The sequence below is a fragment of the Kaistia sp. MMO-174 genome, from assembly GCF_037147815.1.
Classification (GTDB): Bacteria; Pseudomonadota; Alphaproteobacteria; order Rhizobiales; family Kaistiaceae; genus Kaistia; species Kaistia nematophila.
In genome coordinates this window covers 1,070,907-1,181,460 of record NZ_JBBCUO010000002.1, presented here as the reverse complement: position 1 = coordinate 1,181,460, position 110,554 = coordinate 1,070,907, and the positions used below count along the sequence as shown (strand labels likewise).

The 110,554-nt window shown below is 66.3% G+C and carries 112 protein-coding genes, 2 tRNA genes and 1 riboswitch (2 of these 115 only partly in view); of the genes, 71 read left to right on the top strand and 43 right to left on the bottom strand.

Going from position 1 to position 110,554, the window contains the following annotated elements; all coding sequences use genetic code 11:
• The 6 genes from secY to rplQ form a co-directional block, all read left to right on the top strand.
• Positions 1–557, top strand: partial view of a preprotein translocase subunit SecY gene (secY, locus tag WFK98_RS11540; RefSeq protein ID WP_266338150.1) — the 3' portion only. Its footprint begins 778 nt before the window's first position; the window shows 557 of its 1,335 coding nt (coding positions 779–1,335); its start codon lies beyond the left edge, outside the window; the stop codon is at positions 555–557.
• Positions 554–1,159 (top strand): adenylate kinase, encoded by a 606-nt coding sequence (locus WFK98_RS11535; protein ID WP_266338149.1) that lies wholly within the window; start codon positions 554–556, stop codon positions 1,157–1,159. The genes secY and WFK98_RS11535 overlap by 4 nt, the downstream gene beginning before the upstream one ends.
• Before the next feature lie 160 nt (positions 1,160–1,319).
• Complete coding sequence (rpsM, locus tag WFK98_RS11530) at positions 1,320–1,688, top strand: 30S ribosomal protein S13 (protein ID WP_266338148.1); 369 nt, start codon at positions 1,320–1,322, stop codon at positions 1,686–1,688.
• Positions 1,689–1,770: 82 nt separating this feature from the next.
• Positions 1,771–2,160, top strand: coding sequence for a 30S ribosomal protein S11 (gene rpsK / locus WFK98_RS11525; RefSeq protein ID WP_266335047.1), 390 nt, complete (start codon positions 1,771–1,773; stop codon positions 2,158–2,160).
• Positions 2,161–2,283: 123 nt separating this feature from the next.
• Positions 2,284–3,303, top strand: coding sequence for a DNA-directed RNA polymerase subunit alpha (locus WFK98_RS11520; RefSeq protein WP_266338202.1), 1,020 nt, complete (start codon positions 2,284–2,286; stop codon positions 3,301–3,303).
• A 49-nt stretch (positions 3,304–3,352) separates the two neighbouring features.
• Entirely contained in the window at positions 3,353–3,781 is a 429-nt protein-coding gene (rplQ, locus tag WFK98_RS11515) for a 50S ribosomal protein L17 (RefSeq protein WP_266338147.1), read from the top strand.
• A 363-nt stretch (positions 3,782–4,144) separates the two neighbouring features.
• On the opposite strand, the gene WFK98_RS11510 is transcribed toward rplQ, so the two are convergent.
• Positions 4,145–5,134: a hypothetical protein gene (locus WFK98_RS11510; protein WP_266338146.1), complete on the bottom strand. Its 990-nt coding sequence runs from the start codon at positions 5,132–5,134 to the stop codon at positions 4,145–4,147.
• Positions 5,135–5,449: 315 nt separating this feature from the next.
• On the opposite strand from WFK98_RS11510, the gene WFK98_RS11505 reads away from it, so the two are divergent.
• The 4 genes from WFK98_RS11505 (at position 5,450) to WFK98_RS11490 (ending at position 9,797) form a co-directional block, all read left to right on the top strand.
• On the top strand, positions 5,450–6,796 hold the full coding sequence (locus WFK98_RS11505) for a DegQ family serine endoprotease (RefSeq protein WP_336800293.1): 1,347 nt from the start codon (positions 5,450–5,452) through the stop codon (positions 6,794–6,796).
• A gap of 18 nt (positions 6,797–6,814) precedes the next feature.
• Complete coding sequence (locus WFK98_RS11500; protein ID WP_336800292.1) at positions 6,815–8,125, top strand: replication-associated recombination protein A; 1,311 nt, start codon at positions 6,815–6,817, stop codon at positions 8,123–8,125.
• An 80-nt stretch (positions 8,126–8,205) separates the two neighbouring features.
• A complete protein-coding gene (locus WFK98_RS11495) occupies positions 8,206–9,105 on the top strand; it encodes an alpha/beta hydrolase (protein WP_336800291.1) in 900 nt (299 codons plus the stop codon).
• A 62-nt stretch (positions 9,106–9,167) separates the two neighbouring features.
• Positions 9,168–9,797, top strand: a complete 630-nt coding sequence (locus tag WFK98_RS11490) for a glutathione S-transferase family protein (protein ID WP_266338142.1) — start codon at positions 9,168–9,170, stop codon at positions 9,795–9,797.
• 20 nt (positions 9,798–9,817) lie between these two features.
• On the opposite strand, the gene WFK98_RS11485 is transcribed toward WFK98_RS11490, so the two are convergent.
• Together WFK98_RS11485 and WFK98_RS11480 are read right to left on the bottom strand one after the other, a co-directional pair.
• Positions 9,818–10,387 (bottom strand): nucleoside 2-deoxyribosyltransferase, encoded by a 570-nt coding sequence (locus WFK98_RS11485; protein WP_336800290.1) that lies wholly within the window; start codon positions 10,385–10,387, stop codon positions 9,818–9,820.
• Positions 10,388–10,482: 95 nt separating this feature from the next.
• Positions 10,483–12,006 carry a DHA2 family efflux MFS transporter permease subunit gene (locus tag WFK98_RS11480; RefSeq protein ID WP_336800289.1) on the bottom strand — a complete coding sequence of 508 codons (1,524 nt, stop codon included), beginning with the start codon at positions 12,004–12,006 and terminating at the stop codon, positions 10,483–10,485.
• 174 nt (positions 12,007–12,180) lie between these two features.
• On the opposite strand from WFK98_RS11480, the gene WFK98_RS11475 reads away from it, so the two are divergent.
• The 7 genes from WFK98_RS11475 to WFK98_RS11445 all read left to right on the top strand — a co-directional run bounded on the left by WFK98_RS11475 (position 12,181) and on the right by WFK98_RS11445 (position 19,487).
• Positions 12,181–13,293, top strand: a complete 1,113-nt coding sequence (locus WFK98_RS11475; RefSeq protein WP_266338139.1) for an S-(hydroxymethyl)glutathione dehydrogenase/class III alcohol dehydrogenase — start codon at positions 12,181–12,183, stop codon at positions 13,291–13,293.
• A gap of 75 nt (positions 13,294–13,368) precedes the next feature.
• Positions 13,369–14,481: an AAA family ATPase gene (locus WFK98_RS11470; RefSeq protein ID WP_336800336.1), complete on the top strand. Its 1,113-nt coding sequence runs from the start codon at positions 13,369–13,371 to the stop codon at positions 14,479–14,481.
• A 3-nt stretch (positions 14,482–14,484) separates the two neighbouring features.
• Complete coding sequence (locus tag WFK98_RS11465) at positions 14,485–15,498, top strand: 2-hydroxyacid dehydrogenase (RefSeq protein ID WP_266338138.1); 1,014 nt, start codon at positions 14,485–14,487, stop codon at positions 15,496–15,498.
• Positions 15,499–15,543: 45 nt separating this feature from the next.
• A riboswitch (Fluoride riboswitch) is annotated at positions 15,544–15,619 on the top strand.
• Between the two features lie 94 nt (positions 15,620–15,713).
• The gene (crcB, locus tag WFK98_RS11460) at positions 15,714–16,100 is read left to right on the top strand and encodes a fluoride efflux transporter CrcB (RefSeq protein WP_336800288.1); all 387 of its coding nucleotides are present in this window, start codon (positions 15,714–15,716) and stop codon (positions 16,098–16,100) included.
• A gap of 32 nt (positions 16,101–16,132) precedes the next feature.
• Positions 16,133–17,134: an RluA family pseudouridine synthase gene (locus WFK98_RS11455; protein WP_266338136.1), complete on the top strand. Its 1,002-nt coding sequence runs from the start codon at positions 16,133–16,135 to the stop codon at positions 17,132–17,134.
• On the top strand, positions 17,127–17,945 hold the full coding sequence (locus WFK98_RS11450) for an ATP12 family chaperone protein (protein WP_336800287.1): 819 nt from the start codon (positions 17,127–17,129) through the stop codon (positions 17,943–17,945). Before WFK98_RS11455 ends, WFK98_RS11450 begins: the two co-directional genes overlap by 8 nt.
• A gap of 9 nt (positions 17,946–17,954) precedes the next feature.
• The gene (locus tag WFK98_RS11445; protein ID WP_336800286.1) at positions 17,955–19,487 is read left to right on the top strand and encodes an acyl-CoA carboxylase subunit beta; all 1,533 of its coding nucleotides are present in this window, start codon (positions 17,955–17,957) and stop codon (positions 19,485–19,487) included.
• A gap of 20 nt (positions 19,488–19,507) precedes the next feature.
• Here WFK98_RS11445 and WFK98_RS11440 read toward each other — a convergent pair whose 3' ends face one another.
• The 5 genes from WFK98_RS11440 to folP form a co-directional block, all read right to left on the bottom strand.
• Complete coding sequence (locus WFK98_RS11440; RefSeq protein ID WP_336800285.1) at positions 19,508–19,906, bottom strand: type II toxin-antitoxin system VapC family toxin; 399 nt, start codon at positions 19,904–19,906, stop codon at positions 19,508–19,510.
• Positions 19,893–20,135 carry a FitA-like ribbon-helix-helix domain-containing protein gene (locus WFK98_RS11435; RefSeq protein WP_266338132.1) on the bottom strand — a complete coding sequence of 81 codons (243 nt, stop codon included), beginning with the start codon at positions 20,133–20,135 and terminating at the stop codon, positions 19,893–19,895. Before WFK98_RS11435 ends, WFK98_RS11440 begins: the two co-directional genes overlap by 14 nt.
• A gap of 81 nt (positions 20,136–20,216) precedes the next feature.
• Positions 20,217–20,699: a 2-amino-4-hydroxy-6-hydroxymethyldihydropteridine diphosphokinase gene (gene folK, locus WFK98_RS11430; protein ID WP_336800284.1), complete on the bottom strand. Its 483-nt coding sequence runs from the start codon at positions 20,697–20,699 to the stop codon at positions 20,217–20,219.
• Positions 20,692–21,063 carry a dihydroneopterin aldolase gene (gene folB, locus WFK98_RS11425; RefSeq protein WP_336800283.1) on the bottom strand — a complete coding sequence of 124 codons (372 nt, stop codon included), beginning with the start codon at positions 21,061–21,063 and terminating at the stop codon, positions 20,692–20,694. Before folB ends, folK begins: the two co-directional genes overlap by 8 nt.
• Positions 21,060–21,899 carry a dihydropteroate synthase gene (gene folP / locus WFK98_RS11420; RefSeq protein ID WP_336800282.1) on the bottom strand — a complete coding sequence of 280 codons (840 nt, stop codon included), beginning with the start codon at positions 21,897–21,899 and terminating at the stop codon, positions 21,060–21,062. The genes folB and folP overlap by 4 nt, the downstream gene beginning before the upstream one ends.
• A 247-nt stretch (positions 21,900–22,146) precedes the next feature.
• Here folP and WFK98_RS11415 point away from each other — a divergent pair, with 247 nt between their 5' ends.
• Positions 22,147–24,162: an acetyl/propionyl/methylcrotonyl-CoA carboxylase subunit alpha gene (locus WFK98_RS11415; RefSeq protein ID WP_336800281.1), complete on the top strand. Its 2,016-nt coding sequence runs from the start codon at positions 22,147–22,149 to the stop codon at positions 24,160–24,162.
• Positions 24,163–24,197: 35 nt separating this feature from the next.
• Here WFK98_RS11415 and WFK98_RS11410 read toward each other — a convergent pair whose 3' ends face one another.
• Entirely contained in the window at positions 24,198–25,340 is a 1,143-nt protein-coding gene (locus WFK98_RS11410; protein ID WP_336800280.1) for a ceramide glucosyltransferase, read from the bottom strand.
• A 251-nt stretch (positions 25,341–25,591) separates the two neighbouring features.
• Here WFK98_RS11410 and WFK98_RS11405 point away from each other — a divergent pair, with 251 nt between their 5' ends.
• Both WFK98_RS11405 and WFK98_RS11400 read left to right on the top strand, forming a co-directional pair.
• On the top strand, positions 25,592–26,254 hold the full coding sequence (locus WFK98_RS11405; RefSeq protein WP_266338126.1) for an HAD hydrolase-like protein: 663 nt from the start codon (positions 25,592–25,594) through the stop codon (positions 26,252–26,254).
• Between the two features lie 12 nt (positions 26,255–26,266).
• Complete coding sequence (locus WFK98_RS11400) at positions 26,267–26,548, top strand: acylphosphatase (RefSeq protein WP_336800279.1); 282 nt, start codon at positions 26,267–26,269, stop codon at positions 26,546–26,548.
• A 285-nt stretch (positions 26,549–26,833) separates the two neighbouring features.
• Here the strand turns inward: WFK98_RS11400 and lipB are convergent, their stop codons facing one another.
• On the bottom strand, positions 26,834–27,532 hold the full coding sequence (lipB, locus tag WFK98_RS11395; protein ID WP_336800278.1) for a lipoyl(octanoyl) transferase LipB: 699 nt from the start codon (positions 27,530–27,532) through the stop codon (positions 26,834–26,836).
• A gap of 225 nt (positions 27,533–27,757) precedes the next feature.
• Here lipB and WFK98_RS11390 point away from each other — a divergent pair.
• Positions 27,758–27,842 (top strand) — tRNA-Leu (locus WFK98_RS11390).
• Between the two features lie 210 nt (positions 27,843–28,052).
• Positions 28,053–29,468, top strand: coding sequence for a magnesium transporter (mgtE, locus tag WFK98_RS11385; RefSeq protein ID WP_336800277.1), 1,416 nt, complete (start codon positions 28,053–28,055; stop codon positions 29,466–29,468).
• Here mgtE and WFK98_RS11380 read toward each other — a convergent pair.
• Positions 29,427–30,398 carry an alpha/beta hydrolase gene (locus WFK98_RS11380; protein WP_336800276.1) on the bottom strand — a complete coding sequence of 324 codons (972 nt, stop codon included), beginning with the start codon at positions 30,396–30,398 and terminating at the stop codon, positions 29,427–29,429. The two genes, mgtE and WFK98_RS11380, sit on opposite strands and share 42 nt — an antisense overlap.
• A gap of 257 nt (positions 30,399–30,655) precedes the next feature.
• Here WFK98_RS11380 and WFK98_RS11375 point away from each other — a divergent pair, with 257 nt between their 5' ends.
• From WFK98_RS11375 to WFK98_RS11355, 5 genes are all read left to right on the top strand, one after another.
• Positions 30,656–31,618, top strand: a complete 963-nt coding sequence (locus WFK98_RS11375; protein WP_266338121.1) for a Gfo/Idh/MocA family protein — start codon at positions 30,656–30,658, stop codon at positions 31,616–31,618.
• Positions 31,618–32,772 (top strand): DegT/DnrJ/EryC1/StrS family aminotransferase, encoded by a 1,155-nt coding sequence (locus tag WFK98_RS11370; protein WP_336800275.1) that lies wholly within the window; start codon positions 31,618–31,620, stop codon positions 32,770–32,772. Before WFK98_RS11375 ends, WFK98_RS11370 begins: the two co-directional genes overlap by 1 nt.
• 107 nt (positions 32,773–32,879) lie before the next feature.
• Positions 32,880–34,031 (top strand): GGDEF domain-containing protein, encoded by a 1,152-nt coding sequence (locus WFK98_RS11365; RefSeq protein WP_266338119.1) that lies wholly within the window; start codon positions 32,880–32,882, stop codon positions 34,029–34,031.
• Between the two features lie 61 nt (positions 34,032–34,092).
• On the top strand, positions 34,093–34,911 hold the full coding sequence (locus WFK98_RS11360) for an aldo/keto reductase (RefSeq protein WP_266338118.1): 819 nt from the start codon (positions 34,093–34,095) through the stop codon (positions 34,909–34,911).
• Positions 34,912–34,928: 17 nt separating this feature from the next.
• Positions 34,929–35,720: a YdcF family protein gene (locus WFK98_RS11355; protein WP_336800274.1), complete on the top strand. Its 792-nt coding sequence runs from the start codon at positions 34,929–34,931 to the stop codon at positions 35,718–35,720.
• Here WFK98_RS11355 and WFK98_RS11350 read toward each other — a convergent pair.
• The 3 genes from WFK98_RS11350 to WFK98_RS11340 all read right to left on the bottom strand — a co-directional run bounded on the left by WFK98_RS11350 (position 35,717) and on the right by WFK98_RS11340 (position 36,976).
• The gene (locus WFK98_RS11350; protein WP_266338116.1) at positions 35,717–36,010 is read right to left on the bottom strand and encodes a DUF3253 domain-containing protein; all 294 of its coding nucleotides are present in this window, start codon (positions 36,008–36,010) and stop codon (positions 35,717–35,719) included. The two genes, WFK98_RS11355 and WFK98_RS11350, sit on opposite strands and share 4 nt — an antisense overlap.
• Positions 36,007–36,711, bottom strand: a complete 705-nt coding sequence (locus WFK98_RS11345; protein ID WP_266338115.1) for a DUF599 family protein — start codon at positions 36,709–36,711, stop codon at positions 36,007–36,009. The genes WFK98_RS11350 and WFK98_RS11345 overlap by 4 nt, the downstream gene beginning before the upstream one ends.
• A 73-nt stretch (positions 36,712–36,784) precedes the next feature.
• Positions 36,785–36,976: a hypothetical protein gene (locus WFK98_RS11340; protein ID WP_266338114.1), complete on the bottom strand. Its 192-nt coding sequence runs from the start codon at positions 36,974–36,976 to the stop codon at positions 36,785–36,787.
• 232 nt (positions 36,977–37,208) lie between these two features.
• On the opposite strand from WFK98_RS11340, the gene WFK98_RS11335 reads away from it, so the two are divergent.
• Positions 37,209–37,646 carry a DUF1489 family protein gene (locus WFK98_RS11335; protein ID WP_336800273.1) on the top strand — a complete coding sequence of 146 codons (438 nt, stop codon included), beginning with the start codon at positions 37,209–37,211 and terminating at the stop codon, positions 37,644–37,646.
• A gap of 5 nt (positions 37,647–37,651) precedes the next feature.
• Here the strand turns inward: WFK98_RS11335 and panC are convergent, their stop codons facing one another.
• Positions 37,652–38,500, bottom strand: coding sequence for a pantoate--beta-alanine ligase (panC, locus tag WFK98_RS11330; protein ID WP_336800272.1), 849 nt, complete (start codon positions 38,498–38,500; stop codon positions 37,652–37,654).
• A 192-nt stretch (positions 38,501–38,692) separates the two neighbouring features.
• Here panC and WFK98_RS11325 point away from each other — a divergent pair, with 192 nt between their 5' ends.
• Positions 38,693–39,325, top strand: a complete 633-nt coding sequence (locus WFK98_RS11325; RefSeq protein ID WP_266338111.1) for a DnaJ domain-containing protein — start codon at positions 38,693–38,695, stop codon at positions 39,323–39,325.
• A 54-nt stretch (positions 39,326–39,379) separates the two neighbouring features.
• Here WFK98_RS11325 and WFK98_RS11320 read toward each other — a convergent pair whose 3' ends face one another.
• Entirely contained in the window at positions 39,380–40,876 is a 1,497-nt protein-coding gene (locus WFK98_RS11320) for a D-alanyl-D-alanine carboxypeptidase (RefSeq protein ID WP_266338110.1), read from the bottom strand.
• A gap of 506 nt (positions 40,877–41,382) precedes the next feature.
• Here WFK98_RS11320 and WFK98_RS11315 point away from each other — a divergent pair.
• The 3 genes from WFK98_RS11315 to clpA all read left to right on the top strand — a co-directional run bounded on the left by WFK98_RS11315 (position 41,383) and on the right by clpA (position 44,873).
• Complete coding sequence (locus tag WFK98_RS11315; protein WP_277614177.1) at positions 41,383–41,694, top strand: phasin family protein; 312 nt, start codon at positions 41,383–41,385, stop codon at positions 41,692–41,694.
• A 404-nt stretch (positions 41,695–42,098) separates the two neighbouring features.
• The gene (gene clpS, locus WFK98_RS11310) at positions 42,099–42,428 is read left to right on the top strand and encodes an ATP-dependent Clp protease adapter ClpS (protein WP_266338109.1); all 330 of its coding nucleotides are present in this window, start codon (positions 42,099–42,101) and stop codon (positions 42,426–42,428) included.
• 9 nt (positions 42,429–42,437) lie between these two features.
• Complete coding sequence (gene clpA / locus WFK98_RS11305) at positions 42,438–44,873, top strand: ATP-dependent Clp protease ATP-binding subunit ClpA (RefSeq protein ID WP_336800271.1); 2,436 nt, start codon at positions 42,438–42,440, stop codon at positions 44,871–44,873.
• Positions 44,874–44,945: 72 nt separating this feature from the next.
• Here clpA and sigJ read toward each other — a convergent pair whose 3' ends face one another.
• The 7 genes from sigJ to WFK98_RS11270 form a co-directional block, all read right to left on the bottom strand.
• Positions 44,946–45,848 (bottom strand): RNA polymerase sigma factor SigJ, encoded by a 903-nt coding sequence (gene sigJ / locus WFK98_RS11300; protein WP_336800270.1) that lies wholly within the window; start codon positions 45,846–45,848, stop codon positions 44,946–44,948.
• A 66-nt stretch (positions 45,849–45,914) separates the two neighbouring features.
• The gene (locus WFK98_RS11295) at positions 45,915–46,385 is read right to left on the bottom strand and encodes a carboxymuconolactone decarboxylase family protein (protein ID WP_266338106.1); all 471 of its coding nucleotides are present in this window, start codon (positions 46,383–46,385) and stop codon (positions 45,915–45,917) included.
• Between the two features lie 76 nt (positions 46,386–46,461).
• Entirely contained in the window at positions 46,462–46,890 is a 429-nt protein-coding gene (locus WFK98_RS11290) for an HIT family protein (protein WP_336800269.1), read from the bottom strand.
• Positions 46,891–46,911: 21 nt separating this feature from the next.
• The gene (locus WFK98_RS11285; protein ID WP_336800268.1) at positions 46,912–48,594 is read right to left on the bottom strand and encodes a sulfatase-like hydrolase/transferase; all 1,683 of its coding nucleotides are present in this window, start codon (positions 48,592–48,594) and stop codon (positions 46,912–46,914) included.
• A 5-nt stretch (positions 48,595–48,599) separates the two neighbouring features.
• Complete coding sequence (locus WFK98_RS11280; RefSeq protein WP_336800267.1) at positions 48,600–49,874, bottom strand: GNAT family N-acetyltransferase; 1,275 nt, start codon at positions 49,872–49,874, stop codon at positions 48,600–48,602.
• Positions 49,875–50,016: 142 nt separating this feature from the next.
• Complete coding sequence (locus WFK98_RS11275) at positions 50,017–50,787, bottom strand: glycerophosphodiester phosphodiesterase family protein (protein ID WP_336800266.1); 771 nt, start codon at positions 50,785–50,787, stop codon at positions 50,017–50,019.
• A gap of 6 nt (positions 50,788–50,793) precedes the next feature.
• Positions 50,794–51,258, bottom strand: a complete 465-nt coding sequence (locus WFK98_RS11270) for a RidA family protein (RefSeq protein ID WP_266338101.1) — start codon at positions 51,256–51,258, stop codon at positions 50,794–50,796.
• A gap of 182 nt (positions 51,259–51,440) precedes the next feature.
• Here WFK98_RS11270 and WFK98_RS11265 point away from each other — a divergent pair, with 182 nt between their 5' ends.
• Positions 51,441–52,316 carry a cell envelope integrity EipB family protein gene (locus WFK98_RS11265; RefSeq protein WP_266338100.1) on the top strand — a complete coding sequence of 292 codons (876 nt, stop codon included), beginning with the start codon at positions 51,441–51,443 and terminating at the stop codon, positions 52,314–52,316.
• A 76-nt stretch (positions 52,317–52,392) separates the two neighbouring features.
• Here WFK98_RS11265 and gph read toward each other — a convergent pair whose 3' ends face one another.
• Positions 52,393–53,064 (bottom strand): phosphoglycolate phosphatase, encoded by a 672-nt coding sequence (gph, locus tag WFK98_RS11260; protein ID WP_336800265.1) that lies wholly within the window; start codon positions 53,062–53,064, stop codon positions 52,393–52,395.
• A 154-nt stretch (positions 53,065–53,218) separates the two neighbouring features.
• Here gph and rpiA point away from each other — a divergent pair, with 154 nt between their 5' ends.
• The 4 genes from rpiA (at position 53,219) to WFK98_RS11240 (ending at position 56,882) form a co-directional block, all read left to right on the top strand.
• A complete protein-coding gene (rpiA, locus tag WFK98_RS11255) occupies positions 53,219–53,917 on the top strand; it encodes a ribose-5-phosphate isomerase RpiA (protein WP_336800264.1) in 699 nt (232 codons plus the stop codon).
• Between the two features lie 28 nt (positions 53,918–53,945).
• On the top strand, positions 53,946–54,452 hold the full coding sequence (locus WFK98_RS11250) for a DUF2059 domain-containing protein (protein WP_266338097.1): 507 nt from the start codon (positions 53,946–53,948) through the stop codon (positions 54,450–54,452).
• 29 nt (positions 54,453–54,481) lie between these two features.
• Positions 54,482–55,861, top strand: coding sequence for a glutathione-disulfide reductase (gor, locus tag WFK98_RS11245; RefSeq protein WP_336800263.1), 1,380 nt, complete (start codon positions 54,482–54,484; stop codon positions 55,859–55,861).
• Between the two features lie 130 nt (positions 55,862–55,991).
• The gene (locus WFK98_RS11240; RefSeq protein WP_336800262.1) at positions 55,992–56,882 is read left to right on the top strand and encodes a DNA-3-methyladenine glycosylase 2; all 891 of its coding nucleotides are present in this window, start codon (positions 55,992–55,994) and stop codon (positions 56,880–56,882) included.
• Here WFK98_RS11240 and WFK98_RS11235 read toward each other — a convergent pair.
• Both WFK98_RS11235 and WFK98_RS11230 read right to left on the bottom strand, forming a co-directional pair.
• Complete coding sequence (locus WFK98_RS11235) at positions 56,879–57,241, bottom strand: nuclear transport factor 2 family protein (protein WP_336800261.1); 363 nt, start codon at positions 57,239–57,241, stop codon at positions 56,879–56,881. The genes WFK98_RS11240 and WFK98_RS11235 overlap by 4 nt on opposite strands.
• 55 nt (positions 57,242–57,296) lie before the next feature.
• Positions 57,297–57,698, bottom strand: coding sequence for a hypothetical protein (locus WFK98_RS11230; RefSeq protein ID WP_336800260.1), 402 nt, complete (start codon positions 57,696–57,698; stop codon positions 57,297–57,299).
• A gap of 117 nt (positions 57,699–57,815) precedes the next feature.
• On the opposite strand from WFK98_RS11230, the gene WFK98_RS11225 reads away from it, so the two are divergent.
• The 4 genes from WFK98_RS11225 (at position 57,816) to WFK98_RS11210 (ending at position 61,412) form a co-directional block, all read left to right on the top strand.
• The gene (locus WFK98_RS11225) at positions 57,816–58,616 is read left to right on the top strand and encodes a helix-turn-helix domain-containing protein (protein WP_336800259.1); all 801 of its coding nucleotides are present in this window, start codon (positions 57,816–57,818) and stop codon (positions 58,614–58,616) included.
• 26 nt (positions 58,617–58,642) lie between these two features.
• Positions 58,643–59,461: an LssY C-terminal domain-containing protein gene (locus WFK98_RS11220; RefSeq protein WP_336800258.1), complete on the top strand. Its 819-nt coding sequence runs from the start codon at positions 58,643–58,645 to the stop codon at positions 59,459–59,461.
• Positions 59,462–59,599: 138 nt separating this feature from the next.
• Entirely contained in the window at positions 59,600–60,985 is a 1,386-nt protein-coding gene (locus WFK98_RS11215) for a class II 3-deoxy-7-phosphoheptulonate synthase (RefSeq protein WP_266338090.1), read from the top strand.
• A 10-nt stretch (positions 60,986–60,995) separates the two neighbouring features.
• Positions 60,996–61,412, top strand: a complete 417-nt coding sequence (locus WFK98_RS11210; RefSeq protein ID WP_442907399.1) for a GFA family protein — start codon at positions 60,996–60,998, stop codon at positions 61,410–61,412.
• A 53-nt stretch (positions 61,413–61,465) separates the two neighbouring features.
• Here WFK98_RS11210 and WFK98_RS11205 read toward each other — a convergent pair whose 3' ends face one another.
• Both WFK98_RS11205 and WFK98_RS11200 read right to left on the bottom strand, forming a co-directional pair.
• Positions 61,466–61,954: a DUF992 domain-containing protein gene (locus WFK98_RS11205; RefSeq protein WP_266338088.1), complete on the bottom strand. Its 489-nt coding sequence runs from the start codon at positions 61,952–61,954 to the stop codon at positions 61,466–61,468.
• A gap of 124 nt (positions 61,955–62,078) precedes the next feature.
• Positions 62,079–63,353 (bottom strand): MFS transporter, encoded by a 1,275-nt coding sequence (locus WFK98_RS11200; RefSeq protein ID WP_266338087.1) that lies wholly within the window; start codon positions 63,351–63,353, stop codon positions 62,079–62,081.
• Positions 63,354–63,433: 80 nt separating this feature from the next.
• Between WFK98_RS11200 and WFK98_RS11195 the strand changes: the two genes are divergently transcribed.
• The 3 genes from WFK98_RS11195 to WFK98_RS11185 all read left to right on the top strand — a co-directional run bounded on the left by WFK98_RS11195 (position 63,434) and on the right by WFK98_RS11185 (position 66,714).
• A complete protein-coding gene (locus tag WFK98_RS11195) occupies positions 63,434–64,054 on the top strand; it encodes a TetR/AcrR family transcriptional regulator (RefSeq protein ID WP_336800257.1) in 621 nt (206 codons plus the stop codon).
• Between the two features lie 109 nt (positions 64,055–64,163).
• Positions 64,164–64,958 carry a DODA-type extradiol aromatic ring-opening family dioxygenase gene (locus WFK98_RS11190; RefSeq protein ID WP_266338086.1) on the top strand — a complete coding sequence of 265 codons (795 nt, stop codon included), beginning with the start codon at positions 64,164–64,166 and terminating at the stop codon, positions 64,956–64,958.
• Positions 64,959–65,046: 88 nt separating this feature from the next.
• A complete protein-coding gene (locus WFK98_RS11185; protein ID WP_336800256.1) occupies positions 65,047–66,714 on the top strand; it encodes an NAD+ synthase in 1,668 nt (555 codons plus the stop codon).
• Positions 66,715–66,826: 112 nt separating this feature from the next.
• Here WFK98_RS11185 and WFK98_RS11180 read toward each other — a convergent pair whose 3' ends face one another.
• Positions 66,827–67,642: a L,D-transpeptidase gene (locus WFK98_RS11180; RefSeq protein ID WP_266338084.1), complete on the bottom strand. Its 816-nt coding sequence runs from the start codon at positions 67,640–67,642 to the stop codon at positions 66,827–66,829.
• 411 nt (positions 67,643–68,053) lie between these two features.
• On the opposite strand from WFK98_RS11180, the gene WFK98_RS11175 reads away from it, so the two are divergent.
• Both WFK98_RS11175 and gltX read left to right on the top strand, forming a co-directional pair.
• Positions 68,054–69,151: an ATP-dependent DNA helicase gene (locus WFK98_RS11175; protein ID WP_266338083.1), complete on the top strand. Its 1,098-nt coding sequence runs from the start codon at positions 68,054–68,056 to the stop codon at positions 69,149–69,151.
• Positions 69,152–69,194: 43 nt separating this feature from the next.
• Positions 69,195–70,577: a glutamate--tRNA ligase gene (gltX, locus tag WFK98_RS11170; protein ID WP_336800255.1), complete on the top strand. Its 1,383-nt coding sequence runs from the start codon at positions 69,195–69,197 to the stop codon at positions 70,575–70,577.
• Positions 70,578–70,638: 61 nt separating this feature from the next.
• Here the strand turns inward: gltX and WFK98_RS11165 are convergent, their stop codons facing one another.
• Positions 70,639–71,877 carry an AGE family epimerase/isomerase gene (locus WFK98_RS11165; protein ID WP_266338081.1) on the bottom strand — a complete coding sequence of 413 codons (1,239 nt, stop codon included), beginning with the start codon at positions 71,875–71,877 and terminating at the stop codon, positions 70,639–70,641.
• A gap of 204 nt (positions 71,878–72,081) precedes the next feature.
• Positions 72,082–73,161 (bottom strand): DUF2865 domain-containing protein, encoded by a 1,080-nt coding sequence (locus WFK98_RS11160; RefSeq protein ID WP_266338080.1) that lies wholly within the window; start codon positions 73,159–73,161, stop codon positions 72,082–72,084.
• A gap of 290 nt (positions 73,162–73,451) precedes the next feature.
• Here WFK98_RS11160 and WFK98_RS11155 point away from each other — a divergent pair, with 290 nt between their 5' ends.
• The 8 genes from WFK98_RS11155 to WFK98_RS11120 all read left to right on the top strand — a co-directional run bounded on the left by WFK98_RS11155 (position 73,452) and on the right by WFK98_RS11120 (position 81,951).
• Positions 73,452–74,888, top strand: a complete 1,437-nt coding sequence (locus WFK98_RS11155; protein ID WP_420909612.1) for an MATE family efflux transporter — start codon at positions 73,452–73,454, stop codon at positions 74,886–74,888.
• Between the two features lie 82 nt (positions 74,889–74,970).
• Entirely contained in the window at positions 74,971–75,489 is a 519-nt protein-coding gene (locus WFK98_RS11150) for a CreA family protein (RefSeq protein ID WP_266338078.1), read from the top strand.
• 118 nt (positions 75,490–75,607) lie between these two features.
• Positions 75,608–77,089, top strand: coding sequence for an Asp-tRNA(Asn)/Glu-tRNA(Gln) amidotransferase subunit GatB (gatB, locus tag WFK98_RS11145; RefSeq protein WP_266338077.1), 1,482 nt, complete (start codon positions 75,608–75,610; stop codon positions 77,087–77,089).
• A gap of 77 nt (positions 77,090–77,166) precedes the next feature.
• Positions 77,167–77,373, top strand: coding sequence for a hypothetical protein (locus WFK98_RS11140; RefSeq protein WP_336800254.1), 207 nt, complete (start codon positions 77,167–77,169; stop codon positions 77,371–77,373).
• A gap of 171 nt (positions 77,374–77,544) precedes the next feature.
• Complete coding sequence (locus WFK98_RS11135) at positions 77,545–78,255, top strand: glutathione S-transferase N-terminal domain-containing protein (RefSeq protein WP_266338075.1); 711 nt, start codon at positions 77,545–77,547, stop codon at positions 78,253–78,255.
• A gap of 281 nt (positions 78,256–78,536) precedes the next feature.
• Entirely contained in the window at positions 78,537–79,316 is a 780-nt protein-coding gene (locus WFK98_RS11130) for a FadR/GntR family transcriptional regulator (protein ID WP_266338074.1), read from the top strand.
• Positions 79,317–79,391: 75 nt separating this feature from the next.
• Positions 79,392–80,396 carry an AraD1 family protein gene (araD1, locus tag WFK98_RS11125; RefSeq protein ID WP_336800253.1) on the top strand — a complete coding sequence of 335 codons (1,005 nt, stop codon included), beginning with the start codon at positions 79,392–79,394 and terminating at the stop codon, positions 80,394–80,396.
• A gap of 118 nt (positions 80,397–80,514) precedes the next feature.
• Positions 80,515–81,951, top strand: a complete 1,437-nt coding sequence (locus WFK98_RS11120) for an aldehyde dehydrogenase family protein (RefSeq protein ID WP_336800252.1) — start codon at positions 80,515–80,517, stop codon at positions 81,949–81,951.
• 149 nt (positions 81,952–82,100) lie between these two features.
• Here the strand turns inward: WFK98_RS11120 and WFK98_RS11115 are convergent, their stop codons facing one another.
• The 4 genes from WFK98_RS11115 to WFK98_RS11100 all read right to left on the bottom strand — a co-directional run bounded on the left by WFK98_RS11115 (position 82,101) and on the right by WFK98_RS11100 (position 86,131).
• Positions 82,101–83,171: an ABC transporter ATP-binding protein gene (locus tag WFK98_RS11115; RefSeq protein ID WP_336800251.1), complete on the bottom strand. Its 1,071-nt coding sequence runs from the start codon at positions 83,169–83,171 to the stop codon at positions 82,101–82,103.
• A 22-nt stretch (positions 83,172–83,193) separates the two neighbouring features.
• On the bottom strand, positions 83,194–83,979 hold the full coding sequence (locus tag WFK98_RS11110) for an ABC transporter permease (protein ID WP_266338070.1): 786 nt from the start codon (positions 83,977–83,979) through the stop codon (positions 83,194–83,196).
• On the bottom strand, positions 83,976–84,860 hold the full coding sequence (locus tag WFK98_RS11105) for an ABC transporter permease (protein WP_266338069.1): 885 nt from the start codon (positions 84,858–84,860) through the stop codon (positions 83,976–83,978). The genes WFK98_RS11110 and WFK98_RS11105 overlap by 4 nt, the downstream gene beginning before the upstream one ends.
• Positions 84,861–85,048: 188 nt before the next feature.
• Positions 85,049–86,131 (bottom strand): ABC transporter substrate-binding protein, encoded by a 1,083-nt coding sequence (locus WFK98_RS11100; protein ID WP_420909611.1) that lies wholly within the window; start codon positions 86,129–86,131, stop codon positions 85,049–85,051.
• 754 nt (positions 86,132–86,885) lie between these two features.
• On the opposite strand from WFK98_RS11100, the gene WFK98_RS11095 reads away from it, so the two are divergent.
• Positions 86,886–86,959, top strand: a tRNA-Gln gene (locus tag WFK98_RS11095).
• A gap of 78 nt (positions 86,960–87,037) precedes the next feature.
• Here the strand turns inward: WFK98_RS11095 and WFK98_RS11090 are convergent.
• Entirely contained in the window at positions 87,038–87,202 is a 165-nt protein-coding gene (locus WFK98_RS11090) for a hypothetical protein (protein ID WP_336800250.1), read from the bottom strand.
• 278 nt (positions 87,203–87,480) lie between these two features.
• On the opposite strand from WFK98_RS11090, the gene WFK98_RS11085 reads away from it, so the two are divergent.
• Positions 87,481–87,984 (top strand): invasion associated locus B family protein, encoded by a 504-nt coding sequence (locus WFK98_RS11085; RefSeq protein ID WP_336800249.1) that lies wholly within the window; start codon positions 87,481–87,483, stop codon positions 87,982–87,984.
• Between the two features lie 312 nt (positions 87,985–88,296).
• On the opposite strand, the gene WFK98_RS11080 is transcribed toward WFK98_RS11085, so the two are convergent.
• The 3 genes from WFK98_RS11080 to WFK98_RS11070 form a co-directional block, all read right to left on the bottom strand.
• The gene (locus WFK98_RS11080; RefSeq protein WP_266338066.1) at positions 88,297–88,596 is read right to left on the bottom strand and encodes an HdeA/HdeB family chaperone; all 300 of its coding nucleotides are present in this window, start codon (positions 88,594–88,596) and stop codon (positions 88,297–88,299) included.
• Positions 88,597–88,920: 324 nt separating this feature from the next.
• Positions 88,921–89,361, bottom strand: a complete 441-nt coding sequence (locus WFK98_RS11075; RefSeq protein ID WP_336800248.1) for a hypothetical protein — start codon at positions 89,359–89,361, stop codon at positions 88,921–88,923.
• A 146-nt stretch (positions 89,362–89,507) separates the two neighbouring features.
• Entirely contained in the window at positions 89,508–89,783 is a 276-nt protein-coding gene (locus WFK98_RS11070) for a BrnA antitoxin family protein (RefSeq protein ID WP_336800247.1), read from the bottom strand.
• Between the two features lie 375 nt (positions 89,784–90,158).
• Between WFK98_RS11070 and WFK98_RS11065 the strand changes: the two genes are divergently transcribed.
• A complete protein-coding gene (locus tag WFK98_RS11065; protein WP_266338063.1) occupies positions 90,159–90,863 on the top strand; it encodes a hypothetical protein in 705 nt (234 codons plus the stop codon).
• A gap of 424 nt (positions 90,864–91,287) precedes the next feature.
• Here the strand turns inward: WFK98_RS11065 and WFK98_RS11060 are convergent, their stop codons facing one another.
• Both WFK98_RS11060 and WFK98_RS11055 read right to left on the bottom strand, forming a co-directional pair.
• Complete coding sequence (locus tag WFK98_RS11060) at positions 91,288–91,548, bottom strand: BrnA antitoxin family protein (RefSeq protein WP_266338062.1); 261 nt, start codon at positions 91,546–91,548, stop codon at positions 91,288–91,290.
• Between the two features lie 249 nt (positions 91,549–91,797).
• Positions 91,798–92,526 carry a GntR family transcriptional regulator gene (locus WFK98_RS11055; RefSeq protein ID WP_266338061.1) on the bottom strand — a complete coding sequence of 243 codons (729 nt, stop codon included), beginning with the start codon at positions 92,524–92,526 and terminating at the stop codon, positions 91,798–91,800.
• 263 nt (positions 92,527–92,789) lie between these two features.
• Here WFK98_RS11055 and WFK98_RS11050 point away from each other — a divergent pair, with 263 nt between their 5' ends.
• The 8 genes from WFK98_RS11050 to WFK98_RS11015 all read left to right on the top strand — a co-directional run bounded on the left by WFK98_RS11050 (position 92,790) and on the right by WFK98_RS11015 (position 101,093).
• Positions 92,790–93,599 (top strand): carbon-nitrogen hydrolase family protein, encoded by an 810-nt coding sequence (locus WFK98_RS11050; RefSeq protein ID WP_336800246.1) that lies wholly within the window; start codon positions 92,790–92,792, stop codon positions 93,597–93,599.
• 31 nt (positions 93,600–93,630) lie between these two features.
• Positions 93,631–94,602 carry a cyclase family protein gene (locus tag WFK98_RS11045; RefSeq protein WP_266338059.1) on the top strand — a complete coding sequence of 324 codons (972 nt, stop codon included), beginning with the start codon at positions 93,631–93,633 and terminating at the stop codon, positions 94,600–94,602.
• A 152-nt stretch (positions 94,603–94,754) separates the two neighbouring features.
• Positions 94,755–95,831 carry an ABC transporter ATP-binding protein gene (locus tag WFK98_RS11040; RefSeq protein ID WP_266338058.1) on the top strand — a complete coding sequence of 359 codons (1,077 nt, stop codon included), beginning with the start codon at positions 94,755–94,757 and terminating at the stop codon, positions 95,829–95,831.
• 29 nt (positions 95,832–95,860) lie between these two features.
• Positions 95,861–96,769 (top strand): ABC transporter permease, encoded by a 909-nt coding sequence (locus tag WFK98_RS11035; protein ID WP_442907397.1) that lies wholly within the window; start codon positions 95,861–95,863, stop codon positions 96,767–96,769.
• A 6-nt stretch (positions 96,770–96,775) separates the two neighbouring features.
• Positions 96,776–97,624, top strand: a complete 849-nt coding sequence (locus tag WFK98_RS11030) for an ABC transporter permease (protein ID WP_266338056.1) — start codon at positions 96,776–96,778, stop codon at positions 97,622–97,624.
• 127 nt (positions 97,625–97,751) lie between these two features.
• A complete protein-coding gene (locus WFK98_RS11025) occupies positions 97,752–98,981 on the top strand; it encodes an ABC transporter substrate-binding protein (RefSeq protein WP_336800245.1) in 1,230 nt (409 codons plus the stop codon).
• An 89-nt stretch (positions 98,982–99,070) separates the two neighbouring features.
• A complete protein-coding gene (locus tag WFK98_RS11020) occupies positions 99,071–100,159 on the top strand; it encodes an ABC transporter ATP-binding protein (protein ID WP_336800244.1) in 1,089 nt (362 codons plus the stop codon).
• Between the two features lie 25 nt (positions 100,160–100,184).
• The gene (locus WFK98_RS11015) at positions 100,185–101,093 is read left to right on the top strand and encodes an NAD-dependent epimerase/dehydratase family protein (protein WP_336800243.1); all 909 of its coding nucleotides are present in this window, start codon (positions 100,185–100,187) and stop codon (positions 101,091–101,093) included.
• A 172-nt stretch (positions 101,094–101,265) separates the two neighbouring features.
• Here the strand turns inward: WFK98_RS11015 and WFK98_RS11010 are convergent, their stop codons facing one another.
• Positions 101,266–102,444: a glycoside hydrolase family 88 protein gene (locus WFK98_RS11010; protein WP_336800242.1), complete on the bottom strand. Its 1,179-nt coding sequence runs from the start codon at positions 102,442–102,444 to the stop codon at positions 101,266–101,268.
• Between the two features lie 150 nt (positions 102,445–102,594).
• On the opposite strand from WFK98_RS11010, the gene WFK98_RS11005 reads away from it, so the two are divergent.
• Positions 102,595–103,377 (top strand): enoyl-CoA hydratase-related protein, encoded by a 783-nt coding sequence (locus WFK98_RS11005; protein WP_336800241.1) that lies wholly within the window; start codon positions 102,595–102,597, stop codon positions 103,375–103,377.
• 6 nt (positions 103,378–103,383) lie between these two features.
• On the opposite strand, the gene WFK98_RS11000 is transcribed toward WFK98_RS11005, so the two are convergent.
• A complete protein-coding gene (locus tag WFK98_RS11000) occupies positions 103,384–104,472 on the bottom strand; it encodes a LacI family DNA-binding transcriptional regulator (RefSeq protein WP_266338050.1) in 1,089 nt (362 codons plus the stop codon).
• Positions 104,473–104,965: 493 nt separating this feature from the next.
• Here WFK98_RS11000 and WFK98_RS10995 point away from each other — a divergent pair, with 493 nt between their 5' ends.
• The 5 genes from WFK98_RS10995 to WFK98_RS10975 all read left to right on the top strand — a co-directional run.
• Positions 104,966–106,258 (top strand): ABC transporter substrate-binding protein, encoded by a 1,293-nt coding sequence (locus WFK98_RS10995; protein ID WP_266338049.1) that lies wholly within the window; start codon positions 104,966–104,968, stop codon positions 106,256–106,258.
• A 55-nt stretch (positions 106,259–106,313) separates the two neighbouring features.
• Positions 106,314–107,168 carry a carbohydrate ABC transporter permease gene (locus WFK98_RS10990; RefSeq protein WP_336800240.1) on the top strand — a complete coding sequence of 285 codons (855 nt, stop codon included), beginning with the start codon at positions 106,314–106,316 and terminating at the stop codon, positions 107,166–107,168.
• The gene (locus tag WFK98_RS10985; protein WP_336800239.1) at positions 107,165–108,025 is read left to right on the top strand and encodes a carbohydrate ABC transporter permease; all 861 of its coding nucleotides are present in this window, start codon (positions 107,165–107,167) and stop codon (positions 108,023–108,025) included. The genes WFK98_RS10990 and WFK98_RS10985 overlap by 4 nt, the downstream gene beginning before the upstream one ends.
• Positions 108,026–108,050: 25 nt before the next feature.
• On the top strand, positions 108,051–109,148 hold the full coding sequence (locus WFK98_RS10980) for an ABC transporter ATP-binding protein (RefSeq protein ID WP_336800238.1): 1,098 nt from the start codon (positions 108,051–108,053) through the stop codon (positions 109,146–109,148).
• Positions 109,149–109,396: 248 nt separating this feature from the next.
• Positions 109,397–110,554 carry the 5' portion of an FAD-dependent monooxygenase gene (locus tag WFK98_RS10975; RefSeq protein WP_336800237.1) on the top strand. The gene runs 438 nt beyond the window's last position, so the window shows 1,158 of its 1,596 coding nt (coding positions 1–1,158); it begins with the start codon at positions 109,397–109,399; its stop codon lies beyond the right edge, outside the window.

The window sequence follows — 110,554 nt, the reverse complement described above, 5'->3', positions numbered from 1 at the left end:
AGGGTGAGTCGTCGCACCTGCCGCTGAAGCTCAACACGTCGGGCGTCATTCCGCCGATCTTCGCGTCGTCGCTGCTGCTGCTGCCGGCAACCATCGCCAACTTCACGGCCCAGGGCGGCGCGCCCGGCTGGCTGACCTCGACGGTGGCGCTGCTTGGCCATGGCACCGTGCTCTACATGCTGCTGTACGCGGCGATGATCATCTTCTTTGCCTTCTTCTACACGGCGATCGTGTTCAATCCGACCGACACGGCCGACAATCTGAAGAAGCATGGCGGGTTCATTCCGGGTATTCGTCCGGGCCAGAGGACGGCCGAGTACATCGACTACGTGCTGACGCGCATCACGCTTCTCGGCGCGATCTACCTGGTGATCGTCTGTCTGCTGCCTGAAGCGCTGATCTCGGCCACCCACGTTCCGTTCTACTTTGGCGGTACATCGCTGCTCATCGTCGTCAACGTGACGATGGATACGGTGTCGCAGGTCCAGGGCCATCTGTTGGCGCATCAGTATGAGGGCTTGGTCAAGAAGTCCAAGCTCCGGGGGAAAAGGCGATGAGACTGATCCTGCTCGGACCACCAGGAGCGGGTAAGGGTACGCAGTCGGCTCGTCTTGTGAAGCGTTACGGAATTCCGCAGCTGTCCACCGGCGACATGCTGCGGGCCGCCGTCGCGGCCGGAACGCCGATCGGCCTGCAGGCCAAGGCGATCATGGACGCCGGCAACCTGGTTCCCGACGAGGTCGTCGTCGGGATCGTTGCGGAGCGAATCGAGGAAGCGGATGCCCGCAAGGGCTTCATCCTCGACGGCTTTCCCCGCACGATCGCCCAGGCGGACGCGCTCGAGAAGATGCTGGCGAGCAAGGGCGTCAAGCTCGACGCCGTCGTCGAGCTCAAGGTCGATCAGTCCAAGCTGACGGATCGAATCACCAAGCGCGCCGACGAGACCCGCGCCCGCGGCGAACCGGTCCGGAAGGACGACGATCCGGAGGTCTTCAAGACCCGGCTCGCCGCCTATAACCGGGATACGGCGGTGATCTCGCCTTACTACAAGGCGGGCGGTCGCCTGATCGAGATCGATGGCATGCGTTCGATCGACGAGGTTTCGTCGGAAATCGAGAGCACGCTGGATAGACTTGACGAACAGGTCGAGAGTCGATAAGGCTCGCGACCTGCTGCAAACGGGTTATGGCGTTCCCTGATATTTCAGGGGACGGCATTGCTTGTTTGCGCAAGAGCATGCCCGCACGAGCCGGCCTCCACCGGACGCGGGATTTCGAGGCGCCGACGAAAAGTTTCGTCGGCTGGAGATGGAGACGGCAGTGGCCCGTATTGCAGGCGTAAACATCCCGACGAACAAGCGCGTCATCATCGCGCTCCAGTACATCCACGGGATCGGCGCGAAGAACGCGCTCGACATCATCACCAAGACGAACATCGCTCCCGAGCGTCGCGTCAACGAGCTCACGGATGCCGAAGTTCTGGCGATCCGCGAGGCGATCGACCGCGACTACGTCGTGGAAGGCGATCTCCGTCGCGAAGTCGCGATGAACATCAAGCGGCTTATGGACCTCGGCTGCTACCGCGGCCTGCGTCATCGCCGTGGTCTTCCGGTTCGCGGCCAGCGCACGCACACCAATGCGCGCACCCGCAAGGGTCCGGCCAAGCCGATCGCCGGCAAGAAGAAGTAATAATCATAGAGTTCGGGGCGCTAGGCCCCCGGTGGAGCCGCCGGTTTTACGGCGGTGTCGAGATCGAACGTAAGGATAGAGAATGGCCAAGGACACAACGCGCGTACGTCGCCGCGAGCGGAAGAACATCTCCTCGGGCGTTGCGCATGTGAGCTCGACGTTCAACAACACCATGATCACCATCACCGACGCGCAGGGCAATGCGATTTCCTGGTCGTCGGCTGGCATGATGGGCTTCAAGGGTTCGCGCAAGTCGACCCCGTACGCCGCGCAGATGGCTGCGGAAGACGCGAGCCGCAAGGCTGCCGAACACGGCATGAAGACGCTTGAAGTTGAAGTCACGGGCCCGGGTTCGGGTCGTGAGTCGGCTCTGCGCGCTCTGCAGGCTGCTGGCTTCACCATCACCTCGATCCGTGATGTGACGCCGATCGCGCACAATGGCTGCCGGCCGCGGAAGCGTCGCCGCGTCTAAGGCCTTGGACGGCGTCCTCGCCGGGCGCCGTCTTCACCGCGTATCGGCATTCGGCGCTCCGCCCTTAGCCGGAGCGCCACGCCACCTGAACCGTCAGGTGGCGTTCGAGATCGAAAGGATACGATCGTGATCCATAAGAATTGGCAAGAGCTGATCAAGCCGAACAAGCTCGAGGTGACGCCGGGATCCGATCCCAAGCGTCTCGCCACCGTCGTGGCGGAACCTCTTGAGCGCGGCTTCGGTCTGACGCTCGGCAACGCGCTGCGGCGCGTGCTGCTGTCCTCGCTCCAGGGCGCCGCGGTCACCGCCGTCCAGATCGACGGCGTGCTGCACGAGTTCTCGTCCATTGCCGGCGTCCGGGAAGATGTCACCGACATCATCCTGAACATCAAGGAAATCTCCATCCGCATGCAGGGCGAAGGCCCGAAGCGCATGGTGGTCCGCAAGACCGGTCCGGGCGTCGTCACCGCTGGCGACATCCAGACCGTCGGCGACATCGAAGTCCTGAACCCCGAGCTGGTTCTCTGCACGCTTGACGAAGGCGCCGAGATCCGCATGGAGTTCACCGTCAATACCGGCAAGGGCTACGTCGCCGCCGACCGCAACCGCGCGGAAGACGCTCCGATCGGGCTCATCCCCGTCGACAGCATCTATTCGCCGGTCAAGAAGGTCTCGTACCGTGTCGAGAACACCCGCGAGGGTCAGGTTCTCGACTATGACAAGCTCACGCTGACGGTCGAGACCGATGGCTCGCTTCGTCCCGACGACGCTGTGGCTTACGCCGCCCGCATCGTGCAGGACCAGCTGTCGATCTTCGTCAACTTTGAAGAGCCGCAGAAGGAAGCCGTGTCGGAAGCGATTCCGGAGCTGGCCTTCAACCCGTCGCTTCTGAAGAAGGTGGACGAGCTGGAACTTTCGGTCCGCTCGGCCAATTGCCTGAAGAACGACAATATCGTCTATATTGGCGACCTGATTCAGAAGACCGAGGCAGAGATGCTCCGGACCCCGAATTTCGGCCGCAAGTCGCTCAACGAGATCAAGGAAGTTCTCGCCCAGATGGGTCTCCATCTCGGCATGGAGGTCACCAACTGGCCGCCGGAGAACATCGAAGAACTCGCCAAGCGTTACGAAGATCATTACTAAGACAGCACCCACGGCGTGAGCCGCCGGTCGTTAAACTGAGGAGAGAGCCATGCGCCACGGTAATTCCGGTCGCAAGTTCAGCCGCACCGCGAGCCACCGCAAGGCGATGTTCGCAAACATGGCTGCCGCGCTGATCACGCACGAGCAGATCGTCACCACGCTGCCGAAGGCGAAGGACCTGCGTCCGATCGTCGAGAAGCTGGTCACGCTCGGCAAGCGCGGCGATCTGCACGCCCGCCGCCAGGCCATCGCGCAGCTGCGCGACGTCGCCGCCGCCAAGAAGCTGTTCGACACGCTCGGCCCGCGCTACCAGGAGCGCCAGGGTGGCTACCTTCGCGTTCTGAAGGCCGGCTTCCGTCATGGCGACAACGCACCGATCGCCGTGATCGAGTTCGTCGAGCGCGACGTCGACGCAAAGGGTGCCGCTGACCGCGCCCGTACGGCCGCCGCCGAGGCAGCCGAAGGCGCCGCCGCGTAAGCGGATCGCACCCGGCAAAGTTACGAAAAGGGCGACCCTCGGGTCGCCCTTTTTGTTTTTGGAACTTGGTCTGGCGGGGTAGGTCGGCCCGAGCCGCGATCTCGATCTCCAGCCCGATTGGATGCCCGTGACCCGTATCCGTCGCGCTTGCCGGCCGGCCCTGGAGAAAGGGCGCAGGGGGGCTCGTCCCTGGTCCGGGCTTCGCTCGTTCGCAAGGCAAGGAGAGATCGCTCAGCCAACCCGCGCCCGCCTGTGGGCGAGGGCTCGGCCTGCGTATCGGTGGATGGGTGGGGTTGCTCGCCGGACTCCCTCTCCCGCCTGCGGGAGAGGGCTCGGGTCAGGGGCTTTGGGCTGCCTCGGCCCCTAGAGCTTCTCGACGGCGGTGAAGCGGAACAGGAAGCTCGGCTCCATCATCGACTGCATCAGCGAGAGACGGCTGGAGCGATAGCAGTCGGGTTCGTCGGCGAAGAAGGTTCCGGCGAAGCGGACGGTGTCGCCGGCCTTCATCTTGCCGAGGCTCTGCGCGACGGGCGAGCCGGCCGGGACCAGAGTCTGGTCCTCCATGTCCGACATCGCGTTGTTCCAGGTCTTCACCAGCGTGCCGTCGGGCAGCGCCATCGTCACGGTCAGCCGCTTGCCGGAATCGGTATCGAGCGACTGGATCTGGCCGATCCAGTTCTTCACTTCCGGCTTCGGCAGCGCCTTGCAGATGGCTGCCGCGCGCTGCGGCTGGATCGCATCGCGTTCGTCGTCGGGCGCCTTGTCAAAGGCGTCGCGGGCCGTACGCACGGCCTGGGTGAAAGCGGCCTGGTCCTTCGGCTGCTGCGGCGCCAGCACGCCGAGCAGGGCTGCCGCTTCCTCGGCGGGGCTGGTGCCGGCGGCAGCGGGCGGGGCCTCGGCGGGCGGTGCGGCGCCGGCGAGCGGATCCTGCTCGCCGCTCGGGTCCACCGTGGTGGTGGTGACAGGCACCGGATCGGGCAGGGCGGACGGCTCGAGTTGCGACTCGTCCTTGTTGGAGGCGGCAGGTGATTCGGCCGGTTCGATCACGCGGACCTGGGGAGCCGGCTCGGTCGGTTCGGGAGCGGCCGGGGCTTCCGCTTCGGCCGGCTGCGGCGTCTCGGCCGGAGGCTCGCTAGGCAGTGCTTCGGGTTCGGAAGGCTCCAGCAGGGCGATGTGCGGCATCGTGACCGGGAGCGCCGGCTTCATGATCACGCCAGCGGCGCCCGCGACGAGCAGCACGGTGCCCATCGCGATCGCGGCAAAGTTCGTGCGGCTGATTCCATTGAGAAGCAGGGGGACCAGCCCGGCCAGCAGACCCAGCAGACCTACGATGAACAGTGCGATCCAGAGCATTCCGATCCCTTCGTCCCGGCTGGATTATCCAGATGTCGGGCTCGCCGCCAAGAGCCGTCCGGCTGGCTGGAGCGAATATCCGCCGGTTTGGTGACACGAACTCTGGGCGAGGCTGTGGCAGTTGAACAGGGGGTTCGGGAACCGCCTGTGGATTCGCTCGCCAACCGGAGCGGGCATCGGCCGGCGAAGGCCACTGCCGCGCCGCATTTCGTGTAGCATTCTTGGCGAAGGAATCCCGTCAGAAAGGCTCTCTCCATGCGGTTTGGAATTGCGGTTGCAGTTGGATTGGCCGGCGCGTTGCTGTGCGGCCAGGCAATGGCCGCGGAACGCACGGTCCCCCCCTCGGAGGCCGCCCTCCGCTATTCCTTCTCGCCGATCGTCAAGCGCGTCTCGCCGGCGGTCGTGAACGTCTATGCCTCGCGCGTCATCCAGCAGCGCGCTTCGCCCTTCATGGACGACCCGTTCTTCCGCCGCTTCTTTGGCGGCGAGATGGACAATGCGCCGCGCAAGCGCGTGCAGCAGTCGCTCGGCTCTGGCGTCATCGTCGACGCGTCCGGCGTGGTGGTGACCAACTATCACGTCATCGCCAATGCCGACGAGGTCAAGGTGGCGCTGTCGGACAAGCGGGAGCTCGAGGCCGAGGTGGTGCTGAAGGACGAGCGGATGGATCTCGCCGTGCTGCGCCTCAAGGGCGGTGACGGCCAGTACCCGGTCGTCTCCTATGCCGATTCGGACGCGCTGGAGGTCGGTGATCTCGTGCTCGCCATCGGCGACCCGTTCGGGGTCGGTCAGACGGTGACGAGCGGCATCGTCTCGGCGCTGGCCCGCACGCAGATCGGCGCCTCGGACTACCAGTTCTTCGTGCAGACGGACGCGGCCATCAATCCCGGCAATTCCGGTGGCGCGCTCGTCGACATGGACGGCAAGCTGGTCGGCATCAACACGGCGATCTATTCGCGCAGCGGCGGCTCGATCGGCATCGGATTCGCGATTCCATCCAACATGGTGCGCGTCGTCGTTCAATCGGCGCTGAAGGACGGCAAGCTGCAATTGCCGTGGCTCGGCGCCGGCCTGCAGCAGGTGACCCCGGAGATCGCAGACGGTCTCGGCATCGGCCGTCCGCGCGGCGCGCTCGTCACCGACGTGGTGGCGTCGAGCCCGGCCGAGCGGGCCGGCCTGAGGTCGGGCGACCTCGTCATCAGCGTCGACGGCATCGAGGTCGACGATCCGAACGGCCTCAATTACCGCCTGGCCACGAAGGGCGTCGATGGCCGGGTGAATCTCGACTATATCCGGGCCGGAAAGACGTTTTCGACCGAGCTGGCTCTGATGGCGGCGCCGGAAATTCCGGCTCGCGACCAGCGTACGATCGACGGCAACTCGCCCTTTGCCGGCGTCACCGTCGTCAATCTCTCGCCGGCCGTGATCGAGGAGTTCGCCTATGCCGGCAAGCGCGACAAGGGCGTGCTGATCCAGTCGGTCGAGCAGGGTTCGGCGGCGGAAGGCGTCGGTTTCCGCGCCGGCGACATCATCGTCGAGACGAATGGCGTGCAGATCGGCTCGACGAAGGACCTGGCCGGTGTCGCGGCGGAGCGGGCTTCGCGCTATAGGCTCGTGATCGAGCGCGGCGGTCGCCTGATCCGTTCGCAGGTCGGACGCTAGTCGGTTGGACGTTTTGAGATGAGCAATCTGTTCGAGGCAGCCGGAATGGAGAGGGCCGCGCCGCGGCCCCTGGCCGATCGGCTTCGCCCCGAACGGCTTGCCGACGTGGTCGGTCAGGACCACCTGGTCGGTCCCGATGGCGCGCTGACGCGCATGCTCAATTCCGGTTCGCTCGGCTCGATGATCTTCTGGGGCCCGCCCGGCACTGGCAAGACCACCGTGGCGCGGCTGCTGGCGCATGAGACGGACCTGCATTTCGAACAGATCTCGGCGATCTTCTCCGGCGTCGCCGATTTGAAAAAGGTGTTCGACCAGGCGCGGGGGCGGCGGCAGATCGGCAAGGGCACGCTGCTCTTCGTCGACGAGATCCATCGCTTCAACCGCGCCCAGCAGGACAGCTTCCTGCCGGTGATGGAGGACGGCACGGTCACGCTCGTCGGCGCGACCACCGAAAACCCGTCCTTCGAGTTGAACGCCGCTCTGCTGTCGCGCGCCCGCGTGCTGGTGTTCCATTCGCACGGGCCGGAATCGATCGCCAAGCTGCTCGATCGCGCCGAGGCGGTCGAGGGCAAGCCGCTGCCCCTCGACGAGGAGGCACGCGAAGCGCTGATCCGGATGGCGGATGGCGACGGCCGCGCCTCGCTGACCCTCTCCGAGGAAGTCTGGCGCGCGGCGAAGCCGGGCGAGATCTTCGACGCCAAGGGACTGCAGGAAATCGTGCAGCGGCGGGCGCCGATCTACGACAAGGGCCAGGACGGCCACTACAATCTGATCTCCGCCCTGCACAAGTCGATCCGCGGCTCGGACCCGGATGCCGCGCTCTACTATCTCGCGCGCATGTTCGACGCCGGCGAGGATCCGCTCTATCTCGGTCGCCGGCTGGTGCGGATGGCCGTCGAGGATATCGGCCTCGCCGATCCGCAGGCGCTCGTCGTCGCCAACGCGGCGAAGGACGCCTACGATTATCTCGGCAGCCCCGAGGGCGAACTCGCCTTCGCCCAGGCGGCCGTCTATCTCGCCACCGCGCCGAAATCGAACGCCGTCTATACCGCCTTCAAGGCGGCGATGCAGGCGGCCAAGCAGGGTGGCTCGCTGCTGCCGCCCAAGCACATCCTGAACGCCCCGACCAAGCTGATGAAGGACGAGGGCTACAACGCCGGCTATCGCTACGACCACGACGAGCCGGATGCCTTTTCGGGGCAGGACTATTTCCCCACCGCGCTCGGCCGGCAGAGCTTCTACCAGCCCGTGGAACGCGGCTTCGAGCGCGACATCCGCAAACGCATGGACTATTGGGCCAAGCTGCGCAAGGAGCGCGGCGGCGGCTAGCCGCCGACCTCGTGACCCGCTTCCTTTCCCAGATTTTCTCATGTCCAAGTGACGGGAGGCGCGGGGAAGCGGAGGGGCGGATGCGGTGCCGTAGGTTGTTGTCGTGCTTCGGCGCGATCGGGTTGGCGCTCGCCATGGCGCAGGGCGCGGAGGCGGCGAGCCGCACGGAGTTCCATCAGTCGGCGCCGAGCCCGGTTCTTGGCCGCGCTATTCCCTATGCGGTCTATGTTCCGGACGGCCAGCCGGCGGCGGGCGAGCGCTGGCCGGTGCTCTATCTGCTGCATGGCTTGACCGGGCGCGACGGCGACTGGTTCACCTGGGGCAATCTCGCCACCATCCTCGACCGGCTGATCGCGTCCGGCGAGATCCGGCCCATGGTCGTGGTGGCGCCGGGCGCGGGCGACAGCTGGTATGTCGACAATTCTGATACTGGCAGCCTTGGCCGCATGGAAACGGCGCTGATCGAGGATTTCATTCCGGCGATCGAGGCGCGCCTGCCAACGGCGGCGTGCCGCGACGGGCGGGCGATCGGCGGGCTGTCGATGGGCGGGTATGGGGCGCTGTTCCTGACGCTTCGCCATCCGGATGAGTTCCGCGCCGTCATCAGCCTTTCCGGCGCCATCGCCGAGCCGATGGGGCCGGGCGACCCGCGCCTCCATGCGGATTTCGTGCGCGATCTCTACAAGGGCTCCTATGGCGAGCCGATCGACCGCGACCGCTTCAACGCGCTCAATCTGTTCACGCTCGCCGCCGCGACGCAGGCGTCGTCCGATCCCGTGCGGATCTGGATGGCGATCGGCGACCAGGACTATCCCGAACTGCGGCGCGCCGGCGGCCGGCTGGCCAAGGCGCTTGTGGCGCAGGGCTATCCGGTCGAGCAGAGGAGCGGCGAGGGGCGGCATTTCTGGGACTACTGGCAGCGGGCGATCGAGCCGGCGCTGACCTGGCTGTCGCCGCAGCTCACGACGCGCTGCGACTGACGGGGCTCTTTCCGGCCGGGGCGGCGAGTTGCATGATGGCGGCCTCAATGGGAGTGCGCGCCTTGATCCTCATCGGCCAGTATGATTCGCCCTTCGTCCGCCGCGTGGCGATCGCCATGCATCTCTACGCCATTCCGTTCGAGCATCGGCCCTGGTCGGTCTTCGGCGATGCCAAGAAGATCGCGCCCTACAATCCGCTGACACGCGTGCCGACGCTCGTGCTCGACGATGGCGACGTCGTCATCGAGAGCGCGGCGATCCTGGATTATCTCGATGAACTCGCCGGCGAGGAAAAGGCGATGATCGCGCCGTTCGGGCCGGAACGGCGGCGGGCGCTCAAGGTCTGCGCGCTGGCGACGGGGCTGGCCGACAAGGCCGTCAGCCTCGTCTACGAGGCCGTGCTGCGCAAGGACGAGTCCAAGGTCTGGGTCGAGCGCTGCAAGACGCAGATCGCCGGAGTCCTCGACGCTCTCGAGGCGGATCGCGCCGATCGGCCGTCGCCATGGTGGTTCGGCGACCGCATCGGCCATGCCGATATCGCGGTCGCCTGCGCCTATCGCTTTACCACCGAGGCCCACCCCGGCCTGCTCGGCGACCGGCACTGGCCGCGCGTCGAAGCGCTTTCGGCCGAGTGCGAGGCGCTTTCGGTGTTCGCCGAGAATTCCCAGGCGGTGTCGCCGCCCAAGGCCTGAACCGTCCGGCCTGACGGGCCTCACGCGAGCTTTTCGACCGCGATGGCGAGGCAGGCCTCGAAGGCGGCGAGATCGGTGTAGAGCGCGGCCGGATCGGCATTGCCGACGACGACCGCGCCGCCGCGCCGCTCGATGCCGCCATGCAGCATCAGATTGTCGATCATCTCGAAATCCTCGACCGAGAGCCCGTCCGGCCCGCGCTTGTGGCCGTCCTCGCCCTCGGCGACGGCGCCGCCGTAATATTCGAGCACGCGCGCGAAGTGGTTGGCGGAGACGTTGGTGTAGGCGAAGACGGGCTTGCCGAGCCCGCACATGAAGCCGAGTTCGAAGGTCGTGCCGGTGTCGGCGGCGATGCCGCGGAACGGTGTCAGGTTGGCGATGGTCGCGTCGGCCGCCAGCATCATCTGCTCGTCGACTTCGCTGATCGCCAGTCCGAAGCCCTTCTTGGTGTCGGAGGGCGGGATATCGAGGTCGCCTGGCGAGATCGGCGTGAAGCCGGCGGCGCGGGTCAGCGCCGCCTTGCGGTCGAGGATCTCACGGGCGTTGGCGAGGAAGACTTCGGGGCCCGCGAGGTAGATCTTTTTCGACAAGACTGGAAACCCTTTGCTGGGGACGGATGGACCGCCATGGATGCTGCCCGCCAGCGATACCGGCGCGCGTGAAGAAGGCGTAAGCGGGCGGGGCGTCAGGCCTTCCCGTCGGTCGCCGGCAAGGGTGAGGCGTCCTCGGCCGGCAGCCGGCGGCGCTTCAGCGTCGAGATCGTAGCGGCGAGGGCGAAGAGGAAGAGCAGAAGGAAGCTCGTCTCGACCGCGCCGAGGATCGGATGGCCGTAGAAGATGACATCGTCGGTGCGCGCGCCCCCGATCACCTGCATGCGCCAGGCGAGCGTCGACGCGGCGCTGGCGACGCCGAGACTGACGCCCAGCATGCGGGCGAGGTTGAGCATGGCGCCGGCCTCACCGGAAAGCGCCGGCGGCGCTGCGCCCATGGTGGCGCTGTTGTTCGGCGCCATGAACATGCCGAGCCCGGCGCCGAAGACCGCCAGCGACAGAATGCCGAACAGGCGCGAGGGGGCCGGCTCCAGCGCCACGAGCGAGAGCGCGAGCAGAGCCGCGGCGCAGAGCGCCATGCCGGCGAGGTTGAGGGTCGTGGCGCCGAGCCGGTTGACGAAGGAGCCGGCGATCGGCGCGGCGATGCCAAGCGCGATCGGGATCGCCGCCAGCCGCAGGCCGGCCAGTTCCGGCGTGTCGTGGAAGCCGCGCACCAGTGCGAAGGAAATCAGGTAGAACATGCCGTAGAGCATGGCGTAGCTCAGCATCACAGCGACGATGCCGAGCGAGAAAGCCTCCGACTGGAACAGTTTGAGATCGACCAGCGGCGAATCGGTCCGCCGTTCGTGCCTGACGAACAGCACCAGCAGCGCGATGCCAGCGAGGCTGGTGCCGATGAACGATGCCGAGGCAATGCCCCAGTCGGCGGCCTGGTTGAGCGCCAGCACGATGCAGAGCAGCGCCGGCGGCAGCAGCAGCGCGCCCAGCGCGTCGAACCGGCCCTCGGCGCGGCCTTCGTCGCGCGGCAGGATCAGCCAGCCGAGCAGGACGCCGACGACGCCGATCGGGGCGGTGACCCAGAAGATCGAGCGCCAGCCGAGCGAGCCGATCAGCAGGCCGCCGACGATCGGCCCCAGGCTGACGCCGATCGCCTGCGCGGCCGAGAAGATGCCCATGGCACGCCCGCGCCGTTCCTTGCCGGCGGCGCGGACCAGGATCGAGACCGAATTGGCGCCGAGCAGGGCGCCGCCGAGGCCCTGCAGGACGCGGAAGGCGATCAGTTGCGGCAGGCTGGTCGCGATGCCGCAGAGGACGGAGGCGATCAGGAAGGCCGCCATGCCGACGAGGTAGAGCTGCTTGCGGCCATATTGCTCGCAGAGCCAGCCGAAGACGGGCAGCGAGGCGGAGAAGCTGAGCAGATAGGCGAGCGCGACCCAGCTCGTCAGCGTCTCGCGCGTGTGGAAGACCTCGGCGAGATGCGGCAGCGCCAGTTGCACGACGCTGGCGTCGAACTGGCCCATGAAGCTGCCGATGCAGGTGACGCCGACGATGTACCAGGGATAGGCGGGCCGAGCCGCCAGCCGTTCGCGAAACGTGGCCACCGTCGGTCGCGGCGCATCCGCCGGGCCGCTATCTCTCAGTCCAAGCGGTTCATTCATGCATGCCTCTCCCACCCCTGCCGTTACGCTAGCATGGATTGGCGCGGATGCATCTTCCGCTACGCGTCTGGTGATCCGCGTGCGACAGGGTATTTTATCGTCGCAAGGCTGGCGTATAAGCGGCCGAGCCATGTGGAAGGGCCGCTCGCGGCCCGCAGAGAGGGAACATCCCAAATGAAGACTCGCGCCGCCGTCGCCTGGGAAGCCAACAAGCCGCTCACGATCGAAACAATCGATCTGGAGGGCCCGAAGGCCGGCGAAGTGCTGGTCGAGATCATGGCGACGGGCGTCTGCCACACCGACGCCTACACGCTGTCGGGCCTCGATTCGGAGGGCAAGTTCCCGGCCATCCTCGGCCATGAAGGCGCGGGCATCGTCCGCGAGGTCGGCGCCGGCGTCACCTCGGTGCGCCCCGGCGACCACGTCATTCCGCTCTACACGCCGGAATGCCGCCAGTGCAAAACCTGCCTGTCGCAGCGCTCCAACCTCTGCACGGCGATCCGCTCTACCCAGGGCCAGGGCCTGATGCCCGATTCGACCTCGCGCTTCCGTTGCGACAGCGAGACCGTGTTCCACTACATGGGCACGTCGACCTTCTCGAACTTCACCGTGCTGCCCGAGATCGCCGTCGCCAAGGTTCGCGAGGACGCGCCCTTCGACAAGATCTGCTACATCGGCTGCGGCGTGACCACGGGCGTCGGCGCGGTGATCCACACCGCCAAGGTCTGGCCGGGCGCGAACGTCGTCGTCTTCGGCCTCGGCGGCATCGGCCTCAACGTGATTCAGGCGGCCCGCATGGTGGGCGCCGACAAGATCATCGGCGTCGATCTCAATCCCTCCAAGGTCGCGATGGCGAAGAAGTTCGGCATGACGCATTTCGTCAATCCGGACGAGGTCGGCCGCGACAAGGTCGTGCAGGCGATCGTCGACCTGACCGGCGGCGGCGCCGATTTCTCGTTCGAGTGCATCGGCAATGTTCACACCATGCGCCAGGCCCTGGAATGCTGCCATCGCGGCTGGGGAGAAAGCATCGTCATCGGCGTGGCGCCGTCGGGGGCCGAGATCTCGACCCGTCCGTTCCAGCTCGTCACCGGCCGGGTCTGGAAGGGCTCGGCCTTCGGCGGCGCGCGCGGCCGCACCGACGTTCCGAAGATCGTCGACTGGTACATGGACGGCAAGATCAACATCGACGACCTGATCACGCACACCATGCCGCTCGATGAGATCAATACCGCCTTCGACCTGATGCATGAAGGCAAGTCGATCCGCAGCGTCGTCGTATTCTGATCGCCTGACGGAGGCGGGCGGCCCTTTCTGGCTGCCCGCCGCTCAAACTCCGAGCCACCGGGGCCCGCCTTGCCGCTGCGCCTGACCTCCGTTTCGGCCGAGCTCTATCGTTCGATCCGGCGCATCCGCCTGCCGGTCGAAGAGCTGACCGTGCTCGTCGGCAAGAACGGCGTCGGCAAGACCAATCTCTACCGCTCGCTCGAACTGCTGGCGGCCGCCGCGCGGGGCACGGTCACGCGCGAGATCGCGGAGGAGGGCGGTTTCGATTCCGTCCTGTGGGCTGGCCCGCGCGCCAAAGGCCCAGTACGGCTGAAGCTCGGTGCCGAATTCGGCGACTATGAATATTCGATCGAGATCGGCCTGCCGGCGCCGATCGACGAGGCGGCGCTGACGGCAACCGAGCCGATGGTCAAAGCCGAGGAACTGGTCCATCGCTTCCGCGGCAAGGCGGTGACGCTGATGAAGCGGCAGGGACCGAGCGCATGGCTGCGCGATGGCGACGGCCGCCGCCAGTCCTATGAGGAGGCGCTGGTTCCCTCCGAGACGGCGCTCGCCGGCTTTCGTGACCAGGGGCGGTTCACCGAACTCGACCTCGTCCGCCGCGCGCTGCTCGACTGGCGCTTCTATCATGATTTCCGCACCGACAAGGCGTCGCCGATCCGCCAGCCGGCGCTCGCGATCACCACGCCGACGCTCTCCTCGGACGGCTACGACCTGGCGGCCGCGCTGGCGAGCGTGATCGAGATTCGCGGCGAGGCGCCCGAAATCGAAGCGGCGATAGAGGATGCCTTTCCGGGCGCGGGGCTGGTGACCGAGTTCGGCAAGGGCACCGTCTCGATCGGCTTGAGATTTTCCGACCTGCCGCGCCCGCTCGGCGCGCACGAGCTTTCCGACGGCACGCTGCACTTCCTCTGCCTCGTCGCGGCGCTGTCCGGATATCGACTCCCCGGCTTCATCGCACTGAACGAGCCGGAGACGAGCCTGCATCCCGATCTCGTCGAGCCGCTGGCGCGCCTGATCGCGCGCGCCGCCGGACGGACGCAGGTCTGGGTCGTGACGCATTCGCAGGCGCTCGCCGACGCGTTGGAGCGCGAGACCGGCGTTGCATCGCGCGTTGTCGTCAAGGAGGATGGCGCGACATGGATCGAAGGGCTCAAGCTCTTCGGTGAGTTCGCCGATCAGGAGTGAAACATGCGGGTCGCCGTCTTCAGCACCAAGCCCTACGATCGGCAATATCTCTCCGAGACGAACGCCGCCTTCGGCCATGAGCTGGTCTTCTTCGAGCCGCGGCTCGACCTTTCCACCGCGCCTCTGGCGGACGGATTTCCCGCCGTCTGCGTCTTCGTCAACGACCAGCTTGACCGGCCGCTGCTGACCCATCTCGCCTCGACCGGTACGCGGCTGATCGCGCTCCGCTGCGCCGGCTTCAACAATGTCGATCTCGTCGCCGCGGCGGAACTCGGCATCGAGGTCGTGCGCGTGCCCGCCTATTCGCCGCATGCGGTGGCGGAGTTCACGGTGGCGCTGCTGCTGGCGCTCGACCGCCGCATCCCGCGCGCCTGGGCGCGGGTGCGCGACAACAACTTCGCCTTGGACGGCCTGATAGGCAACGACCTCTATGGCAAGACGATCGGCGTCGTCGGCACCGGCCGGATCGGCGGTCTGGTCGCGCGCTGCCTGAAGCTCGGCTTCGGCTGCCGCGTGCTGGCCTTCGACCAGTGGCAGGATCCGGCGCTGGTCGAGATCGGCATCGAATATCGCCCGCTCGACGAGGTGCTGACGGCGGCGGACATCCTCACGCTGCATTGCCCGCTGACGCCGGAGACGCATCACCTCGTCGATGCCGGCGCGATCGAACGGGCGCAGCCGGGCTTCCTCCTGATCAACACCAGCCGCGGCGCGCTGATCGACGCCGAGGCGCTGGTCGACGGTCTGAAGAGCGGCAAGGTCGGCGGCGTGGCGCTCGATGTCTACGAGCAGGAGGCGGATCTCTTCTTCGAGGATCTCTCGAACGAGATCATCCAGGACGACGTGTTCCAGCGCCTGTTGACCTTCCCGAACGTGCTGGTCACCGGCCACCAGGCTTTTCTCACCGCCGAGGCGCTGATGGCGATCAGCGAGACGACGCTCGACAACATCGCCGCCTTCGAGGCGGGAGGTGTGCTCGAAAACCGCGTGGTCGTGCAGGCTGTGGTCGGCCACTAGTCTTCGCCGCGGCCCGATTGCTTTTCGGCAGCGCCGCGCCTAATTCTCTCTTCCGGGAATGGAGTCTCCCGAGGTCTCCGAGACCTGAACCGCCGGATCGGCTGATGGCTCCTGCTTTGTGCTTTCGGGCCCATGGCAGGAATCCGTCTAGCTTCCTGTCACGGTATGTCGGGCTGGACCTCGCGAGATCGGGCGCCAGGCCCGAAGGAGATTCCATGTTTCCAACCGTCCTCATCTTCCTCGGTGCCGGTCTTGGCGGCGTGCTGCGCCATGGCGTCAACCTGACCGCGGCGCGCCTGTTCGGAACCGGATTTCCCTGGGGCACGCTCACCGTCAACGTCGTCGGCTCGCTCGCCATGGGGCTCTTCGCCGGCTATTTCGCCTTTCGCGACGGCATGAACTGGACGCAGCACGCAAGGCTGTTCCTCACCACCGGCGTACTCGGCGGCTTCACCACCTTCTCGACGTTTTCGCTCGATGTCGTGGTCCTGCTGGAGCGCGGCGAGACGGGCGGCGCTACGATTTATGCGCTCGTGTCGCTGATCGTGTCGGTTCTCGCGCTCTTTGCGGGGCTTTGGCTCGTCAGGACGCTCGCCGGGTGATATGAGGCGCCTTCAATAGAAGGACTTTTCTCATGGCGACCGTCGTCTCCAAGACTGTAGGGCCCGACGAGGCCGGCATGCGCCTCGATCGCTGGTTCAAGGAACACTATCCGGGCCTGTCGTTCGGGCATCTGCAGAAGTTGCTGCGATCGGGCCAGGTGCGCGTCGATGGCGGCCGCGCCAAGACCAATGACCGCGTCAATCCGGGCCAGGTGGTGCGGATTCCACCGCTCGGCGTCGATGCGGCCGGCGGCAGCCCGCATGTCGCGCGCCCGCTCGGCGCGCGCGGCAGCGCCGCCGACGCGCTGATGGCGATGTGCCTCTACGAAGACGACCAGGTCTATGTCTTCAACAAGCCGCAGGGCCTCGCCGTGCAGGGCGGTTCCGGCCTGACGACGCATGTCGACGGCATGCTCGAAGCGCTGCGTGACACCAAGGACCAGAAGCCGCGCCTCGTGCACCGGCTCGACCGCGAGACGACCGGCGTGCTGGTCGTCGCCAAGACGCGCCTTGCCGCCTCGAAGCTCGCGGCGAGCTTCCGTGCCCGCACGACCAAGAAGATCTACTGGGCGCTGGTGAAGGGCGTGCCGCGCCCGCCGCAGGGCCGGGTCTCGACCTGGCTTGCGCGCGACGGCGGCCCCGCCGGCGACAAGATGAAGATCGCCCGCCATGGCGAGGACGACGCCAGCCATGCCGTGTCGCTCTACTCGGTGGTCGATATCGCCGGGCAGGGGCTCGCCTGGCTGACCATGCGCCCCGTCACCGGCCGCACGCACCAGCTGCGCGCCCACGCCGCCCATATCGGCCATCCGATCATCGGCGATCCCAAATATTTCGAGGCGGATACGAACTGGGAGTTCCCGGGCGGCATCCAGAACAAGCTGCACCTGCATGCGCGTCGCATCATCATCCCGCATCCCTCGGGCAATGGCGTGCTCGACGTGACGGCGCCCCTGCCGCCGCACATGGTCCAGAGCTGGAACCTGCTCGGCTTCGACAAGGACCTGGGCGATACGGGTGAAGAGGATGAGTGAGCCTGGCAAGGACACGGGGCCGAAGGGCGGCCGGCTTGCCGATATCGGCGCCGGCGACGACGACGAGGGCGCGAAGCCGCGTGTCGCGCCGGAAAAGCTCGACGCTCCGAAGCTGCCGAAGCGCTTCTACGCGAACGCCGCCATAGCCCCCGCCGAGGGCGGCGGCTATCTGGTCCAGCTCGACGGCCGCTCGCTGCGGACGCCCTCCAAGGCCGTGCTCGCCGTGCCGGACGAAGCGATCGCGGCGGCGATCGTCGCCGAATGGGCAGGGCAGGGCGAGGTGATCGATCCCGGCTCGATGCCTGTGACGCGCCTCGTCAATTCGGCGCTCGACGGCGTCTCCCGCGAGCCGGAGGCAACGCGCGCCGAGATCCTGCGCTATGCCGGGTCGGACCTGCTCTGCTATCGCGCCGACGGACCCGCCAAGCTGGATGCTCTGCAGGACGAATTCTGGTCGCCGCTGATCGGCTGGATGCAGGAACGCTTCCATGCTCGCTTCGTGCTCGCCCAGGGCATCGTGCATGTCGAGCAGTTCCCGGAGACGATCGAGGCGGTCGACGTGGCGCTCGGCGATCTCGACATCCTTCGCCTGGCGGCGCTCAACACGATCACGACGCTGACCGGCTCCGCCATTCTGGCTGTCGCCGTGCTGCATCGCCGCCTGACGGCCGAGGAGGCCTGGGCGGCGGCGCATGTCGACGAAGACTACCAGATCGGCCTCTGGGGCGAGGACGAGGAAGCCAGCGTGCGCAGGGCCGGGCGCTGGAAGGAAATGCAGGCCGCGGCGCTGGTTCTGGCCGCACGGGGATAGGAGACAAGCGTGAAGCACGTCCTGGCTGAACTCGAGAAGCGTCGCGCCGAGGCTCGGCTCGGCGGCGGCGAGAAGCGGATCGCGGCCCAGCATGCCAAGGCCAAGCTGACGGCGCGCGAGCGCCTGGACGTGCTGCTCGACGAAGGGTCGTTCGAGGAGTTCGACATGTATGTCGAGCACCGCGGCACCGATTTCGGCATGGACAGGACCAAGATCCCCGGCGACGGCGTCGTCACCGGCTGGGGCACGATCAACGGCCGCGCCGTCTTCGTGTTCGCCAAGGACTTCACCGTCTTCGGCGGTTCGCTGTCGGAAGCACATGCCGCCAAGATCACGAAGATCCAGGACATGGCGCTGAAGAACCGCGCGCCGATCATCGGCTTGTTCGACGCCGGCGGCGCCCGCATCCAGGAAGGTGTCGCGGCGCTTGGCGGCTATGGCGAGGTGTTCCAGCGCAACGTGCTGGCCTCCGGCGTCATCCCGCAGATCTCGGTCATCATGGGTCCCTGCGCCGGCGGCGACGTCTATTCGCCGGCCATGACCGACTTCATCTTCATGGTGCGCGATTCGAGCTACATGTTCGTCACCGGCCCGGACGTGGTGAAGACGGTCACCAACGAGACGGTGACGGCGGAGGAACTGGGCGGCGCCTCGATCCACACCGCGCGCTCGTCGATCGCCGACGGCGCCTATGACAACGATGTCGAGACGCTGCTCGAGATGCGGCGGCTGATCGACCTGCTGCCGCTGAACAATGGCGGCGACATTCCCGAGATCGAGAGCTTCGACGCCGCCGACCGCATCGAGATGTCGCTCGACACGCTCGTGCCCGACAACGCCAACAAGCCCTATGACATCAAGGAACTGATCCTCAAGACGGTCGATGAGGGCGATTTCTTCGAGATCCAGGCGGCCTTCGCGAAGAACATCGTCACAGGCTTCGGCCGCATCGAGGGCCGCACGGTCGGCTTCGTCGCCAACCAGCCGATGGTGCTCGCCGGCGTGCTCGACAGCGACGCCTCGCGCAAGGCGGCCCGCTTCGTGCGCTTCTGCGACGCGTTCTCCATTCCCATCGTCACCTTCGTCGACGTGCCGGGCTTCCTGCCGGGCACGGCGCAGGAATATGGCGGGCTGATCAAGCACGGCGCCAAGCTGCTCTTCGCCTATGGCGAGGCGACGGTACCCAAGATCACCGTCATCACGCGAAAAGCCTATGGCGGCGCCTATGACGTCATGGCCTCGAAGCACCTGCGCGGCGATTTGAACTATGCCTGGCCCACGGCGCAGATCGCGGTGATGGGCGCCAAGGGCGCGGTCGAGATCATCTTCCGCGCCGAGACGGGCGACGCCGAGGGGCTGGCGGCGCGCGCCAAGGAATATGAGGATCGCTTCCTCTCGCCCTTCGTTGCGGCCGAGCGCGGCTATATCGACGAGGTGATCATGCCGCACTCGACCCGCCGCCGCATCGCCCGCGGCCTCCGCCTCCTGCGCAACAAGGCGCTGGAGAACCCCTGGAAGAAGCACGACAACATCCCACTCTGAGCCGATTGGCGAGCTAGTCGTCAGGCGATCAGTTCGGTTGCGACGCCACGACTTTGGGCGATTGATGCCAGCTTTCGGTCCGCTGTGCCAAGCACTGCCTGTTCGGCGCCGGCCAGCGCCAGATACAGGCAATCATAGACCGGGTGCTGCGCGTCGCAGGCAATGGCGATCGCGCTGTCGAGCAACTCCACGGATGGGACGATCCTGTCGATGACAAGGGGCGCCTCCTTGAGGAGCAGGCGCGCCATGTCGCAGTCCTTACGGCCGGCCTGAACATAGCGCCAGAGCGCGTTGGCCGTTTCGACCAGGATTATGTCGGGGGCGCTCAACGGGTGCCCTTCGATCCATTCGACAGCAGCCGCGGAGCCCTCGGTGCGGACGAGCGCGCGGACCAGTATGCTCGCATCAACGACGGCCATGATCGCCGTCTCGATCCTCGCGAATCCACGGCGTCGGGTCGGGCATTGCCGGCTCCATTCGAGCGCGCAATTCCTGCAGCCGGGCCAGCGCCTCTGCCTTCCGGTCGCGGGCATAGTCGGCGACGAGATCGCGCAGCGCCTGCTCGGTCGACTTGCCTTCGGATCGCGCGCGCTGCTTGAAGCGCGCGGCGACGTCGTCTTCGATATTTCGGACCAGCATCTGTGCCATGAAAAGCTCCATGCTATCTTGGTGATAGCATGGTCCTTCACGGCGTATTTCGCAAGCCGGCCCTCGGGCAGGGCAATTCGGCTAGAGCGTGCCGACCTTGCGGATGTCGTCGGCTTCGACCTCGGCGAGGATGGCGTGGATCGTACGACCCGCCACCATCGCCTGCGGCGCGATCTCCGCGAGCGGCACCAGCACGAAGGCGCGTTCGGTCATGCGCGGGTGCGGCACGATCAGGCCTTCCTCGTCGATGGCGGCATCGCCATAGAGCAGTACGTCGATATCGAGCGTGCGCGGTCCCCAGCGGATGGCGCGCTCGCGGCCATGATCGCGCTCGATGCGCAGACTGAGATCGAGCACCGCGCGCGCCGACAGCGTCGTATAGAGCTCGATGCAGGCGTTGAGATACGGTCCCTGCGGCACCGGTCCCCAGGGCGGGGTCTCGTAAAGCGAGGAGATCGCCGTGACGTGCACACCCGGCGTCGCCGCCAGCGCGGAAATGGCGGCGCGCAGCATCGCTTCGCGGTCGCCGAGATTGCTGCCGAGGCCGAGGTAAACCTTAGTCACGGGGGCGCTCCCGCTCGATCTCGATCGAGATGACCCCGGTCGCCAGCGGCACGGGCGCTTCCGGCTTGGTCACGCGCACGGTCAGCCGCTCCACGGGTGGGTAGGTATCGAACACCGCCTTGGCGATCGCCTCGGCCAGCGCCTCGATCAGCTTGTAGCGGTGCGTGCGGCCGATCTCCTCGATCAGCACTGCCATCTCGCCATAGTGCACGGTCTTGGTCAGGTCGTCGGTGCGTCCGGCCTCGGCGAGGTCCAGTTCGGCGGTGACGTCGACGCGGAAACGCTGGCCCAGCACAGCTTCCTCCGGCAGCACGCCGTGGAAGCCGAAGAAGCGCAGGTCGTTGATGAAGATGCGGTCGGTCATTGAGGTTCGCGGCTGGAGAGAATGGCGTCCGTGACGGCGAGCGCGTCGCGGTGGGCGGCGACGTCGTGCACGCGGAAGGAGGAAACGCCCTTCGCGGCGGCCAGGACATTGGTGGCGAGCGTGCCGGCGAGCCGCTGCTTGGGCTCTCGGCCGGTGATCTCGCCGATGAAGCGCTTGCGCGAGACGCCGAGCAGCACGGGGAATCCGAGCGCGACGATCTCGTCGATGCGGTCGAGGATCAGGAGGTTCTCGGCCAGACCCTTGCCGAAGCCGATGCCCGGATCGAGCACGATCCGGTGGTCGGGGATGCCGGCCCCGCGGGCCAGAGCGATCGAGCGGTCGAAGAAGCGCTTCATGGCGTCGAGGATCGTCGCCGGCGAATAGGTCTCGCGCTCCCAGTGGCTGGCGATGACGGCGGCGCCATGTGCCCCGGCGACGCGCGCGATCTCCGGCTCGCGCTGCAGGCCCCAGACGTCGTTGACGATATGGGCGCCGGCCATGAGCGCCATGTCGGCGACGGAGGCCTTGTAGGTATCGACCGAAATCAGCGTGCGGGTCGCCGCTGCCAGCGCCTTGACGGCCGGGATGACGCGGGCGGCTTCCGTCTCGGCGTCGACTTCGGCCGCGCCGGGACGGGTCGATTCGCCGCCGATGTCGATGATGTCGGCGCCCTCGGCGATCAGCTGCTCGGCATGGGCGACCGCCGGGCCGGCCTCGGCATGGTCGCCGCCATCGGAGAAGCTGTCAGGCGTGACGTTGACGATGCCCATGATCAGGCTGCGGCCGCTGGTCCGGCGGTCGAGGTGATCGATGACGATGGGGGCGGCAGGCGCCATCTGGAGTTCCCGGCAAGGGTTGCGATTCAGGCGGCCGCGAGCGGCGCGCCGCTGTTACAGCACCCAAACCCGTTGGCCTGTCAACGGATTGTCGGGCGCTGGTTCGACGCAGGCTGGCAGGGCAGGGATCCGGCAGCATGCGCAGGCGCCTCCGGGGGCCGGTTTCCGTCGCGCCCTGATTGCCGCCTTGGGGCAGACAGCATAGAAACCATCTGTCCAGAAAAGGCATTCTCGCCGGGGAGTTCGCATGTTCGACAAGATCCTGATCGCCAATCGCGGCGAGATCGCCTGCCGGATCATCAAGACGGCGCGGCGGATGGGGATCCGGACGGTGGCGGTCTTCTCGGACGCGGACCGCGACGCCCTGCATGTCGAGATGGCTGACGAGGCGATCCATATCGGCCCGGCGCCGGCGGCGCAGTCCTACCTCCTGATCGACAAGATCGTCGCGGCGGCTAAGCAGTCCGGCGCCAGCGCGATTCATCCCGGCTATGGCTTCCTGTCGGAACGCGCGGCCTTCGCCGAGGCGCTGGTCGCCAACGGCATCGTCTTCATCGGCCCGAACGCGAAGGCGATCGAGGCGATGGGCGACAAGATCGCCTCGAAGAAGGTGGCAGCCGCCGCCCATGTCTCGACGGTTCCGGGCCATCTCGGCGTCATCGAGAGCGAGGACGAGGCGGTCGAGATCGCTCGCCAGATCGGCTATCCGGTAATGATCAAGGCTTCGGCCGGCGGCGGCGGCAAGGGCATGCGCATCGCCCACTCCGACGCCGAGACGCGCGAGGGCTTCCGCCTGTCGCGCTCGGAAGCGCGCTCCTCCTTCGGCGACGATCGCGTCTTCATCGAGAAGTTCATCGTCAATCCCCGCCATATCGAGATCCAGCTTCTCGGCGACAAGCACGGCAATGCGATCTATCTCGGCGAGCGCGAATGCTCGATCCAGCGCCGCAACCAGAAGGTCATCGAGGAGGCGCCGTCGCCGCTGCTCGACGCCGCGACCCGCAAGGCGATGGGCGAGCAGGCCGTCGCCCTGGCCAGGGCGGTCGGCTACGATTCGGCCGGCACGGTCGAGTTCGTCGCCGGACAGGACAAGAGCTTCTTCTTCCTCGAAATGAACACCCGCCTGCAGGTCGAGCATCCGGTGACGGAGCTGGTTACCGGCATCGATCTGGTCGAGCAGATGATCCGCGTCGCCGCCGGCGAGCGCCTTTCGATCACGCAGGATGACGTGAAGCTGACGGGCTGGGCGATCGAGAGCCGCATCTATGCCGAGGATCCGTATCGCAACTTCCTGCCTTCGATCGGCCGGCTGACGCGCTATCGCCCGCCGGCCGAGACGCTGAGCGACGGCGTGACGGTGCGCAACGATACCGGCGTCGTCGAGGGCTCGGAAATCTCGATGTTCTACGACCCGATGATCGCCAAGCTCTGCACGCACGCGCCGACGCGCGCCGAGGCGATCGAGGCGATGAGCGAGGCGCTGGACGACTTCGTCGTCGAGGGCATCCAGCACAATGTGCCGTTCCTGTCGGCGCTGATGGCGCATCCGCGCTGGCGCGCCGGCGAACTTTCGACCGGCTTCATCGCCGAGGAATTCCCGGAAGGGTTCCATGGCGCCGGCGCCGATGCCGCCACGCTCGCGCGGCTCGCCGCCGTGGCGCTGACGATGGAGATCCTGCGCAAGGACAGGCTCGACCGGCTGTCCGGCCGGCTGGCGCCGCATGCCGGCAACTGGCGCGAGAACTGGGTCGTCTCGATCGGCGGCACCACCGTGGTGCTGACCAGCCCGACCGGGGTCGCGCTGCTGCCGCTGGAGGTCGAGATCGTGCTGCCGGGATCTCAGAAGCCGGTCACGGTGACGTCGGACTGGATGCCGGGCGAACCGGTCTGGGAGGGCACGATCGACGACGTCGCGCTCGCCGTGCAGGTGCGGCCGGCGCTCTCCGGCTACCGGCTGCTCTATCGCGGCATCGACGTGGTGGCGCGGGTGATGACGCCGCGCATCGCCGCGCTGCACAGCCTGATGCCGGAGAAGAAGGCGGCCGACACGTCGAAATTCCTGCTTTGCCCGATGCCGGGCCTTGTCGTCTCGGTGGCGGTCGAGGAGGGGCAGGAGGTGAAGGCGGGCGAGACACTGGCGATCGTCGAGGCGATGAAGATGGAGAATGTGCTGCGAGCCGAGCGCGACCTGACGGTGCAGCGCATCGCCGCCAAGCCGGGCGACAGCCTCGCCGTCGACGCCGTCATCATGGAGTTCGCCTGACGGCGCCGGGGGCAGGCAGCCTCAGACAGGCAGCCTCAATCCGCCTCGGTGGCGAGCAGGCTGTCCTTCTTGACGTCCATCTGGTTGCCGCGCCACTCGAAACCGCTGCCGCAGACGGCGGCGATCCAGAGCGCCGGCAGCGACAGGTCGCGCAGGATCCAGGCGAGCGGCGAACGACGCGAATAGTGCCAGCCGAGGCTCTTCGCGAGCACAGCCTCGGCGCCATACCAGGCGACCGCGAGGGCGACGGCGAGCGAGGCCGGGATCGCGCCTTCGGCGGCGAGCCAGGTTGCGAGCGCGATCGGAAAGAGGCCGCCGGTCAGGAGTTCCAGGCAGAAGAAAGCGGGGAAGGTGACCCGCCGCAGCCGGGCCCAGCGCAGCTGCCGGCTCCAGACGGCGCGCAGCGCGCGCGGCCCGAGCGGCTGGGCGAAGGGCTGGCGGACGAGACGGATTCGCTGGCCGTTGGCGCGGATCGCCTTGGTCGCGGCCGCATCCTCGGCCGGATCGGCGGCGAGCGCCGCGATGCCGCCATGCCGGTCGAGGTTCTCGCGCCGCCAGAACATCGACTTACCCTGCGCGAAGCCCTGGCCGACGGCGTCGGCGGCAAGCTGCCAGCGGGCCTGGTAGGTGTTGAGGTAGGCGCATTCGAACTCCGCGCCGTAGCCATCCGGCTCGCTGCCGAGCGGCGGCGAGCAGACGAGGCCGGTGGCGGCGTCCCAGCGATCCAGCATGCGGTCGATGTAGTCGGGCGGCATCAGCACGTTGCTGTCCGCCATGATGATCCACTCGTGCTTGGCCGCCGCCCAGCCTTTCACCAGATTGTTCAGCTTCGGATTGATGCTGATGCGATCGTCGCCGACGAGGATGCGCGCCGGCACGGCCGGGTTCGCCGCCATCAGGCGGCGGATGCGCGGGATCACCGGATCGGCCGGGCTGGCGACGCAGAAGACGAGCTCATAATCGGGATAGTCGAGCGCGAAGCCGGAGCCGAGCGTACGCTCGATCGCGTGCTCGATGCCGCATACGGGGCGCAGAATGCTGACCGGCGGCTGGCCGTGCGGTTCGGCATCGTCGGGCCGGTTGGTGCGGCTGCGCCAGGCCACGAGCGCGATGCTGCCGAAATGGACGAGGGCGGCGAGCCCGCAGAAGACCTGGGCGAGAAGGATGGCGATGCTCATCGCGGCGCCTGCGCTTGGAGAAGGGCTGAGGATCGCGACAAGGCGGTATCGGCTCCTTTGACCAAGGAAGGTCGGACCAGGGCAGGCGGCGGCATGTCCAGCGACAGGCCCACGATTCGCGAGGGCTCCGCTTCTGCTCTCGTCGCGCAACTGGGTGACGTTTTGATGAAGCCGGCCCGGGGCGAGGCTTGACGCGCGACCGTGAAGCGCGCACTCCGGGCGACGTCCCCCGTGCCAAACGGAATGCTGCCATGACCGCTGCCAAGCTCACCGCGCTCGTCGATCTCGACGGGACGCTGACCGATCCCTATCCCGGCATAAGCGCCTCGATCCTCTATGCGCTCGAAAAGCTCAACCGCCCGGCCGCCGACGAATTGGCGCTGCGCGCCGCGATCGGCCCGCCGCTGGAGGGCAGCTTTGCCGCGATGCTGGATGGCGATCCGATCCTGGCGAAGCAGGCGCTCGGCCACTATCGCGAGCGCTTCGGCACGATCGGCCTCTACGAGAACGCCGTGTTCGACGGCATTCCGGAAGCGCTCGGCTCGTTGCGCGACGCGGGCGTCGAGATGTTCCTGGCGAGCTCGAAGCCGCGCGTCTTCTGCGAGCGGATCCTCGACCATTTCGACCTGACGAAGTTTTTCACCGTCGTGCACGGCTCGGAATTCGACGGCCGCAACGGCGATAAGAGCGAGCTGATCGCCCATATCCTCTCGGTCGAGGCGATCCATCCCGAGCGCTGCGTCATGATCGGGGACCGCCGCTACGACATCGAAGGCGCACGGTCGAACCGGATCAAGGTCGCTGCCGTCGGCTGGGGCTATGGGACGGCGGAGGAGTTCATGGCGTTTCCGCCGGACGCGATCGTCGCGCGCGTGCCCGATCTCGCGCCGACGGTGCTCGATCTGCTTGGCTGAGGAGGCTCGAACATGGCCACCCGCACGTCCCATGTCCTGATTTCGGGTGTCGTCCAGGGCGTCGGCTATCGCGCCTGGGTCGAGCGCGAGGCCACCATGCGCCGGCTCTCTGGCTGGGTCCGCAATCGCCGGAGCGGGGCCGTGGAGGCCGTCTTTTCCGGCGCGGCGGCGGATGTCGCCGCGATGCTTACTGCCTGCGCCACGGGGCCGCGCCTGGCCCGCGTCAGCGCGGTCGATGCGAACGATCGGGACGAGGCCGAGACCGGGCCGTTTCGGGTGCTGCCGAGCGACTGACCGCCGCCGCCCGGAATGGATTAGGGTCCGGACTCCATTAGGTGTGGGGCAGCGTTGGGCCAAAGTCGCGCGCGGGCAGGAGCCGACCACAGCCGATGGCTATCCATCGGCGCGGATCGGCGACGCACTCGCGCACGACTTTCGCCCAACCCGAAGGGCTTGATGGAAACCGGCGCATTTCGGCGTCGCTGCCGGCTCGTTGGGAAAGACCCAACGTCGCCGACATCTCCTGGAACTGCCTTGGTTTCCATCAAGCGCTGCGCCGCTCCTAATGGAGTACGGACCCTAGCGTACCGTCTCGCCGAACAGCGCCTCGAACTCGCGCCGCATCACGGCGTCGACCTCCGGCATGGTGACGATCCGGCCGAGATCGGCCAGGCTGGTGACGCCGTGGCCCTTGACGCCGCAGGGCACGATGCCATCGAAATGGTCGAGTTCCGGTTCGACATTGATTGAGATGCCGTGGAAGGTCACCCAGCGGCGGACGCGGATGCCGATCGCGGCGATCTTGTCCTCCGCCTCGACGCCCTTGTCGGGCCGGCGCACCCAGACGCCGACGCGGTCGTCGCGGCGTTCGCCACGAATGTTGAAGCCGTCCAGCGTGCGGATGATCCACTGTTCCAGCGTCGCCACGAACAGCCGCAGGTCCGGCCGGCGGCGGTTCAGGTCGAGCATGACATAGGCCACCCGCTGGCCCGGGCCGTGATAGGTGTACTGGCCGCCGCGCCCGGTCTGGAACACGGGGAAGCGGTCAGGCGTGATCAGGTCCTCGTCATGCGCGCTGGTGCCGGCCGTATAGAGCGGCGGATGTTCAACCAGCCAGATGCGCTCGCGCGCCGTGCCGGCCGCGATGGCGGCGACGCGGGCCTCCATTTCAGCGACGGCATCCGGATAGGCGACGGGCGCTTCCGCGATAACCCATTCGACGGGCGGGCTGCCGTCTTTCGGCAGGAGCGAAGCGGGGAGGTCGTCGCGGAGGGTCATGTCAGCACTCTCGGCCGGCAGGCGAGCCGACCTTTCATTGTTTCAGTTCTCATGTCGGTTGATCCCGTCATAGCGCAAGGTGGCGCGTCGTTCACCTGCCGGCCAATTTCCGTCTCGCACGGGCTGCCTGTGGATGAAATGAAACAGTTCTCGAAGGCGCTTGTTTCGTCGAAGGTCATTTGCTACATCCCACCTCGCGCCGGGCAACACACCGGCTTGGGTTTCGCGGTCGTGGCGGAATTGGTAGACGCGCAGCGTTGAGGTCGCTGTGCCGAAAGGCGTGGAAGTTCGAGTCTTCTCGACCGCACCAAACCCAAATGCAAAAATCCTCGCAAAGCGGCGGCCCTCGGGCCGCTGTTTTTGTTTCTGGGCCAGGTCGGGTCTGGAAAGAATCTCGGTTCGGCGCTTGCGCGGACCGAGGCGCATGTGAGCCCATTGGGAACACATTGTTCGCGAGAATGCGCGCAACCGCGCATTTCTCCGCTTCGCCCTCCCAGGGTTGGCGGCACGTTGAGGGGCCATGTCGGACGAGATGATCATCGAGCGCGACAATCGCGCGCCGGACGACCTGCCGCCATTGCGCGACGAGAACGACAATATTTCGTCGTCGTTCCTGGAAGCGCTCGGCGCCGCGATCGAATCGGGCAACCAGGAGCGCGCCCGCGCGCTGACCGAGGATCTGCACGAGTCGGATGTCGGCGCGATCCTCGAGGCGCTGGAGCCGGACCAGCGCCCGGCGCTGATCCAGCTGCTCGGCGACGCCTTCGACTTCACCGCCCTGACCGAGCTCGACGAGGCCCTCCGCGTCGAGATCCTGGAGGAGCTCCCTTCCGAGACCGTCGCCGAAGGCGTGCGCGAACTCGATTCGGACGACGCGGTCTACATTCTCGAAGATCTCGACAAGGCCGATCAGGACGAGATTCTCGCCCAGATCCCGTCCGTCGAGCGGTTGGCGCTGAAGCGCAGCCTCGATTATCCGGAAGACAGCGCCGGCCGGCGCATGCAGACCGAGTTCATCGCCGTGCCGCCGTTCTGGACGGTCGGGCAGACGATCGACTACATGCGCGAGGCCGAGGACCTGCCGGAGGAGTTCCACGAGGTCTTCGTCATCGATCCGGGCTACCACCTGCTCGGCACGGTTTCGCTGAACCGCCTGCTGCGCACAAAGCGCCCGATCAAGATCGCCGACCTCGTCAGCGAGGCGCATCACCTGATCCGCGCTACCGAGGACCAGGAAGAGGCGGCGCGTACCTTCCAGCGCTACAACCTGATCTCGGCCGCCGTCGTCGACGAATCGGACCGTCTCGTCGGCCTGCTCACCATCGACGACATCGTCGACGTCATCCAGGAGGAAGCCGACGAGGACATCAAGCGCCTCGGCGGCGTCGGCGACGAAGAAGTGTCGGACAAGGTCTGGTACATCGCCAAGAGCCGGTTTCCCTGGCTGTTCATCAACCTGATCACGGCCGTGATGGCGTCCTTCGTCATCGGCCTGTTCGAGCACCAACTGCAGAAGATGGTGGCGCTCGCCGTGCTGATGCCGATCGTCGCCAGCCAGGGCGGCAATGCCGGCACGCAGACCATGACGGTGGCGGTCCGCGCCATCGCCATGCGCGAACTCGGGCCGCACAATGTGCTCCGCGTCATCGGACGCGAACTCGTGGTCGGCATGTTCAACGGCTTTGTGTTCGCCGCGATCGTCGGCGCGATGGCCGTCTACCGCTTCGGAATCTTTGATCTTGGCTTCGTCATCGCCGCGGCGATGGTGATCAACCTGATCGCCGCAGCGCTCGGCGGCATTCTGATCCCGCTCGCTCTGAACCGGCTGAAGATCGATCCGGCGGTCGCCTCCAGCTCCTTCGTGACGACGATCACCGATCTCGTCGGCTTCTTCTCATTTCTGGGCTTCGCCGCCCTTTGGTTCGGACTGACCTAGGGCAGGGCCGGCGGCGGCGGTCGACCGCATCGGCGGGCACGAATCACGCAGTTGCGGCGCCAGCCAGTCGAGCGCCGGGACGATCGACTGCGCCCAGTTGGTCCAGTCATGCTGGCCCGCGCCGATGCGCAGCGTCGTGTCATAGCCGGCGCGCCGCAACGCGACATGCAGTTCCGCCGATCCGGTGATGATGCCGAGCCCGTCGCGGTCGCCGGCGGTGATCCAGAAGCTCGGCTTGTCCGGAAGCTCGGCATCCTTGTCGACGCGCGGAAAGACGTTGGCGGCGTTGTAGCGCTCGACGTCGAAGGGCTTGCCGAAGGCGCCGTCGTAGTATTCGTCGCCCTTCTTGATCCGCACCGCGTCATCCGGGTCGATCGGCTCGGCAATCGCACCGGAGAGGCTGATTGCCGCAACGAAACGGTCCGGATGATCGAGGGCGAACAAGGTCGCGCCATAGCCGCCCATGGAGAGGCCGCCGACGGCTCTTCCGGAGCGGCAGGCAGCGGTCGGCAGCGTCGTGTCGATCGCCTCGACGAGATCGGTGGACAGCGCGGTTTCGACCTTTCCCGCGCCTCCGGCGTCGGTGTTGTCGACGAACCAGCTCTCGCCGCCGCCGTCCGGCATGACGACGACGAGCGGCGGCAGCTTGCCCGCCGCGATCTCGTCATCCAGCGTCGCGGCGATCTTGCCGTAGTCGAGCCAGTCCTGGTCGCCGCCGCCACCACCATGCAGCAGGTACAGCACCGGCCAGCGCGTGCCGGCGGCCGGCGCCGCCGCCGGCTTGTAGAGCGAATAGGGGATGGCATGGCCGAGGGCGGCGCTGGGCGCCGTCAGGTGGCGCTCGACGATTCCGTGCGCCTGGGCAGCACCGATCATCCCGGCGCCGCAGAGGAGCGAGCGGCACAGGACGGCGAACATTCGTTGGGGCATGTTAAGGGTTCCGAACTGCCGGGGACGGCCGGCACACGGCCGATGATATAGGGGCCGAGGCTTTCGGGGCATCCTCGGCGGCGATCTGTCACGCGGACGTGATGACCAAGCCCGCCGTGTCGCGCCATGTTTCCCAGATGGACAAAATGTGACCGTGTTTGTGCGGCCATTGATCGACTTTGAGCGAGAATTCGTTAGACCGGTGCGGGCGAAGCGGGCTGCTTCGTTCCTATCGCGGATTGCAGAAAGTAGTGGGATTGACGACGAGCGAAATCAGGACCGGGGTCATCGGGCTCGGTTATTTCGGTTCCTTCCACGCGCGGCAGCACGCCGCCAATCCGAAGGGCCGCCTCGTGGCCGTCGTGGATGCCGACCGGGAGCGCGCCGAAGCGGTCGCAGCTCAGCACGGTACGACGCCGCTCTCCGATCCCCGCGACCTGATCGGCAAGGTCGATGCCGTGTCGATCACGGTCCCCACCTCGCTGCATCATGCCGTCGCCGCCGAATTCATCGATGCCGGCGTGCATGTCCTGATCGAGAAGCCGATCTGCGATTCGCCGGATGCGGCGCGCGACCTGATCGCGCGGGCTGAGGCCAGGGGCGTCGTCCTGCAGATCGGCCATATCGAGCGTTTCTCGCCGGTGTTCGGGCTGCTGCGCGACAAGGTGAAGACGCCGCTCACGGTCGAGTGCACGCGGATCGGTCCCTGGAAGGGCCGCGCCATCGACGTCGACGTCGTGCTCGACCTGATGATCCACGACATAGACCTGGTCCTGGCGCTGGTCGGTTCCGAGGTCATTGCCGTCGAGGCGATGGGCTCTCCCGTCCTGGCGCCGACCAATGATTTCGCGCAGGCGCAGCTGCGCTTCGCCAATGGCGCCGTGGCGCATCTCTCGGCCAGCCGCATCGCCGACCGTTCGGAGCGCACGGTCAAGGTGGTCGAGCCCGGGCATTACTGGGTGGCCGATCTCGCCGCCCGCACAGTCACCTCCGTCGCGCGCGGACACACCGTGCTGGCGCAGGAGGAGATCGCCGTTCCGCCGAGCGACAATCTCGCGCTCGAAATCGACTCGTTCCTCGACGCGGTCGCCGGCCGGGGCCGGGCCGTCGTCGACGGCAAGGCCGGGCTCGACGCCCTGGTCGTCGCCGACATGATCATTCAGCGAATTGCACAGACGTCGCGCCGTGGCGCGACCGTCTCTATTGGAGACCAGCACTGATGGCAGCTTCCACGCAACCGACCGTCGCCGTCGCTTCCGACCGCATCGGTTTCTTCGATCTGCAGCGCCAGCAGCGCCGGATTCACGACGATGTCCGCCGGCGGATGGATGCGGTGCTGACGCATGGCCAGTTCATCCTCGGCCCCGAGGTTTCGGAGCTCGAGGCCAAGCTGGCTGCCTTTGCCAGCGTCCCGCACGCAATCGCCGTTTCGAGCGGCCGCGACGCGCTGATGATCGGTCTGATGGCGCTCGGCATCGGTCCGGGCGACGCTGTGTTCGTTCCCGCCTTCACCTTCGCCGCGACGGCGGGCGCCGTCTGCTCGGTGAACGCGACGCCGATCTTCGTCGATGTCGATCCGGCGACCTGCAACATGGATCCGGCCGATCTCGAGCGCGCCATCGCCGAAGTGGTGGCGAAGGGCGAGTTGAAGCCGCGCGTCGTCATGCCGGTCGATCTCTACGGCCTGCCGGCGGATTACGAGGCGATCGGCAAGATCGCGGCGAAGCACGACATGACGGTGTTCTCGGACGCCGCGCAGAGCTTCGGCGGCCGTTCCGGCAACAGCCGCGTCGGCGGCATGGCGCCGATCTCGGCCACGAGCTTCTACCCGACCAAGCCACTCGGCTGCTATGGCGATGGCGGCGCGATCCTGACCGACAATGACGAGATCGCCGATGCGGTGCGCACGCTGCGTTCGCATGGCCGCCAGGGCACCGGCGACGTCGCCGTCCGCAACGGCATCACCGGCCGTCTCGACACGCTGCAGGCCGCCGTGCTGCTCTCGAAGCTGACGATCTTCGAGGAAGAGCTGGAGCGGCGCGACCAGGTCGCCAGGCGCTACGACGCGGCGCTGACCGGCAAGGTCGGCGTGCAGAAGCGGCCCGCCGGCTATTTCAGCGCCAATGCGATCTACACGATCACGGTCGAGGACCGCGATGCGCTGAAGGCGGCGCTCGACGCGCAGAGCATCGGCAACGCCTTTTTCTACCGCCTGGCGCTGCACCAGCATCCCGCTTTTGCCGAGGCGCCGAAGCGGCCGCTGCCGGTCTCGGAGAAGTTCGCTTCGACCGTCATCAGCCTGCCGATGCACCCGGATCTGACCGACGCCGAGGTCGATCGGGTTATCGCGGCCGTGGTGGCGGCCGTCTCCTAGGCAACCGCTACAATGTACTTCCCCGAAGGAATTGTTCCTTAAGGGGTTTCGATCTATGAGGTCCCCCGCAGTCCCACAATGTGGACTGGGGGGATCCGCGCGCCGCCATGAAGCTCGACGTTCCGACCTTGCTGGTTGTGCTGGCTTTCATGACCCAGATGGCCGCCGTGTCGATGGTGACGAACTGGGCCAGGCGCAAGCCGGACGTCCATGTGCTGTACTGGGCGCTGGCGCTGCAGCTGGGCACGCTCTGCTGTATTCTGCTGGTGTTGCGTAGCTATCTGCCGTTTTGGCTTGCCGTCGGCGTCGGCAATGCCGGCGTGTTCGTCGGCCTCGGCCTCGCCTGGAACGGCGCGCGCGCCTTCAATGGCCGCCGGGCGAGCTGGTGGCCGGTATCCGTGATGCCCGCGATTTGGATGCTCGCCATGCTGGTGCCGGCGATCGCGGATTCGCTTGCCTATCGCATCGCCCTGAGCTCCGTGCTGAGCGGCATCCTCTCGCTGGCGCTCGCCTGGGAGATCTGGGTGAACGGCAAGGACGAGCTCGTTTGGCGCGGACCCTTCGCCGCCGTTCCTGCGGTGCATGCCGGCTTTCTCGTCCTGCGAACCATCGCCGCGCTCACGCTCGACCTTCCTTCCGACGTCATGCAGGGCGGCTCGTTCATCGGGCTCGGCATCCTGGAGCCGATCCTGATGATGTTCGCCGCGACGATCATCGGGCTTCGCCTCTCGGATGAAAGGCTGAAGAACCTGCTGAAGCGCGCCGCGCGGACGGACGGCCTGACTGGCCTTCTGAACCATGGCGCCTTCATGGACGTCGCCCGGAAGCGGGTCGAGCACAGGAGCGGGGAGGGCGACGAGGTCACCTTGCTGCTGTTCGATCTCGACCGCTTCAAACAGCTCAACGATCGCTATGGCCATGCGGCCGGCGATACGGCGCTGAAGTGCTTCTCGACGCTCGTCCGGCAGCATGTCACGGATTCGGACTTCGTGGGTCGCGTCGGCGGCGAGGAATTCGCGGCGCTGCTCGTCGGCTGCGGCGCCGAGCGCGGGCGCCAGGTCGCCGAACGCATTCGCGCCAATTTCGCCGACGATCCGATCCATCATGCCGGCCATCGTATTCCCGTCACGGTCAGCGTCGGCGTCATCACCGCGACAGGCCTTGGGGTCGATTTCGAGCGGTTGATGGTCGCGGCGGACGAGGCGCTCTATGCCGCCAAGCGGGGTGGCCGAGATCTGGTGTTCCAGGCGGCAGGCTGAGCTTGACCCTGTCGCGGTAGCGCAGGATGGTATCCGCCCTGTCCCCCGCTGGAGAAATCTCATGCAGACGGTCAAGGCGCATGGCGCCATTTTGCCGGTGATCGGCCTCGGCACCTGGCAGCTTTCCGGCGAGACGGCGACCACGGCCGTCGCCTCGGCGCTCGAGGCGGGCTACCGCCACATCGATACCGCCATCGGCTATGGCAACGAGGCCGAGGTGGGCGAGGGGCTGCGCCGCTCCGGAATTGCGCGCGACGACGTCTTCATCACCTCCAAGATCCCACCTGAGCAGCTTGGCGCCGACGACATGATGCGCGCGGCGGAAGCGTCGCTGCGCCGGCTGCGCATCGACCAGCTCGACCTGATCCTGATCCACTGGCCGAGCCGGACGCTTTCGTCGGCCGAAACGATCCGCTCGCTGAACCGCGTCAAGCAGCGCGGCCTGGCGCGCCATATCGGCGTTTCCAACTATACGATCCGCCTGCTCGACGAGGCCTGGGCCGCGACCGAGGAGCCGATCGTCGTCAACCAGTGCGAACATCATCCCTATCTCGACCAGTCGAAGCTGCGGGCGGCGACGCTGGCGCATGGCACGGCCTTTGTCGCCTATTGCCCGCTGGGGCGTGGCGACGTGCTGGACGAACCGGTGATCCAGGACATCGCCGGCCGCTTCGGCCGCACGCCTGCCCAGGTCGTGCTGCGCTGGCAGATCCAGAAGGGCTGCGTCGCCATTCCGAAGAGCGCCCATGCGGCCCGCATCAGGCAGAATCTCGACATCGAGGGCTTCGAGCTGCCGGAGGCCGACATCGCAGCGATCGACGCGCTGAAGACCGAAGGTTCGCGCATGTGCGATTCGGCCTTCTCGCCCGATTGGGACTGAGCCGAGAACCGCTTTCGATGTTCTTCTATGCCGCCAAGCTGGTCTGGTTCTTCCTGCAGCCGTCGGCCGCGCTGATCCTGGCACTCGCCGCCGGCGTCCTCGCCATCGGCCTCGGCGCGGTGAGACTCGGCGCCGGCCTTGTGGTGGTGGCGGCGATCGGGCTGCTCGTCGCCGGCTTCTCGCCGCTCGGCGCGGCGCTGCTCCTTCCGCTCGAGAACCGGTTTAACCGGGTCGAGCCGGATGGACCGGTGACCGGCATCGTCGTGCTGGGCGGCGGCATCGACCAGCGGATCGGCGAGGCGCGGCAGTCGGTGACGCTGACCGATGCCGGCGATCGGCTGACGGACGGCGTCGCCCTGGCGCTGCGCCATCCGGAGGCACGCCTCGTGTTCACAGGCGGCACCGATCAGTTCGTGCCGGACGGCAATTCGGAGGGCGAGGCGGCACGGCGCTTCTTCCTCTCCATGGGCATACCCGCAGCCCGCATCACGATAGAGGATCGCAGCCGCGACACCGCCGAGAATGCCCGCTTTACGAAGGCGCTGGTCGATCCGAAGCCCGGCGAGCGCTGGCTGCTCGTGACCTCTGCCTTTCACATGCCGCGCTCGGTCGGATGCTTCCGCGCCATCGGCTGGGACGTCCTGCCCTGGCCATCGGACTATCGTTCGGCCGGCACGCAGGACCTGACGCGGTTCGTGTCGCAACCCTCCGTCGGGCTGGAGCGCGTCGACATCGCGACCAAGGAGTGGATCGGGCTTCTGGCCTATTGGCTTTCGGGCCGCACCGACAGCCTCTTTCCTGGCCCCTAGACGGCCTCCGGCGCGTCCCCGCCCTCGGCAGGCGCCGCTGCGCCGATCCGGTAGACGCCCTTGAAATCATGCGGGTCGACCGGCCGGCCCTTGCGCAGGATCGTCGCGCGGCCGTCATCGGCGAGGCGGATCGCGACCGCCCGGATCGGCACCATCAGCAGGCGCCAGACCTTTTCGTCATTGCCGGCGATGGCGCGCGCGAGCTCGGTCGGGTCCAGGCTCTTGCCTGGGGGCAGGGAGGCGAGGAGGCCGACCAGGGTGGTTTCGATGAGCTCGTGGCTGACTTTCATGGGACTTCCTGGCGCGCGGCGGCGGCGATGACGATCTTGGCCGAATCCGAGAAGAACTGCCGGTGCAATTGCACGAGCGCCACCACCAGCGTGGTGACGATCAGTGTCCAGCCGTTCACGAACCAGCCGAGATAGCCGATGGAGAAGAAGAAGGCCCGGAGGCCATGGTTGAAGTGGCGGCCGGCGGTGATGGTGAACACCGCGGCGCGCTCGGCGGCGGCGACTGTCTCCGGCTCGGCCGCGTGGGCGGCGGTCGGGGTCGCCCCGATCAGGATCGAGGCATAGTTGAACAGCCGATAGGACCAGCCGAACTTGAAGAAGGCGTACCCGAAGATCAGCATCAGCCCGATCACCTTGGCCTCGAAAAGGCCCCGCGGCACCGTCGGCACCAGGGCCAGGTCGCGCATCACGCTATTGATGTGATCGGCCGAGTTGAGCATGGCGAAGCAGCCGCCGATCGCCAGCAACGAGGTCGAGGCAAAAAAGGCGGTGCCGTTCTGCAGGCCGCTCATGATGCCGGTGTCGATCATGCGGAGATCGCGGTGCATCATCGTCCGCATCCATTGCCGGCGCTGGATATCCATCGCCGAAGACAGCGTGCGGCCGGAGGCGGCGAGCCGTGACAGGATCACGGAATAGAGAAACCACGACGCACCGAATGTGACGATCGCGACGATGTCGATCGCGGAAATCTCGAACACGATTGGCTGCTCCTCCCGCTAGCCGGTTTGCCGCCGATGGTGCCAAACCGGCTTGGCCTGAGCAACACGCCGCTCAGCGCGACGAGAGCAATCGCGCGATTGGACGCCGCAGGAGTACCAGCACGACAATAAGGAAGAGGCCGAGTCCGCCGAAGATCGGCTGGCGGAACATCATGCCGGCCGCCGTCAGCACCAGGCCGGCGATGATGCCGACCATGGCCACGCGGCTCGCCTTGTCGTCGATGGGGAGCTTCTGTTCCGTCATGTTCGCCTCGTGCTAGGGGACCGACGCCGATCCGGACGGGCGTCGAACGGGCTGCCGCAGCGCTGTCGCATCTCCCCCTTCCTGCTTTCGCGGGGCGGGCGGAACGCCTATGCTAGCTTGCGCCGTTTCCAGACAGGCTCATAGGCCAGTCCGAAGCCGAGCGCCATTTCATCCTTGTGGAAAAATCGACGCGGCCTTCGCCGCCCGCCCGTTTGAGGACAAGTCTCCCCGCATGGCCCTGCATCTCATCAAACTCTGCGTCGGTGTCGAATCGATCGATCAGCTGACCGATTGGATCGCGGAGGATCTGGTTCGCCAGCGCGGCATGGGGCTCGAACCCGAGGACACCCACACCACCCGCATGATTCCGAAGCGCATTCCCGAGCTTCTGGACGGCGGATCGCTCTACTGGGTGATCAAGGGCCAGGTACAGGCGCGCCAGCGCCTGCGCGATCTTCAGACGGTGACCGGCGCGGACGGCATCCAGCGCTGCCGGATCGTCTTCGACCCGCAGGTCATCCCGACCGAATGGCAGCCGAAGCGGCCGTTCCAGGGCTGGCGCTATCTCCAGGAAAAGGACGTGCCGCGCGATCTGGCGTCGATCGGCGGCGCGGGCGACGAACTGCCCTCGGCGTTGAAGGCCGAGCTCGCCGAACTCGGTCTGCTCTAGCCGTCCTAGACGGCGATGTTGTCGATCAGCCGGGTCTTGCCGAGCCAGGCGGCGGCGAGCATCCGGCGTGGCTCGTTCGCGATGTCGACGATCTCCGCCAGCGTCTCCGCATTGCGCAGCACCAGATAGTCGACGCGGAATCCGGCCGCCGTCAGCGTCGCCCGCCCTTCGGCCAGCGCCGCTTCGGCATCGCCGTCGGCCCGGATCGCGTCGGCGGCATGCCGCATGACGCGCGAGATCGTCGTCGCTGTCTGACGTTCCTCGGCCGAGAGGTAGGCGTTGCGGGAGGAGAGGGCGAGGCCGTCCGCTTCGCGGATGGTCGGCAGTCCGACGATTTCCGTCGGCAGCCGCAGGTCGCGGGCCATCTGACGCACGACCATCAGCTGCTGGTAGTCCTTCTCGCCGAACATCGCGACGTCAGGGAAGGCGGCGATCAACAGCTTGGAGACCACCGTCGCGACGCCGGAGAAGAAGTGCGGCCGGAAGTCGGTTTCGAGCCCGATCGCCGGTCCCGCCAGCGAGACGGTGGTCGAATAGCCGGCCGGATACATCTCGTTGGCGTTGGGGGCGAACACCGCCTCGACGCCGAGTTCCGCGAGCTTGGCGACGTCGCTCGTCTCGGTGCGGGGATAGGAGCCGAAGTCCTCGGTCGGCGCGAACTGCGTCGGATTGACGAAGATCGAGACGATGATCCGGTCGGCGCGCTCGCGGGCGGCGCGCACGAGTTCCAGATGTCCGCTGTGCAGCGCGCCCATGGTGGGCACCATGCCAATGCGAAGGCCGTCTCGTCGCCAGTCGGAAACGGCGGATCGCAAGTCGTCGACGGTGCGGTGGATGATCGGGCTGGCGGGCATGGCATTCCTCTTTGCGCGGAGCGCGGCCCGGCGTCGCCAAGGATTGTGGTTGGCGGCGCCCGCGACCGTGCGGCGCCTGTCTAGCAAATCATGCGCGCGTCATCCATCGCGGCCGCCGGCCCTTGCCGCGACGGACACTTGTCCGCAATAGAGAGGGAAGGGCCGGACGGAATCGGCCAGTCTGGAGAACCGATGGGCCTGATAATCCCGTTCCTGGGCGTGCTTGCCGTGTCGATCGGCATCGCCTTCCTGTTCGGAGGCGAGAAGGGCGCGCATGCGCTGGGGCGCTCGGTGCGGCGCGGCGCCGCCGGGGCGCTGATATCGACGGGCATTTTCACCGCGGCCACCGGCCGGCTCGGGGCGGGCATACCGCTGCTCGCCATCGGACTCTGGCTGCTGAAGCCGAAGATCCTCGAATCGATGAAGCCCTGGATCGAGGGCAACCAGGTCAAGCAAGGCCGGTTCGCCGGCCGGATGCTCGATACGCTCGGCCGTAACGAACTCGTCGTCCTCTATTCCGAAGTCGCGGGCAGGGCCCGCGACCGCGCTCTACTCGAAGCTTATCTCGACCGCCGAATTCCCGGTTGGCGTGAAAACGTCGAGAGTGACCCGGCAGGCGGGCCGCGCCGCACGGCGCGCGCGGGCGCCATGACAGATGAGCAGGCCTACCAGATCCTTGGCCTTTCGGCCGGCGCTTCCGAGGCCGAAATCAGAGCGGCCTACCGGCGGTTGATGAAACGCGTCCACCCCGACCAGGGAGGATCGACGTTCTTGGCCGCCCAAATCAACGAGGCGAAGGAAAGACTCCTCGGCGGACATCGCTAGCTCCCAGACGCAAATACAAAGAAGGAGGGCGAAAATCGGGTATGCGGCCAGCCGCTATTGACGGATGGCAAGGCAGGAAACATCGCGCTTCGTCAGGTAGGCGCAAACGGCGCGGGCCTGATCCTTGTTGTCGAACCCGGCGAAACGGGCCCGATAGAGAGTCGATGCACCCTTTGCGACAGGCTCGACGCTCGGCGTTGCGCTGGCGAGCATCTTGCCGGCCTTCGACTTGGCGCGATCGAGCATCAGTCTAGCACCATCCTCGTCCGGCGCAGCAGCAATCTGAATCTTCCAGCCATCGGCGATTTCGGCGACAGGCGTTGCCGCCGGAGCGATGCTGCCAGTGACGCCATCGGCCGCTTCGTCGTCCGCGGTCGGAACCGGCTGGATGATCGAAGCCGTCTTGACGCTCGGCCGGGCGATCTCGCGACCGGCGGGGCCGGTCTGGAACACCATGCGCGGACCCTTGGCGGCGGCGGGCTCGACCGGCTCGGGCGCATAGGCCTGTACCGAAACGGGCTGCTCGTCCTCGACGGAGGCGACCTGGACGGGGGCGGGCGCCGGGAGCGGCACGGCCTGCTTCAGCGGCGTCGCGGTGGCCATGGCAACGGCCACCGGCTCGGCGCGGGCCGGGCGAGCGGCGGGAACGGGGGTAGGAACCGGCTCGGCAGCCGCGACGGCGACCGGAGCGACATCGGCGTCGTCGTCCACGGCGGCGGGGGCATTGTTGCGGGCAAACAGCGAGCGCGACTTGGCCGGGCCGGCATAGGCGACGGGCAGGTACTTCTCGAGCAGGACGGTCATCTGCTTGTCGCGGGCGGCACCGGTATTGCCGCCCATGACGGTGGCGACCAGGGAGCGGTTGTCGCGCTTCACCGACGAAACCAGGTTGAAGCCCGACGCATTGGTGTAGCCGGTCTTGATGCCGTCGACGCCGTTGACGCGGCCGAGCAGCCGGTTGTGGCCGTTGATGACGCGGCCATTGTAGACGAAGCTCTTGGTGGCGAAGAACTTGTAGTAGCGCGGGTAGCGATCCTGGAGGGCGCGGCCGAGCGTCGCCATGTCGCGCGCCGTCGACCACTGGCCGTCATTCGGCAGGCCCGAGGCGTTGCGGAAGGTGGTGCGGCTCATGCCGATCGACCGGGCGGTCTTGGTCATGCGCTGGGCGAAGGCGGCTTCGGAGCCGGCGAGGTTCTCGGCGATCACCACGGCGGCGTCGTTGGCGGAGCGGGTGATCAGGCCGAGCATGGCGTCGCGGACCGCGATGGTCGAGCCCGGCTTGAGGCCGAGCTTGGTCGGGCGCTGGCGCGATGCGAATTCGGAGACGCGGAGCCGCGACGACATGGTGAGCCGGCCGCTCTCCAGTTCGCCGAAAAGCAGATAGAGCGTCATCATCTTGGTGAGCGAGGCGGGCCGGCGCAGCGCGTCGGGCTCCTTCGAATAGAGCACCTTGCCCGTCTTGGCATCGACGACGATCGACGAGTTGGGGGCTGCGGCCGCTTCCACCGTGACCGCGGTGAGCGCTACTCCGGCGACCAGGAGGCCGGCCATGGCGCGTCGAACCGAGCGGAGGCAATGCCGGCCGAGAGGGTTCAGACCCATCAACATACGAGTGATCACTCCGCGTCTCACAGAACCGGAACTTCCGTTCCGGCAGTGCCCAATTGCCAATTCACCGCAAGACCGGAACTTTTTTGAGGCAAGAACGGATATTTTTCGTTCCCACACGGGCTGAAGCGATGCTGCCGCGCCTGGTTTCCGATGTTCCGTCCTGTCTTCGAAAGCTGCCCGCGTTCGAAACGCGGGGCTCTTCGGTCTTACGGATCGAAGCTAGGCAAACGCCGTTACGAAACCGTAAAAATGACCGATGGGTTTTGGATCCCGATTTGGGCCTCCGGAGTAGCTTCCGCAGCGTCGGCAAACGGTTCGGTGAATTTGTGCGGTGCAACAGAATTTCTTGACTTCCTAACGGCGGTGCTGGAACGTGCTTCCTGTTGAGCCAGCTTTGGCACGGTTTGAGCGGGGAGGCCCTTCCTTTGATCAAGGATTTCGACGGTATGCAGAAGGCGAGCAAGCAGGGCATCGACATGGCCATGGAAAGCTTCGGCTCCATGACCCAGGGACTGCAGGCGATCGTGGTGGAAGCGGCCGATTATTCGAAGAAGAGCTTCGAGTCGGGTTCGGCGGCGCTCGAGAAGATCCTCACCTCGTCCAGCGTCGAGAAGGCCGTCGAGGCGCAGAGCGACTACGTCAAGTCGTCCTATGAGGGCTACATGGCCCAGATGACGAAGTTCGGGTCGATGATGACCGAAGTGACGCGCGACGCCTACAAGCCGTTCGAGCGCGTGTTCGGCTCATTCCCGAAGTAGCCATTTCCGGCTCTCCCGGGCCGGCCCGAAGCGTGGCCGGCCTTTTCGCTGGTTTCCTTGGATTGGCTGTGACCGGGCGTGGTCCGGACGCCGGCGTTTGTTCTGGTTCGCCCCTGTTCTCCCGGATGGCGCAGCCTTGCCGCTATGCGCTTGCAACATGGCCTCAAGGCTCGGATTTCGGTGGGAGCCGGGCCACGGGATGTGACGCGAAAGTGACGCAAACCGACCGAAGCTCGGCGCCGCGCGCGGGGTGCACTTCCATCCCCGAGAAGCCTCCCCATATAAAACCTCGACATCTCCCCGCTGGGTCTTGCACGCTAAGGCGCGGATGCTCGAAATGAGCGATTGCGCCGCAGCGAGATTGTCGGCAGGATTCCGTTTTCGCGACGTATTGATCGAACCCTATGAGCAACGAAACTCGTCGTTCCGACGATGGCGACAACGACATCGGCGTCGTCACCAAAACGCGGCCAAAGACCAAAAGGCCGAACCTGTATCGCGTTCTGCTGCTGAACGACGACTACACGCCGATGGAGTTCGTCGTGCATGTGCTCGAGCGGTTCTTCAACAAGAACCGCGAGGAGGCAACGCAGATCATGCTGCATGTGCATCAGCATGGCGTGGGGGAGTGTGGTGTCTTCACCTATGAAGTGGCCGAGACAAAGGTCACGCAGGTGATGGATTTCGCACGCAAACACCAACATCCGCTGCAATGCGTGATGGAAAGGAAGTGAGGTCCTAACGTGCCGTCATTCTCCCGCAGCCTCGAAAAGGCCCTCCACCAGGCGCTCGCTTTCGCAAACGAGCGACACCAGGAATATGCGACACTCGAACATCTCCTGCTCGCTCTGATCGAGGATCAGGACGCAGCAGCCGTCATGCGTGCCTGCAATGTCGACCTCGACATGCTGAAGCGCAGCCTGATCGACTACATCGATACCGAACTGGCCAATCTGGCGCACGGTCCCGACGAGGACTCGAAGCCGACCGCCGGCTTCCAGCGCGTCATCCAGCGCGCCGTGATCCATGTCCAGTCGTCCGGCCGTGAGGAAGTCACCGGCGCCAACGTGCTCGTCGCGATCTTCGCCGAGCGCGAGAGCCATGCCGCCTACTTCCTGCAGGAGCAGGACATGACCCGCTACGACGCGGTCAACTACATCTCGCACGGCATCGCCAAGCGGGCCGGCATGAGCGAGAGCCGGCCGGTCCATGGCGTCGACGACGACGCCGCCACGGTCGACAGCCGCGAGGAAAACAAGAAGAAGGCTGACGCGCTGGATGCTTATTGCGTCAACCTCAACGAGAAGGCGAAGAAGGGCAAGATCGACCCGCTGATCGGCCGCGACATCGAGATCGCCCGGACGATCCAGGTGCTGTGCCGCCGGCAGAAGAACAATCCGCTCTTCGTCGGCGACCCCGGCGTCGGCAAGACGGCGATCGCCGAGGGCCTCGCCAAGCGGATCGTCGAGGGCGATGTTCCCGACGTGCTTGCCGGCTCGACCATCTTTTCGCTCGACATGGGCACGCTGCTCGCCGGAACCCGCTATCGCGGCGATTTCGAGGAGCGGCTGAAGCAGGTCGTCAAGGAGATCGAGGAGTATCCCGGCTCGATCCTGTTCATCGACGAGATCCACACCGTCATCGGTGCGGGCGCGACGTCGGGCGGAGCCATGGATGCCTCGAACCTGCTGAAGCCGGCCTTGGCGGGCGGTTCGATCCGCTGCATCGGCTCGACCACCTACAAGGAATACCGGCAGTTCTTCGAGAAGGACCGGGCGCTCGTCCGCCGCTTCCAGAAGATCGACGTCAACGAGCCGACCATTCCGGATGCGATCGAAATCCTGAAGGGCCTGAAGCCCTATTTCGAGGACTTCCACCGCGTCCGTTACACCAACGACGCGATCAAGTCGGCGGTGGAGCTGTCTGCCCGCTACATCCATGACCGCAAGTTGCCGGACAAGGCGATCGACGTGATCGACGAGACCGGCGCCTCGCAGATGCTGATTCCGGAGAACCGCCGCAAGAAGACCATCGGCGTCAAGGAGATCGAGGACACCATCGCCACCATGGCGCGGATCCCGCCCAAGACGGTGTCGAAGGACGACCAGGAAGTGCTGAAGGGTCTGGAAGCGGCGCTGAAGCGCGTCGTCTACGGCCAGGACAGCGCTATCGCCCAGGTCACCTCGGCGATCAAGCTGGCGCGTGCCGGCCTGCGCGAACCGGAAAAGCCTATCGGCTCCTACCTGTTCGCCGGTCCGACGGGCGTCGGCAAGACCGAGGTCGCCAAGCAATTGGCGGCCAGCCTCGGCGTCGAGCTGATCCGCTTCGACATGTCGGAATACATGGAACGCCACACCGTCTCGCGGCTGATCGGCGCGCCTCCCGGCTATGTCGGCTTTGATCAGGGCGGCCTGCTGACCGACGGCGTCGACCAGCATCCGCATTGCGTGCTGCTGCTCGACGAGATCGAGAAGGCGCATCCGGATCTGTTCAACATCCTGTTGCAGGTGATGGACCACGGCAAGCTGACCGACCACAATGGCAAGCAGGTCGATTTCAGGAACGTCATCCTGATCATGACCACCAATGCCGGCGCGGCCGATCTCGCCAAGCCCGCCATCGGCTTCAAGTCGACGACGCGCGACCCCGACGACCAGGAGGCGATCAACCGCCTGTTCGCGCCGGAGTTCCGCAACCGCCTCGACGCCATCGTCCAGTTCGGCAATCTGCCGATCGAGGTCGTCCACAGCGTCGTCCAGAAGTTCGTGCTGCAGCTCGAGGCACAGCTGGCCGATCGTGGTGTCACCTTCGATCTCTCGCCCGAGGCGGTCGATTGGCTGGCGCACAAGGGTTACGACCGCCAGATGGGCGCCCGCCCGCTGGGCCGCGTGATCCAGCAGTACATCAAGCAACCGCTGGCTGACGAAGTGCTGTTCGGCAAGCTGCGCAAGGGCGGCACCGTCAAGGTGACGGTCGAGACCAAGGAAGACGGCGAGGCAGGGCTGCATCTCGAGCCGATCGAGGATGGTCCGGTGACGCCGAAGCCCGAGCCGGAAGAGCCGAAGGCCAAGGCGAAGCCCCGCCGCAAGGCGGCCAGCGCCAAGAAGGCGGCTCCGGAGACCCCGACGCCGCCGAAGCGCGGCGGCCTAGTGCCGAAAGTGCCGCTGAAGACGGAGTGATCCGTCCGGCTGCGACATGAAGAAAGGCGGGACGCGATGGAGTCCCGCCTTTTTCTTTTTTGCGCTCCGGGATCACGCGTCCGCGTGGTGCAGGAAGGCTTCCGCACCGGCGAGCTTGTCGGGATTGCGCATGCTGTAGATCGCGACGATGCGGCCGTTTTCGAGTTCGAGCGCGATCGCCTGAAGCGTTCCGAACGGGTCGAGCGAGACGAAGCCGGGGAGGCCGTTGATGCGGAGCGGCCCGGACCAGACCTGAACCGGACGGGCGTCCGGCTTTTGGAGGATACCCGCGAAGAAGCGGCCGATCTTGTCCGCGCCATGGATCACGTTGAGCGTGGCGGGGCGCTTGCCGCCGCCGTCGCCATGGAGGCGGGCGGCATCCGCCAGAAGGTTGCGAAGCGCCGAAGCGTCGCCGCTGGAGGTCGCGGCGAAGAAGGCGGTCACGACCCGCGCCGCTTCCGTGGCATCGACATCATAGCGTCGTTCCGTGTCGCCGACATGGTTTCGCGCGCGGACGAGCAACTGGCGGCAGGCCGCCTCGCTGCGGTCGATGGCGCCGGCGATCTCGCGGAACTCGAAATCGAACAGGTCATGCAGGATGAACACGGCGCGCTCGAGCGGCGAGAGCCGTTCCATCGCCAGCATCAACGCGACCGGCGTGTCGATGCGCTCCTCGGCGGCCTGCGCGGCATCGGCCGCCGCCGGCGGCGCGATCACCGGTTCGGGCAGCCATTGGCCGACATAGTTCTCGCGGCGCGCGCGGGCCGATTTCATCAGGTCGAGGCAGAGGCGGGTGACGGTCGTGCCCAGCCAAGCGCGCGGGCTCGCGACCTCCGCCGGCGCCGAGCCGTGCCAGCGCAGGAACGCGTCCTGGACGATGTCCTGCGCATCCGCCAGCGATCCGAGCATGCGATAGGCAAGCGCGGTCAGGAAACGCCGGTGCTGCTCGAACTCGGGATAGGACGCGTCGGCCATGGAGTTCCGTAACTGTCTGTGCCTCTCCCGGCCACGGCATGACCGCCGCGGCCGGGAGCGGGTATATCACGCCGCCGCGAGGGCAGCCGCCTTGCGGTCGTTCGGATGCACGGTGCGGAAGCCGACGGCGAGCCGGTTCCACGAATTGATCGTGCCGATCAGGAGCGTCAGCTCGACCTGCTCGGCGGGGGTGAACGCGGCCTTCAGCGCCTCATAGTCGGCGTCGGGCGCGCCGGTCTGGGCGACGAGCGTCAGCGCCTCGGTCCAGCCGAGCGCGGCGCGCTCGCGCGGCGTGTAGAGCAGCGACTCGCGCCAGGCGCTGAGCAGGTAGATCCGCTCCTCGGTCTCGCCATGCTTGCGCGCATCGGCCGTGTGCATGTGCAGGCAGTTGGCGCAGCCATTGATCTGCGAGGCGCGGATCTTCACCAGTTCCTGCAGGCCGTGCTCGATGCTGATCGCGTTGATCCTGGCGCTGAACTCGAGCATCGCCTTGAAGGCTTCCGGCGCGGCGGCAAAGGCGTTCAGTCTCTCGGTCATGATCGTCTCCGTTGGTTGACGGGACTAGACGAGACAGACCGGCCGCCTGTGACGCGCGCGCACGAATTTTTCCGGATTATTTCGCGTTGAGCGCCGCGCGCACCCGTTCGGCGTTCTCCGCCAGGATCTCCGGCCTCTCCATCGCGCCGGTATGCGGGTGCAGCGGCTCGCCGTCGAAGCGGGGGATGATGTGGAAATGCAGGTGGAACACGGTCTGGCCGGAGGCCGGTTCGTTGAACTGCATCACCGTCACGCCGTCGGCGGCGAAGGCGGTCTTGGCTGCGCGGGCGAGCTTCTGCACCACCGGGATCAGGCGGGCGAGCACGGCCGGATCCGCATCGAGCAGGTTGCGCGACGGCGCCTTCGGCACGACGAGCAGATGCCCGGGTCCCTGCGGCATCACATCCATGAAGGCGACCGTCTCGGCGTCCTCGTAGACGCGCTGGGACGGGATTTCCCCGCGCAGGATGCGGGCGAAGATGTTGGCGTCGTCATACTGGGTCATGCATGTCTCCCGTCGTGATGGTCAGGCCCGTTCGGGCAGGGCGGCGGCCTGCGGCGCTGCTTTGCCGAGGTCGATCATGCCCTGGTCGATCAGCGTGCGGTGGAAGCGGTTCTTTCGCTCCGATTGTGTCGCCATATAGTGCGCGCCGCATTCGCCGATCAACTCGGCCCGCGTAGCGCTGATGGCATCGAGCGGCAGGCCGGAGGCCTGCAGCGCCACGGTGCCGAGCATGGCTATGTCGAGCCGCTCCGGCACGCTTTGCAGCGCCGGATCGAAGTGGAGCGCTTCGATCGCGTAGAAGGTCTCGAACTGGCGCGGATCGTCGGACTGGATGCCGCGCGCCTCCTCGATCGCCCGCGTCATCGTCGGCTGGTGGTCGCCATAGCGGACGATCAGCATCGGCCGGCCGGGATAGCGCGTCTTCAGCGCCGCCTTGAAGGCGGCATAACTGTCGGCCGTCTCGCTCAGGCGGGCGCAGTATTCGCCGTAATTGCCGTCCGGCAGCGCTTCGAGCGCGAAGCGCCGCTCGTCCTCGTAGTGCCCCGGCGGGACGAGGCGGGTTTCGTGTGGGCCGTGGTTGAAATTGGTCAGCGCCATCAGGAAACGCGGCGCCGGGTCGCGGTCGATCGAGCGTTCCAGCGCGCCCTGTGTCGCCGCGAAGAAGGCCGCGTCGGAATTGTTGACCTCGAAGGTGGCGAGATCGAACGGCGGCGGGAATTCGTCGGAGAACACCCGCTCGTCGACGTCGATGCCGGCGTAGAACGCGTCGTAGTTCATGAACTCGCGCCGGCAACTCGTCGAGAGCATGGTCCGGTAGCCGAGGGCGGCGAGTTCGCCCGGCAACGAATGGCGGAAGCGGCCGACGCCCTTCTTGAACAGGAAATAGGAATCCGGGCCGAAGCTGGCGGAGGAGAGCCCCGTCAGCAGGCTGAATTCCGTCTGCCACGAGCCGCCACCATAGATGTCGACATGCAGCGTGCCGTTGAGCCCGTCCTTTGGCGTCAGGAACGCCGCGATGCGGTCGTCGACGGGAAGGCCATAGAGGCGGGGATCGAACACCGATTCATGCTGGATGACGATGATGTCGGGGCGGATCTCCGAGCGCGCCGGAATCGGGGCGGCGAGCGGCAGCGGCGTCGCGGCGACGTCGAGCATCCGGAGGCCGCCGGTCGGCCACCAGCTCGCGACATCGACCAGCGACATCATGAAAAACGAGAAGAAGCGCTTCTGCTGCGTCACGTCTGTGCGGTAGGCCGTGCCGCCATTGACTCGCCAGAGCGCGTAGAGCGCGGCGGCGGTGGCCGCCAGGATCAGCAGTCGCGTGGAGACGGCAAAGGCGCCGCCGCGAACGAGCGCCAGGGTCGCGAGGGCGGCGAGGAAAAGCAGGACCGCGCCGGCGATGGTGAGCGCCGCCGTCCGCCGGTATTGCCGCAGCATGAACGGAATGGTGCCGGCAAAGGTGAGCGCCAGGTCGGCGACGGCGAGCTTCATGCCGCTGTGGTGATGCTTGACGGCGGAGGCACCGACCAGGGTGAGCGCCAGGATCAGCGCCAGCAGGGTGGCGCGTTCCAGGTCGCCGACCACCAGCAGGAAGCAGGCCGTCAGGAAGGCGAAAGCCACGAGGGCGGAGGCGGGTTTCGTCGCTTGCCGCTCGGTCACGAGCAGGATGGCCGCGGCACCGACCCAAAGGAGAATCGCTGTCATGCCAATCACGTATCAGCTTTGAACGGCGTGTGCTCGTCGAGGAATTCGTGGTCGGCGGCAACCGCTTCGCGCTCGCGCGACAGATAGTCGGCGACGGCGCGGCGCAGCCCGCGATCGGCGATGAAGTGGGCCGAGCGGGTGACGATCGGCCGATAGCCACGCGCGAGTTTGTGGTCGCCCTGCGCGCCGGCCTCGACGCGCGGCAGGCCATGCGCGATCGCCCAGTCGACAGCCTGGTGATAGCAGATCTCGAAATGCAGGAAGGGCACGTCTTCGGAGGCGCCCCAGTAGCGGCCGTAGAGCGCGTCCGAGCCGATCAGGTTGAGGGCGCCGGCGATCGGGATGCCGTCGCGCCTGGCGAGGATCAGAAGCACCCGGTCGGCCATGCGCTCGCCGAGCAGCGAAAAGAAGCGCCGGTTGAGATAGGGACGCCCCCATTTGCGCGAGCCCGTGTCCATGTAGAAGCTGAAGAAGACGTCCCAGTCGGCCTCCGTGATGGCGGCGCCGGTCAGGTGCTCGACGGTGATCCCGCCGGCCAGCGCCTCGCGCCGCTCGCGCCGGATCGTCTTGCGCTTGCGCGAGGCCAGCGCGTCGAGGAAGTCCTCGAAGTCGCGATAGCCCTCGTTGATGAAATGGAACTGCTGGTCCATGCGGGCCAGGAAGCCGCTGTCGTCGAAGAGGTCGGCGTCGGGCTCTTCCAGGAAGGTCGCGTGGATGGAGGAGGTGCGCAGCTGGCGGCAGAGTTCCAGCAGGCCCGCCACCAGCAGCTCGCGCGCGGCCGGCGGCGCATCGGCCCGCGTCAGCAGCCGTCGCCCGGTCGCCGGCGTGAACGGAACCGAGACCTGCAGCTTCGGGTAATAGTTGCCGCCGGCCCGCTCATAGGCATCGGCCCAGCCCTGGTCGAAGACATATTCACCCATCGAATGGGGCTTCTGGTAGCAGGGCACGATGCCGACCGGCTTGCCGTCCTCGCCGTCGAGCACGAGATGCCGCGCCTGCCAGCCGGTGCGGCCGGTGGCTGAGCCGGATTCTTCCAGTGCATGCAGAAAGTCGTAGGAAATGAAAGGGTTATAGGCGGGTCGCTGAGATTTTGATTCAAGCGCGCCGGCTTCATGTCCGGATTCCGCGCGTCGATGGTAAGCCTTTAGAAAAGCTGAGGGATCATCGCCGAACGGGCGGGCGGATGGCCAGCCGGGATTGGCGCAGGCGTCCCATTGCTGCCGATCGAATTCGGCGAGCGAGGAGAGGACGCTGAGGCGCGCATCGGTGGAAGCGGTCATGGGGGGAGGACGATCTCGCTTGAGCGCATGGGACATCCCAGCATCTATGGCGAAACGCCGCAAGCGCAAGTCGCGCCGTGCTCTCCGGCGCAATGGCTTCCGCGGCGCCGGGCCGCGAAAGCCGTCTTCGGCCGACCGCAGCTCAGCCCTGGTCGGGATCGAACCCCTCGAAGGTGATCTGGTCGGTATAGAGCCTGGCCTTCTCGGCCTGCTCGCGCGTCCGCACGGTCCAGGTGATCAGCGGCAGGCCGCTGGCCCGCACCATCGACGGGGCGAAGGAAGGCAGGCCGTTCAGGTCGTACGAGACGAAGCCGGCGCCGACCTTCGGCACGGCCGAGAGATTGCGCAGCGCGAAACGTTGGCGCGGCGTGAGGTAGCCCCATTCGTCGAGATCGGTGTAGCGGTCGGCGACGATGCCGCGCGGTATCGACGGCAGCAGCCACTGCATGACGGCCATCGAGTCCGGGTCGAACGACATCACCACCGCCGGACCGGCATAGGCCGCGAGGATCGGCGCGACGGCCGCTTCCAGCCGGCGGTTGCCGTCGAAGTTGCTCTTCAGCTCGATCACCAGCGGAACCTTGCCGGCGACGGCCTCGAGCAGCTCGGCCAGCGTGGGCACGCTGTCGCCGCCCTGCCTGAAGGCGGTGGCCTTGAGGCTGGCGAGCGACATCGCGTCGACGCGGCCGCTCGCCTGCAGCAGGCGGTCGACCGTGTCGTCATGGAAGACGACGACGGCGCCGTCGGCGGTCAGCTGCAGGTCGACCTCGATCGCGAAATTGCGGTCGATCGCGGCGCGCACGGCCGAGAGCGTGTTTTCGACCCGGCCGCTCGCCGCGTCATGGTAGGCGCGGTGGGCGATCGGGCGCGCGGTCAGCCAGGCGGGGGCCGCGGTCGAGTTGGGGCTGCTCATGACCGGTCAGGCGATCTCGAGGATGGCTTCGACCTCGACGCCGACGCCGAAGGGCAGGGCGGCGACGCCGACGGCCGAGCGGGCGTGGCGCCCCTTGTCGCCGAGAACCTCGACCATCAGATCCGAGGCGCCGTTGACCACCTTGGGCTGGTCGCCGAATTCCGGATCGGAGTTGACGAAGCCGACCAGCTTGACGACGCGGCCGATCCGCTCGAGGTCGCCGAGGGCGGCCTTCGCCTGGGCTAGGATGTTGATGGCGCAGAGGCGGGCGGCGGCGCGGCCTTCCTCCAGGCCCAGTTCGCGGCCGAGCTTGCCGACATATTCGATGCCGTTCGGGCCCATCGGGATCTGGCCCGAGATGTAGAGATAGCCGCGACTCTCCACGGCCGGCACGTAGTTCGCGGCCGGCGCGACCGCCGCGGGCAACACGATTCCGAGAGCTTCGAGGCGGCTTTCGATCTGGCTCGACATGGGGTTCTCCAATGGCTTCTGAGGTTTTTCTCGGTTTCGCTTGATTCCGCGGCGCCTGCAAGCGCGGCGCCCGTCCGTGGGTGGCGAAGCCGTGTATGTGATGCGTAGACGTTTCGCCGTTTTGCTGATTGAAATGCGCTCTATGTCAGCCCTATGTCGGCTTGACGACGATGGGAGTGAGCATGAGCGTTTCAATGGGTGCAGGTCGCAGGGGTCTGGCGCTGGCTGCGGGTGTCGCATCCTTGCTGGTCATGGCGGGATCGGCCGTCGCCCTTTCGCCCGCGCCGGCCAAGCTGCCGTTCGCCGCGCATCAGGCCGTCTATGACCTCAGGCTCGACTCCGGCGGCAAGTCCGAGACGGTCAGCGATGCCGAGGGGCGGATGGTCTATGACTTCTCCGGCACGCGCTGCGACGGCTACAATACCAAGCTCCGTTTCGTGACGCGCATCAGCGACGGCGACGGCAATTCCCGGCTCACCGATGTCGCTACCTCGACCTTCGAGGATGCCGACGGCAAGAGCTTCAGCTTCGCCACCAAGAGCTATGTCGACGGCACGCTGGCCGAGGATTCGACCGGTTCGGCCGAGCGTGAGGGCGGCAAGCTGCATGTGACGCTCGCCAAGCCGAAGTCCGAGCGCTTCGACATCGCCCCGACGTTCCAGTTCCCGAACCAGCATCTCGCAACGATCATCGATGCGGCGATGCGCGGCGACCGCTTCGTCGAGGTCGGGCTCTTCGACGGCTCGGAGAAGGGCGAGAAGCCCTATGCGACCGCGGCGGTGATCGGCGCGACGAATTCCGGCGCGGACGACCTTGGAGACGAAGCGACCGCCAAGCAGGCCGGCATCGCCAATGTCCGGCATTGGCCCGTCACGCTGAGCTACTTCGACCAGAAGGCGAACGGAGAACAGTCGCCCGCCTATGAGCTGTCGTTTATCGTTTACGAGAATGGCGTGACGCGGCGTATGCGGCTCGACTATGGCGACTTCGCGCTGACCGGCAAGCTCGTCCGGCTCGACATGAAGCCGATCAAGGTCACCGCCAAGCGCTGCCACTAGGTGCAGTCGCCGGGCTCAAGACTTTTTCGGATAAGTCGGATCGAGCGAGGCGGGCCCCGCCTCGCTCGATCCGTTTTCAGGCGTGGACGGCCAGACCGGCGACCGCGCCCTTCAGCTCGTCGAAATGGCTGATCACCACGTCGGGGCCCAGCTCCGTGACGGGAACGGGCGTGTAGCCGAAATCCACCGCGACGACGGGAATGCCGGCCGCCTTGGCCGTGTCGATGTCGGTCTTCGAATCGCCGATCATCACGGCGCGGCGCGGATCGCCGCCGGCGCGGCGGATGGTCTCGTTGAGGGCGAGCGGGTCGGGCTTCCGCGCCGCGAAGGTGTCAGCGCCGCAGATCGCCGCGAAGCGATTGGAAAGGTCGAGCTCGTCGAGCAGCAGCATCGACAGCCCCTCGAGCTTGTTGGTGCAGACGGCGAGCAGCCAGCCTTCGGCGGCGAAGTGATCCAGCGCCGCGATGACGCCGTCGAAGGGGCGGCTCGTATCGGCGATATGCGCCGCGTAATAGGCGATGTAGGTGTCGAACAGCCGGTCGATCGTCGCCGTGTCGCGGGTGACGTTGTTGGCGGCGAGGCCGCGCTCGATCAGGACGCGGGCGCCATGGCCGACCATCGCCCGCGCATCCTCATAACGCACGGTGGCGAGGCCCTCCTGTTCGAGCACGACGTTGAGCGTCGCGACGAGGTCGGTCGCGGTGTCGACGAGCGTGCCGTCGAGATCGAAGACGAGGATGGGGCGCATCGGGGAGGGGATTCCGTTCATGGAGGTTCGCGAACCTACCAACTCCATTCATCGCCTGAAAGGCGGGACGATGTCGCGTGGGCGTTGGCGGCGGCCACGCCCCATGCTAACAAGCCGCGCCGGATCGGCATCACACCGCAACCTGAAGTGCCAGATGATTTCCAGCGACGAACTCAAGAAGCAGGCGGCGCTCGCGGCCCTCGAGCAGGTCGAGGACGGCATGAAGCTCGGCCTCGGTTCCGGGTCGACCGCCAATCATTTCATCCGCGGTCTTGGCGCGCGCGTTCGCGGCGGTCTGTCGGTGGTCGGCGTTCCCTCGTCGGAGCACACGGCGGAGCTGGCGCGGGCCGAAGGCGTTCCGCTGGCGACGCTGGAGGAACTGCCGCATCTCGACCTGACCATCGACGGCGCCGACGAACTCGACAGCCGGCTGCGCCTGATAAAGGGCGGCGGCGGCGCGCTGCTGCGCGAAAAGATCGTCGCGGCGGCGTCAAGCCGGATGATCGTCATCGCCGACGGCTCCAAGCTGGTCGAAACGCTCGGCGCCTTTCCGCTGCCGATCGAGGTCAATCATTTCGGCATCGGCGCCACCACGGCGGCGATCGCCGATACGGCCCGCCGGCTGGACATGCCCTCGAGCCTGACGCGACGTCTCGCCGCCGATGGCTCTCCCTTCGTCACCGATGGTGGCCACGCCATCATCGATGCATCTTTTGGCCTTATTCGCGATCCAGAAGCCTTGAGTCTCGCTCTTGCCGCGATTCCGGGGGTCGTGGAGCACGGTCTCTTCATCGGACTTGCATCTGCCGCCGTCATCGCTCGGCCGGAAGGCATCAGCTGGTTGGTGGCTTAACATCATTTCGCCCATCGGGAGTTTCTCCATGACCTTCATCCGCAAATCCATCGGCGCCGCCGTGCTGGCCGCCGGCCTGGCCATGGGCTCGGCCGGCTTCGCTCAGGCGCAGGAAGTGACCGATTCCCACGTCGCTGCGGCGCTCGAGGCGGTCCATGCGGCCAAGACCTCGCGCGGCTTCGACAATCTGCTGCCGCTCCTGTCGCAGCAGACCCAGAACAAGCTGATCCGCCTCCGTCCGGACCAGCACCAGGCGATCGCCGAAGTGGTCGACGCCCAGGCGCTCGAGCTCGTCGCCCGCCGCAAGGACCTCGACAACGACGTCGCCCGCATCTGGGCCAAGCACTTCTCCGAGGACGAGCTGAACGCGATCTCGACCTTCTACAAGAGCCCGGCCGGCGCCAAGCTCGCCGATATCGGCCCGCAGGTCGTCGGTGAGACGCTGCAGTCGGTCAAGGGTTGGTCGGATCGCGTCGGCGAAGAGCTGTTCGAAAAGTCCCGCGAGAACCTGAAGAAGAAGGGCATCGACTTCTAAGTCGAAGCCCCGGAAGCCGAAATCCTCTCATGACCCAGTTCGACGTCGATCTCTTCATCATCGGAGCCGGTTCCGGCGGCGTTCGCGCCGGCCGGATCGCCGCCGGCCATGGCGCCAGCGTCATGGTTGCGGAGGAGTATCGCGTCGGCGGCACCTGCGTGATCCGCGGCTGCGTGCCGAAGAAGCTGTTCGTCTATGCCTCGCGCTTCGCCGAGGAGTTCGAGGATTCCGTCGGCTTTGGCTGGACGCCGGGGGAGGCGACCTTTGACTGGTCGCGCCTCGTGGCCGCCAAGGACCAGGAGATCGACCGCCTCAACGGGATCTACATCCGTAATCTCGAGCGCTCCGGCGCCAAGCTGGTGCAGACGCGGGCGGAGATCGTCGATCCGCACACGGTGCGGCTCGTCGGCGAGGATCGCCTCGTCACGGCCAGGTACATCCTGGTCGCGACGGGCGCCGCGCCGTTCATCGAGCCGGACCTGCCGGGTAGAGAACTGGCGATCTCGTCGAACGAGGCCTTCCATCTGCCGCGCCTGCCGGAGAAGATTGTCATCGTCGGCGGCGGCTTCATCGCCGTCGAGTTCGCTGGCATCTTCAACGGCCTCGGCGTCGAGACGACCCTGATCCATCGCGGCGACGCCGTCCTGCGCGGCTTCGACGCCGACCTGCGTCGCACCCTGCGCGAGGAGATGGAGAAGAAGGGCATCCGCGTGCTGACCGGCGACGTGCTGACCTCGATCGAGAAGACGGCGGACGGCCTGCTGGCGCGTACCCGCAACGGCGAGGCGCTGCCGGCCGGCGAGGTCATGATCGCGACGGGCCGGATCCCTAATACGCGCGGGCTCGGGCTTGAAAATGCCGGGGTCCAGCTCGACGGCGCTTCCGCCATCGTCGTCGACGAATTCTCGCAGTCGAATGTTCCCTCGATCTACGCGGTCGGCGACGTCACCAACCGGGTCAATCTGACGCCGGTCGCGATCCGCGAGGGCCACGCCTTCGCCGATACGGTTTTTGGCAGCAAGCGCATCTCGGTCGATCATCTCGGCATTCCGAAGGCCGTGTTCTCGCAGCCCGAGATCGGCTCGGTCGGTCTTACCGAGGAAGAGGCGCTGGCCGAATTCCCGGCGGTCGATGTCTACCAGACCAGCTTCCGGCCGATGAAGCACACGCTTTCGGGGCGCAACGAGAAGACGCTGATGAAGCTGCTCGTCGATGCCGACAGCGACCGCGTCATCGGCTGCCACATCCTCGGCCCCGATGCCGGCGAGATCGTGCAGATCGTCGCCATCACGCTGAAGATGCGCGCCACCAAGGCTGATTTCGACTCGACCATGGCGCTGCATCCGACCGCCGCCGAGGAACTCGTCACCATGCGCGAGCCGAGCATCCGGCACCGCCGCAACGGTTGACCGCGTCCCGGCTTCGCCGTTCCCGTCGCCTTCGAATTCCGTAGCAAGAACCGGATGGCGGCGCTGTCGGCATCGGGCTAGCGCAGCGCAATCGACCGGCCGATGTTGCGGCATGAGGGAAACGCGCGGAATGGAATGGACCCTGAGCCTGCCAGCCGGATTCCGGCCGGAATATGCGCTCGCCTATCATGGCCGGGACCGGCTCAGCGTCAGCGAGCGGGTCGAGGGGCGGATCATCGCGAAGACTCTCCTGATCGATGGCTCCGGGCATCTTCTCGAAATCGACCTCGCTTATTCCGACGATTTCGTCCTGCCGAGAGCCGATATCCGCATCGATACGGACGCGTTGTCTTCGGACGCTGTGGAGCGGATCGTTTCGCGCATGCTCGGGCTCGGCAGCGATCCCGTCGGCTTCGAGGCGCTGGTGGCGCCGCGCGCCGATGGCGCCCGCATCGTCGGCTCCCGCAGCGGGCTGCGCATTCCCTTGACGGCCGATATCTGGGACGCCGTCTGCTGGGCGGTGATCGGCCAGCAGATCAACCTGACCTTCGCCGCCGCGCTCCGTCGCGCCATGATCGAGCGCGCCGGGGTGCGTCACGCCGCAAGCGGCCTCTATGCCCATCCGGATCCGTTCCGCGTCGCGGCGCTGGAGATGGAGGATTTGACCGCACTACGCTTTTCGCGCTCCAAGGCGAGCTACCTGATTGGCGTCGCGGGATTGATCGTCGAAGGGCAACTCTCGCTTGATGCGCTTGCCGCCGGATCCGCCGTCGAGGCGGAGGCGGCGCTTGTCGCCGTGCGCGGCATCGGCACCTGGACGGCGCGCTACATCCTGCTGCGCGGCTTCGGCTTTCCCGACATGGCGCCGATCGGCGATTCCGGCCTCGCCGCCGCGTTGCAGCGATTGCACGGCCTTGCCGAGCGTCCCGACATAAAGGCGCAGGAGGCTTCGATGCTGGCTTTTGCCCCGCATCGAAGCCTCGCCACCACCCATCTCTGGGCGAGTCTCGCCGACGGCTAGGCGCCCGGTGCGAAGTCAAGGAAGCCGACGACGCTTGCAAGCCTGCCAGCTTCGATCGTTGCGAAATCGGTGCCGCCGGCGACCGAAGGCCCGCCTTCCGGGCCGAGTTCCCACGAGAAACGGACCCGATCCTCATAAGCATCGACCTTGCCGACCTGCTTGATGCGGAGGCCGGTGAAGCGCTCTTGCACGGCCGCCAGCATCTGGTCGATGCCGCCATGGCCCTGGCTCTTCATCATCGGGTCGACATAGGCGGCCTTCTCCGTGAATGTCGCGGCGATCAGGTCGCGGCGCTTGGCGGCGTCGGTCTCGTTCCAGCTGGCGATGTAGCGTTCGACGAGTGCTGCTGTGTTGGTCATGGTCAATCTCCAGGGGGCAGTTGGGAGGGATCGCTCGCGCGGGGAGGGGGAGAGATCAGGCCGGGATCGGCGAGGTGGCGCGCAGGCCCATTGCCTCCAGCTCCGCCACCACGGCGACGACGAAAGCCTGCGCGACCACGAAGACGATGCCGAGTGCCGTCGGCGCGGCGAAGCCTCCGATCAACAGGGCAGCGCTGCCGGCGACCCAGACGGCATTGCAGCCGATGATCAGCCAGACGCCGGGCCGTGAGAGGATCGGCCGGCTGGCGACGAACAGCACGAAGGCGGCGAAGGGCAGCAGCACCAGGCCGGCCGCGCGCAGCAGGTCGGCCGGCAGTCCGAGCAGGTCGGCGACGAGCCCGGCGCCGAGCGCCAGGGCGGCACCGATGGCGAGGCAACTGGCCGCGTCCGCCAGGAGCAGGCGGCGCAGGAAATGGGGGTGGCGGGTGATGTTCATGATCCGGTTCCTCGGTTCGTCGTTGCTGACAGGCCGGAGATTTGCGGGCCGAGGGCATGAAGTCGATTACGTCCGAGGTAATTGGATCGACGCCCGGGCTTGCCGTATCGTCGCCGCATGGAACCGAATCCCCGCCCGATCGGCGAACAGATCCGCGACTGGCGGCAACGCCGGCGGCTCAGCCAGATGGAACTTGCCGGCGATGCAGAGATGTCGACGCGGCATCTGAGCTTCATCGAGACCGGCCGATCGCGACCGAGCCGGGACATGGTGCTGCGGCTCGCCACCGAGCTGGAGGTGCCTTTGCGCGAGCAGAACCGGATGCTGGTCGCCGCGGGCTTCGCCCCGGTCTACCGCGAGAGAGAGCTGGACGATGCCGGTTTCGCTGCCGCCCGTCGGGCGGTCGAGCGCATCATCGAGGGACACGAGCCCTATCCGGCGCTGGCGATCGACCGGCATTGGAACCTCGTCGCCGCCAACGCCGCCATCATGCGGCTCGTCGCCGGCGTCGATGCGGCCCTGCTGGAGCCACCGGTCAATGTCCTGCGGCTGGCGCTGCACCCGAACGGGCTGGCGCCGCGCACCCTCAATTTCGCGGAATGGCGGGCGTATCTTCTGGCGCGGCTGGCGCATGAGATCGACCTGTGCGGCGATGGGGGGCTCGCCGACCTGCTGGACGAATTGCGCGCCTATCCGGCGCCGCCGGCGCCGAAAGGGCGGGCTGCCGAGGACGATTTCGGCGGCATCGCCGTGCCCTACCGCGTCCGCCTCGGCGACGAGACGCTCTCCTTCATTTCGGCCACCACGCTGTTCGGAACCCCGGTCGACGTGACGCTTTCGGAACTGGCGGTGGAATCCTTCTTTCCGGCCGACGACGAGACCGCCGAGGCCTTGCGCCGGCTTGCAGCGGCGTCATGATGCAACCCTTCACGGGGGGCAGGGCGATGGCATCGGCGAACAAGGGGCTTTCCAGGCGACTGAGGCTGCGCAACCTGGTCACGGGCCTTGTCGCCGTGCTGCTGCTCTATGGCCTCGCCGCCTATGTCGTGCTGCCGATGGCATGGACGCACTACGAGCACCAACCGGGCCTTGCCGACCGGCCGATGGTGACCCACACCGCGCAGGGCATTCCCGGCGACCCGCTCAATGTCGGCCTCGTCGGCGGCAAGGAGGACGTGCTGCGGGCCATGCATGGCGCGGGCTGGTATCCGGCCGATCCGATCACATGGCGCTCCAGCATCGAGATCGTCGGCAGCGTCGTGCTCGACCGGCCCTATCACGACGCTCCCGTCAGCCCGCTCTTCTATGATGGCCGGCGCGAGGATTTCGCCTTCGAGAAGCCGGTCGGCGAGAGCGCCGACAAGCGCGACCATGTCCGCTTCTGGCAGGTGCTCGACAGAGGCGCGGAGGGCCGGCCGGTCTGGCTCGGTTCCGCCACCTTCGATCGCGGCGTCGGTCTCAGCCACGACACCGGCCAGGTGACCCATCACATCGGCCCCGACATCGATGCCGTGCGCGACCTGCTGACCGATGATTTGCAGAAGGCCGGCATGGTAGAGGCGACGTATCAGGTCACCGGCATCGGCCCGACCGTGAACGGTCGCAACGGCGAGGGCGACCCCTACTACACGGATGGCGAGATCTGGGTGTCGCGGCTGGTGCCGGATGGCGCCAAGTCCACCAAGCCGCCCGAGATCCTGCCGCCGCCTGCCTTTGTCGGCTTCAAGGATCGTCTCTGGCACTGGGCCGTGTCGCTGTTCTGACGGGAAGGTTACGCTCCGGCCTCTTCGGTAGCCTCCCGCGCAGCATGCGTGTATAAGACCGCACCTTTCGAGACCCGACGAGGTCCGTCACGCGCGAACTCGATGTGCGAAGGCGGGCAGGGGTGTGGAGTGACGACGATGAAGACGAGTTGGAAGCCGGACAGCTGGCGCTCGAAGCCCATCCAGCAGGTTCCGGACTATCAGGATCCAGCGGCGCTCGCCGCGGTCGAGGGACGGCTTTCGAGCTACCCGCCGCTCGTCTTTGCCGGCGAGGCGCGCAAGCTCAAGAAGAGCCTGGCAGCCGTGGCGCGTGGCGAGAGCTTCCTGCTCCAGGGCGGTGATTGCGCCGAGAGCTTCATGGAGCATCACCCGGACAACATCCGCGACTTCTTCCGCGTCTTCCTGCAGATGGCCGTCGTCCTCACCTTCGCCGGCTCCATGCCGGTCGTGAAGGTAGGCCGCATCGCTGGCCAGTTCGCCAAGCCCCGCTCGGCGCCGACCGAGACGATCAACGGCGTCGAACTGCCGAGCTATCGCGGCGACAACATCAACGGCATCGAGTTCACGCCGGAAGCGCGCGTGCCCGATCCGCGCCGGATCGAGGATTCATACCGCCAGGCTGCCGCGACGCTGAACCTGCTGCGCGCCTTCGCGCAGGGCGGCTACGCCAATCTCGAGCATGTGCATCAGTGGATGCTCGGCTTCGTCAAGGATAGTCCGCAGGGGCACCACTACCAGGAGATCGCCGACCGCATCTCCGAGTCGATGGCGTTCATGCGCGCCTGCGGCGTCGATCCGGATACGACGCCGTCGCTGCGCTCGACCGATTTCTTCACCTCGCACGAGGCGCTGCTGCTCGGCTACGAGCAGGCGATGACGCGCGTCGATTCGACGACGGGCGACTGGTACGCCACGTCGGGCCACATGCTGTGGATCGGCGATCGCACGCGCCAGCCGGACCATGCGCATGTCGAATACATGCGCGGCGTGAAGAACCCGATCGGCTTGAAGTGCGGCCCGTCGCTGACCGGCGACGGCCTGCTGCAGCTGATCGACCTGCTCAATCCGGACAATGAGCCGGGCCGGCTGACCCTGATCTGCCGCTTCGGCGCCAACAAGGTGTTCGATCACCTGCCGCAGCTGATCCGCGCCGTCGAGCGCGAAGGTCGCTCGGTCGTCTGGTCCTGCGATCCGATGCATGGCAACACGATCAAGGCTTCGAGCGGCTACAAGACGCGGCCGTTCGACCTGATCCTCCAGGAAGTGAAGAGCTTCTTCGACGTGCATCAGGGCGAGGGCACGTTCCCGGGCGGCATCCATATCGAGATGACCGGCAAGAACGTCACGGAATGCACGGGCGGCGCCCGTGCCATCACCGACGAGGACCTGTCGGACCGCTACCACACCCATTGCGATCCGCGCCTCAATGCCGACCAGGCGCTGGAGCTCGCCTTTCTCGTCGCCGAGCTGCTGAAGACGAGCCGCCAGGGCGTCGTCCAGCAGCGCGCCGTCGCCGGCCTCTGAGGCGCACGCGGTGACGGGCGGGGAGACGCATTCCGGCGCCTGTCTGTGCGGGGCGGTGACCTATCGGGTCGCCGGCCCGCTGGCCCCCGTCGTCGGGTGCCATTGCCGGATGTGCCGCCAGCAGACCGGCCATTTTCTCGCCTCGACCTCGGTCGAGCGCGCGGATCTTACGATCATGGGCAGCGAGCATGTGCGCTGGTACGCGTCGTCGGAGACGGCGCGGCGCGGCTTCTGCGGAACCTGCGGCTCGGTGCTGTTCTGGGAGAATGCTTCGTCGCGGATCGCGATCGCCATGGGCGGTTTCGACGGGCCGACTGGCGTCACCTGGGACAAGCATATCTTTGTCGCGGACAAGGGCGACTATTACGGCATCGAAGACGGCGTTCCCGCCTATGCCGTCCGGCGCCCCGCGCCCTCGGCCGAATAGAACGACATCCGTAACGGGATCCGGCGCGCGCCGAGGCACGCGCCGGTTTTCGTTTAGCGGCGCACCGGCGCCTGGGCGCGGGTCAGGTGCAGCGAGCTGACGCCGGCTGCAAGGTTGAGGCCGGTCTGGGCGCTCACCGACAGCGGCTGCAGGGCGATGCTGTTTTCGCCGCCACCGACGAGGACATTGGCGCCGAGGCCTACGCCGACGGTCGCCTGCGCGGTCGCGCCCGTGTAGCGGCCCGAGAGGTCGCCATGGCGGCGCGTCGGCTCGAACACGTTCCAGACGATCACGCTGTTGCGGGTGACGCCGACGTCGAGCCCGACTCGGTCGATGCGGCCCTTGTAGAATTCCGTGGTGCCGCGGCGGGAGCGATACTCGCACTCGACATTGCGGCGCGAGCCGAAGATCAGGCCGACGCCGGCCGAGACGTGACAGGTCAGCACGCCGGTCTTGACGGCGGCCTGGGCGGTCGTGGCCATCGGGAGGGCGGCGGCAACGGAGACGACGGCGGCGACAAGCGCCTTATGCAGATTCGACATAGTCGACCTCGTGGAATTTGTTTGGGCATGGCTCATGCGAAGGGTCATGAGTCGCCCTCCTTCTACACGCGAAGCGTGCGAATTGGCATTCCCAAAACTGCAAAATTCGTTGATGGACGCTGGGTCAGGCGGTCGCCAGCTGGGGTGCGCGCCTGCGGCGACCGATCATCAGCGACAGGAGCGCGGCGACGATGCCGGTCGCGCCGGCGATGATGAAGGCGTCGAGATAGTTGCCCTGGGCCGTGCGCATGTATCCCGCGAAATAGGCGGCCGAGGCGGCGCCCAGCTGATGGCCGGCGGCGATCCAGCCGAAGACGATCGGGGCCTTTCGGTCGCCGAAGGCTTCGTTGGCGAGCTTCACGGTCGGTGGAACGGTGGCGATCCAGTCGAGGCCGTAGAACACCGCGAAGATCGACAGGCTGTAGACGTTGAAATCCGTGAAGGGCAGGAACATCAGCGACAGTCCGCGCAGCCCGTAATAGACGAACAGCAGCTTGCGCGGATCGAAGCGATCGGTCAGCCAGCCGGAAGCGGTGGTGCCGAAGAGGTCGAACAGCCCCATCATGGCGAGAAGGCTGGCCGCCTGGACCTCGGGCATGCCCATGTCGCCGCAGAAGGCGATCATGTGCGTGCCGACCAGCCCGTTGGTGGTGAAGCCGCAGATGAAGAAGGTCGCGAACAGGTACCAGAACGTCTTGGTGCGGGCGGCCTCGAACAGCGCGTTGAAGGCATTGGCGAGCGCGCTGCCCTGCGGGCCGGCCGGGGCCGGGTCGCCTTCCGCCGCGCCAAAGGGACGCTGGCCGATATCCTGCGGCCGCTCCGGCACGAAGAAATAGGCGATCGGCACGAGGACGGCGGAGACGACCGCGACGGTGATGACGACCGCCTGCCAGCCGCCCCATTGCGCCAGCGCCGCCATGCCGGGCAGGAAGATCAGCGTTCCCGTCGCCGTGCTGGCCGTCAGCAGGCCCATCATCAGGCCGCGATTGGTGACGAACCAGCGGTTCACCACCGTGGCGCCGAGGACCATGGCGACGGAGCCGGAAGCGACGCCGGAGAGCACGCCCCAGGTGGCGACATATTGCCAGGGCGCCGACATGAAGACGCTGATGCCGGTCGACAGCGACATCAGGATCAGCGCACCGATCAGCGTGCGGCGGATGCCGAAGCTCTGCATCAGCGCGGCGGCGAACGGGCCGGTCAGGCCATAGAGGAAGATGCCGATGGCCGCCGCGAGAGAGATCGTCTCGCGGCTCCAGCCGAAGGCGGATTCGATCGGCAGCATCATGACGCCCGGGGCGGCGCGGAGACCGGCGCCGGCGAGCAGGCAGACGAAGATCACGCCGGCGACGACGAAGGCATAGTTCTGGCCAAAGGGCCGACGGCGGACCATATTCATGTTACTGACCGTTCCGTTTCGGATTGATGCATGTTACGTACCGTTCAGTTACATCGTCAAGCGGCTCGGGAGACGAAGTTTTGGAAAGCAGCGGCGATCGACCCGCAGCGAAGGCCAGCAAGGGGAGGGCGGACGCGCCGCCGCGCGCCGCGGACCGGATCCGCGCGACCGTACGCGAACTGTTCTACCGCCAGGGCATCCGTGCCGTCGGCATCGAGGAGATCGTGGAGCGGGCCGGCGTCACGAAGCCGAGCCTGTATCGCAATTTCGCGTCCAAGGACGAGCTTGCCGCCGCCTATATGCGGGATTACGACACGGAATTCTGGGGGCGCTATGACGCTGCGGTATCCAGGCATCCGGGCGATCCGCGCGCGCAGATCATGGCTTATCTGAGCGCGATCAGCGTCCGGGCGCAGAGCGCCGATTATCGTGGCTGCGGCATGACCAACGCGGCCGTCGAATTCCCCGACAGGAGCAATCCGGCGCGGCTGGTGGCGGTCGGGAACAAGCACGAGCTTCGCCGCCGGCTGACCGAACTCGCGCGCCAGCTCGGCGTAAGGGAGCCGGAGGTGCTCGGCGACGGCCTGCTTTTGCTGGTCGAGGGGGCCTATGTCTCCGGCCAGCTCTTCGGCGAAGGCGGGCCGGCGCGCTCGATCGCGATCGCCGCCGGGCTGATGATCGACGCCAGCCTGAAAACGTAGCCCCTTCCGGAGATTGATCACGCGAGTTGAACACTGCGTGCTTTGTTGTGCATCTTCTGGGTAAGGGCGGCCGGGACTACCTTTCGATCAACATGCAAAGGATAGTCCGATGTCGCTTCCCACCTTCTTCCTGTCGCATGGCTCGCCGATGTTGGCGCTGACGGATACGCCGGCCCATCGGTTCCTGCAGAATTTCGCCTCAACGATTGCGCGTCCCCGCGCGGTGCTTGTCGTCTCGGCCCATTTCGAGACGGAGCAGCCGACCGTCGTTGCCGATCCGCATCCCGAAATGATCTATGATTTCCGCGGTTTCCCGCGGCCACTTTACGAGATCAACTATCCGGCGCCGGGCGATGCCGCCGTCGCCGCCGAAGTGGCGGACGAACTGCGCGCCGCCGGCCTGCCGGTCGACGTCGCGCCGAAGCGCGGCTTCGATCACGGCACCTGGATCCCGCTGTCGCTGGTCTGGCCGGATGCCGACGTGCCGCTGGTGCAGCTGTCAATCCAGCCGCATCGCGACGCGGCCCATCATCTGGCGCTCGGCCGGGCGATTGCGGCGCTGCGCGAGCAGGACGTGCTGGTGATCGGCACCGGCGCGGCGACGCATAATCTGCGCGTCCTCTTCCGCAATCCGGGCGGCATGCCGGCCGTCGATGCCGAGCCGGTCGCCTGGGCGCGCGAATTCGCAGACTGGGTTGCCGACACGGCGGCGGCGGGCGATGCCGACGCGCTGGTCGATTATCGCGCCCGGGCGCCGCATGCTGTGATGGCGCATCCCGAGGACGATCATTTCATGCCCTTCTTCGTCGCGCTCGGCGCGGCGGGCGAGGGCGCGAAGGGCGAGCGCATCCACAATTCCTACGAATATTCTGCGCTCTCGATGGACATGTATCGCTTCGGCTAGATGTCGGGGCAGGGCGGCCGGCCGGAGTTTTTCGGCCCGCCGTCGACTTCCCGTTGCCGCCGCAAGGGCGGCGCGGTAAAGGCAGAACATGACCCGCCCCGACACGCTCCGCATCGCTCTTGCCCAGATCAATCCGATTGTCGGCGACATCGCCGGCAATCTCGCGAAGGCCCGCGCCGCGCGCGCGACGGCGGCGTCCGGCCAGGCCGACGTCGTCATGTTCAGCGAACTGTTCCTGTCGGCCTATTCGCCGGAAGACCTGGTGCTGAAGCCGGCCTTCCAGGAGGCCTGCCGCGCCGCCTGCGAGGCGATCGCCGCCGATACCGCCGATGGCGGCCCGGCCGTGCTGATCGGCCTGCCCTGGGCCCAGGACGGCGAGCTCTACAACGCCTATGCGCTTTGCGACAACGGCCGGATCGAGGCGGTCCGCTTCAAGGTCGACCTGCCGAACTACGGCGTCTTCGACGAGAAGCGCGTGTTCACGCCGGGACCGCATCCGGGACCGATCGTGCTGCGCGGCGTCAGGGTCGGCGTGCCGATCTGCGAGGATATCTGGGGGCCTGATCCGGTCGAGTGCATCGCCGAGACCGGCGGCGAGATCCTTCTGGTGCCGAACGGTTCGCCGTTCCGCCGCCGCGTCATGGACCAGCGCTTCAACGTCGCCGTCGCGCGCGTCAAGGAATCCGGCCTGCCGCTCGTCTACCTGAACCAGGTCGGCGGCCAGGACGAGCTCGTCTTCGACGGCGCCTCCTTCGTGCTCAACGCCGACGGCTCGCTCGCCGTGCAGCTGCCGGCCTTCCGCGAGACGGTCGAATTCGTCGACTTCGCCAGGGACGAGGGCGGCTGGCGCTGCATCGACGGGCCGAAGGCGCGGGTGGAAGAGGGCGACGAGGCCGACTATCTCGCCTGCGTCGTCGGCCTGCGCGACTATGTCGGCAAGAACGGTTTCCCGGGCGTCGTGCTTGGTCTTTCCGGCGGCATCGATTCGGCGCTGGTGGCGGCGATCGCCGTCGACGCGCTCGGCGCGAAGCGCGTCCACTGCGTGATGCTGCCCTACCGCTACACCTCGCAGGACAGCCTGGTCGACGCCAAGGCCTGCGCCGAGAAGCTCGGCGTGCGCTACGACATTGTGCCGATCGCCGAGCCGGTCGAGGGCTTCATGCACGCGCTGGCGCCGATGTTCGCCGGCAAGGCCGCCGACATCACCGAGGAAAACCTGCAGTCGCGCGCGCGCGGCACCATCCTGATGGCGATCTCGAACAAGTTCGGCGCCATGGTGGTGACGACGGGCAACAAGTCGGAAATGTCGGTCGGCTACGCCACGCTCTATGGCGACATGAATGGCGGCTTCAATCCGATCAAGGACCTCTACAAGACGCAGGTCTTCCGCATCTCGCATTTCCGCAACGCCAACCTGCCGGAAGGCTGCCTCGGGCCTTCGGGCGAGGTGATCCCGGAGCGGATCATCACCAAGCCGCCGACGGCCGAGCTGCGCGAGAACCAGACCGACCAGGATTCGCTGCCGCCCTATGACGTGCTCGACGATATCCTCGAGAGCCTCGTCGAGGGCGAGATGCGGGTTGGCGACGTGATCGCTCGCGGCCATGACGAGGCCACGGTGAAGCGCGTCGAGCATCTGCTCGCGATTGCCGAGTACAAGCGGCGCCAGGCGGCGCCGGGCGTGAAGATCAGCCGCCGCAACTTCGGCCGCGACCGCCGCTACCCGATCACCAACAAGTTCCGCGACCGCGCCTGAGCCGGCGCGGCGCGGTTCCCGTCGGGACCGCGTCTCGCGCACGGCGCTTTGTCGTATCGCCCAAAAGAAAAGGCCCTCCGGATGGAGGGCCTTTCTGTTTCGGACAGCTCGATCAGCCGTGGACGTTGTCCGGCGGGATCGGCACGTAACCGGCGGTCGAGGCCGGCTCGGGATCGGGACGGGCGCCGCCCTTGGAGTCGTAGACCGCGACCGGATCCGGCGTGGAATTGCCGAGGACCTTGACCTTGGTGCCGATCGGGGCGCGGCTGTAGAGGTCGATGATGTCGTGGTTCATCATGCGGATGCAGCCGGACGAGAGCGACTTGCCGATCGACCAGGGCTGCGTCGTGCCGTGGATGCGGTAGAGCGTGTCGACCTTGCCCTGGTAGAGATAGAGCGCGCGGGCGCCGAGCGGATTGCCGGGGCCGCCGGGCATGCCGTCCGGCCACTTCGCGGCTTCCGGGTCGCGCGCCATCATCTCCTTGGGCGGATGCCACTTGGGCCACTGCTGCTTGGCCTGGATGGTTGCATCGCCCGACCAGGCGAAGCCCTGGCGGCCGACGCCGACGCCGTAGCGCAGCGCGCTTCCGTTCTCGAAGACGAGGTAGAGGAAGTGGTTGTAGGGGTCGACGACGATCGTGCCCGGTTCGGCATTGATCTCGGACGGCAGGTTGACGACCTGGCGGTAGAAGCGCGGGTTGATCTTGGTCAGGTCGATCGCGCTGACGGGGAACGGCTCGTCGGTGATCGGGCCGTACATCGACGCAAAACCCTGGTCGATGACCGGGGCATTGCCCATGCCGCCCGCGCTCGCCACGGGGCCGCCCGGCTGCGAGGTCTGGCAGGCCGCAAGCACCACTGGCAAGCCGATCATGAACGTCCGGCGGCTGAGCTTACCCGCCGTCTTGAGAGGCTTCGTCTCGTTCAAAGCCTGTTCCTTTTCATTATCATGCTGGGGGGGAACCCAATTAAAACCGGAACGCCTTGACAAGGCGCGCCCGAACCCGATCGTCTCGATTGGTCCGAACCCGCCCACGCCCTGGCGGCGCGATCCAATAAGAATGATATTTGTTCTTACTGGTTACTTTCGCGTTTTGCCGCAATGACAATTTGGCCACACAGATTGCCAATCCGAGAGGGCTTGCCGCCCCTGCGTGGTCTCGCTCGTTCTTGTCTGAGGCCGAGATTGGCCGAAACCAAGGCGTGTTAAGCATGTTTTGGCTCCAAAGGTTGAGAAGCCGGACACTGTTGCTTAAATGACGCGGGCATTCGCCCTCCGCATTCCTGTGCTCTGCGCATGAATCGGCTATCAGGGGCGGGTCATTGCCTCGGAGCCTTCATGCGCTGGTCGCCCCAACAGGAAAATGCGCTCTCCGCCGTATCCAGCTGGCTGCGGCGCGGAGACAGCCCGATCTTTCGCCTGTTCGGCTATGCCGGAACGGGCAAGACGACGCTCGCCCGTCATATCGCCGAAGGCATCGACGGCGACGTCGCCTTCGCGGCCTTCACCGGCAAGGCGGCGCATGTGCTGCGCTCCAAGGGCTGCGAGGGCGCCGGCACGATTCACAGCCTGATATACCGACCGCGCGCCAATGATGACGACGACGAGCAGCCGACCTTCGCGATCAACCATGACAGCGCTGCGTCCAAGGCCGATCTGATCATCATCGACGAATGCTCGATGGTGGACGAGGAGCTCGGCCGCGACCTGCTTTCCTTCGGCACGCCGGTGCTGGTGCTCGGCGACCCGGCGCAGCTGCCGCCGGTCAAGGGCGGCGGCTACTTCACCGAGTCCGAGCCGGACCAGATGCTGACCGAGGTGCATCGCCAGGCGCAGGACAATCCGATCATCCGCCTCTCGATGGCGGTGCGGGCCGGCGAACCGGTCGAATATGGCGAGCACGGCGAAAGCCGCGTCATCTCGCGCCGCGAAATCGACGCGGCGCAGATCCTCGCCGCCGATCAGGTCCTCGTCGGCACCAACAAGACGCGCCGGCTCTACAACCAGCGCATCCGCGAACTGAAGGGCCTGCTGAGCCCGATGCCGGCGGTCGGCGACAAGCTCGTCTGCCTGCGCAACGACAAGCAGAAGGGCCTCCTGAACGGCGGCACCTGGGTAGTCTCGGAGCTGGCGGCGCCGCGCAAGAGCCTGCTGCGCCTCGCCGTGAAGCCGGAAGAGGACGCCACCGGCAAGGCGGTCAAGGTGTCGGTCCATCCGAACTTCTTCGAGAATGGCGGCGAGGACCTGCCTTATGCGCAGCGCCGCAACTCGGACGAGTTCGACTATGGCTACGCGCTCACCGTGCACAAGTCGCAGGGCTCGCAATGGGACAATCTCGTCCTCTTCGACGAGAGCTACGCCTTTCGCGAGCACCGCGACCGCTGGCTCTACACCGGCCTGACCCGCGCCGCCAAGCGCATCACCATCGTCCGCTAGCCGCTCGTTGCAGCGGTCGGCGGCGCACGCTAAAGCGTTCGCCATGACCAGCCCATCCGTGACCAGCCCATCCGTTATCGTCCGCTTCGCGCCGTCGCCGACCGGTTACCTTCATATCGGCAACGCGCGGCCCGCCCTGTTCAACTGGCTGTTCGCCCTGAAGGCGGGCGGGCGGTTCATCCTGCGGCTCGACGATACGGATCGCGAGCGCTCGAGGGAGGAGTTCGCCGAGGCGATCCAGCGCGATCTCAACTGGCTCGGCATCCTGCCGCACCAGTTCGAGCGCCAGTCGCTGCGCACGGACGCCTATGACGCGGTTGTCGTGCGGCTGAAGGCCGCCGGCCGCCTCTATGCCTGCTACGAGACGTCGGAGGAACTGGACCGCAAGCGCAAGCGCCAGGCCGCGCGCGGCTTGCCGCCGGTCTATGACCGTGCCGCGCTGAAGCTGACCGATGCGGACAGGGCGAAGCTGGAAGCCGAGGGCCGCCGGCCGCATTGGCGCTTCAAGCTCGACGAGACGGTCGGCCATGTGACCTGGGACGATCTGGTTCGCGGACCGCAGACGGTCGATATCGGCTCGCTGTCCGATCCGGTGCTGATCCGCGAGGACGGCACCTATCTCTACACGCTGCCTTCCGTCGTCGATGACGCGGACATGGGTGTCACGCACATCATCCGCGGCGACGATCACGTCACCAATACCGGCGTGCAGCTGCAGCTGTTCGAGGCGCTGGGTGCGCCCCTGCCGGTCTTCGGTCATCACAACACCCTGACGACCGCGAGCGGCGAGGGGCTCTCGAAGCGCACCGGCGCGCTATCGCTGGGGTCGCTGCGCGAGGCGGGCTATGAGCCGATGGCGGTCAATTCGCTCGCCGTGCTGATCGGCACCTCGGTCTCCGTCGAGCCGGTCGCCGATCTGCCGACGCTCGCCGGTCTCGTTGATCTCTCGATGGTCTCGAAGGCGCCGGCCAAGTTCGATCCGGCCGATCTCGACGGCCTCAACGCCAAGCTGCTTCACGCGAAGCCCTATGCCGAGATCGCCGATCGGCTGCAGGCGCTCGGCGTCGGCGGCGGCGAGGATTTCTGGAGCGCCGTGCGCGGCAACCTCGTTCGCCTCAAGGACGCGGTGGAATGGTGGACGGTGGTCACCGGCCCCGTCGCGGCGCATGTCGCGGCGGATGCCGAGGAAGCCGCTTTCCTGGCAGCGGCGCGCGAGGCGCTGCCGTCGGGACCGTTCGACGGCCAGAGCTGGAAGGCTTGGACCGACGCGGTCAAGGCTGCGACCGGTCGCAAGGGCAGGGCGCTGTTCATGCCGCTGCGCCAGGTTCTGACGGGCCTCGATCATGGCCCGGAACTGGCGGCGATGCTGCCGCTGATCGGCCGTGAGCGGGCCCTGGCCCGCCTCGATGCGGCGCTCGCCACCTGAATAGGAACGAGGCCGGCAAAGCCGGCCTCGATGATCGTCTTTGGAACTGTCTCGCGGACGGTCAGGCCAGTCCGCGCGCCAATGCCGTCGCCGCGCCCGGCGCGGCCGGCAGTTGCGGCAAAAGCAGCGCGTTCAGTACGTGATAGGCGTCCGGGCGACCCGGCCAGACGGAGCCGGCCTCGGAGAGGTCGGCGGCGAGTTGGTGCTTCCAGGTGCCGCGCTCCTGCTCTACGAAATATCGCGCGGCGTGGTCCCAGAGCTTGCGGTACCAATGCTCGTAGAGCGCGTCGCCCGTCACCGCGCCGAGAAGGGCGGCGGCGGCGATGCCTTCGCAAAGTGCCCAGTGCATCCGGACGTCGGTGACGACGGCGCCTTCGAAATCCGTCGTGTAGACGAAGCCGTCATGGCCATCGACCGACCAGCCGAAGGTGATGGCGTGGTTGAACAGCGCCGTCGCGGCCTCGCGCAGCCAGGCCGGCGGCGAGGCGAGCGACGCCTCGATATGCACCAGCAGGCGTGACCACTCCAGCCAATGGCCGACCGTCGAGCCATAGGGCCGGAACGGATGGGCGCGGTCGTCGGTGTTGTATTCGGGGCGCGGGTTCCACTGCGTGTCGAAATGCTCGGGCAGGAACCAGTTGCGCTCGCGTGCGGCGTGGTTGATCAGCCGGTCGGCCATGGACAGGGCCCGGTCGTACCAGACAGCGTCGCCCGACGTATCGCCGGCAGCGAGGCAGGCCTCGACCAGGTGCATGTTGGAGTTGGCGCCGCGATAGTCCTCGGAGTCGGTGAAGTCCCACGCGAAGGATTCGCGCGACATGCCGGCTTCCTCGTCCCAGAAATGCTTCAGGAACACGGCGACGGCGCTGTCGAAGAGCTCGCGTCCGCCCGGCCGGCCGGCTTCCGTCGCCGACGCGCCGGCGAGCAGGACGAAGGCATGGTCATACGCCGCCTTGCGGCCGGCGATCGGACCGCCGGCCGGCTCCAGCGCCGAGAACCAGCCGCCATTCGCGCGGTCGTGAAAGTCGTTGGTAATCGCTGCGATGCCGTGGTCGATCAGGTGGGCCGTGCCCGGAATGCCACGCATATAGGCGAGGGCGGCGACATGGGTCAGGCGGCAATTGAGATAGAGCTCGCGCGGGCGCGTCAGGTCGGCGGTGCCGTCTTCCAGCAGATAGCCGAAGCCGCCGGCTTCCAGCCGGGAGCCCTGGACGAAGCGGACCAGACGGTTGATCTGATCGTCCAGCCAGGCGCGATGCGTCGGCAGCCCGAGCCAGGGCGGCGTGGTGATGAGGGTCATTGGCGTCTGCTCCCGTCCTGTCCATGCCGCTCCGCCTTGCTGGCGGTCGGGCAATCGTTATCTGGCGCGCCGCCCGTGCGCACCCCAGGGGCGCGAGCGTCGGCGAACGCGGCGTAGTTGAACACTGAGTCGATGCGGCCGTCCATCATGCCGCGCAGGGGGGCATGCCCATCCTTCATCGCCGGAGAACCAGCAGGATCGGTCCTACTGGGCGGCGTAGAAATAGGAGGGGCCGACCCGGCGCAAGACGCCGGCCTGGCGCGGCGGCGCGAGGTTGGCGACCGGTGTTTCGACGCTGGCCGTGCCGAGGGAATCGGGGTCCAGCCCACCGGCGCGGTTGGCGAGCGTCTCGGGATCCTCGCCGGTCGGCGGAGCCGTGCCCGGCACGGGCGGCATCGGCTCAGAAAGCGCGGTCTCGGTGGCGAGCGTCGATGCGCTGTAGCCGCCGGTGAACGCCGCGACCGAGGACGGGCTGCCGCAGGTGCAGCCCGGATTGAAGCTGGTGCGGTAGGCGAAAGCGGTCGGCAGCGCGCTATAGGGGGTCTCGTCCGTCGTCGAGCGCGCGTCGCCGCTGTTCTGGCCCGGATTGCGGTGGGCGTAGAGGGCGACATTGGTGCCGGGGCACATCTGCTGGCAGACCTGCTCGTCGGTGGCGAAATTCGAGCGGCGCGTCGAGAAGCTGATCGGGAAGTAATAGCCGTCGCAGGTGCGGACGCAGAGCGTGCGATAGCTGCCGCCGCCGAAGCCGCGCTCGGTCTCGCCGGAGCTGTAGCCTGGATCGCGTTCGGCAACCGCCGGGACGCGCGCCACCTGCTGGGTGTCGTAGACGCGGTTTTCCGGGTTGAACAGGCGCTCGAGGAAGTTGCGCGGCCGCTGCTGGGCATAGGCGGCGTATTGCGGGCCGCAATCGTTCAGGGCGAGCTGCTGCAGGATGTCCGAGCGCTGGCGGGCACTGGCGTTGGGATCGAAGGCCGAGGCGCTGCGGCGCTGCTCCAGCCGGTTGAGATTCGCCTGTATGGCGTTGATCCGCTTCAGGATGCCGCTGCATTGCGGCGCGGCGGACGTCGACTTGAACATCAGGAAGCCGCCCTTGCAGCCGGCGCGCCGCGCTTCGGCGTTGGCGGCGTTGAGAGCGGCGCGCTGCTGGTTGATGGCGTTGTCCTGGCTGGCGGCCTTGCCCGCGCTCGCGCCCTGGCTGCGCTGCAGCGAGGCGAGGCGACCTTCCAGCCGCGTGCAGACGCTCGACGCCGCTTCGGCCGTTGCGGCGCCCGCGAGGAGGATCATGGCCGTTGCCAAGATTCGCGAAAACACACTCTCGATACGCATGGAACTGGCCCTTGGTCGCGTGCGCTGTGCCGGTCTGCCCCTCGTTCCAAGGGCAAGACGCCATAGCACGGATGCGTCGGACGGTCATCACCATGGCCGCGCTTTTGCCACAAAGACGAGCCGGCGGTCGGCATCTGCAACAAGGCTGATGGCTGATATCAGGATCTTTGGTTGGCTATTCGGCGCGGGTTGTGACTAGGTGGCGCGCTGGTGGCGCGGGCGATACCGCGTCCCTTCACCACGAGAGAATCCGCATCATGACCGCGCGTGCGCAGGCCCCGGCGGGGGCCGACAGAACCCACCCCTGGCTGGCCGAGATCCGGGCGACGATCCTGCTGTCGTTGCCGCTGATCCTGACAAACCTGGCGCAGACGGTCATCACCGCCACCGATGTGGTCATCCTCGGCTGGGTCGACGCGCGGCATCTGGCGGCGAGCGCGCTGGCGACGAATCTTTATTTCGCGCTGTTGATCTTCGGCATCGGCCTCGTTTCGGCCGTGTCGCCCATGGTGGCGCGCGAACGCGGGCGCAATCGCCATGCCGTGCGCGAGGTCCGACGCACCGTGCGGCAGGGACTCTGGGCGTCGGTCGTCCTCGCCATACCGTTCTGGATCCTGCTCTGGCACACGGAGGAACTGCTGCTCTGGCTCCGCCAGGACGCCGAACTCGCGCATCTCGCCGCTACCTACATGCGCGGCATGCAATGGGCGCTACTGCCCTTCCTCTGGTATCTGGTGCTGCGCTCCTTCATCGCCGCGCTGGAGCGGCCCTTCTGGTCGCTCGTCGTCGGCATGGCCGGCGTCGCCTTCAACGCGTTGATCGTCTGGGCGCTGGTGTTCGGCCATTTCGGCCTGCCGAAGCTCGGCATGTTCGGCGCCGGCATCGGCAGCACGCTCTCGGCCACCGTGATGTTCCTCGGCATGGCGCTGGTCTGCACCCGCGACCGGACGTTCCGGCGCTATCGCGTCTTCGGCCGCTTCTGGCGGGCCGACTGGCCGCGCTTCCTGGCGCTCTGGCGGCTCGGCCTGCCCATGGCCGTCGCCGTTGCGCTCGAGGTCTCCGTCTTCAATGCGGCCGTGTTCCTGATGGGCCTGATCAGTCCCGTCGCCGTGGCTGCGCATGCGATCGCGATCCAGATCGCCGCGCTCTGCTTCATGGTGCCGCTCGGATTCTCACAGGCCGTCACCGTCCGCGTCGGCATCGCCTATGGCGCCGGCGACGCGGACGCCATCCGCCGCGCCGGCTGGACGCCCTTCATCCTGGGCGTCAGCTTCATGGCCTGCACGGCGCTGACGATGCTGGCGATTCCCGAGACCCTGATCGGCGTGTTCCTCGATCGCACGGATCCCTCGAATGCCGAGGTGATCGCGCTCGCTGTCTCCTTCCTCGGCATCGCCGCCCTGTTCCAGGTGTTCGATGGCGCCCAGGCGATCGCCGGCGGCATGCTGCGCGGCATGCATGACGCCCGCGTGCCGATGATCTATGCGGCGCTCGGTTTCTGGGGCGTCGGCCTCACGTCGAGCGTGCTGCTCGGCTTCTGGGCGGGGCTCGGCGGCATCGGTATATGGATCGGCCTTGCTACCGGGCTCGCCGTCGTGTCGGGGCTGCTGCTGGCGCGCTGGCTGCGGCGCGAACGGCTCGGCCTCCTGCGCGGCGGCTCCGAGCCGATCGTGATGGCGCATTGATTTCCGCGTGCCGCCGCGACGGGGCTCGTTGCGGCGGCACGCCTACCTATATTGGGCGCACTGTCTTGTCTCGGAGAGCAATATGCGCCTTGGATCCGTCCTCACCGCCGTCGCCCTGACCGCCGCTGCCATGCTGGCCTCCGCCGGGCCTGCGCTGGCCGATGGTCCAGACCTGATCTTCAAGGAATCGACGACCTTCAAATGGGTCACGCCGAACGACAAGATCGCGGTCTACGGCGTCGACGACCCCGACATTGACGGCGTCGCCTGCCATTTCGCCGCGCCGGAACGCGGCGGCGTGTCGGGCATGTTTGGCCTTGCTGAGGAGACGTCGGACGTCTCGCTCGCCTGCCGACAGGTCGGTCCGATCAGCTTCAAGGACAAGATCGACCAGGGCGACGAGATGTTCCGCCAGCGGCGCTCGATCTGGTTCAAGAAGATGCAGATCGTGCGCGGCTGCGACACCAAGCGCAACGTGCTGGTCTATCTCGTCTATTCCGACAAGCTGGTCGACGGCAGCCCGAAGAACTCGATCTCCAGCGTGCCGATCATGCCCTGGGGCGACAAGCCGGCGCCGAGATGCGCCGATTTCGTCAAGTAGCGCGCAGCCGCCATGGCGCCAGAGCGCGCTCCGACGCCGCGTTTTGACCGACAAGCCTTGCCGGAAGCCGCGCAAGGCTCTAACCGGATGATCAGTATTCTATTCGGAGTCATCTCGCATGAACGCCATCGTCCGCCAGCCCGATCCGAAGAAGCTGATCAAGGGCGCGACCGGGGACTGGGAAATCGTGATCGGCATGGAAGTCCATGCCCAGGTCCTGTCGAATTCGAAGCTCTTCTCCGGCGCTTCGACCGAATTCGGCGGCGCGCCGAACTCCCATGTCAGCCTGGTCGACGCGGCGATGCCGGGCATGCTGCCCGTGATCAATGAGGAGTGCGTCGCGCAGGCGGTGCGCACCGGCCTCGGCCTCAACGCGCAGATCAACACCTACAGCGTCTTCGACCGGAAGAACTATTTCTATCCGGACCTGCCGCAGGGCTACCAGATCTCGCAGTTCAAGCAGCCGATCGTCGGCGAGGGCGAGATCGTCATCGACCTCGACGGCGGCGAGACGGTCACGGTCGGTATCGAGCGCCTGCACCTGGAGCAGGACGCCGGCAAGTCGCTGCACGACCAGCACCCGACCATGAGCTTCGTCGACCTGAACCGCTCGGGCGTCGCGCTCATGGAGATCGTCTCGAAGCCGGACCTGCGCTCGGCCGACGAGGCCAAGGCGTACCTCACCAAGCTTCGCACCATCGTGCGCTATCTCGGCACCTGCGACGGCAACATGGACGAAGGTTCGATGCGCGCCGACGTCAACGTTTCGGTTCGCCGCCCGGGCGAGCCGCTTGGCACGCGCTGCGAGATCAAGAACGTCAACTCGATCCGTTTCGTCGGCCAGGCCGTCGATTACGAGGCGCGCCGCCAGATCGGCATCCTCGAGGATGGCGGTTCGATCAACCAGGAAACCCGCCTGTTCGACGCGAACAAGGGCGAGACCCGGTCGATGCGCTCCAAGGAAGAGGCGCATGACTACCGCTATTTCCCGGACCCCGACCTGCTGCCGCTCGAACTGGAGCCGGCCTGGATCGACGGGCTGAAGGCGGCGCTGCCGGAGCTCCCCGACGTCAAGAAGGCGCGCTTTGTCAACGAACTCGGCCTCTCGGCCTATGACGCCGGCGTGCTCGTGCTCGAGCGCGAGACGGCGGACTATTTCGAGGCCGTCGCCAAGGGGCGCGACGCCAAGGCCGCTGCCAACTGGGTCACCCAGGAACTGGCGGCGCGGCTGAACAAGGACGGCAAGGACATCGCGTCGAGCCCGGTCTCGGCCGAGCAGCTCGGCGCCATCATCGACCTGATCGGCGACAACACCATTTCCGGCAAGATCGCCAAGGACCTGTTCGAGATCGTCTGGAACGAGGGCGGCGACCCGAAGACCGTCGTCGAGGCGCGTGGCCTGAAGCAGGTGACGGATACCGGCGCGATCGAGAAGGTCGTCGATGACATCATCGCCGCCAACCCGGAGAAGGTCGAGCAGGCCAAGGCCAAGCCGACGCTCGCCGGATGGTTCGTCGGCCAGATCATGAAGGCCTCTGGCGGCAAGGCGAACCCGCAGGTCGTCAACGACATCCTGAAGAAGAAGCTCGGTATCGAATAGGGCGGCAGGGTCTCGGATCCATCGAAATCCGCGCTATGGTCGCCCTCGACGTTCCAGCAACCGTCGAGAGGGCGACCATGACGAGGATTGTGCGGAAGACACAGGCGAGCGCCACCGGTGCAACAGCGCTGGGGGCTCTTGCGATCGGCGCGGCGGCGATCGGCGCGATCGCCTTCGGCGCCATGGCGATCGGTCGCTTGCGGATCCTGGAAGCCCGCATCGACAGGCTGACAGTCGGCAGGCTCACCGTCGAGCATCTCGACATCCGCGACCCGGGGCGCTGACGCTTCGGCGAGCCCGCATTCCGCGAAGGGCAGGGCCGCTGGCGTGCGCCGGCTTCCAACCTTGGTTTGTAAGCCTTGCCTTACTGCCGCGGGAAACCCAAATTAGGGGATGCGACCTGTCGTTCGCCGCTTGGTGATCGATCCAGCTCCAGCCAAAGCCAAAGGTTTCCCATGACCGTGACGCAGACGCAGCCGATCGAGCTGCATTACTGGCCGACCCCGAACGGCAAGAAGATCACCATCCTGCTGGAGGAACTTGGCGTTCCCTACAGCCTCCACTACGTGAATATCGGCAAGGGCGACCAGTTCAAGCCGGAATTCCTGGCCATTTCGCCGAACAACAAGATGCCGGCGATCCTCGATCCCGAGGGACCGGGTGGCAAGCCGATCTCGGTGTTCGAATCCGGCGCCATCCTGCTCTACCTGGCGCGCAAGTTCGGCAAGTTCTATCCGGCGGCCGACGAGCGCGCCCGGGTCGAGGTCGAGGAATGGCTGATGTGGCAGATGGGCGGTTTCGGCCCGATGCTCGGCCAGCGCAACCACTTCTCGGAATATGCGCCGGAGAAGATCCCCTACGCCATCAAGCGCTATCAGGACGAGACGCATCGCCTTTATGGCGTGCTGAACAGGCGCTTGGCCGAGCGCGACTATGTCGCCGGCGAGTATTCGATCGCCGACATGGCGATCTTCGGCTGGGCGGCCGGCTGGGAGAGCCAGCGCTTCGACACGTCGGAATTTCCGCATGTGAAGGCCTGGATCGACCGTATGAATGCGCGTCCGGGTGTCGCGCGCGGCATGGCGATCAAGGCGCCCGTCGCGCCGGTCAGCCTGGCCGACGACAAGGAAGCGCAGAAGGTTCTCTTCAACCAGCGCGCTCGCTGATCCCGGCGATGAATCGCGGGCTCGTCCGTCCTCGGCAGAGGCGGGCGGGCCCGCTTTGCTTTTCGGCGGCGGGGCGCGCGGAGGCCCGGAAAAGCACCTTTGCTTTCAAGCATATGATGAAAGCGGCGCGAAGCGGCTACAATCGCGGCCACAACAGACGCTTCCCGCATTCAAGTTGAAAGTTGATCCGATCAAACATACTATGAAAACGGGATTTGACCGGCTTTCCCGAGGGATGCCGCGTCTTGGTTGAAGGCAGGGATCGAGGAGGGGCCCCGGCGATGCGAGGCGCCCAGGACAAGACGCGACAGCTTCGCCCGACGGGCAGGGAACGTTCCGGCAGTCTTTCCGACAAGCTGGCGGCCGAGCTCGGCCGCAGGATCGTGTCGGGCCTGTATAACCCCGGCGACACGCTGCCGACGGAGCCGAAGGTTCAGGAGGAATTCGGTGTGTCGCGCACTGCCGTGCGCGAGGCGATCCGCCTGCTTTCGGCCAAGGGCCTCACCGTTTCCCGCCCCAAGATCGGCACCAAGGTGCGCCCACGCGTCGACTGGAACATGCTCGATGCCGACGTATTGCACTGGCAGATCGACCAGCGCCCGAGCGACGAGTTCATCCATTCGCTGTTTGAGATGCGCGAGATCATCGAGCCGGCCGCAGCGTCGCGGGCGGCCGAGCGCGCCACGCCGGAGGAGATCGAACGCCTCGGCAAGGCGCTCGAGGGCATCCGGAATCGGGATCGCGGCAGCGTCGAGCAGATCCGCGCCGATCTCGCCTTTCACATGACCGTCTTGGAGGCGTCGCACAATCCGATGCTGCGTTCTGTCGGTGGCCTGATCGAGTCGGGGCTGGTGATCAGCTTTTCGCTCGGCTGGCGAACCGTCATGGGGGACGATGCCGTCGTCCAGCATCGCGACGTCTTCGAGGCCATTCGCGATCGCAACCAGGACGAGGCTTTCCTCGCGATGCGCCGGCTTCTGCGCAACGCGAAGGGCAATGTGTTCGATTCCATCTGGGTCGGCCGCAGTGCCGACGCCGATGGCGAGATCAGCACCGGCTAGAGACATTCCAACGCATCAAGGGCAGGCCGCGGGCGTAGGCGAAGACGGCCGCCTGGCACAACAGGAGAGAAACGAATGAGACTGATGCAGATCAAGACCGAGGCCGGCGAGCGCGCCGTCGTCGCCACCGTGCCGAGCGGCGCCGGCGAGCGGTCCTACATCGTTCCGGGCTACAAGACGGTCTATGCGCTCGCCAAGGCCGCCATCGCGGCCAAGACCGGCATCGAGTCGATTGTCGAGAAGGCCTCAGTCGGCGCGACCGAGGAAGTCGACCGCGCGGCGCTGCTGGCGTCCGGCCGCGTGCTGGCGCCGATCGACCACGAGGATCCCGCGCATCTGCTCATCACCGGCACGGGCCTGACCCATCTGGGCTCGGCTTCGGCGCGCGACGCCATGCACAAGACGCCGGACGAGGCGGAAGTGCTGACCGATTCGATGAAGATGTTCCGCATGGGCCTGGAGAACGGCAAGCCGGCCGCCGGCCAGCAGGGCGTCCAGCCGGAGTGGTTCTACAAGGGCGACGGCGCGCTGCTCGTCGGCCCCGGCCAGCCGCTGACCGCGCCGTCCTTCGCGCAGGATGGCGGCGAGGAGCCGGAAGTCGCCGGCATCTACATCGTCGGCGACGACGGCCAGCCCTACCGCATCGGCTTCGCGCTCGCGAACGAGTTCTCGGACCACATCATGGAGCGGGTGAACTATCTCTACCTCGCCCATTCGAAGCTGCGTCCCTGCTCGGTCGGCCCGGAACTGCTCGTCGGCGCGCTGCCGGACGACGTCCGCGGCCGTTCGCGCATCCATCGCGGTGACAAGGTGATCTTCGACGAGCCCTTCCTGTCGGGCGAGGCGAACATGTCGCACACGCTGGCGAACCTTGAGTACCACCACTTCAAGTACGACTTCTTCCGTCGTCCCGGCCAGGTGCATGTCCACACCTATGGCACGGCGACGCTGAGCGTGGCTTTCGGCGTCAAGACGGAGCCCGGCGACGTGTTCGACATCGAATCCGAGGCCTTCGGCCTCGCGCTCAAGAACCCGCTCGCCTTCGCCAAAGAAGAGAAGGTGTCGGTCACCCAGCTTTGAGGGTTGGCCCAGGGGGGCTGGAGGGATACAAGGACGGCAACCCGAGCCTTGCTCCTAACAGTCCCTTTCGCCCGGCTCGTCCGGGCGGATCCCGTTCACGACGTTCAAGGATCATCTGATGAGCGAACTTCACAAGAACTACATCGGTGGCGAGTGGGTTGGCGGCGATGCGCGCCCCAACATCAACCCGTCCAACACGAACGAAGTGATCGGCGAATACGCGCAGGGCACGGCGGCCGACGCCAAGGCCGCGATCGACGCGGCTGCCGACGCCTTCAAGACCTGGTCGCTGTCGGGCATCCAGCAGCGCCATGACATCCTGAAGGCGACCGGCGACGAAATCCTTGCCCGCAAGGAAGAAATCGGCCGCCTGCTGTCGCGCGAAGAAGGCAAGACGCTCCCCGAGGGCATCGGCGAGACCATGCGCGCCGCGCAGATCTTCCATTTCTTCGCCGGTGAGACGCTGCGCCTGGCCGGCGAGATCCTGCCGAGCGTGCGTCCGGGCATCGACGTCACCATCACCCGCGAGCCGGTCGGCGTCGTCGGCCTGATCACGCCGTGGAACTTCCCGATCGCCATCCCGGCCTGGAAGCTCGCTCCGGCGATCGCCTACGGCAACACCGTCGTGCTGAAGCCGGCCGACCTGGTTCCGGGCTGCGCCTGGACGATCGTCGACATCCTGGTCCGCAACGGCCTGCCCAAGGGCGTCGTCAACCTGGTCATGGGCCGCGGTTCGGTCGTCGGCCAGGCGATCCTCGAATCGCCGAAGGTCAACGCGCTGTCGTTCACCGGCTCGGTCGGCACCGGCAAGAAGGTCGCCGAGGCCTCGATCGCGGTGATGCGCAAGTTCCAGCTGGAGATGGGCGGCAAGAACCCGACCATCGTGCTCGATGACGCCGACCTGAAGGTTGCCGTCGAGACCACGGCGAACAGCGCGTTCTTCTCGACCGGCCAGCGCTGCACCGCTTCGTCGCGCCTGATCGTCACCGAGAAGATCCACGACCAGTATGTCGAGGCGCTGACCGCCCGCATGAAGGACCTCGTCGTCGACGACGCCATCAAGCAGGGCACGCATATCGGCCCGGTCGTCGACAAGAGCCAGCTCGATCAGGACCAGAACTACATCCAGATCGCCAAGGACGAGGGCGGCACGCTGGTCGCCGGCGGCCATCTCGTCGAGCGCGAGAACCCCGGCTTCTTCCTGCAGCCGGCGCTGTTCACCGGCACCACGCCGGACATGCGCATCAACAAGGAAGAAGTCTTCGGCCCGGTCGCCAGCGTGATCAAGGTCAAGGACTACGAAGAGGCGCTGGCCGTCGCCAACGACACGCCGTTCGGCCTCGCCGCCGGCATCGTCACGACCAGCCTGAAGCATGCCACCCACTTCAAGCGCAATGCCGAGGCCGGCATGGTGATGGTCAACCTGCCGACGGCAGGCGTCGACTACCATGTGCCGTTCGGCGGCCGGAAGGGTTCGAGCTACGGCCCGCGCGAGCAGGGCAAGTACGCGGCCGAGTTCTTCACCACGGTCAAGACGTCCTACACGCAGCCGTAATCGGCTGTAGTCAACGACTTCGGAACGGGCGCTTTCGGGCGCCCGTTTTCGTTTGCCTAGAGGGGTTAACGCGTTAGCCGCCTGGTAACGGGCCGTTAGCACCGCCACCGGCGCATCGCGGCGATGGCGGCGATCCGCCGGAGAGGCGCCTAGATCGTCGGGCGGTCCAGCACGAGAATATCCTCCCGCGTGAAATTGACCGTCACCGGCTGGCCGCGCTCGGGCGGGGCGGCGTGCGGGCGGTTGAAGGTGTCGAGCGAGACGACATTGTCCTTGAAGCGGACGCGGATGCGCACGACCGAGCCGAGGAAATGCACCTCGTCGATCGTGCCGGTCAGATTGTTGCTGCCGCCATTGGCGTGGCCGATCGACAGCGCCTCCGGCCGCAGGGCGAGGGCGAGCGTGTCGCCGGTGCTGGCGCCGCCGAGCTCGCGGGCGGTGACGATTTCCTGGTCGTCGATCGAAAGCCGGCCGGAGGTCGAATCGAGCACCCGGCCGTTCAGGATGTTGAGCGTGCCGACGAAGGAGGCGACGAAGCGCGTCTTCGGATAGTTGTAGATCTCGAAGGGCGTGCCGAGCTGCTCGATATTGCCGTCGTTCATGACGCAGATGCGATCCGACATGGAGAGCGCTTCTTCCTGGTCATGCGTCACGAAGATCGTCGTGATCCCCAGCGCCCGCTGCACGGCGCGGATTTCCTCGCGCAGCGAGATGCGGATCTTCGCGTCGAGGGCGGAAAGCGGCTCGTCCAAAAGCAGGATCTGCGGCTTGACGGCGAGGGCGCGGGCCAGCGCCACGCGCTGCTGCTGGCCGCCGGAAAGCTGGTAAGGATAGCGGTCGCCAAGCTGCGGCAGCTTGATCAGCTCCAGCATCTCCTTCACCCGCGCGGCGATCTCGGCCGAGGACTTCTTCGCGACCTTGAGGCCGAAGGCGATGTTGTCGGCGACGCTCATGTTCGGGAACAGGGCATAGGCCTGGAACACCATACCGATATGCCGCTGGTTGGGGCGCAGGTCGGTGATGTCCTTGCCGTCGATCCGGATCGTGCCGCTGGTGGCGCTCTCGAAGCCCGCGATCATGCGCAGGATGGTCGTCTTGCCGCAGCCGCTGGGGCCGAGCAGCGTGACGAACTCGCCCCTCTCGACGGCCAGGTCGACGCCCTTGACCGTGGTCTGGGTGCCGAAGGTCTTGACCAATTTCTCGATCGTCAGGAATGCCATGGTCGCTTCCTTGGAAACTCGTTCAACGGCGGGTCGTCTGCCGACCCATCGCCGCGAATAGATTGATCAGGCCCATGCAGGCCCAGGTGATGGCGAAGGCGATGATGGCGAGCGCCGCCGGCTCGTAGGCGCGGTTGGCGCCGATCCGTTGCAGATACGGACCGAAGGCCGGGCGGTTCAGCAGGCTCGCCATGGTGAATTCGCCGATGACGATGGCAAAGGTCAGGAACGCGCCCGAGAGCACCGCGACGCGCACATTGGGCAGGATCACCGTCAGCAGGATGCGCGGCCATGAACTGCCGAGGCTCTGGGCCGCCTCCGTCAGCGTGCGCACGTCGATCGCGCGGAGTCCCGTATCGACCGAGCGATACATGTAGGGCAGGGCGAGCGTGACGTAGCTGAAGGTCAACAGGAGATCGGTTCCACGCGCACTCGAGGTCAGGGGCAGCCAAGACGAGGAATTGTACATCCTGAGATAGCCGAACACGATGACGATCGCCGGGATGACGAGCGGCAGCAGCGTCAGGAACTCGATCAGCGGGCGGATGCGCGGCAGCTTCAGCTGCACGACATAGGCCGTCGGCACGCAGAGCGCGACGCCGACCAGAATGGTGCAGACCGCGATTACCGCCGAATAGCCGAAGCTCTGCTGGAAGTACGGATCCGCCAGGACGATGCGATAGGCCTCGAACGAATAGCGCCCGCGCTCCATGCGCAGCGAGAACTCGAACGTCGCGATCAGCGGCACGAGGAAATAGACCGCGCCGAAGATGACGCCGAGCCAGGGGAAGAAACGGGATTCTTTCATCGGATCCACCGCCCGGTGCGCGAGCTCAGCCAGATATAGACTCCGTTGGAGATGCCGGTGATCAGGATCATGCCCAGCGCAAGCGCATAGCCGAGATTGGGGTCATGCAGCACGTCGCCGCGGATCTGCGCGTAGAGCAGGATGGTGATGATGTTGAGCGACGAGCCGGTCAGCGCATAGGCGGTGGCAATCGCGCCGAAGGAATTGGCGAATAGCAGCATGAAGGCGCCGAGCAGGCTCGGCCAAAGCACCGGCAGCGCGATCATGCGCCAATACTGGAAGGTCGTTGCGCCGAGGATCGCCGAGGCCTCGCGCCATTCGCGCTTCAGCCCGTCCAGCGCCGGGGTCAGGATCAGCACCATCAGCGGGATCTGGAAATAGAGATAGGTGACCGTCAACCCGGTGAAGCTCAACAGGTTGAAGCCGTAGCGGTAGATGTTGATGCCGAAGACGTTGAACAGCAGCGCCGTGACGAGGCCGGTGCGGCCGAGCGTCGCCAGGAAGGCGAAGGCGAGCGGCACGCCCGCGAACTGCGAGGCGACGCCGGAAAAGGTCATCAGCATCGGCCGCACCCAGCGCGGCAGCTTGCCGAGCACGATGGCCAGCGCCAGCCCGAAGCCGAGCAGCGAGCCGAGGAAGGCGGAGGCCGCGCTGATCGAGATGCTGAGCCGGTAGGCCTTGAGGATGTTGGGCTGGTTCAGATTGGCGATGTTCTGCAGCGTGAAGCTGCCATCCGGCGTCTGGAACGCGCCGATCACCAGATAGCCGGCCGGCAGGATGAGGAACATCAGCGCGAAGATCAGGAAGGGCGCGACGCCAAGCCAGCTCAGCGGCAAGGGCCGCGGCTTCGCTGGGGCGATCTCGACTGTCGATTGAGCCATGGGCAACCTGTGCTGGCCGTCGGTTCTGGAATGCAGGATGCTGGGGCACCCGGCAAGAGGCAAGGGCGCGGCCGAAAATAACCCGGCCCGCAAGGCCGCCCTTAGCCGGCAAAAAGACGAAAAAGAGCCTGGTCGGGAACCAGGCTCTTCCGTCTCGCGTCAGTCCCTGGAAGGGACTTTGGGACCGCCTACTTGGCGACTTCGGCGCCGACGACCGAATCCCACTGCTTGGAGATAACTTCCTTGTTGGCGTTCTGCTGCTCGACGGTCGGGAACACCGCCTTGGCATAGGCGTCCGCCGGCGGCAGCTTGGCGAGCAGGTCGGCCGGGATCTTGCCGTTCTTGGCGAGATCGTCGAAGCGGATCGGGTGGCAATAGCCCTTCAGCCAGCCGATCTGGCCTTCGTCGGAATAGAGATATTCCATCCACAGCTTGGCGGCATTCGGATGCGGCGCGTAGGCGCTGATCGCCTGGACATAGACGCCGGCGACGACGCCGGTCTTCGGCACGACGACCTCGGCGGCCGGGTTGCCCTTCAGGATGTCGCGCCAGGAAAGCGCGTTGTAGTCCCAGGCGATGATGACGGGGGTCGAACCCTGCGCCAGCGAGGCCGACTTGCCGATCACGGGCACGAAATTGCCCTTCTTGTTCAGCTCGGCGAAGAACTTCAGGCCTTCCTCGCCCGCCTTGGCGATGTCGCCCTTGTCGCCGGAGAGGCCGGCGGCGAACACGCCCTGGATCGCCTGGTTGGCGACGCGCGGATCGCCGGCGAGCGCGACCGAGTTGGCGAGCTCGTCGGAAAGCAGGTCCGGCCAGTCCTTCGGCACGTTCTTGACGATGTCGGTGTTCACCAGGAAGGAGAGCACGCCGTAATAGTCGCCGTACCAGTAGCCTTCGGCGTCCTTGGCGCTGTCCGGGATCGTGTCCCAGGTCGAGACCTTGTAGGGCTGCAGCAGGCCTTCGGCCTTGGCGGAGGGGCCGAAGGAGAGGCCGACGTCGATGACGTCGGGCGCCTGCGGGCCGGTATTGCCCTTGTTGGCCTTGATCGCCTCAATCTCGTCGCCCGAGCCGGCGTCGGGGTTCAGCTCGTTGACCGCGATGCCGTACTTGGCCTTGAAGCCCTCGATGATGTCGCCATAGCCGCACCAGTCATGCGGGAGCGCGATCGTCGTCAGCTGGCCTTCCTTCTTGGCCGCCGCGATCAGCTCGTCCATGCCCTGGCCGAAGGCCAGGCTGCTCGAGGCGCAGATGGCGAGTGCGGAAACCGTCATCCGCATCCAGTTGGTCTTCATGCTTTTTCTCCCTCGGCGAATCAACGCCCAGTTGCCCCGGCACGGCCCCCTGGCCGGCCTGATGATAAGCCGTCTAGTTTCGACGCTAGCATGCATTCTTGAAGCTTGGATGTCGCTCGAAGTCGAGGCGCGTCGCGGCTTTGGCCTGTTTTGCCGACGTTCCGCGCGACCCGGGCGATCCCGAATGCATGCGTTCCCCTTTTTGCGTCGCGGGCGGAAGCAAGCCCGGACGGGCGTGAGCTTAGCGCAGGCCTTCGAAACCCGTAAGCCGTCTTGTTTTGTCCGCCGGGGACGGCTGGGCCGCTCCCGAGCGGGCGCGGGGCGCATTTTTGGACAGTCCGCTATCTGCTTTCCCTCGTTTCGTCGTGGCTCGCCTGGGGCGAGGCCGAGGTGTGCTCTGCCCTCTTTCCGAGGGCTCTTCCCATGACGCCGTCCCCAGACACGTCGACGAGGCCGGGAAGCCGCCTCGAAGCCTGCAGGTCGGCGCAGGCAACAAGGCTTGCCCACAGGTAGCGCGTCCTTCGAGACGGCCTGGTACCGCAAGCCTGCTCAGAAGCGCTGCCGTCGGACGTGGAGGCGGCAAGCGCCCGGTCGACTAGCCTGTGAACAAATCGGCTCTGTCATCGGATGGATAAAAAGGGTGGTTGACGGCAAAAGGGGCGCGGCCTATACGAACGCCATCAACGCGGCGCCGGGCGCTGGCCCGCCGCTCCGGATGCTCCGGCATCCTCGTTGGGGAATAGTTTAACGGTAGAACGACGGACTCTGACTCCGTTAGTCTTGGTTCGAATCCAGGTTCCCCAGCCACTTTCTTCTTCACTAAAATCAACGATCTACGGCCTTGGGCCGATGCGCTTTGACGTTGGTCCTGCCGCAGGGCGCTGTTTAGGGCTTCCAGCGATTGCGGTTGGTTGCCCGCAAGTCCCTGCGACATGGCGAAGGCGCGCCATGCGTCGAGCAACCGGCGGCGTCGTCCATATGGCCGGCCCGTCCGAGGAGCGTGCCGACAACCTCGAAGCTGATCATCGCGCGGACGAGCTTCTCGGGCATGCGATCACATCCGGGCGGGGCTGCTGCCGTAAACGGTGCGCTTGTTCTGGCAAGGGGGCCATGGCGCTTGGCCGGCAACTCGCGCGCTTGTCGTCACGTTTGGCGAGGGGCCGGGTTCAGTCTTCCATGCGGCAGAGGGTGCGTGCCGTCTGTCCAATTTTTGAATTGAAATTCATACATTATTAAGACTCGTCGGCCAGCTTTCCTTGGCTGTTCGGCCTACATCCCTCCCGGGCAGCATTCTATAAAAGTCCGGTGGGATCGTGCTGACAGGATCAATGACCGCGAAAAGAACGCTTCTCGCAGGAGCAATCTGTGTAATCGCCAGCAGCGTTGCTGCACAAACTCCAAAGATGGTCCAAACCTATTCTGACTGGACCTTGTATACATACCCGAGCAACAAGGGGAAGGTCTGCTTCGCGACGGCAACACCTACCTCGCAGCGGCCAACCGGCGTGAATCGGGATCCCACCTTTTTCATGGTGACCACCCGGCCGGGTGAAAGAGTCCGCGACGAAGTGTCCGTAGCCATCGGTTACCCGTTCAAGGCGGGCTCCTACGCTACAGTGAGCGTGGATGGCGAGAAGTTCAGGCTTTTCACCCAGGGCGACGGCGCCTGGATTGATCAGACATCTGAAGAACGGCGGCTGGTCGATGCCATGAGGGCAGGAAGCCAGATGTCCGTCCACGGACTTTCCAGGCGGGGCACGAACACCACGGACACCTACTCCCTGAAGGGCGTGTCAGCAGCCTTGAGGGCGGTGAGCAACGCCTGCTCTTGACGGAAAGTCGCCAGGTTTTGGAACGCGGTCCTCGTGCGGGCACGGGGCCTTCCTGAGTTCAAAGGGCCGCCGCGGATGGCGGCCCGGATCAGGCCGAGCCGCCCGATGACGAGAATGCCGACCGCCCTCACGAACCCTCGCGCCTGGGCCGCCTTTTGCCGGAGCGGATGCGAGTTTACGGGCCGCGGCGTCGTCGTCGAGCCTTCGGTCGGTTCTGGACCTGCGGCCGGCCAGGCGGCCCGCAGGTCGCCCGGCCGATGATCTCTTCACGATCACTCGACAATCTCTTGCCGATCTCCCGGCAGTCCGCCGCTATTTGAAGACGGCCTCCACCGCGCTTCCCAGCGTCGCGCTGGCGTTGCTCTTGCAGTAGCCGGCGATCTTTTCGGCGTTGGCATGAGCCTTGGTCGTATCGATCATGGCATTGCCGGCCTTGCCATGGACATAGCCGCTCACCCACAGGGCGATGCCGACGATCTTGGCGGGCGCCATGGCGCCGACCTCCTTGCAGGTCAATTTCGAGACGTCGACTTCTTTGGCCATGGCCGGAACGGCCGGAACGGCCAGGACAACACACGCAGATGCGATCATGCCTAGGAAATGACGTGTCATGGTCAGGGCATCCCTTCTAGAGCCCCCCGTCGACAAAATAGAGCGCGCGGAACTCACGTTCCGATAACAAGCGCGACGATCACATGAAATTGACCTCTGGGATCGATAGCAAGAAGCCAGACTAAAAATACTATCGATCGGGGATCTGATCTCGTTCAGGTAGTACTTGGCTATCCATCTTCTGGCGGATCGATCGCAAGTGATCGTCCTCGCTAGAGGAAAGATCGGTCGGGCGATGGCGTTCTTGTGTCGATGTCCGCACGCGCAGCCTCATTCACGGTGCTCGCGAGCTCCGATATTGTTCGCGGCGGTTGTCGGCAGGGATCAAAGCGTGAAGGGCGCGGATCTCTTGCTGGCGTTCAGCGTGCCCTGCAGGACGGCGGAGCGGTTGGCGAGGGTGGCGCCGAGTTCGAACGGCTTGGCGTTCAGCATGAACGGCACGACGGCGCCCGGCGGAACGACGACCGAACCCTTCCGGATGTTGCCGCTGAAATCGATCTCGTACTCGACATGGAAATTGTCGTCGCGGTTCAGCGACACGGTGACGGTTGCGCCGACCGTGGGGGAGACGATGACGTCGCTGCCGAGCTTGTGCTGGGTTCCGGGCCCGCCCGACGGAAAATCCGAGCTCTTGTGCGAGAAATGCGCGCCGAGGAATTGCGTCGTTCCGAAGGTCGGGTCGCTCGGGCGCAGGGAGTAGCTCGTCAGCAGGAACTCGCCATGCAGCTGATAGGGCAGGAGCGGGCTGTCGATGGGCGACGTCATGAATGATCTCCCGATCCGGCGACAATCTGGGTGACTTCACAACCGTATCAAAGCGGGTTGCTTCCGCGCGCGCAAGGGGGCGCGATCTTCGCCGCGATGAACGCGCGCCCTCGCGCCGGTCTTCGCTCTCGACGACCAGCCCCGGATCAGGGCTCCTTGTCTGCGGGCGCTGCGAGGCCCGAGGCGATGGCCGCGGCGCGCAGCGCTTCGTTCATGCGGTCCTGCCAGCCGGGGCCGTCGGCCTGGAAATGCTCCAGCACGTCGCTGTCGATCCGGAGCGAAACCGGCTCGCGGACCCGCGGCAGCGCGCTCGGCTTGATCTCCGGCGCCGCCGGCTTCTTTTCCTCGACCCTGGAAGAGGGACCGGGAGCCGGCCATGTGCTCTGCGGCGCATTCTGGGGGATTGCCGTATTGACGTGCATCTCGTTCTCGGACACGTTCTGCGTGCGCCATGTGACTCATGTGCACTATTGCCAACATTTGCATGGGCGTTGCGATGATGTTCGTAGGTCTGTCAGGTTTCCTGAGGGCTCAGAACAATGGGTGCGCTGGTTCCGGGGGGGGCGGCCGACTTCAGACCCAGTCTGGCTTGGTTAGGGCTCCAGATCTTCCTATTCCCTGTTAGAGGCGAAGGTGATCGCGAGACGAGAAGCGGGAGCGACCGGGATGGAATAGGCGCGGCGTTCGTAGCTCTCGGTGGCACCAAGTGCTGCCTGCCTCATCCGACGCACCGATGCCGCGGCGTCGTCTTCTACTGACCAAACAGTCTCCGGGAATAAGCTTGCATGAGAATTGCGTTGGCGATTGGCCTCCTCGTCGCGATACACTCAACCGCTCTGGCTGCCGAGCCGACCAGATATGTGCCAACGGGTCCGCTCAGCGTCGCGAGCATGAAAGGCGTGTCGAACTTCTACGAGTGGACCCTCAGGTGGGTATCCTGGGATCGGCAAATGCGGCTGGGGCTGGATGGTCGTGAGGCAGAGGTCTGCGCCAACCAGCAATTCGCTCGATATGGTCAGGCAGATGCGGCTGAAGACTGGCCCTTCAACGTGGACTGGAAGAATCCAGAAGGCTGGACGGACCTGCCGCAATTCCACACCGAAATAGGCAAGCGTTCGAAGTACGATGAGCTTCAATTGAGGCTATGTCTCAAGGACGCCGTCGATCGGGCTGTCTTGGCGGCTTCGGTCAAATCCATGACCGAAGAAGAGAGGGAGGAGATCGTATCGGAAGATGTTGCTGCCGACGCCGATCGAATGGTTCAACTGTCCGAGGATCTCGGTTTGGGCAGAGAATTCGTTGCCTACTGCAGTACCAACCTTCTGAAGCTGCGGAACGAAGCTTCGGCTTCGGGGGTGCACTCGAAGATTCCGCTCGGGCAGTGGGCTTCCGATTTCAAAGATCCGGATGAGCTGCGTGTGTTTGTGAAGGAGATCAGAGACTATGGCTGGTCCTACTACCAACTCTGCATGAGAGACGCGGCGCGGCAGATGCAGGACTAGGGTAGCGCGGTCGCACGGGGAGCGGCTCGATGAGAGGATTTGGAATGACTTGTTCGCGCTGTGAGCATCTGGACGAGGTTGTGCACTTGAGGACGCCTGGCGAGTTGTTTCGCGCAATCGGAACGATACGACGGTCGTTGACTGATGGATACATCGAAGAGATCGATGCTGGCCCACTGAGCAGTGCGCTGGCATTCTCCGATCTATCCGAAGAGGGGCTGCTAGACGATATCGTGCACTATCGCTTCCGCTGCCCCGACTGCGGGCAAAACTTCGTGCTGAGCGCGGAAACTTATCACGGGCGTGGTGGGTCATGGAGCAGATCGGAGCCCCTCAAATCCGCTTGATCGGCGCCACACCAAAAGCGTGATTCAAAACAGTGCCGATGTCCGGCTCGCGATCTCTACCTCCTTTGGTTCTCCCCTCAGCCATCCTTGTCCGTCGGCGTCTCCAGTCCGGCGGCGATGGCGGCGGCGCGAAGGGCTTCGTTCATGCGGTCCTGCCAGCCGGGGCCGTCGGCCTGGAAATGCTCCAGCACGTCGCTGTCGATCCGCAGCGAGACCGGTTCGCGCACACGCGGCAGCGCGCTCGGCCTGATCTCCGGCGCCGCTGGCTTCTTCTTGGAAAACATCGCCTCCGCGGCGGCGAAGGGATCCTGGGGGCGGCGGGGCCTGTCTGACGGCATGGGTGTTCCTCGGCTTATTCGGCCTGCTGGCCGGTTGCAGGCGCGAGGCCCGCGTTCGGCGGATGAAGCTCATCAATGCGCAAGTCAGCCCGGCGATACAAGGCGTGGCGTCGATCCGGCCGTCACCGATCGCCACCAATCAGCTCGAGCGTCGGCCCCCTATGGCTCTACTATCCCTGCGCGTTGCGCCGCCCAACGGCCGGGCGGCGATCTCCATCGCTTCCACCGGTTCGAGACCATCCGCCGTCCTCAGCCTTCCGTGTTCAGCGACAGGACGTCGACATAGAGCGGGCCGAAGACCGTGCCGGCCTCGGCGTCGCCGGTTTCCTTTTCGACCAAAGCGCGGACGCTGGTGACGAGGTGGTCGCGCATCGCCGCCGCCGCGCCGTTCGGGTTCTGCCTGGCGATCTCCTCGTAGATCCGCTCGTGGTCGCGATAGATCGAATCCATCTCGCGCGTGAAGCCGCCAGACGTGCCGCCGGCGATCATCTGCTGGTCGAACAGATTGTCGAGGATCCCGGCCAGACGCCGGCTGCCGGAGATCAGCGCGATGCTGCGATGGAAGCGGGCGTCCGGCTCCAGGTGGGCGCGCACATTGGTCGAGGTCGACTTGTAGGCCTCCTGCACCTCGTCGAGCGATTGGCGCAGCTTGCGCAGTTCCGGCGGAGTGATGCGCATCGCGGCTCGGTAGGCGGCCGGCACCTCGAGCAGCACGCGCAGGCTGAAGATCTCCTCCAGGTCGTGCACGGTGGTCTCGAGGATGCGGGCGCCGCGATTGCGCTCGAAGCTGATCATGCCGAGCTCCTCGAGCTTCAGCATCGCCTCGCGCACCGGGGTGCGGGAGACATTGAGCTTCTCGGCGATCTCCTGGACCGAATGCAGGCTGCCGGGTGCGAACTCGCCGACGACAATCGCATTGCGGACGATCTCGAAGACCCGTGTCGCCAGGCTCTTCTGATGCAGGTCTGTGCTTTTCATCAAGGTTCGCTTCTCGGTGAGCCGGCGGTCGATTTTCGCGACACGATACCTGTAGGTCGCATGGATCACACCCATGCAGCGCAAGATTGTGTCCGGAAACCCGACGTTTTCGCGCCGTCGCCCCCGTGGATCAACCCGAATGACCAGGATTTCAGCGGTCGCTCAACATGGCGTCGCGGGCCGCCGCGATTCTGTGCATTCGAGTCGTTGACTTGCATGTGTAGTGTGACATGCTACTCCCATCATACACGTACGGAGCCATGATGAAAATCGCGGTTGCACAAGTCGGATCGATCAAGGGCGCGGCGGCGGAAAACGCCGAGGCGGTCGTCCGCTGGATCGAGCAGGCGGCGGGCGAGGGCATCGTCCTCACGGTCTTTCCCGAATGCTGCCTGACGGGCTACGTCTACAATGACCGCGTCGAACTCGAGGCGGCGGCGATCGCGGCGGACGGTCCCGAGATCGAGCGGATCCGCGCCGCCTGCGCCGAGGCTTCGATGCATGCGGTGGTCGGCCTGTTCGAGGCGGATGGCGGGCGCGTCTACAACACCGCGCTGCTGATCGGGCCGGACGGCGTCATCGGCCGCCATCGCAAGCGTCACCTGCCGTTCCTCGGCGGCGACCGCTTCGTCGACCAGCCGGAAGGGATCGAGCCGGCGGTGTTCGATTCCCCTGTCGGCAAGGTCGGCCTGGCAATCTGCTACGAGATCCGCTTCCCGGAGGTCGTGCGCACGCTGGTGCTGAGCGGCGCCGAGATCGTGGTGCTGCCGACCAACTGGCCGGTCGCCTCGCGCATTCTCGCCGATCTGTTCACGCCGGTCCGGGCCGCCGAGAACTTCGTCTATTTCCTGGCCGCCAACCGCAATGACAACGAAGACGGCACCGCCTTCCTCGGATCGAGCCAGATCGTCGATCCGATCGGCAAGGTCATTGCTCATGCCGGGACGGAGACCGGCCTGTTTTCGGCCGATGTCGACCTGGAGCGGGCGCGGAACAAGACGATCATCTTCGAGTCGGGGGAATTCGAGATCGCGCCGTTCAAGGACCGGAAGCCCGAAACCTATCGACTCTGAGACCAATAAAAGACCAAGAGGGGATATCGTTATGTGTGTTGCTTGTTACGTGGATGCGGCGACGAAAGACAAGATCATCGCCTACAACGCCGAGTTCCATAAGGTAACGAAGAGTCCCTTCGGCAAGAACGACCAGATCGGCATGCTAAACCTGATCGACGGCGAGTCGCGCTCGGCGATCCTGAGCCGGGCCGACGCCAGCAAGGTCTTCGATCTCTCTGTCGATCATTTCATCGGCATGCCGGGCTGGTTCGGCGCCGGCGACCAGCCCTACCAGATCTGGATGACGCATACGCCGGCCGGCGAGATCGTCGACGACAGCATGAAGAAGGGTCTCGAGGCGAACCAGCTGGTTGCCTATTCCGGCGACGGCATCTCGATGTACACCCATTGCGGCACGCATATCGATACGCTGAACCACTTCGGCTACAACGGTAAGATCTTCAACGAATTCAGCGCCAAGGACCATCTCGGCAGCCGCAACTGGAATGTCGCGGGCCCGGAACTGCATCCGCCGATCTTTGCACGCGGCGTGCTGCTCGATGTCGCGGCGCTGCATGGTGTCGATGTCCTGCCGCCGAGCCACGCGATTGGCGAGGCCGATCTGAAGGGCTGCCTGGCGCACCAGAACATCAAGCTGAACCTTGGTGACGTCGTGCTGATCCGGACCGGCCAGATGCGGCTCTGGCCGGACATGGCGTTCGTCTCCAACACGCCGGGCATCAACCGCGAGGGCGCGGAATTCCTGGCGAAGAACGGCGCCATCATGGTCGGCGCCGACAATCTGACCGTCGAGCAGACGCCGACGCCCGATCCGCTCAACTTCTTCCCGGTCCACACCTACCTGCTGGCCGAGGCGGGCGTGCCACTGCTCGAGATGGTCAATCTCGAGGAGATGTCGCAGGAGCGCTGCTACGAGTTTGCCTTCTTCGGCGCCTGCATCAAGCTGCGCGGCGCCACGGGCGCGCCGATGCGCCCGGTGGCGATGCCGCTGTCGCACTGAACGATCGCGGCCCGCGCCCTTGGGCGCGGCCGCCTCCGAACCAACACCGCATCCAGAACCGGCAGCGGCCCGCAAGGCCGCCGCCGCGAAGGGAAACTGCGTCCGCAGAGACGTGGCCTTCGCAAGGACGTCGAATGCAGGGAACACAGGCCATGTCACCATTGCTGCAGTTGCACGCCGTCGAAAAGGGCTTCGGCGGATCCCCCGTGCTGAAGGGCATCAACCTGGCGCTCCGCGGCGACAGCTACATCTCGCTGCTGGGGCCGAGCGGTTCCGGCAAGACGACGCTCCTGCGCGTCATCGCCGGCTTCGACGAGCCGGATCGCGGCGACGTCATCCTCGATGGCAAGCGTATCGACGACGTGCCAACCTACCAGCGCAACATCGGCTTCGTGTTCCAGAACTTCGCGCTGTTTCCGCATCTGAGCGTGGCGCGCAATATCGGCTTCGGGCTGGAAAACCGCGCCATCGGCGCGATGCCGGCGGCCGAGCGGCGCGACCGGGTCGCCGCCATGATCGAGCTGGTCGGCCTCACGGGCCTCGAGGAGCGCGGCATCGCGCAGATCTCGGGCGGCCAGCGCCAGCGCGTCGCCCTGGCGCGGACGCTGGTCACCGAGCCGAAGCTGGTGCTGCTCGACGAGCCGCTCGGCGCGCTCGACGCCAACCTCCGCACCCGCATGCGCGACGAGCTGCGCGCCATCCGCGAGCGGCTCGGCGTCACCTTCCTGCATGTGACCGGCAGCGAGACCGAGGCGCTCGCCATGGGCGATACGGTCATCGTGCTCGCCAACGGGCGCATCGCCCAGGCCGACGCGCCCGACACGGTCTATAGTCAGCCCGCCAGCGCCGAGATCGCGCGCTTCCTCAATTGCTACAACATCTTTTCCGGCACGCGCGACGGCGGCGACTTCGTCGGCCCGGCCGGCCGCTTCGCCATTTCCGCCGCCTCCGTCCGCGCGGCGGAATCGGCGCCCGCCTATGCCATTCGCCAGGACAAGATCGCCGTGAGGCCGGACGGGGCAGGGGCGGGCGACGGCGAGGAGAGCGTCGGCGGCACCTTCATCGCCAGCGAATATTCGGGTGCCGCGGTGCTCTCCTTCTTCGCCCTCGACGACGGCCGCGTGATCGAGGTCGAGGACCATCTCAGCCTTCGCGAGGCGCCGGCCTATGCCGAGAAGCAGCGCTACCGCCTGACCTGGCAGACGCGCGACGCGCTGGTGTTCGCGTGAGCGCGCCGTTGGACAAGGGACAGCCTTCCATGACGATGACCACCACCGCCGCTGCCGCCGAAGTCCCGGCCGCCAAATCCACCAGCCGCCGGAAGAGCAACCGCACGGCCTACTGGCTGATCGCGCCCGGCGCGCTCTGGATGCTGCTTTTCCTCGTGCTGCCGATCGCGATGATCCTCTACGTCTCGTTCTGGACGCAGACGACCTTCGCCATCCAGCCCATTCTGACGACGAAAAGCTGGACCACCTTCTTCTCCAGCGACACCTATCTCTCGGCGCTCTGGACGACTGTGCGGATCTGGCTGACCGTGCTGTTCGCCACCATCCTGGTCGGTTATCCGGCCGGCCTTTTCGTCGGCCTTTTCGTCAAGAACAAGACGCTGCAAACGGTGCTGCTGACGCTCTGCGTCATCCCGTTCTGGACCTCGTTCCTGATCCGCGTGCTGGCCTGGCGGCCGATGCTCGGCAAGGAAGGCGCGATCAACATCGTGCTGCAGTGGCTGGGCATCACCAGCGCGCCGATCGATGCGCTGCTGTTCTCGGAGCTCTCGGTCGTCATCGGCATGACGCAGATCTACTGTGTGTTCATGGTCGGCCCGATCGCCTTCATGCTCGGCCGCATCGACCCCAACATCATCGAGGCGGCGCGCGATCTCGGCGCCGGCTTCGGTCGCATCTTCCGCACCATCATCCTGCCGCTGTCGCTGCCCGGTGTCGTCGTCGGTTCGATCTTCGTCTCGGTCATGGTGCTGGGCGAATTCGCGACCTCGGCCGCCCTTTCGGGCCGCAAGGTCAACCTGCTCGGCAACATCATCGTGACCCAGGTCGGATCGCTGAAATGGGCCTTCGCCTCCGTCATCGGCGTGGTGCTGACCCTCATCATCGGCGTCGTCGTGGCGGGCCTGCTGCGCGTCGTCAACCTGCGCAAGGAGCTCTGAGCGATCATGCAGTCGACCTTCGTGAAGCCCGCGCTCGGCGTCTACACCGTCCTGTTCCTGACCTTCCTCTATGCGCCGATGGTGGTGCTGGCCATCATCTCCTTCCAGACGGGACCGGAAGGCGGGCCGCAGTTTCCCATCGTCGAGTGGTCGACCTACTGGTACCGCCACCTGCTCGGCCTGGTGCCGCCGAGCCGCATCGCGCCGCTGCCGGTCGGCTCCGGCCTGCTGCGCTCGCTGGTCCTCGCCTTCATGACCATGGTCGTCTCGACCACGCTCGGCGTCATGTCGGCCCAGGCCTTCCGCAGCCGCTTCAAGGGCTCGGGCGTCGTCTTCTACCTGATCGTGCTCGGCATGATGGTGCCCGGCCTGCTTGTCGGCCTCGGCATGTCGCTGGTCTCCAACGTGCTCGGCATCGACCGCCACTGGTGGGGCACCGCCTTCGTGCTGCACGTCGTCTACACCTATCCCTTCGCCTTCCTGGTGATGCTGGCGATCTTCAACCGCTTCGATCAGAGCGTCGAGGAAGCGTCCTGGTCGCTCGGCGTGTCGCCGGTGCGCACCTTCCGCAAGGTGACGTTCCCGCTGATCTTCCCGGGCGTGCTGTCGGCGATGATGTTCGCCTTCACGCTCAGCTACGACGAGTTCTCGCGCACGCTGTTTGCCTCCGGCCGCGACCTGACGCTGCCGCTCGCGATCTACGGCACGTTCTCCGTCGAGATCCATCCCAACATCTTCGCCTTCGGCGTCCTGACGACCCTGTTCTCCTTCGCGCTGCTGAGCGTCTACGGCGTGCTGATGGGGCTGTCCGTGCGGCGCGCCAAGCAGGTTGCGATCCAGGAGGAGGCGGCCTGACCCGCCTCCATGCGAACTAGCGAGGAGGTGGCCTGATCCGCCTCCGTCTTTCCAGTGTTCCGGCTCCGCCGCCTGACGGACGCCGGTCAGAACAAAAGCAGCAGGCATAACCAGACCGAGGTGAAGCATGAACAAACAGATGGAGATGACGCGTCGCTTCCTGCTCAAGGGTGCGGGCGCAATGGCGGTTGCGGCGGGCAGCGTGCCGTTCGCCTCGGCCTCGCGGGCCTTCGCGGCGGAGAGCGCGCTGGCGAACGAAAGCCTGCGCACGATCGGCCTGTCGGTCACGGTGCAGGAACGCATCCTGGCCGATTTCAAGACGGCGTCCGGCGTCGGCTCGGTTTCGGGCACGGCTTCGACCCATCCCGACGCGCAGACCAAGATCCTTTCCGGATCGGCCGACTATGATTGCTGGGAAACCAATGTCGAGCGGCTTCCCGCCGTCGTCATGACCAACAATGTCGAGGCCGTGCCGGTCAGCTCGCTGAAGAACTGGGCCAATATCCGCGACACCTTCACCAAGCCGGACGCCAAGTGGGCGCCGAACGCGCAGATCACCGGCCAGATCTGGGCCGATGAAGGCCAGACCAAGCTCTGGCTGGTGCCCGCCGTCTACAACTACGACTCGGTCGGCTACAATCCCGAGGTCGTTTCCGATGAGGAAGCCAACAGCTGGACGGCGCTGTTCGACCCGAAGTGGAAGGGCAAGTCCGGCCTCAACACCGATCCGCTGACCGCGTTCGGCCAGGTCTTCATGGCCATGAACACGCTCGGCCTCTCCGACGTGAAGAACCCGGCGAACCCCTCGCAGGCCGAAATCGACGAGGCGATCAAGTTCCTGATCGCCAAGAAGAAGGATGGCCAGTTCCGCGCGCTCTGGGGCGATTTCGGCGAGCTCGTCAACCTGCTCGCCTCGGGCGAAATGGTCGTCTGCGACGCCTGGCAGCCGGCGGTCATGGCCGTCAAGGCGCAGGGCAAGGCCTGCCGCTACGCCGTGCCGAAGGAAGGCTATCGCGGCTGGGCCATCGGCCCGGCCATGCTCGCCTCCTCGCCCAACAAGGAAGCCGTCGCCGCCTATGCCGACTACTGGCTGTCGGGTCCTCCGGGCATCGCCGTTTCGGAGCAGGGCTACTACTCGCCCTCGACCAACCTGAAGCAGTTCATGTCGCCGGAGAAGTATGCCTTCTGGTACGAGGGCAAGCCCTGGGTCGGCGCGCCCGAGCGCGGCATCAAGGAGGGAGACCTGCGCGACGGCGGCTCGCTGGAGCAGCGCGCGGCCAATGTCGCCTACTGGCACCAGTGGCCGGAAGAATATGACCACATCGTCCAGAAGTGGGACGAGTTCCTCAGCGCCTGACGGCGAGAGCACGCTGGAGCGGCGTCCCGTGACGCCGCTCCTCCAACCGAATGCGCGACGCGCCTCGCGCTCGGCAGCAGGAGAATCCCGTGGGCTACGATCTCGAACTCATCAATCTCGGCAAGACCTATGACGATGGCACCACCGCCGTCGCCAATTTCGACCTGTCGGTGACCAAGGGCGAGTTCATCGCCTTTCTCGGGCCGTCGGGCTGCGGGAAGACGACGACGCTCCGCATGATCGCGGGCTTCGAGTCCATCACCTCCGGCGACATCCGCATTCGTGGCCAGCGCGTCAACGACCTGCCGCCGGAGCGCCGCCCGACCTCGACGATCTTCCAGAGCTACGCCCTGTTCCCGCACATGACCGTCCGTCGCAATATCGGCTACGGGCTCGAGGTGAAGGGCATGGCCAAGGCCGAGCGCGACGCCAAGGTCGAGCGCATGATCGCCAATCTCGGGCTGGAAGACATTGCCGACCGCCGCCCGGACAAGCTTTCCGGCGGCCAGCGCCAGCGCATCGCGCTCGCCCGCGGCCTCGTCGTCGAGCCCGACATCCTGCTGCTCGACGAGCCGCTCGGTGCGCTCGACGCCAATCTGCGCAAGTCGATCCAGAACGAGCTGAAGCTGCTGCAGCGCGAGCTCGGCGTCACCTTCGTCTTCGTCACCCACGCCCAGTCCGAGGCGCTGTCGCTCTCCGACCGGATCGTCGTGATGAATCGCGGTCGCGTCGAGCAGATCAGCCGGCCGCACGAGCTCTATACCCGGCCCAACACCGCCTTCGTGGCGCAGTTCATCGGCCGCAACACGATCTTCGAAGGCGTCATCGGCCAGGTCGAGGGCGAGCATGTCGCCGTCGATACGCCGATCGGCCGGCTGGTCGGCGTTGCCAATGGCGCGGTCGCCGGCGGCTCCAGCGCCAAGGTCGTCATTCCGGCCGAGGCGATCGACCTCAAGGTGCCGGTCGCCGGCGAGACGCCGCCGCGCAACGCCATCGCCGCCCGGATCACCCGCAGCCACCGCGTCGGCAATGTCCGCCGCCTCGCCGTGGTGCTGCCGGACGAGCGCACCGTCGTGCTCGAGGCGCATGTCGACAAATACCCTGATGACACGTTCGCCGACGGTCGCGACCTCGTTTTGACCTGGCTGCCCGACCGGGCCACCGTGATCGCGGCCTGAGCCGGCGGCAGGGAAGGGAGACATCATGACGGATACGGTTCTCGTCACCGGCGCGGCCGGGCTGGTGGGGCGCGCGCTGCTGCGCCAGCTGACCGCCGCCGGCCGGCCCGTTCTCGCCATCGACCGCGTCGCGACCCGCATTTCCGGCGTCGACGTCGTCGCCATCGACCTGACCGAGACGCACGCGCTGCATGCTTTGGCGGGCCGGCAGAAGCTTGCCGGCATCCTGCATTGCGGCGCGATCTCCGGCCCGATGGTCGGCAAGGAGAAGCCTTTCTCCATCGTCGAGACCAACATCGTCGGCACGGCCAACATGCTGGAGCTGGCGCGCATCCACGGCGTCCCGCGCTTCGTCTATTGCTCGTCGGCGAGCGTCTATGGCTCGACCGGCGGCGCGCCGATCGACGCCGCGACACCGCCGCAGCCCTCGACGGTCTATGGCGCCAGCAAGGTGGCGAGCGAGCAACTGGTCAACGCCTATGCGCGCGAGCATGGCGTTTCCGGCGTCAGCCTGCGGCTTTCGTGGATCTACGGGCCCGAGCGCAGCACGTCCTGCATCCTGCGCCGGATGATCGCGGCAGGCCTAGCCGACGAGGCGCTCGACCTGCCGTTCGGTGCCGGCTTCCCGCGCCAGTACATCCATGTCGAGGATGCCGCCGCGGCGCTGATCGCCGCCCTCGACGCGCCTGCGCTGCCGCGGACCTATTACGACGTGACGGGCGGCCGGATCGACACGCTCGACCGTGTCGCCGAGCTGGTGGCCGAACAGATTCCGGGCGCGCGCATCACTTTGGGCCCGGGGCCGGACCCGCTCGACGACCATCACGGACCGATCGATATCGAGGCCGCCCGCCGTGACCTAGGCTACCGGCCCGCGATCGACCTCCCCGAAGGCATTGCCCGCTTCGTCGAGGCGATGCGCGCGGCGGGGTGAGGGGTATGGGCCGCGTTCTTGCCTCTCCCTGAGGGAGAGTGAAGCAAGGGTGGTTCAGCCACGCGTTGCGGCGCCCGCTGGATCCTCCTTCGAGGCCTCGCTGCCGCGAGGCACATCAGGATGATGGTTGAGCTTTGCAGGCCGATATTGCCAGAGCTCAGCGACCCGACATTCAGCCCTGGATCTGCCGGTGCTCGATGCTGAAGGCGCCGGGCATGACGGCGCGCATCAGCGCCTCGACGAAGAAGTAATCGCCGAACAGCACCGCCGACTGCACGCCGATCTGGTGCGGCATCGAATAGCAGGCCTTGGTCAAGAGGCCGCGATGGGCGGGGTCGCGGGCGAGATAGTCGTGGCAGAGGCCGGTCAGGAGCCGGTCCGCCTCGCCCTGCCACCTGGCGCGCTCGGCCTCGTCGCGATGAAGGCGAGCGAGATCGATCAGGCCGGCCGCCATGATCGCGCTGGCGGACGAATCCTTCGCCGCGCCGGGCGCGGTGTCGTTGAAATCCCATGGCGGCACGATGTCGTCGCCCAGCTGTTGCAGCCACCTGTCGGCGATGACGCCGCCGCGCGCCAGATACTGGCCATCGCCGGTGGCGCCCGCGGTTGCCGCCAGGCCGTAGACGGACCAGCCGGTGCCGCGCGACCAGGACGATTCATCGTGCTGGCCCTGATAGGTGTAGCCGCGCAGCCTTTCGCCGCTCGTCGTGTCGTATTCGACCGCGTGATAGAGCGTCAGGTCGGGGCGGGTGAAGGCGCGGTCGGTCATGCGGGCATGCGCCTCGGCCGCGAGCAGGAAGCTCGCATCGCCGCTCTCGGTCGCCGCCCAGTAGAGCAGGGGGATGTTCGCCATCGTGTCGATCGCCGAGCTGGCGCGGCCGCGCGGATCGCTCATCGGCCCCCAGGACGAGATGTAGGCGCCCTTTCGCGTCACGACGAGGCGGTCGCGCAGGCGGGCGGCGGCGCGCAGCGCGATGTCGCGATACCGGCGCTCGCCGGTGATGCGGTAGAATGGCATCGCGGAACTCAGGAAGATGAAGCCGATATCGTGCGTATTGCCGTCCTCGGCGCGCTGTTCGACCAGCAGCATCCGCTCGCGCGCCAGCGTCAGGAATTTCTCGTCGCGCGTGTGCAGGTAGGCGGCGAGCAGCAGGCCGACCCAGAAGCCGCAGAACCAGTTGCCATGGCTCCAGTTGGCGCCGGTATAGCCGGCCGAGACCGAGGCCGGCATGGTCTGCCAGGCGCCGTCCGGGGCGGTGACATAGGGAAACTCGACGCCGATCGTCCGCTCGTCCTCGATGAGCTTTGCGGCAAGAAGGTCGAGAGCCTTGTGATAGGGCGCAGTCGACATCGGGCAGGGTCCTCCGGTTATGTCGCGGTGTCCAAGCCGGCGCGGAAGTGCCGGGCTTGCCTCCTCAGGGCCGCTTTGTCATCCTGTATCAGAAAACGTTTTCAGAATTGAAGCGCGTTTTTTCATCTTGCCCGATTTGGAGTTCTCATCTTGCAGATACCGGCCCCCCTGATCGCAATCGCGCGCCCGTCCGAGCATGTGCTTCAGGTCAGCCTGAACCGGCCGGCCCAGCGCAACGCGCTGAGCAACGCCCTGCTGCAGGAACTCGCCGACGCGCTGACGGCGGCGTCGCTCGACGACACGGTGCGCTGCGTCGTGCTGGCCGGCGGTCCCTCCCTGTTTTCGGCCGGCGCCGACATCAAGGAAATGCAGCGCGACGGCTTCGCGGCGATCGACAATCCCGCCCGTATCGCCGCCTGGCGGGTGGTCGAAGGGTTCCGCAAGCCGATCGTCGTGGCGATCGAGGGGATCGCCTATGGCGGCGGGCATGAACTGGCGATGCTGGGCGATATCGCCATCGCCGGCGCCAGCGCCCGCTTTGCCCAGCCGGAGATCAATATCGGCATCCTGCCCGGCGACGGCGCGACGCAGAGGTTGGCGAGAACGGTCGGCAAGTCCTTGACGATGCGGATGGTTCTGACCGGCGAACCGATCTCGGCCGAGGCGGCGCTGCAGGCGGGGCTGATTGCCGAGATCTGCCCGGACGGCGAGGCGGTGGCGCGCGCGCTCGCCGTGGCCGAAACGATCGCGGCCAAGGCGCCGATGGCGGCGCGCCTCGCCAAGGAGGCGGTGCTGGCCGCCTATGAGACGCCGCTTGCCATGGGCCTCGCGGTCGAGCGCGGCGCCATCCGGCATGCCTTCACCACCGAGGACCAGCGCGAGGGCATGCGGGCCTTCGTCGAGAAGCGCCCCGCGCGGTTCACGGGGCGCTAGCGGCCGCTATTCCGCGGTTTTGCCGAGTTTCGGGCGGCGGATCGCGCCAGGCAGCGGTCCGGCGGAACCGCGGATGATGAGCCGGTGCGGCAGGGTGGTGATCACGGGAATGCGCACGCCGGCCGCCGCATTGACGAGGTGATCGGCGGCGGCGCGGCCGATCTCGCTGGCCGGGACGCTGATCGTCGTCAGCGGCGGGTCGAACTGGCTCGCCAGTTCGATGTCGTCGAAGCCGGTGATAGAGATGTGCTGCGGCACCTTGAGGCCGAGCGATCGCGCCTCGGCCAGCGCGCCGATCGCCAGCGTATCGGTCGTGCACATCACCGCCGTGATCTCGGGATTCGCCTGGATCAGCTGCCGGAGGCCCTGGCGGCCGTGCTGCAGGGTCTGGCTGATGCTGATCACATGCGAATGGGGCAGGGGCACGTCGGCCTCGGCCAGCGCCGCGCGAATGCCGAGATAGCGCGACATCGAGCGGTCATTCGATTCCGGCAGGTTGGCGATGATGCCGAAATGTCGGTGACCGAACTCCAGCAGATAGCGCGCCATCGAGGCGGCGGCCCCTTCATTGTCGATGCCGATCGCCTGCACCGCATCGCGCGCCGTGGCCACGTAGGTGGTGAGGTAGGGGACGCCGTGCTGGCGAATTAGCTGATGGGTTTCAGGGAGTTGCGCGTCGCCGACCAGAGCGAGCCCGTCGACGCCATGCTCCAGCAGGCTTGCGACTTCCTGCAGTTCGCGGCGCGCTTCATATTGCGAATTGGCGATCAGCAGCGTGTAGCCATGCTCGCTCAGCCGGTTCTGCATTGCCTCGACGCCTTCGGCGAAGATGCTGATGCCGAGCGTGGGTACGACGACGCCGAGGGTGCGGGTGCGGCGCGACTTCAACGCCCGGCCGGCGCTGTCGCGGGTATAGGCGAGCGCCGTCACGGCGCGACCGACACGCTCGCGCAGTTCGGGGCTGACGATCTCCGGGTGGTTGAGGACGCGCGACACCGTTGCAGGCGAAACGCCGGCTTTCCGGGCGACGTCGCCGAGTTTCACCTTGCTGTCCGATCGTGTTGTCGTCGGCGCGCTGCTCTTATTCTTGGTCATGGACGTTGAACACGGCTTTGGGCAGCCGAACGACCGCCACGGAGCGAATGGCGGCACTATCGTCGAATTGGGTGTCCGGGTCCATCACCGCAACCGAACGCAGCCCGCTTCGCAATTGTCCAAAAAAGGCGCTTGACCTGCTGAAGCTCGCGCGCCAATCTGAAAACGATTTCAGAAGGCGGCGAGGCGCGCATTCCGGCTCGTCGGCGCGCTGCGATCCAGTCGTTTCCGCGACGCCCTGGCGCGTGGATTGCGGCTGCCTGGGAGCGAGTGTTCCGCGTGATCGGGGAGATCGGCGGAGAAGGACGGCCGGGGTGCCGGCGTCCGATGTCCCCGGCGGCAAGGCGGTTGAGGAGCCGTCCGTCGTCCGGGGTTCGACCAACAGGAATGAAGGCAGGGTGTCCGGCGGCTGCGCTGTCCGGCAAAGGGCCGTGCTGTGTCCGCAGCGCGGCGAGAAGGCGCAAGGGCGCCGATTTTACTGCGGAGGGAACGCATGAGAATTCTAAGCCGATCGGTGGCCAGGGTGCTGCTGCTGGCGTCGTCGCTGACCGCGCTGTCGGCGGTTGGCGCGCGCGCCGAGACGACGCTCAATCTCTGCTACATGAACCATCCGGTGATCGCGGCGAACGTCACGATCCTGGAGAAATGGGCCAAGGAGCAGGGCGTCACGCTCAACAAGACGCCGGTTTCCTATTCGGTCTACCTGCCGAAGATCACGCAGATGCTGAGCGCCGGCGCGACCGACCAGTGCGACATCATCTGGAACAATGACGACTGGGGCCAGGACCTCGAGGGCTATCTCGCCTCCGTCGAGGACGTGACCGAGGTCCGCAACGTCGCCGAGGGCCAGCTCGAGCCGTTCCACAACAAGGAAGGCCAGACGACGGCGGTGCCGATCGTCACCACGGCCGGAATCTTCTTCTACCGCACCGACCTCGTGCCCGAGGACCAGGTGCCGAAGACCTGGGACGAGCTGGTCGCCGTCAGCAAGAAGCTGCAGGAAGAAGACAAGGTCCGCTGGGGCTATGTCGGCGGCATGTCCTACACCAACACGTTCTTCAGCTTCTGGTGGACGCTCTGGAACAACAATTGCGACATCTACGAGCCGCTCTACGAGCGCGACAACGTCAAGATGGGCGAGGCGGGCTGGAAGCCGATGACGGCGTCGGCCTGCCAGAAGGAAACCGCTGAATTCTGGTGGGATGCACTGCATGCCAACAAGATCAGCCCGCCCGGCATGACCACCTATTCGCGCGATGAGGCCAACGCCATCTTCCAGGCGGGCGACGCGGCCTTCACGGTCGCCGACACCACCTTCCTCGGCAACTTCAACAATCCCGACAAGTCGAAGATCGCCGGCAAGGTCGGCATCGCCAGCTTCCCGCAGGGCCCCAACAGCAGCGGCCACCGCAACTGGATCGACATCTGGGGCTGGTCGATCCCCAAGGTGATCGATGCCGAGAAGCAGGCGGCGGCCAAGAAGCTGCTCGGCGCCATGATGACCGACGTCGACGGCCAGATCGAGCAGTGGAACCTGACCGGCGGCCCGCCGCCGAACACCAAGGTCTGGAAGGTTCTCGATGAAAAGGATCCGAACTGGGTCAAGATGAGCAAGATCCTGTTCGACTCCGCCCATGTCCATGACGCCTATTACTTCCGCAACTGGGCGGCGACCCACAAGGTCTATTCGGACGTCATGATCAAGGCGATGAAGGGTAGCCGAGAGGATATCCAGGCCACGCTGGAAGCCGGCGTCCAGCCGATCCATGACGGCGCACCGAAGTAAGCCGATGAAACGGGTCGCGGCGAAAACGTCACGCCTCGGCGAGAGGGAGCGATTCATGCTCCTTCTCGTCGCCCCCGCAGCGCTGGTGCTCGTCTGTTTCCAGATCATCCCGATCTTCATCGGCATGAATGCGAGCTTCCGCGACTGGTCCCTTGTGAACCCCGCCAAGACCTGGATTGGCCTCAAGCACTACAAGGACGTCCTCAGCGATCCGGTCTTCCTCCATACCGTGCTGCCGAACACCTTCCTGCTGATGGTGTCCTCGGTCGTGCTGTCGCTGGCGTCCGGCCTCGGCCTGGCGCTGCTCCTGAACAAGCCGTTTCTCGGCCGGCCCATCGTCCGCACCGTGATCCTGCTGCCCCTGACGGTGGCGCCGGTGATCACGGCGACGATGATCCGCTGGTCGTTCAACGACCAGTTCGGCGTCATCACCACGCTGCTGAACGTGCTGGGCTTTCCGGAAGTCGGCTGGCTCTCGGACAAGTGGCCGAGCTTCTCGCTCATCATCCTGACCGATGTCTGGATCTGGGCGCCCTGGTTCACGATCATCATCCTCGCCGCGCTGCAGGGGCTGCCCAAGGAGCCGTTCGAGGCGGCGCAGATCGACGCGTCCGGTCCCTGGAAGACCTTCACGCACATCACGCTGCCGATGCTGAAGCCGGTGATCATCGTCTGCGTGCTGATCCGCTCGATCGACGCCTTCCGCACCTTCGACCAGGTCTGGATCCTGACCGGCGGCGGGCCGGCGCGCGAAACCGAGGTGTTCAGCGTCTACGCCTATGTCGAGGCCTTCGTGCATCTCGACTACGGCAAGGGCGCCGCGGCCGCCGGCCTGGGCGCGCTGATCATGCTCGTCGTCGGCATCGGCCTCTACAAGCTCGTCAACCGCCTGATGGAGGTTTCCCGATGACCGTCGAAACCTTCCCGACCCCGATCGTCGCGCCGGGTCCGACCCTGTTCGAGCGCTTCGCGCCCGGCGCCTGGCGGGTCTTCCTGGTCCTCATCGTCGTCGCCGTCCTGCTGATCTTCATCGGCCCGGTGGCGATCCTGATGGTGACCTCGATCCGACCGCCGTCCGGCATCTACTACATCTGGCGCGGCAGCGAATTCACGCTGCAGAACTATGTCGAGGTGCTGCAGCAGCCGCAGATCCTGCATGCGATGTTCAACAGCTTCGTCATGGCGACGCTGGCGACCGTCGTTTCGCTCGGCGTTACCGTCGGCAGTGGCTACATGCTGTCGCGCGTCACCGGCCGCATCCAAAAGACGTGGTTCGCGACGATCTACGTGTTCCGCACGGTGCCCTACATCTCCTTCGTGCTGCCGCTCTATCTCGTCACCACGAATTTGCGGATCTACGACACCTATCTCGGCCTTCTGCTGCCGCACATCGCCGTGCATGTCTGCTTCTTCTCGTGGCTGATGAAGGGATTCTTCGACAGCATCAATCCGTCGATGGAGCATGCTGCGCTGATCGATGGCTGCACCCGCTGGGGCGCGTTCCGCCGGGTGGCGCTGCCGTCGGCCATGCCGGGCATCGCGGCGCTGTCGATCCTGTCCTGGCTGTGGACCTGGAACGAGTTCCTGTTCGCGCTCATCCTGACCGGCCAGCGCACGCCGATGATCACCTCGACCATGGCCCAGTTCGTCACCGAGACCGGGACGGAATGGAACCTGATGAGCGCGACCGCCGTGCTGGCGATGCTGCCGGCGCTGCTGGTGACGATCTTCGGTCAGAAATACGTCATTCGCGGCCTGCGGATGTAATTCCCTCAGCTTTCTGGAGGCCGCAATGGCTGAAGTCATCCTGAAGAATGTCGGCAAGGCTTATGGCAGCCACCCGGTTGTCCATGACGTCAACCTGACCATCGCCGACAACGAGTTCGTCGTGCTGGTCGGCCCGTCCGGCTGCGGCAAGTCGACGACGCTGCGCATGGTGGCGGGGCTCGAATCCATCTCGTCCGGCACGATCCAGATCGGCAACAAGGTCGTCAACGACCTGCCGCCGAAGGATCGCGACATCGCGATGGTGTTCCAGAACTACGCGCTCTACCAGCACATGACCGTCTACGACAATCTCGCCTTCGGCCTGCGCAACCGCCGGGTCGACGAGGCTACGATCAAGAAGGAGGTCGAGCACGCCACCAACATCCTTGGCCTCGCGCCGCTGCTGTCCCGCAAGCCGTTCCAGCTTTCGGGCGGCCAGCAGCAGCGCGTGGCGCTCGGCCGCTGCATCGTGCGCCATCCGCAGGTGTTCCTGTTCGACGAGCCGCTGTCGAACCTCGACGCCAAGCTCAGGGCGCAGATGCGGATCGAGCTGAAGGCGCTGCGCGAGCGCGTCGCCACCACCTCGGTCTACGTCACCCACGACCAGGTCGAGGCGATGACGCTGGGCGACCGCGTCGTCGTGATGAAGGACGGCTATATCCAGCAGGTCGGCACGCCGCTCGACATCTACAACCGGCCGAAGAACCGCTTCGTCGCCAGCTTCATGGGCTCGCCGGCGATGAACTTCATCCATGTCGACCTCGTCAATGAGGGCGGCCGGACGCGCGCCGTCGCCAAGGATCTCTCCATCGCCGTGCCGGAGCGGCAGGTCGCGAGCCTTTCGGGGCAGGGCAGTCGTTCGGTCATCCTCGGCATCCGGCCCGAGTATATCCATCTCGGCACGCCGGCGGAGGATCTCGGCACCAGCTTCAACGGCCGGCTGACCGTCACCGAGCAACTGGGATCGGAGCTCGTGGTAGGCACCAAGGTGGCGGACACGCTGATCATGGCGTCGCGCATCGCGCCCGAAACGGAACTGCGCGTGCACGAGCAGGCGCCGTTCTGGGTCGATCCCAAGGCGATGCACTTCTTCGACGCCAAGACCGAGGCCGCCATCCGCTGAACGAACGCGGCTTCGGCCGGCTCGGGTGCGAGCCGCAGCCGTGGCCTGAAAATCTCGTCCGCCCGGCGCGCGCCAACGCTGCCGGGCGGATGACCTTTTGGGCGTGCGAGCGTCGTGATAGTCTCGCGCCGGCTGCAGTCGCAGCCTTCCTACGTGCATTCCAGGCGATGTTCCGGTCTCCGTCGCGGCCATGGTTCGATGGTGCGCCGTCGTGAGGCGATCCTGCGAAAGATGGACAGGGGGCTGCGATGGAGGATCTTCGGGCGGAAATCCTGGTGGTGGGGGCGGGACCCGTCGGGCTGACGCTCGCGGCGGAACTGGCGCGGCACGGCGTGCGCGCCCGCATCGTCGACAGGAGCAGCGCGCCCTTGCCGTATTGCCGGGCGATCGGCGTGACGCCGCGCTCGCTCGAAGTGTTCGAGGACATGGGGATCGCGCGCGATCTGATCGACGCCGGGCTCTGGCTGACCGGCCTGCGGCTCGCCATCGCGGGCAGCCCGACCCGCGACGTCCTGCACGATTTCTCCGATCTGCCCTATTCCTCGCTCGGCGTGCCGCAATATGCGACCGAGGCGGTGCTGACCGCCCATCTCGCCACCTTCGGCGTCGCGGTCGAGCATGGCACGGCGCTCACCAGCCTCGATTTCACCGAGGACGGCATCGAGGTCGGCCTCGACACGCCGCAGGGCGCGACGCGCGGGCGCTATCGCTATGTGATCGGCTGCGACGGCGCGCACAGCGCCGTGCGCAAGGCGCTTGGCATCGGCTTCGACGGTGACGCCTTCCCGATGGGGTTCATGCTCGGCGACGTTCATATCGACTGGGACCTGCCGCGCGGCCTCGCCATGCGGGCGATGCGCCTTGTCGAGAACGGCCCGCCCGATTTCTTCATCGCCATTCCGCTGCCCGGCAAGGGCCGCTACCGCGTCTCGATGATGGCGCCGGAAGCGGGCCCGGCCGATGCCGCCGACGGCGTCGAGCACGGCATCCAGACCGACCGGCCGGGCGCGACACTCGCCGATCTGCAGGCGGTCGCCGACCGGCTGCTGCCGGAGCCGGCCGTCCTTTCCGACCTGCGCTGGTCCTCGACCTTCCGCATAAGCATGCGGCTCGCCGATCGCTACCGGGTCGGCGACGCCTTCATCGCCGGCGACGCCGGCCATATCCATCCGCCGACCGGCGGTCAGGGCATGAACACCGGCATCCAGGACGCCTACAACCTCGCCTGGAAGCTGGCGCTGGTGGCGGAGGGCAAGGCCTCGGCCGGCCTGCTCGAAAGCTACGAGGCCGAGCGATTGCCGGTCGCCGCCGACGTCGTGGCGCGCACGACCGAGCAGAGCGTCCATTTCGGCCGCGACCGCGCGCCGCCAAACCGGCTGCAGGATACGCAGCTGCTGGTCGCCTAT

Bases quoted from the DNA above. Each gene is read 5' to 3' on its own strand.
- WFK98_RS11535 (WP_266338149.1), top strand. From the start codon at position 554: ATGAGACTGATCCTGCTCGGACCACCAGGAGCGGGTAAGGGTACGCAG.
- rpsK (WP_266335047.1), top strand. From the start codon at position 1,771: ATGGCCAAGGACACAACGCGCGTACGTCGCCGCGAGCGGAAGAACATC.
- rplQ (WP_266338147.1), top strand. From the start codon at position 3,353: ATGCGCCACGGTAATTCCGGTCGCAAGTTCAGCCGCACCGCGAGCCAC.
- WFK98_RS11510 (WP_266338146.1), bottom strand. From the start codon at position 5,134: ATGCTCTGGATCGCACTGTTCATCGTAGGTCTGCTGGGTCTGCTGGCC.
- WFK98_RS11505 (WP_336800293.1), top strand. From the start codon at position 5,450: ATGGCCGCGGAACGCACGGTCCCCCCCTCGGAGGCCGCCCTCCGCTAT.
- WFK98_RS11500 (WP_336800292.1), top strand. From the start codon at position 6,815: ATGAGCAATCTGTTCGAGGCAGCCGGAATGGAGAGGGCCGCGCCGCGG.
- WFK98_RS11495 (WP_336800291.1), top strand. From the start codon at position 8,206: ATGCGGTGCCGTAGGTTGTTGTCGTGCTTCGGCGCGATCGGGTTGGCG.
- WFK98_RS11480 (WP_336800289.1), bottom strand. From the start codon at position 12,006: ATGAATGAACCGCTTGGACTGAGAGATAGCGGCCCGGCGGATGCGCCG.
- WFK98_RS11475 (WP_266338139.1), top strand. From the start codon at position 12,181: ATGAAGACTCGCGCCGCCGTCGCCTGGGAAGCCAACAAGCCGCTCACG.
- WFK98_RS11465 (WP_266338138.1), top strand. From the start codon at position 14,485: ATGCGGGTCGCCGTCTTCAGCACCAAGCCCTACGATCGGCAATATCTC.
- crcB (WP_336800288.1), top strand. From the start codon at position 15,714: ATGTTTCCAACCGTCCTCATCTTCCTCGGTGCCGGTCTTGGCGGCGTG.
- WFK98_RS11455 (WP_266338136.1), top strand. From the start codon at position 16,133: ATGGCGACCGTCGTCTCCAAGACTGTAGGGCCCGACGAGGCCGGCATG.
- WFK98_RS11450 (WP_336800287.1), top strand. From the start codon at position 17,127: ATGAGTGAGCCTGGCAAGGACACGGGGCCGAAGGGCGGCCGGCTTGCC.
- WFK98_RS11440 (WP_336800285.1), bottom strand. From the start codon at position 19,906: ATGGCCGTCGTTGATGCGAGCATACTGGTCCGCGCGCTCGTCCGCACC.
- WFK98_RS11435 (WP_266338132.1), bottom strand. From the start codon at position 20,135: ATGGCACAGATGCTGGTCCGAAATATCGAAGACGACGTCGCCGCGCGC.
- folB (WP_336800283.1), bottom strand. From the start codon at position 21,063: ATGACCGACCGCATCTTCATCAACGACCTGCGCTTCTTCGGCTTCCAC.
- folP (WP_336800282.1), bottom strand. From the start codon at position 21,899: ATGGCGCCTGCCGCCCCCATCGTCATCGATCACCTCGACCGCCGGACC.
- WFK98_RS11415 (WP_336800281.1), top strand. From the start codon at position 22,147: ATGTTCGACAAGATCCTGATCGCCAATCGCGGCGAGATCGCCTGCCGG.
- WFK98_RS11410 (WP_336800280.1), bottom strand. From the start codon at position 25,340: ATGAGCATCGCCATCCTTCTCGCCCAGGTCTTCTGCGGGCTCGCCGCC.
- WFK98_RS11405 (WP_266338126.1), top strand. From the start codon at position 25,592: ATGACCGCTGCCAAGCTCACCGCGCTCGTCGATCTCGACGGGACGCTG.
- WFK98_RS11400 (WP_336800279.1), top strand. From the start codon at position 26,267: ATGGCCACCCGCACGTCCCATGTCCTGATTTCGGGTGTCGTCCAGGGC.
- lipB (WP_336800278.1), bottom strand. From the start codon at position 27,532: ATGACCCTCCGCGACGACCTCCCCGCTTCGCTCCTGCCGAAAGACGGC.
- mgtE (WP_336800277.1), top strand. From the start codon at position 28,053: ATGTCGGACGAGATGATCATCGAGCGCGACAATCGCGCGCCGGACGAC.
- WFK98_RS11380 (WP_336800276.1), bottom strand. From the start codon at position 30,398: ATGCCCCAACGAATGTTCGCCGTCCTGTGCCGCTCGCTCCTCTGCGGC.
- WFK98_RS11370 (WP_336800275.1), top strand. From the start codon at position 31,618: ATGGCAGCTTCCACGCAACCGACCGTCGCCGTCGCTTCCGACCGCATC.
- WFK98_RS11365 (WP_266338119.1), top strand. From the start codon at position 32,880: ATGAAGCTCGACGTTCCGACCTTGCTGGTTGTGCTGGCTTTCATGACC.
- WFK98_RS11360 (WP_266338118.1), top strand. From the start codon at position 34,093: ATGCAGACGGTCAAGGCGCATGGCGCCATTTTGCCGGTGATCGGCCTC.
- WFK98_RS11355 (WP_336800274.1), top strand. From the start codon at position 34,929: ATGTTCTTCTATGCCGCCAAGCTGGTCTGGTTCTTCCTGCAGCCGTCG.
- WFK98_RS11350 (WP_266338116.1), bottom strand. From the start codon at position 36,010: ATGAAAGTCAGCCACGAGCTCATCGAAACCACCCTGGTCGGCCTCCTC.
- WFK98_RS11340 (WP_266338114.1), bottom strand. From the start codon at position 36,976: ATGACGGAACAGAAGCTCCCCATCGACGACAAGGCGAGCCGCGTGGCC.
- WFK98_RS11335 (WP_336800273.1), top strand. From the start codon at position 37,209: ATGGCCCTGCATCTCATCAAACTCTGCGTCGGTGTCGAATCGATCGAT.
- panC (WP_336800272.1), bottom strand. From the start codon at position 38,500: ATGCCCGCCAGCCCGATCATCCACCGCACCGTCGACGACTTGCGATCC.
- WFK98_RS11325 (WP_266338111.1), top strand. From the start codon at position 38,693: ATGGGCCTGATAATCCCGTTCCTGGGCGTGCTTGCCGTGTCGATCGGC.
- WFK98_RS11320 (WP_266338110.1), bottom strand. From the start codon at position 40,876: ATGGCCGGCCTCCTGGTCGCCGGAGTAGCGCTCACCGCGGTCACGGTG.
- WFK98_RS11315 (WP_277614177.1), top strand. From the start codon at position 41,383: ATGCAGAAGGCGAGCAAGCAGGGCATCGACATGGCCATGGAAAGCTTC.
- clpS (WP_266338109.1), top strand. From the start codon at position 42,099: ATGAGCAACGAAACTCGTCGTTCCGACGATGGCGACAACGACATCGGC.
- sigJ (WP_336800270.1), bottom strand. From the start codon at position 45,848: ATGGCCGACGCGTCCTATCCCGAGTTCGAGCAGCACCGGCGTTTCCTG.
- WFK98_RS11295 (WP_266338106.1), bottom strand. From the start codon at position 46,385: ATGACCGAGAGACTGAACGCCTTTGCCGCCGCGCCGGAAGCCTTCAAG.
- WFK98_RS11290 (WP_336800269.1), bottom strand. From the start codon at position 46,890: ATGACCCAGTATGACGACGCCAACATCTTCGCCCGCATCCTGCGCGGG.
- WFK98_RS11285 (WP_336800268.1), bottom strand. From the start codon at position 48,594: ATGACAGCGATTCTCCTTTGGGTCGGTGCCGCGGCCATCCTGCTCGTG.
- WFK98_RS11280 (WP_336800267.1), bottom strand. From the start codon at position 49,874: ATGACCGCTTCCACCGATGCGCGCCTCAGCGTCCTCTCCTCGCTCGCC.
- WFK98_RS11275 (WP_336800266.1), bottom strand. From the start codon at position 50,787: ATGAGCAGCCCCAACTCGACCGCGGCCCCCGCCTGGCTGACCGCGCGC.
- WFK98_RS11270 (WP_266338101.1), bottom strand. From the start codon at position 51,258: ATGTCGAGCCAGATCGAAAGCCGCCTCGAAGCTCTCGGAATCGTGTTG.
- WFK98_RS11265 (WP_266338100.1), top strand. From the start codon at position 51,441: ATGAGCGTTTCAATGGGTGCAGGTCGCAGGGGTCTGGCGCTGGCTGCG.
- gph (WP_336800265.1), bottom strand. From the start codon at position 53,064: ATGCGCCCCATCCTCGTCTTCGATCTCGACGGCACGCTCGTCGACACC.
- rpiA (WP_336800264.1), top strand. From the start codon at position 53,219: ATGATTTCCAGCGACGAACTCAAGAAGCAGGCGGCGCTCGCGGCCCTC.
- WFK98_RS11250 (WP_266338097.1), top strand. From the start codon at position 53,946: ATGACCTTCATCCGCAAATCCATCGGCGCCGCCGTGCTGGCCGCCGGC.
- gor (WP_336800263.1), top strand. From the start codon at position 54,482: ATGACCCAGTTCGACGTCGATCTCTTCATCATCGGAGCCGGTTCCGGC.
- WFK98_RS11240 (WP_336800262.1), top strand. From the start codon at position 55,992: ATGGAATGGACCCTGAGCCTGCCAGCCGGATTCCGGCCGGAATATGCG.
- WFK98_RS11235 (WP_336800261.1), bottom strand. From the start codon at position 57,241: ATGACCAACACAGCAGCACTCGTCGAACGCTACATCGCCAGCTGGAAC.
- WFK98_RS11230 (WP_336800260.1), bottom strand. From the start codon at position 57,698: ATGAACATCACCCGCCACCCCCATTTCCTGCGCCGCCTGCTCCTGGCG.
- WFK98_RS11225 (WP_336800259.1), top strand. From the start codon at position 57,816: ATGGAACCGAATCCCCGCCCGATCGGCGAACAGATCCGCGACTGGCGG.
- WFK98_RS11220 (WP_336800258.1), top strand. From the start codon at position 58,643: ATGGCATCGGCGAACAAGGGGCTTTCCAGGCGACTGAGGCTGCGCAAC.
- WFK98_RS11215 (WP_266338090.1), top strand. From the start codon at position 59,600: ATGAAGACGAGTTGGAAGCCGGACAGCTGGCGCTCGAAGCCCATCCAG.
- WFK98_RS11205 (WP_266338088.1), bottom strand. From the start codon at position 61,954: ATGTCGAATCTGCATAAGGCGCTTGTCGCCGCCGTCGTCTCCGTTGCC.
- WFK98_RS11200 (WP_266338087.1), bottom strand. From the start codon at position 63,353: ATGAATATGGTCCGCCGTCGGCCCTTTGGCCAGAACTATGCCTTCGTC.
- WFK98_RS11190 (WP_266338086.1), top strand. From the start codon at position 64,164: ATGTCGCTTCCCACCTTCTTCCTGTCGCATGGCTCGCCGATGTTGGCG.
- WFK98_RS11185 (WP_336800256.1), top strand. From the start codon at position 65,047: ATGACCCGCCCCGACACGCTCCGCATCGCTCTTGCCCAGATCAATCCG.
- WFK98_RS11175 (WP_266338083.1), top strand. From the start codon at position 68,054: ATGCGCTGGTCGCCCCAACAGGAAAATGCGCTCTCCGCCGTATCCAGC.
- gltX (WP_336800255.1), top strand. From the start codon at position 69,195: ATGACCAGCCCATCCGTGACCAGCCCATCCGTTATCGTCCGCTTCGCG.
- WFK98_RS11165 (WP_266338081.1), bottom strand. From the start codon at position 71,877: ATGACCCTCATCACCACGCCGCCCTGGCTCGGGCTGCCGACGCATCGC.
- WFK98_RS11160 (WP_266338080.1), bottom strand. From the start codon at position 73,161: ATGATCCTCCTCGCGGGCGCCGCAACGGCCGAAGCGGCGTCGAGCGTC.
- WFK98_RS11150 (WP_266338078.1), top strand. From the start codon at position 74,971: ATGCGCCTTGGATCCGTCCTCACCGCCGTCGCCCTGACCGCCGCTGCC.
- gatB (WP_266338077.1), top strand. From the start codon at position 75,608: ATGAACGCCATCGTCCGCCAGCCCGATCCGAAGAAGCTGATCAAGGGC.
- WFK98_RS11140 (WP_336800254.1), top strand. From the start codon at position 77,167: ATGACGAGGATTGTGCGGAAGACACAGGCGAGCGCCACCGGTGCAACA.
- WFK98_RS11135 (WP_266338075.1), top strand. From the start codon at position 77,545: ATGACCGTGACGCAGACGCAGCCGATCGAGCTGCATTACTGGCCGACC.
- WFK98_RS11130 (WP_266338074.1), top strand. From the start codon at position 78,537: ATGCGAGGCGCCCAGGACAAGACGCGACAGCTTCGCCCGACGGGCAGG.
- araD1 (WP_336800253.1), top strand. From the start codon at position 79,392: ATGAGACTGATGCAGATCAAGACCGAGGCCGGCGAGCGCGCCGTCGTC.
- WFK98_RS11120 (WP_336800252.1), top strand. From the start codon at position 80,515: ATGAGCGAACTTCACAAGAACTACATCGGTGGCGAGTGGGTTGGCGGC.
- WFK98_RS11115 (WP_336800251.1), bottom strand. From the start codon at position 83,171: ATGGCATTCCTGACGATCGAGAAATTGGTCAAGACCTTCGGCACCCAG.
- WFK98_RS11110 (WP_266338070.1), bottom strand. From the start codon at position 83,979: ATGAAAGAATCCCGTTTCTTCCCCTGGCTCGGCGTCATCTTCGGCGCG.
- WFK98_RS11105 (WP_266338069.1), bottom strand. From the start codon at position 84,860: ATGGCTCAATCGACAGTCGAGATCGCCCCAGCGAAGCCGCGGCCCTTG.
- WFK98_RS11100 (WP_420909611.1), bottom strand. From the start codon at position 86,131: ATGACGGTTTCCGCACTCGCCATCTGCGCCTCGAGCAGCCTGGCCTTC.
- WFK98_RS11090 (WP_336800250.1), bottom strand. From the start codon at position 87,202: ATGCCCGAGAAGCTCGTCCGCGCGATGATCAGCTTCGAGGTTGTCGGC.
- WFK98_RS11085 (WP_336800249.1), top strand. From the start codon at position 87,481: ATGACCGCGAAAAGAACGCTTCTCGCAGGAGCAATCTGTGTAATCGCC.
- WFK98_RS11080 (WP_266338066.1), bottom strand. From the start codon at position 88,596: ATGACACGTCATTTCCTAGGCATGATCGCATCTGCGTGTGTTGTCCTG.
- WFK98_RS11075 (WP_336800248.1), bottom strand. From the start codon at position 89,361: ATGACGTCGCCCATCGACAGCCCGCTCCTGCCCTATCAGCTGCATGGC.
- WFK98_RS11070 (WP_336800247.1), bottom strand. From the start codon at position 89,783: ATGCACGTCAATACGGCAATCCCCCAGAATGCGCCGCAGAGCACATGG.
- WFK98_RS11060 (WP_266338062.1), bottom strand. From the start codon at position 91,548: ATGCCGTCAGACAGGCCCCGCCGCCCCCAGGATCCCTTCGCCGCCGCG.
- WFK98_RS11055 (WP_266338061.1), bottom strand. From the start codon at position 92,526: ATGAAAAGCACAGACCTGCATCAGAAGAGCCTGGCGACACGGGTCTTC.
- WFK98_RS11050 (WP_336800246.1), top strand. From the start codon at position 92,790: ATGAAAATCGCGGTTGCACAAGTCGGATCGATCAAGGGCGCGGCGGCG.
- WFK98_RS11045 (WP_266338059.1), top strand. From the start codon at position 93,631: ATGTGTGTTGCTTGTTACGTGGATGCGGCGACGAAAGACAAGATCATC.
- WFK98_RS11040 (WP_266338058.1), top strand. From the start codon at position 94,755: ATGTCACCATTGCTGCAGTTGCACGCCGTCGAAAAGGGCTTCGGCGGA.
- WFK98_RS11035 (WP_442907397.1), top strand. From the start codon at position 95,861: ATGACGATGACCACCACCGCCGCTGCCGCCGAAGTCCCGGCCGCCAAA.
- WFK98_RS11030 (WP_266338056.1), top strand. From the start codon at position 96,776: ATGCAGTCGACCTTCGTGAAGCCCGCGCTCGGCGTCTACACCGTCCTG.
- WFK98_RS11025 (WP_336800245.1), top strand. From the start codon at position 97,752: ATGAACAAACAGATGGAGATGACGCGTCGCTTCCTGCTCAAGGGTGCG.
- WFK98_RS11015 (WP_336800243.1), top strand. From the start codon at position 100,185: ATGACGGATACGGTTCTCGTCACCGGCGCGGCCGGGCTGGTGGGGCGC.
- WFK98_RS11010 (WP_336800242.1), bottom strand. From the start codon at position 102,444: ATGTCGACTGCGCCCTATCACAAGGCTCTCGACCTTCTTGCCGCAAAG.
- WFK98_RS11000 (WP_266338050.1), bottom strand. From the start codon at position 104,472: ATGACCAAGAATAAGAGCAGCGCGCCGACGACAACACGATCGGACAGC.
- WFK98_RS10995 (WP_266338049.1), top strand. From the start codon at position 104,966: ATGAGAATTCTAAGCCGATCGGTGGCCAGGGTGCTGCTGCTGGCGTCG.
- WFK98_RS10990 (WP_336800240.1), top strand. From the start codon at position 106,314: ATGCTCCTTCTCGTCGCCCCCGCAGCGCTGGTGCTCGTCTGTTTCCAG.
- WFK98_RS10985 (WP_336800239.1), top strand. From the start codon at position 107,165: ATGACCGTCGAAACCTTCCCGACCCCGATCGTCGCGCCGGGTCCGACC.
- WFK98_RS10980 (WP_336800238.1), top strand. From the start codon at position 108,051: ATGGCTGAAGTCATCCTGAAGAATGTCGGCAAGGCTTATGGCAGCCAC.